The sequence below is a fragment of the Micromonospora profundi genome, assembly GCF_011927785.1.
In the GTDB taxonomy this organism is placed as follows: Bacteria; Actinomycetota; Actinomycetes; order Mycobacteriales; family Micromonosporaceae; genus Micromonospora; species Micromonospora profundi.
In genome coordinates this window covers 4079763-4193334 of sequence record NZ_JAATJK010000001.1, presented here as the reverse complement: position 1 = coordinate 4193334, position 113572 = coordinate 4079763, and the positions used below count along the sequence as shown (strand labels likewise).

Sequence of the window (113572 nt, the reverse complement as noted above, 5' to 3'; positions counted from 1 at the left end):
CCGGATCCCGGGCACCGGCGACGACGAGGGTCGGCGCGGTGATCCGTACCAGGTCGGCCTCGACGGCGTTGCGGGCCGAGTGCGACAGCGACGCGAAGACCCGCCAGGGCCGGGCGTTCCACACGTCGCGTACCAGGATCGGCGCCTGTAGCGGCGCCTCGCGCGAGGTGTCCACAAGCCACCTGCCGAACAGCGCCCGGCGGGACCGTGCCGCCGGGTCACTTGTCGGCGAGGCGAGCACCAGCGCGCGTACGGACCCGGGGTCGCTCGCGGCGAGCGCGGCGGCCACCTCAGCGCCGAAGGAGTGCCCGAGCAGGCAGACCGCCGGCAGCCGGTACGCGGCCAGCCAGGAGGCCAGGTGCTCGGCGTGCCGCCGTACGTCGTAGGCGCGCCGGGGGCGTTCGGTGAGCCCGAATCCGGGCAGGTCCGGCACGTACACCGGATGGGTAGCGGCGAGCGCGACAGCCAGCGGGGTGAGGTAGCGGTGCGAGACCGCCAGCCCGTGCACAAGCACCACGGGCGGTGCGCCGGTGCCCGGGTCGCAGCCGCGCCTTGTGTGCGTGCGTAACCCGTCGACGAGCCGCCATTCGCTTGTCAGCCCTGCGGCCGGCCGGGGCGCGGCGAGCGCCAGCCGTAGTTCCGCCCGACCGAATCGACCGGTGGGGGTCGTCCTCACAGCGCCCGCAGGCGGGGCAGCAACTGCTCCTGCGCCCAGTCCAGGAACATCGGCTGGGTCTCGCCGCCGACCTGGATGATCGCCACGTGGGTGAAGCCCGCGTCGACGAACTTGCGGAACGCCTCGACGTGCGCGTCGACGTCGGGGCCGCAGGGGACGCCCTCGGCGACGTCCTCCTCCCTGACGAACTGGGTGGCGGCGGCGAAGGACTCCGGCCCCGGCAGGTCGGCGTTGACCTTCCAACCCAGCCCGAACCAGCGGAACTGGTCGTGCACGATCTTGCGGCACTCCGCCTCGTCCGGGCCGTAGCAGATGGCCACCTGCCCGTAGCGGGGCTGGCCCGCGCCACCGGCGTCGTCGTACATCTCGATGAGGTGCCGGTCGGGCTCGGTGGAGACCAGGCCGTTGCCGTATTCGGCGGCCAAGGTGGCGGACTGCCTGCCGGAGGCGGCGATCGCCATCGGCACGGGCCGCTCCGGGCGGTCCCAGACGTAGGCGTCGGGTACGTCGAAGTGGTTGCCGGAGAAGGTGAGCGTCTCGCCGTTGAGCAGCGGCCGGATGATCTGCAACGCCTCCTCGAACATCTCGTGCCGCTGCTGCACGTGCGGCCAGCCGCCCACGACATGCTCGTTGAGGTTCTCGCCGGCGCCCAGACCGAGGGTGAACCGCCCGTCCGAGAGCGCCCCGATGGTGCTTGCCTTCTGCGCGACCACTGCCGGGTGGTAGCGGCGGATCGGGCAGGTCACGAACGACATCAGCTCCGCGCGGGAGGTGGCGTGGGCGACCGCGCCGAGCACCGACCAGGCGTACGGGGAGTGGCCCTGTTCGTCCAGCCAGGGGTAGTAGTGGTCGGAGATCACCAGCTGGTCGAAGCCGGCGGCCTCGGCGCGTACCGCGTGGTCGACCAGTTGCTTCGGACCGGCCTGCTCGCACATCAGGGTGTAGCCGACGCTCACCATCCTGGTATCTCCTTCCCACCGCCCGGATCGTCCGGGGATACCCAGGGCAGCAGAGCTCAACCCTCCCGTCCGGTTCGTAAGACGCGATGTGCGATCGATGGCGGGTCCACCCACCAGTCAATTAACCGGTTAAGTGCTGTGGCCCGGAGCGCCTGGGCGCTGGACTGCGCGCAGCGCAGCGACCCGCGTCAGCGTGGGCGTCACCGCTGTCCGCGCCTCTGGCCGGTGCACTGAACCGATTGCGGCAAACGATCCATCGCCCTACGCTGATGTCTGCGCCGACGCGAGCCGGGCGCGGCTGCCGGGCTGCAGCTGCCAACCCCTGTCACGTCCCACCCCTGTCGGGCACCGGGGGTCCTCCCTGAGGAATGCCATGAAAACTCGACTCTCCGCCGCCGGTGCGGCACTGCTCGCGCTGCTCGTCGCCGTGCTGGCGTTCGGGCAGCCGGCGCACGCCGCCACCGGCTTCACCGTCTCGGGCGGCAAGCTCTACGACGCCAACGGCACCGAATTCATCATGCGCGGGGTCAACCACGCGCACACCTGGTACCCGCAGCAGACCAGGGCGTTCGCCGACGTCAAGGCGCTCGGCGCGAACACCGTGCGGGTGGTGCTCTCCAGCGGCGACAGGTGGACCCGCAACACCAACGCCGACGTCGCAAACGTCATCTCCACGTGCAAGGGCAATCGGCTGATCTGCGTGCTGGAGGTGCACGACACCACCGGGTACGGCGAGCAGAGCGGGGCCATCACCCTCGACCGTGCCGTCGACTACTGGATCAGCCTCGCCGACGTCCTCGCCGGCCAGGAGAAGTTCGTCATCGTCAACATCGGCAACGAGCCGTACGGCAACCAGAACTACGCCTCCTGGGCCACCGACAACGCCAACGCGATCAAGCGGCTCCGCGCTGCCGGGCTGGCCCACACCATCATGGTGGACGCCCCGAACTGGGGGCAGGACTGGTCGTTCACCATGCGCGACAACGCCGCCTCGGTGTTCGCCGCCGATCCGGCCCGCAACACCGTGTTCTCCATCCACATGTACGGCGTCTTCGACACCGCCGCGGAGATCACCGACTATCTGGGCCGGTTCCGAGCGGCAGGGCTGCCGATCGTGGTGGGCGAGTTCGGCTTCAACCACTCCGACGGTGACCCCGACGAGGACACCATCCTCTCCTACAGCCAGGCCAACGGGATCGGCTGGCTGGGCTGGTCGTGGAGCGGCAACGGTGGCGGCGTGGAGTACCTCGACATGGCCACCTCCTTCAACCCGGCGAGCCTCACCACCTGGGGCGAGCGGATCTTCAACGGCGCCAACGGCATCCGGCAGACCTCCCGGCAGGCGAGCATCTACGACAGCCTGCCGCCGCCGACGACCCCGCCGCCCACCACTCCGCCGCCGACGACCCCTCCGCCGACGACGCCTCCGCCCACGACGCCTCCGCCCGCCGGTGGCTGCACCGCGGCGTACGCGATCATCAACCAGTGGCAGGGCGGCTTCCAGGGTGAGGTACAGGTGACCGCCGGCACCGCCGCGATCACCGGCTGGACCGTGCGGTGGACCTTCGCCAACGGCCAGAGCGTCACCCAGTCCTGGAACGCCACTGTGACAAGCAGCGGCACCACAGTGACCGCCCGCAACGTGGACTACAACGGCCGCTTGGCGGCCGGGGCCAGCGCCAGCTTCGGCTTCATCGGCGGCTGGACCGGCACCAACGCCAGGCCGGAGGTGACCTGCACGGCGAGCTGACCGAAAGCGGTGGCCGGGTCTCGCATCGGACCCGGCCACCCTGCCGACCCGCGGTCAGTGTTCGCCGGTCAGGTTCACGATGACCACCCCGGCGATGATCAACGCGATGCCGGTGAGCTTGACCAACCCGATCGACTCGCCCAGGAACACCGCCCCGATCGCCACGATGGCCGCGGTGCCCAGACCCGACCAGAGGGCGTACGCGACACCGACCGGTATCTCCTTGACGGCCTGCGCCAACAGGAGAAACGCAAGCAGGTAGCCACCGACGCAGGCCACTGTGGGCCAGAGCCGGCTGAACCCGGCGGTGGACTTGAGCAGGCTGGTCGCCACCACCTCGGCGGCGATGGCAATCCCCAGCAGCACGTACGCCATGCGTCCCCTAGCTCTCGATGGTCTTCGCGACTGATCCATCCCCGGTCTCGACGGCGAGTCGGGCGGCCCTCATGGTGAGGTAGCGCTGCTCTGGCAGGCTGTTCGTGCGCGCGGCGGCGGCCCGGTAGTCGGCTATCGCCCGGTTCCGGTCGCCGGCCATCTCGTGCAGGTGCGCGCGGGCGGCGGGCAGGCGGTGGCGCCCGGCCAGCCGGGGGTCGTCGGCCAGAGCGTCGAGAGCGGCGAGACCCACCGCCGGGCCGTACACCATGGCTGCCGCCACGGCCCGGTTGAGGGCGACCACCGGGCTGGCGGCGAGCCGTTCCAACACCTCGTAGAGCGCCAGGATCTGCGGCCAGTCGGTCGCGTCGGTGCTCGGCGCCTCGTCGTGCAGCGCGGCGATGGCGGCCTGCACCTGGTACGGGCCGAGCGGCCCGCGCGGCAGGGCCCCGGTAACCAGCGTGACGCCCTCGGCGATCGCCGCCGCGTCCCAGCGGCTGCGATCCTGGTCGGTGAGCGAGATCAGTTCCCCGGAGGGTCCGGTACGCGCCGCGCTGCGCGCCTCGGTGAGCAGCATCAGCGCCAGCAGTCCGGCGGATTCACTGTCGGCGGGCAGCTGGGCGTGCAGGACGCGGGTCAACCGGATGGCTTCTCCGGCCAGGTCGACCCGGCGCAGGTCCGGGCCGGCGGTGCTGGTGTGCCCCTCGGTGAAGATCAGGTAGAGCACCTGCCGCACCGCTGCCAGCCGCTCGGCTCGCTCGGCGGGCTCGGGAATCCGGAACGGCAACCCGGAGGAGCGGATGCGCTGCTTGGCCCGGCTGATTCGCTGAGCCATGGTGGCCTCGGGCACGAGAAGGGCGCGGGCGATCTCGGCGGTGCTCAGCCCGCCGACCGCGCGCAGGGTCAGCGCGACGGCCGACGCCGGGGCGAGCGCCGGATGGCAGCAGAGGAACAGCAGCACCAGGGTGTCGTCGCGTTCGGCGGTCAACTCCTCGTCCGCGGCTGGTGCGTGCTGCCGATCGTCCGGGTCCCGGCGGGCCACCAGGTCCTCCCGGCGGCGTCGGGCCTGCTCGCCGCGGACCAACTCGATCATTCGGCGGTAGCCGACCTGGATCAGCCAGCCACGCGGGTTGGCCGGCAGCCCGTCGACCGGCCACTGGGTCGCGGCGGCCACCATCGCCTCCTGCATCGCGTCCTCTGCGGCGGCGAAGTCACCGAACCGGCGGGTGAGCACGCCGAGGACCTGCGGCGCCAACTCGCGCAGCAGGTCCTCGATGCGGGGATCGGTGCTCAGCCCTCACACCTCCTCAGGCGGCGCGGACATCACCGGGTGCACCTCGATCGGCATGTTCAGCGGCCGGCCGCCGGGGCCGGGTGCGGTGGAGATGTACGCGGCCAGCTCCACGGCCCGCTGCGGGCTGTCGCAGTCGACGATCCAGAACCCGGCGAGGAACTCCTTCGTCTCGGCGAACGGCCCCTCGGTGACCAGCGGGGTCCCGTCGTCGCCAGCACGGACGATCCGGACCTGCTGGGGGCCGCCGAGGCCCTGCCCGTCGACCCACTCACCGGAGGCGGTGAGCTTGCCGTTGACCTCGCCCATGAACGCGATGTGGGCTTGGATCTCCGCCGGGCTCCAGGTGTCGATGCTGGGGAAGTCGGCCCCGGCGACGCTGAACTGCATCAACAGCATGTACTTCATCGTTTGCTCCTCACGCCTGCGCACCGGTCGTCGGTGCTTTCACCCTGAGGTAGAAGCAGGCGACGTCGTTCTCGACACCCCGGCGGAAAATTCACGGAATCAGTCGACGGCGTCGACCTCCAGCACGAGACTCTGCTCGGCCGGGTCGCCCGCTCCGCCGGGTCGCCCGCTCCGCCGGGTCGCCCGCTCCGCCGGGTCGCCTGCGGCCCGCGCCAGCCGCCTGCCGAGCACCGACGCGCCACGCCCGCTCTAGGGAATCTTTATGTCTGGGGGGCGGTCTAGTCTGACCGCCATGAGTTTCGGTCTTGTTCTGCTACCCGATCCCATCGGACCGTCCTCATTGGAGGCATCGGGTGGCGAACGGGAGAACACGGGCGAGCCGTCGGACCCGCAGGCGTGGGACGCCATCGTCGCCGGCGTACGGGACATCCTCGGTGAGGTGGTCCTGGGCCAGGACGGCCCGACCCGCACGCTGATCCACCAGCCGAGCGGCATCATCGTGCGCCACCGGTCCGGCGAGGCGGCCGTCGATCTGCCGTGCTGGCCGGACCACGAGACGGACGCCACGTGGCTCGTCGAAGCCGTGTACCGGATCGGACACGTCGTGGAGGATGCGACGGGCCTCGTCGCCTACGCCCCGCAACTGGGCGTGCCGCTGACCGAAGCCGAGTCCAGAGTCGACGACGCCCTCGACGCGCTTACCGAAAGCGACTTGACGTGCGTATGGCCACGCGACGGTTTCGCGGTCTACTTCACCGGGACCGCCACCCTCGCCGACGCCGCGCAGTGCCTGAAGCGCATGGTGGTGGCCGAGGAGAGCGACCGGTTGACCGTGCAGGGGCCCGAAAGTCCACCGATGGAGGTGACCTTCGCTGCGGGGCCAGGGATCTCCCACGAGGCAGCCTTCTTCGCCAAGAAATCCGGAACCCCCGAGATGGCCACCCACGGTCGCCGGTTCCTGGTCACCTTCGACGATTTCGAGGAGGTGATCGATGAGATGAACACCCTGATCGACGTGTCCCTGCACCTCCAGGACATCACCAGAGGTTACGTGGTCCGCTCCTGGAACCGCGAGGTGTCGCCGCCGTTCGACGAGGACCCGACGGACGGCAGCTGACGGCCCGGCACTCGATCGAGCCCGCCCCCGCCCCCACCTCCGCGATCTTGCAGTTTGTGTCGCGGATATGAGGCTTTGGTGCCGAAAGTCGAGGCAGAAAGTGCAAGATCGACGAGGGCGAGGGCGAGGGCGAGGGCGCGGGGGCGGGGGCGGGCGGGGGTTCAGCTTGCGGCGGGGGTGACCTCTAGGACGAGGCTTTGTTCCGGGTGCAGCGCGGGTAGTTGTACTCCGATCCGGGCCAGCGCTGCCCCGCTGAGCGTGACACCTGCGTCCACCCAGGTGGGCGGGCGGAGGTCGATGGTGGCCGGGGCCGGGACGTCCGGCACGGGGCGGACCAGGTAACGGCGGGCCGGGTCCAGGCCGGGCAGCCGGACCGCGCCCGGGACCTGCGCCACCGAGGTGGCAAGCCGCGCCACCGCGTACACCGCTCGGGTCTTGTCGTGGGCGACCACGCCGTGCGCCCAGACGGCCGGGTCCGGGTGGTCGACCCGGACCACCCGGCCGGTGTGCAGCAGCGGGCGTAGCCGCTTGTGCAGCGCCACCCAGGCGGCCAGCTCGGTCTGGTCGGCCTCGCTGATCGACGTGATGTCCCACTCGATGCCGGAGTGGCCGAACAGCGCTGTGGCGGCCCGGAACCCGAGGCCGTGCACCCGGTGCGTGGTGTGTGAACGGTCCGGGCCGATGTGCGTGCCGACCAGCTCCGGTGGCAGCAGCAGGCCGGTCCACCGCTGGATGCTGAGCCGTTCCAGGGCGTCGTTGCAGTCGCTGGCCCAGACCCGGTCGGTACGGGCCAGGATGGCCAGATCCACGCGGGCGCCACCTGACGAACAGCTCTCGATCTCCACGTCGGGGTGTCGGCTGCGCAGCTCGTCCAGGAGCCGGTAGACCGCCACGGTCTGCCCGTGCACCCCCGGACGGCCTTCGTGCCCCGCCTCGGTGAGATCCCGGTTGTGGTCCCACTTGAGGTAACCGATGCCGGGATGCGCGGTGAGCAGCGCGTCGAGGCGTTCCAGCAGATAGTCGTACGCCTCGGGGCGGCCCAGGTCGAGCACCTGCTGGTTTCGCCAGGCCGGCGGCAGCCGCCCCGGCACTGCCAGCAGCCAGTCGGCGTGCGCGCGGAACAGGTCGGAGTTCGGGTTGACCATCTCCGGTTCCACCCAGAGGCCGAACTGGAGCCCTCGACCTGTCACGTGGTCGATGAGCGGTTGCAGGCCGTCCGGCCACACGTCCTCGTCGACGTACCAGTCGCCGAGCCCGGCGGTGTCGTCGCGCCGTCCCCGGAACCAGCCGTCGTCGAGCACGAACCGCTCCACCCCGATCTGCGCGGCCCGGTCGGCGAGCGCACGCAGCCGGTCGAGGTCGTGGTCGAAGTAGACGGCCTCCCAGACGTTGAGGGTCACCGGGCGGGGGGAGCGCGGATGCCCGGGTCGTTCCCGTAGGTGGGTGTGCAGCACGTCGCTGAGACCGTCCAGCCCGGCGTCGGACCACACCGCGTAGAGCAGGGGAGTGGTGTAGGACTCGCCGGGGGCGAGCCGGATCTCGCCGGGGGCCAGCAGTTCACCGCCGCCGATCGTCGACACACCGGTGGGGTGACGCTCGGCGAATGTGACGTGGTCACCGCTCCACGCGGTGTGCACCGCCCACACCTCGCCGTCACCGAAGCCGAATCCGGCGGTGCCGGCGATCAGCAGCAGTGTGGCGTCGTGCCCGGTGCGCCCGTGCCGCCCCTCGCGAACCCAGCTGCCGTACTGCCACGGGTGCCGCTGCGGGGACCGCTCCCGGCACCACCGGCCGGTCAGGTCGAGCAGTTCGGTGGCGACCGCCGGCACCGGCAGCACCGGCGTCAGCTCCCGCAGCTCGTACGCGCCGTCGCCGTCGTTGCGCAGCACGTGCCGCACGGTCAGCAGGCCGTGCGGGTCCAGCGTGATCTCGATGGTCAGCGACAGGCCGGCGGCCGGGTCCGACGCCCGTACGGTCAGCCCCGCCGGACCCGTACCGGTGTCGTCCACGTCCAACCCGTCGATGTGGAACGCTGTCGACCAGTCCCGTCCGTCGCGGTGCCCGGCCAGCCCCGGCCGGCCGCTCCAGCCGGCGCTCGGTTCGGGCAGCAGCGACAGCACCGGAGGCTCGTCGAAGCTGCTCGGCACCACCGGCGGTACTGTCGCGTCCACGAGGTGCCGCAGCTCGTCGTCGCCGAGGTCGCCGACGTCGCCACCCCAGTGCACGACCCGGGGCAGCCCCGGGCCGCGTGCGTCGAGCACCAGGCTGGTCCGCGCGCGGCGCAGCTGCAGGATCGTCATCCTTTGGAAGCTCCCAGGGTCAGGCCCCGGACGAAGTGTCGCTGGAGCATGAAGAAGATGACAAGGGTGGGGATCGCGACGAGCACGCTGCCCGCCGAGACCAGGTTGTTGTCGGTGAAGAACTGGCCGCGCAGGTTGTTGAGCGAACTGGTGACGGGGAACTTGTCGCCGGTACGCATCAGCACTGTGGCCCAGAAGAACTCGTTGTAGATCCAGGTCACCTCCAGCGTGGCCAGCGCGGCCAGGGCCGGCCGGCACAGCGGCATGGTCACCTGCCAGTACTGCCGCCAGACACTCGCCCCGTCGACCATCGCCGCCTCGTACAGGTCGCGGGGCAGCGCCTTCATGTAATTGCTGAGCACGAAGACGCAGAACCCGCACTGGAACGCCACGTTGATCAGGATCAGACCCCAGTAGCTGTCGTAGAGCAGTTCGGAGTCGCTCATGAACTCCGGCAGCGGCACCTCGGTGTAGAGGCGGAACAGCGGGATCAGCAGCGCCTGCTGCGGCAGCAGATTGGCGGCGGTGAACACGCCGAGCAGGATGAGATTGAGTTTCCAGCTGAACCGGGCGATGACGAACGCCACGCACGAGGCGAGGAAGAGCGTCAGCAGCACCGCCGGCACGGTGATGTACACCGAGTTGAGGAAGTGCTGGCCGAACTCGGCCGTCCGCCAGGCGGTCACGTAGTTGTCGAAGGTCCAGCCTCCGAACGAGACGTAGCCGTTGGTGGCTGTGTACTCGTAGGAGCGCAGCGACGTCAGCACCGCCCAGGCGATCGGGAAGAGCCAGATCAGCGAGACGGCGATGAGGAAGCCGTGCAGCAGCAGCCGCAGCGGGGTGAGCCTGCGGCGGGGGGCCGGGGCGTCGGCGTCGGCTTCGCCCCCCGTACGCCGGGTCGCGGTCGCGGTGCTCATTGGCGGTTCTCCCTCATCACGGTCGCCAGGTAGATGGTGATGAAGACAAGCGAGACGACGAGCATGATGGTCGCCAGTGCAGAGCCGAAGCCGATCCGGCTCGCCTCACCCACGACGTTCTGGGTGACCAGCGCGGAGATCAGCTCCAAGCCGTTGCGGCCCTTGTTGACCACCCAGACCAGGTCGAACGCGCGCAGCGACTCGATCACCGTCACCACGAGCACGATGACGTTGATCGGCCGCAGCACCGGGAACACCACCCGGAAGAACGTGCGGCTCTCCGAGGCGCCGTCGACGGCGGCGGCCTCCCGCAGTGACGGGTCGACGCCCTTCAACCCGGCCAGGTACAGCAGCATGATGTAGCCGACGTGCCGCCAGCCGGAGGCGATCATGACGGCCCAGATGTTGACGTTCGAGTCGCCGTACCAGTCGATGCTGCTGCCGAAGACCGCGTTGATCAGCCCCTGGTCGCGGGAGTAGAGCAGCTGCCAGACGAAGCCGATCAGGGCCAGCGAGAGCACCACGGGCAGGTAGAGCGCGGTCTGGTAGAACCGACTGCCCTTCAGTTCCTTGTCGAGCAGGACGGCCAGGAACATGCCGAACGGGGTGGCCACCAGGAACAGCACCGCGAGCCAGAGCAGGTTGTTCTGGATCGCCGGCACGAACGGCGGGTAGATGTTCACCACGTCGCTGTAGTTGCGCGCGCCGACGAAGTCGATTTCGTTGAGGGGGCCGATGCCGTCCCAGTCGGTGGCGGAGAGCACCACTGTGGCCGCCGCCGGCAGCCAGATGAAGGCGGTGACGAGCAGCAGCGGGACGAGCACCATCAGCGTGATGACCACGCGGTCGGTGCGGGACAGGAGCCGTAGCCGCCTGCGACGACCACCAGTGGTGGGGGTCGCCGCAGGCGGCGGCACGGCGCGATCCGCTTGGATCAGGGGCAGGTCGGACATCTGTCCTCCCCTTTCCGCCGTCAGTCAGTGAAGATCGACTTCTTCTGGTTCTCGATGGACGAGGTGAGCCCGCCGATGTCCTTGGGGTTCTTGATGAACTGCTGGATCGCCGGGATGATCACCGTGGAGGCGAAGTCCGGCCGGGTGTCCCGGTCGAGGAACTGGGCGATCTCGGTGGCGGAGCCCACCAGCTCGGCGGCCTTCTTCTGCAACGCCGTGTAGCCGCTGACGTCCGCGCCGGTGTTGGCGACGAGCGTGGCCGGGTCGTTCTTGACGGTGATGTCCGCGGGGTCCTTGCTGCCGAGGTACTCCAGCAGCTTGCGGGCGTTGTCCTCGTTCTTGGGCTTGCGGGCCATCATGTAGCCGTCGATCGGGGCGTCCAGCGCCTTGGCGCCGATCGACGGGTCGATCTCCGGGAAGGTGAAGAAGTCGAGGTCGTCCTGCTCCTCGTTGCTGAACTGCTGACCGACGAAGAGGCCGAGCAGGTACATGCCGCTCTTCTTCTGCTGCAACGACTGCGCGGCCTCCTGCCAGGTGCGGCCGAGGCTGTCAGGCTGGTGCAGGGGGAGCAGGCCGGCCCAGGTGTCGAAGACCTTCTTGACCTTGTCGGAGGTCCAGGCTTCCTTGCCGGCCATCAGGTCGATGTGGAACTGGTAGCCGTTGATGCGCAGGTTGAGGATGTCGAAGGTGCCCATCGCCGGCCAGCCGTCCTTGTCGGCGAAGGCGATCGGGGTCAGGCCGTCGCCCTTCATCCGCGCGCCGAGTGCGGTGAACTGGTCGAGGGTCGTGGGCACCTCGTAGCCGTACTGCTTCCAGACCGACTTGCGGTAGAAGACAGCCCACGGGTAGTACGTCGCCGGGACGAAGTACTGCTTGCCGTCGTCCCCTGTGGACGCCTTCTTGAAGGCGTCGGAATAGCCGGAGAGCTTGCCCCACACGTCGCTGATGTCACCGGCCAGGCCCTTGGAGGCGAAGAAGCGCATCCGGTAGCCGGCGAACCAGGTGAACACGTCGTCCGGCTTGCCCTGGAGGTAGTTGTTGATGTTCTCCTGGAACGTGTTGTGGTCGACAGTGTTGACAGCGACCTGGACGCCGGACGAGGTCTTGAACCCGTCGGCGATCTTCGCGACCACGTCCTTGGGCTTCGGGTCGGACTGGTTCGAGCCGAGTGACACGTCCTTGCTGGACCCACCGGAGCCGGAGTCGTCGCCGCAGCCGGCGAGCAGACCGGTGCCGAGCAGCGCGCCGGTGCCGGCCGCACCGGCCAGCAGCGAGCGTCGGTTGATGCCGGCGACGGAGGGCGGTACGAGCCGAGCTAGGTACTCGGCCTGGGATCGGGGACGGGACATCTGTGCCTCCTGCGGATGAAGAGGTGCTGCGCTCAAGGGCCGTCAGGTGGAGAACGGGGCCGGCCTCGTGAAATACACATCGGGATCCACCGAGAATCCACATTGGCGAACACGAACGACCAGTGGGGCCTCAAGCTACCTCTCCGTCAGGCGCTGTCAAGGGGGCAGTTCACCTTCGATAACCCAGTTGTAATGCGGCCGTTACGTGGTAAACGTTGGAAAGGAAATCGATGTTGGAACCTGTTGACTTCCGTGGGTTCCCCGGTGCACCCTCACCTGTCATGCGGCGATGGCACGGTGACGGCATCTATTTCGGCGGCGACTACAACCCCGAGCAGTGGCCCGAAGAGACCTGGTCCGAGGACGTCGAGCTGATGCGGCGAGCCGGCGTCAACCTGGTCTCCGTCGGCATCTTCTCCTGGGCACTTCTGGAGCCCACCCCGGGCCGGTTCGAGTTCGGCTGGCTCGACCGGGTGCTGGGCCTCCTGCACGACGGCGGGATCCAGGTCGACCTGGCCACCGCCACCGCCAGCCCACCGCCCTGGCTGGCCCGCGCGCATCCGGAGACGCTGCCCCGCCGGGCCGACGGCACCATCCTCTGGCCGGGCGGACGGCAGGCGTACTGCCCCAGCTCGCCCGTGTTCCGCGAGCGGTCACTGGAGTTGGTGCGGGCCGTCGCCGAGCGGTACGCCGAGCATCCGGCGGTGGTGATGTGGCATGTGTCCAACGAGCTGGGCTGTCACAACGTGCACTGCTACTGCGACGTCACCGCCGAGGCGTTCCGCGGCTGGCTGCGTGAGCGCTACGGCGACCTGGATCGGCTCAACGACGCCTGGGGCACCGCGTTCTGGAGCCAGCGCTACGGCGACTGGGCCGAGATCAACCCGCCGCGCAGCGCACCGACGTTCGCCAACCCCACCCAGCAGCTCGACTTCCTGCGGTTCTCCTCCGACGAGCAACGCGCCCAGCTGCGCGCCGAACGCGCGCTGCTCAAGACCCTGGTCCGGCAGCCGGTCACCACGAACTTCATGCTCGGCATGACCAAGCACATGGACTACCACTCCTGGGCCGACGACGTGGACCTCGTGTCCAACGACCACTACCTGGCCGCCGCCGACCCGCAGGCGCACGTCGGGTTGGCGTTCGCCGCCGACCACACCCGCGGGGTGGCCGGCGGCGACCCGTGGTTGCTGATGGAGCACTCCACGAGCGCTGTCAACTGGCAGCCCCGCAACGTGGCCAAGCTGCCCGGGCAGATGCGCCGCAACAGCCTCGCGCACGTCGCCCGGGGCGCCGACGGGGTGCTCTTCTTCCAGTGGCGCGCGTCGCGGGCCGGCGCGGAGAAGTTCCACTCCGCGCTCGTGCCACACGCCGGGCCGGACACCAAGGTGTTCCGCGAGGTCTGCCAGCTCGGCGCGGACCTCAAGGCCCTGGCCGAGGTACGCGGCAGCCGGGTGGACGCCGACGTGGCCATCCTGTTCGACTTCGAGGCCTGGTGGGCCGTCGAGTTGGATTCACACCCCAGCGTCGACGTCACCTACACCGATCGCCTGACCGCCCTGTACGGCGCGCTGTGGCGGGCCGGGGTGACCGCCGACATCGTCCACCCGTCGGCGGATCTCAGCGGCTACCGGCTTGTCCTGGCACCCACCCTCTACCTGGTCCGGGACGCCGACGCCGAGGCGCTGCACCGGTACGTCGAGGCAGGAGGCACCGCCGCCGTCACCTACTTCAGCGGCATCGTCGACGACAACGACCACATCCGGCTGGGCGGCTACCCGGGCGCGTTCCGGGAGCTGCTGGGCGTACGGACCGAGGAGTTCTTTCCGCTGCGCGAGGGCGAGCAGGTCCGGCTCGACGACGGCAGTACGGCCGACGTGTGGACCGAGTGGCTGCACGCCGACGGTGCCGAGGTGCTGGCGTCGTACACCGATGGGCCTCTGCCCGGCGTGCCGGCGCTGACCCGGCATCCGGTCGGCGCGGGCGCGGCCTGGTACGTCGGCACCCGGCTGGACGAGCCGGCCACCGACAGGCTTGTCGCCCGGCTGCTCGACGAGGCAGGCGTCCGTCCGGCGGTGCGGGTGCCGAGCGGGGTGGAGGTGGTACGCCGGCGCGACGGCGACCGCAGCTGGCTGTTCGCGATCAACCACACCGACAATGAGGTACGCGTCCCGGTGAGCGGCACCGAGCTGCTGACCGGGGCACTGTGTGCCGGTGAGCTGACGGTGCCGGCCGGCGAGGTGGCGGTCATCCGGGAAGATCGAGCCGACGAACCGGCCTGATCCGACCACACCCACGGCGCGAAGGAGGTTCCCCGGATGCTCGCCCAGCAGCGGCAGACCGCCATCCTCGATCTGATCCGTCAGCGCGGCGGTGTACGGGTGAGCCAACTGGTCAGCCGGTTCGGCGTGTCCGACATGACGATCCGGCGTGACCTCGAGGTGCTCGCCGAGCGTGGCCTTGTCGACAAGGTGCACGGCGGTGCGACGCTCGCCGGGCCGGGTTCGGCCGAGGAGCCCGGCTTCGCCGCGAAGTCGATCCGCCAGCAGGCCGAGAAGCGGGCCATCGCCGAGCGGGCGGCGAGGATGGTGGAGCCGGGAATGGCCATCGCGCTGTCCGCGGGCACCACCACCGCCGCGCTTGCCACGCTGATCTCCGACGTCCGCGGGCTGACGGTGGTGACGAACTCGATCCCGGTGGCCGACGCGCTCTACCAGAACCCGCGCGCCGACCAGACAGTGGTGTTGACCGGCGGCATCCGCACCCCGTCGGACGCGTTGACCGGGCCGGTGGCCGAAGCGGCGATAAGCGCGCTCAACGTGGACCTGCTCTTCCTGGGGGTGCACGGGCTCAGCCCGCGTACCGGCTTCACCACGCCGAATCTGCTGGAGGCCGGCGTCAACAGGTGCCTCATCGGCGCCGCCCGCCGCTTGGTGGTGCTCGCCGACCACACGAAGTGGGAGACCATCGGCATCGCCACGATCGCCCCGCTGGAGGCAGCCGACGTGCTGATAACCGACGTAGGGCTGCCGCCCGAAGCCCGCACGACGATAGCCGATCAGGTAGGCGAGCTGGTAATCGTCGAGCCTGCCTGATCCCTCCGTCGATCATGTAGTTGTGGTGGGTGACTTGCCCCGGTTGGCGACTTTCGTCCGGCACCACAACTCCATGATCGACTGGCGTGGGACGCCGCGCGTGCTCACAGCCACCTCACAGCGCATCTGGATAAGGTGCGCATCGAGTAAACGTCCGGCTCCAATCTGGAGCGGTCGCCCGTCGCACAGGAGTTCCGATGGTCTTCAAGAAGATGTTGAGCGCGTTCGGCGTCGGCGGTCCCAGCGTGGACACCGTGCTGACCAACCCCAACACCCGCCCCGGTCTGACCCTCGACGGACACGTCAACCTCGTCGGCGGCGACGCTCCGGCGGCCATCGAGCAGGTCGTCATCGGTCTGGTGACACGGGTCGAGGTCGAAGGGCACGACGCGGAGTACTCGGGCACGCTGGAGTTCCACCGCATGGTCGTCAGCGGCCCGCTCCAGCTCGCGCCCAAGCAGCAGCTCTCCATCCCGTTCCAGCTGCCGGTGCCGTGGGAAACCCCGATCACCGACGTGTACGGCCAGCGCCTGCACGGCATGACGATGGGCCTGCGCACCGAGCTGGCCATCGCCCGCGCCGTCGACAAGAGCGACCTGGACCAGGTGGCGGTGCACCCGCTGCCGGTGCACGAGCGGATCCTGGAGGCGTTCCAGCGCCTCGGCTTCCAGTTCAAGCACGCCGACCTTGAGCGCGGCCACATCCGGGGTGTGCAGCAGACGCTGCCGTTCTACCAGGAGATCGAGTTCTTCGCCGCGCCGCAGTACGCCAGCACGATCAGGGAGGCCGAGCTGACCTTCGTGACCAGTCCGCACGGCGTCGAGGTGATCCTTGAGTGCGACAAGCGCGGCGGCTTCCTCAGCGCCGGGCACGACGCGTTCGGCCGCTACCAGGTGTCGCACGCCGACGCCGACAAGGTCGACTGGGCGCAGGTCGTCGACGGCTGGTTGCGCGAGACCACCTCCCGCTACGGCAGCCTGCGCGCCCAGGGGTACGGGCCCCAGGGGTACGGGGCGGGCAAGAGCCACGGGCACGGCCACGGCAGGGGAGTCGGCATGGGCGGCATGGTGGCCGGTGCGGCGCTCGGCGTCGCCGGCGGCATGATCGCCGGCGAGATGATCGGTGACGCCTTCGAGGGCGACGCCGGTGAGGACTTCGGCGGGGACTTCGGCGGGTTCGAAGAGTAGGCGTCCAGATACGACAGTGGCCTCCGGGAGAATCTCCCGGAGGCCACTGCCTTTTTCACGTCTGTTGACCCACGTCAGCGCTTGTTGCGCTCCCGGCCGGACCGGCGCGCCGAGCCCGCCTTCGACAGGCCACGGCTGACCAGGTAACCACCGGTCAGGATGGTCAGGAACCACCACGCCTGGTTCGGGTTGTTGATGTTCAACCCGTTGGCGGTGGTGCCCTTCCAGAACGCCGAGATCACCACCAGCGCGACTGCGGCAGCGTAGACCCAGAATTCCGTCGTCAGGAACGCCTGCTTGGTTTCCGTACCTGGCGACGGCATCTGTTCCCGGTGCCCGTCGTGCATGGCCGGCATCTGCTGCGTCGGCGTGTTCCGCATCGACGCGGGGTTCTGCGGGTCGTTCATGGGCCGGTTCATCGGCCTGGTGGAAGCAGCCTGCGTGCTCATCTGGTCCTCCTCAGGATGCGATGAGTCGTACCTGCGTTCCCTCGCCCCGCTACCGCGTGTCGGCCACGGCACGGTTCGCGTTCACGGCGGGGACACCCCCCGACTACCCGAGGCCAGTGAGCAGGTAACCCGACCGCCGGCCGGAAATATCCCAGCCGGCGGTCGGGTCGGGGCCTCAGCGCAGGCCGTTGCGGATCGCGACGCTCACCAACAGATCCGGGTCGTCGGTGACGATGCCGTCCACTCCCAGGTCGATGACCCGCTGCATGACCGTCGCGTCGTCGACGGTGTACGGGATCACCTTCAGGTCGTACCGCGCCTGGAGGGTGCGCACGTCCGGTCCGGTGAACCGGGGTGGACGACCTCCGGGCCACCGGCGCGGGTTTGCCGGGCCGGTGGCCGGGCACGCAGTCGGTTCCACAGCTTCTGTGAGGTGATGACGTGCGTGAGGACGACATGCGACAGGAAGCCGCCCGCCAGGCCGAGGACCGGATCGCCGGCGGCGTGTACGGCAAGGGCGCCATCGACGAGGTGACGTTGCCCCGTACCGACGTGGAGCGGGTGATCCAGGAGGTCGACCCGTACGACCCGGCGCACCAGCCGATCGACCCGACGGTGCTGCGCGACGGTGGCCCCACCCGGGGTCAGGGCGCGATCACCACTACCGGCGGAACGGCAGGACCGGCGAGCGTGCGCCGAGTGGCGCGCCAACCGGAGCGCCACCCGGGCAAGGTTGCGCCGACCACGACGGGTGATGCCACCACCGGCGGCCTGAGCACCCCGATGGGCGGTAACACAAGCGACCAGTCCACATCAGCGACCGGCCCAGCCAAGCCCACAAACGACTAGCCACCCACCCACCCCTTAGGCGTTGATCATGAGGTTGGCGTGGCTGTGGAAGATCACAGTCCACGTCAACCTCATGATCGACCGGGGAGGGCGGGGGCGGGAGGGTTACGGAGTGGTGCGGAGAATGCCCAGGCGTTGGGTGGCTCGGGTTAGCGCCACGTAGAGGTCGCTGCGGCCGCGTGGTGACTCGGCGACCATCAGGTCCGGGTCGACCACAAGCACCGAGTCGAATTCGAGGCCCTTGGCCTGCGCGACGGTCAGTACGACCACCCGGCTCTCCAGCTCGGGGTGCTCGCCGACTGCGGCCTCGGGCAGCGCTGCGGTCAGCGCGGCGCCGAGCGTGGCGACCCGGCTGGCCGGCACGATCACGCCGAGTCGGCCCTCGGCCAGGTCGAGGGCCTCGCGGGTGGCTACCCGCACCAGCTCCGCCGGCAACTGCTCGTCGGGCACAGCCCGGTCCCACGGCGGTACGCCGCTCTCCCGCACCGAGCGCGGCGGCCGCAACTCGGGGTCGATCTCGGCGAGGACCTCCGCGGCGACCGCCATGATCTCGGCGGGCGTCCGGTAGCTCACTGTCAGCTCGGTGAGCCGCCACCGCTGCGCCACGTACGGGGCGAGGGCCTCGGCCCACGACGGTGTGCCGCTCAGTGCCCCCGTCTGCGCCACGTCCCCGACGATCGTCATTGACCGGCTCGGGCAGCGGCGCATCAGCAGACGCCACGCCATGGGGGACAGCTCCTGCGCCTCGTCCACGATCACGTGCCCGAACGCCCACTTCCGGTCGGCCGCGGCGCGCTGCGCGGTGGTCAGCCGGTCGGCCTCCTCCTGCCGTTCCAACAGCCGGTCGGCGTCGATCAGGTCGGTCACACCGAGGATCTCGCCGCCCTCGGCCTCGTCCTCGACGTCGATCGAGCGGGAGCCCCGGGCGATCTCCAGCACACCCTCGGCGTACTCCCGTTCCATCCGGCGGATGCGATCCCGGCGGGCGGCGGCGGCCCGCTCGTCCTCGCCGAGCAGTTCGGCGGCCTCGTCCAGCAGCGGCACGTCCGCCGGCGTCCAGCCACCCGGCTCGCGGTGCAGCAGCGCCCGCTCGTCGTCGGTGAGCATCGGCGCGGCGGCGGCGATCCGGGAGGGGTCGGCGTACAGGTCGGCGAGCAGGCGCTGTGGGGTGAGCACCGGCCAGAGCTGGTCCAGGGTGGCGCGGATCTCGGGCTCGTCGCGCAACTCCCTGCGGATCTCGGCACGGTCGGCCTCGTCGAGCAAGTTGTCCCCGCCCAGCGGGTCGGCGCCGATCCGTTCGGCCACCTGGTCGGCGAGGGCGTGCACGATCTCCACGTCGAAGAGCGCCCGCGCCAGGTTGTGCGGGCGGTCGGCGCGGCGGACCCGGTCCCGGGCGGCCCGGACGGTCTCCGGGTCGAGGGTCAGCGCCTCCCGCTCCACCTCGATCTCCAGCGGCTCTTCCGGCACCCACTGCCGGTCCCGTACCGCGAGCGCCAGCACCTCGGCCAGCACGGCCCGGCCCTTGAGCGCCGCCGTCTCGGCCGGCTCCGTCCGTTGCGCGCTCACCCCGGGGAAAAGATCACCCTGGGTACGCAGCAGCACGCCCGTCTCGGCAAGCGTCGGCAGCACCTGGGAGATGTAGCGCAGGAAGGTCGCGTTCGGGCCGACAAGCAGCACGCCCCGGCTGGACAGCTCCCGGCGGTGTGTGTAGAGCAGGTACGCCGCCCGGTGCAGCGCGACAGCCGTCTTGCCGGTGCCCGGGCCGCCCTGGACCACCATCACCCCGGGCAGGTCGGCGCGGATGATGGTGTCCTGCTCGGCCTGGATGGTCTCCACGATGTCGCGCATCCGGCCGGTACGGCCGGCGTTCAACGCGGCGAGCAGCGACGCCTCGCCCGTCAACTCCTCGTGCGCGCCGGGGGAGGCGCTGTCGATGTCGAGCACCTCGTCGTTGAGCCCGGTCACCTTGCGCTGCCGCGTGCGTAGGTGCCGACGCCTGCGGACGCCCTGCGGGTTGGCGGCGGTGGCGAGGTAGAACGCGCGGGCGGCGGGGGCACGCCAGTCCATCAGCAGCGGGTCGTAGTCACCGCTGGTGTCGAAGATCCCAATCCGGCCGATGTAGCGGCGGGAATCGTCGTCGCCGTCGAGCCGGCCGAAACAGAGACCATTCTCCACTGCCGAGAACTGCTCGACCTGGTCGGCGTACATAGCTACCGAGCTGTCGCGCTGGGAACGGTCCTGGAGGGTGCCGCCGGTGCTGCGCAGCGCGTCGGTGAGCCGGTGGGCGGCCTGCTCACGCAGCCCGTCCAGCCGGTCGTAGAGCATCGAGACGTACTCCTGCTCGCGGCCGATCTCGTCGTCGAGCGACAATTCACCGGTACCACCGGAGTGCCTTGACAAGCCGTCTCCCCAAAGATTAGAATGTCGTGCAAGAACGGCTTTCTGAGTCGTTCTTTTTTAGTGCCTTCCGAATTGTTGAAGATAGCGCGTTCGGTAGGCACCCACCAAGCCCGACGGGCCGGTATCACCCGCACAACGAGGCGCCGGGCCGACCGTGAGGTCGACCCGGCGCGAGCACACCGCTGACGTCAGCCGCGGGCGACCTGGTACAGCCGCTCCGGCGTGACCGCTCCGGCGAGCACCCGCCCGTCGTCGGTGAGCAGCACACTGAACAACTTGCTCGTCAACAGCCGACCGCTGCCCCAGTCGCCGCTGACCGCAGTCAGGCCGCCGAGCAACTTCGACATGTCCGGCGCGTCGGCGGCCGGCGGTACGGCGGGCTTCGACGCCGGCGATCCGGGCTTGGCGCCAGCCGCCCCGTCCAGCCGGGTGACAAGCACTGTGGCCCAGCCGGAGCCCTCGGCGCGTACCTGCGGGTCACCGGCCGGCTGTGCGTGTTCGGGCCGACCGGCGGCAGGCAGCTTGCCGTTCTCCTCCGTGACTGTCACCCCGGGCGGTGGGTTGAAGGTGAACTGGTCGACGTCGGGTTGCCGGTAGTCGACCTGTGTGAAGGCCACCTCGAACGCCGGCTGGTCGCTGCCCTTGGCGAGCACCTCGAAGCGCAGGGGCACGTGCTGCTTGGCGTCGATGGCGATCCGCAACTGGTGCACGAGCGAGTCGCGGTCGCGCGGCTGGAGCACCAACTCGTAGGCGTCCCGCCCGGCGACGGTGGCCGAGCGGCCCACGCTCACCTCGGTGCTCGGGTCGATCGCGCCAAGCGCCAGGTCCGCGGCCTGCTGCGGCGTGGCCGGCATGCTCGGCCGGGCGTCGAGCGCCGGCTTTCCGGCGGTCGCGGCCTCGCCGAGAGTACGGTGGCGCGCGGTGTTGCCGCGGCTCTCCCAGGTCCACAGGTCCCGCCCGTTGCGGATGACGTCCCGTTCGCCGAGGGTGTCCAGCAGGGCGATCCGCTGCCGCTCCGGCCCGGAATACCAGACCCGCAGGGTGTGCGTGCCGGTCAGCAGGGTGGTCAGGTCGTTGCCGGGGATCAGCCCGGCCAGCGGCGGCAGACCGAGGTCGGCGCGCTGCACGACAGTGCCGGACAACCCTTCGAGGCGGGACTCCTGCAGGTCGACAAGGAGTTGAGCGGCGGTACGCGGTGGCAGGCTCGGCTCGGCCTCGGCGGCGAACGTGCCGATGGCCGCGCCACCGCCGATGACGGCGACAGCGGCGGTCGCCGGGACCAGCCAACGCAGGACGGGACGGCTTCTCAGGACGGACATGGTGGGCACCTCCTGCGTACCATCCTGCCCGCTGGCCCCTGTGAACGCGCTGAGGACGCCCGCATTGACCCAGGTGGCACCCTTGAGCGGTGCGACTGTTGGTGGTGGAGGACGAGGCCCGGCTGGCGAGTGCCCTGCAACGGGGTCTCCAGGCGGAGGGGTTCGCGGTCGACGTGGCCGCTACCGGCCCGGCCGGCCTGGACGCCGCCCGGCACGGCGGGTACGACGCGATGATCCTCGACGTGATGCTGCCCGGGCTCTCCGGCTACGAACTGGTCCGTCGGCTGCGCGCCGAGCAGCACTGGCTGCCGGTGCTCATGCTCTCCGCCAAGGACGGCGAGTACGACCAGGCCGACGGGCTGGACTGCGGCGCCGACGACTACCTCACCAAGCCCTTCTCGTACGTGGTGCTGCTGGCTCGCCTGCGGGCGCTGCTGCGCCGGGGCGCGCCGGAGCGCCCGACGGTGCTGACGGTCGGCGACCTGCGACTGGACCCGGCCCGACGCCGGGTCACGCGTGCCGACGCCGAGGTGACGTTGACGGCGCGGGAGTTCGCGCTGCTGGACTACCTGATGCGCCGACCCGGTCAGGTCGTGTCCAAGATCGAGCTGCTGGATCACGTCTGGGACGCCAGCCTGGAGACAGCGCCGAACGTCGTCGAGGTGTACGTCGGCTACCTGCGCCGCAAGCTCGGCCGCGACCGGCTGGAGACGGTCCGGGGCGCCGGCTACCGGCTGGCGACGTGACCCGCGCCGACCCGCCGGGCGCCGGTCGGCTCCGGGGCGGACGGCTGCCGGCGTTGGGCCTGCGGGGACGGCTTCTGGCGCTCGGGGTGTTCGGCCTCACCGTCGCGCTGGCCCTCGGCGGGGTCGTGCTGCTCGGCACGCTCGGGTACGTGCTCCAGCGGACCGTGGACACCGAGGCGTTCCGGACCGCCGACGCGGTCGCCCTGCTCGCCGCCGAGGACGCGCTGCCCGACCCGCTGCCGGTGGCCGGTGGTCAGGTCCGCGTCCAGGTGATCGACGCTCAGGGACGCATCCGGGCCGCCTCGATTGACGCGGACCGGCTCGTTCCGATGGTCCGCCCGGAACGACTGGACACCGGCCGCAGACAGCGGCTGGAGGCGCCCGCCGAGCGGGTCGGTCTCGTCGGCCCGGTGCGGGTGGTGGCCGTACCCGCAGGAACCGCGGCCGACCCGCTCACCGTGCTGGTGGCCCGGTCGATGGCCGACGTGCGGCACAGCACGCACGTGGTGCGGACCATCCTGCTGGTGGCGTTTCCGCTGCTGGTGGCCGCGCTGGCCGCCGTGGCGTGGCGGGTGGTCGGCGCGACCCTGCGGCCCGTGGAGGCGCTCCGTCGAGGCGCCGAGGAGATCACCGGGCGGGCCGGTGCCGGACGTCTGCCGGTGCCCGCGTCAGCCGACGAGATCCACCGACTGGCGGTCACCCTCAACGGCATGCTGGACCGCCTGGAGACTGCCCGGGACCGGCAGCGGGCGTTCGTCTCCGACGCGGCGCACGAGCTGCGCAGCCCGCTCACCAACATCCGTACGGAGCTGGAGGTGGCGCAGCGACTCGCCGACCGTACGGACTGGACGGCGGTGACGGCCAACCTGCTCGCCGACACCGAGCGGCTGAGCCGGCTGGTCGACGACCTGCTGCTGCTGGCCCGCCTGGACGAGACGCCGGTGGCCCGGCTGACCGGCCCTGTGGAACTGGGCGCGCTGCTGAGCGAGGTGGCCGCCCGCTATCCGTCGCCGCCGGTGCGGGTCGTGCCTTATCCCGGCCCGCTGTGGACGGTCGGGAACGCCGACGAGCTGCGCCGCGTCCTGGCCAACCTTGTCGACAACGCGGTCCGGCACGCGCACGAAAGCGTCGTGCTCGCTGCCGAGCCGAGCCACGATGGGGCGTACCACCTGGTGACGGTGACCGACGACGGCCCGGGGATCCCGGCGGCGGACCGGGATCGGGTCTTCGACCGGTTCACCAGGCTGGACGACGGGAGGGGCCGCGACGACGGCGGCGCCGGCCTGGGCCTGGCCATCGTGCGGGAACTGGTCCGCCGCGCCGGCGGCACCATCACCCTGACCACAGCCACAGCCACAGCAACCGACAACGCCGCCACCACCGACAGCACCGCCGCCGACAGCATCGTCGGCGCGAACGTCGCTGCCGATCGGCGTGCCAGCGCCCACGGCAAGGCTCTCGCTGGTGCTGGTGCTGGTGTCCGACCGGGGCTGCAGGTGCGTCTGCTACTACCGGTGCCGCCGACAGACGGCACCGAGGACGACCCGGGACGAACTATCACGGAACGTAACGAACGGCGATAGGCGCCACAAAGGTGTTCGCGCTCTTTGCTCTGCTTCAACCGACGCAACAGCCACGGATTGTCACCGCCGTGGGTGGTGACTCGTCGGTGGCGAGGGCTAGTCAGCGGCGGTTGGTGCAGACCTGGTCGGCGGGCGCGACGGAGTCGGTGGACCAGACGACCGCCACGGTGAAGCAGTAGTCGTTGGCGCGATTCAACGCGTAGACGATGTAGGTGTCGGCACCGGCCGGCAGCGTGGCGATGGCCGTCTTGTCCTGCCCCGCCCGCCCGGCAGAGATGATCACTGGCCCTTCGCCGCCGGCCGGGTACGTCCAGCGCAAGGTGATGTTGTCTCGGTTGTCGCGCAGAGTCACCGAGCCCGGTGGGGTCCCGGGCGCGGCCGCTGGCGGTGGGGTGCTGGCGGGCGCGCCGCCGCCCGGCGCCGCGCCGCTGGTGTCCGGTGCCCCAGGGCTCGTCGGGCCCGCGCTGGGCGCGCCGGTGGCCGGTGCTGGCGGCTTGTCGTCCCCGTCGCCGACCCGGGCCACGCCGGCGATCACCGCCGTCGTGCCCAGCAGCACCACGACCACGCCCGCCACCAGCACCGGAACGAGCCGGTTGCGCGGCGGCGGCGGCGGTGCCCGATGCACGGGCACCGGCAATAGACGTGACGGCGTGTAGGGCTCCGGCGGCGTGTACGGGTCGCCCGGTGTGTACGGCTCCGATGGCTGGAACGGCTGGTACGACTCGGACGGCGGTTCACCCGCCCTGGACGGCGCGGACGGTGGGTTCGCGTCGGCCGGCCGGCCCGGCTGGTGCAGCCGGTAGACGCCGGAGGCCTCCTCGGTGCTGCTGCCGGTGAAGCCGACCACGGAGGGCGGGACCGGCGTGTCCGTCGAGTGGGGCGTGGGCTCGTCTGCCTGCTCTGGTGGCCAGCGGAGGCCAGCCGATCCGCCGCGTTCGTCGGCGGGGACCCGGGGGTTCGGCACCGCACTGGCGCCGGCTGCAACCCCGTGAGCAGGGGCGAAACTGCCGCCTTCCGTGAACCCTTGGCCTCGCGTGAACCCGTGGCCGTCCGTGAAGCCCTCGTCGTCCGTGGAGCCCTCGTCGCTCCTGAAGCCTTGACTGTCGGCGAACGTCACGTCGGCCGGGTCGTTATCGGCTTCGGCAGGGCCGTCCGGCGCCGGCTTGGCGGATTGCGGCGGGGACGTCGACGGGTGGTAGCCGGACTCGACCGGGTGGTCGTGCGGTGGGTTACGGGCGGCCGGCACCAGCGGGGCATCCCGGCCGGCAGGTGCGTCGTCGGCGCAGACGTGGTCGGGGTTGGCCGCCGCCCGGGCCAGGGCCGCGACCTGCTGGGCAAGCGGATCGTCGGCGGGCAGGTGCTGCCGGGACAACTCCCTGGCCAACGCCAGGTTGTCGTGCGCCTCGGTGAACTGGCCGCAGTCGCGCTGCATGGCGCCGAGCCGGGCCAGCATCTTGATGCCGCTGGGGTGCCCGTCGCCGTACACCTCGCGGTGCAGCTCCCAGGCGTCCTGGAGTCGGTCGCGGGCCACCGTGCACTGGCCCCGGGCGTACTCGACGGTGGCCAGGTCGGCGTGCGCGGCGAGCACCCGCAGGGACTCCGGCCCGTCCTGGGCGGTCAGCTCGATGATGACTTCCTGGTAGAGCCGAGCGGCGCGGGAGTGGCTGCCGACCCGGTGCAGCACCGCCGCCAGGGTGGCCGCGGCGGCCACCGTACGCGGGTCGGAGCGGCCGTGCAGCCGGGTGCTGGCGGCGTACGTGAAGGCGGCCCACCCCCGCGCGGAGTGCGGCTCGCCGAGGGCGACGAGCACCCGCGCCTGGAGGCTTGCCGCCTCGGCCAACTCGGGGGTGGCGTTGGCGGGGCGGGGGTCGGCGTCGGTGAGCGCGTCGGCGAGCAGCCGCTGCGCACCGGCGAGGTCGCCAGCGGACACGAGGTGCTGCGCCTGATCAGTCAGTTCGCCGAAGCCGGAGGGCACGCCCCATCGTGCTCATTCGACGACGTTAAGTACAAGTCCCGCGCCGGTGTCGATCGGTCAGGATCTTGTCAGGTGCTCGGCCAGTGTCTCGCTGATCCGGCGAAGCTGGTCGACCTGGGCCGGGCTCAGCGCGTCGAACAGGTGGCGGCGTACCCCCTCGACGTGGCCGGGTGCGGCGGCGCTGAGGGTGGCGAAACCGGCGTCGGTGAGCAGGGCGATCTGCCCGCGCCGGTCGGTGGGGCACTCCTCGCGGCGCACCCAGCCGGCCGCCTCCAGCCGGGCCACCGCGTGCGAGAGCCGGCTGCGCGACGACCCGGTCAGCTCGGCCAGCTCGCTCATCCGCAACTGGTGCCCGGACGCCTCGGAGAGCCGGACCAGGATCTCGTAGTACGCGTGCGGCATCCCCGCGTCGTGTTGCAGCTCGCGGTCGAGCGTGTCCATCAGCGCCCGGGAGGCGGTGAGGAACGCCCGCCATGTGCGCTGCTCGTCAGGGTCCAACCAGCGGGTCATGACCACCATCATACCCGGAATAGTTGAGCCCTCAACTAAATGGCGCTAACCTCGGGTCATGGGAATCCACAGGCTCAACCACGCGGTCCTCTACGTCAGTGACCTCGCCCGCAGCGTCGCCTTCTACCGGGACGTGCTGGGCTTCCGCCCGGTGGCGATGACCCCGGACGGCTTCCGGGGCGCCACCTTCCTCCAGGCCCCCGACTCCACGAACGACCACGACCTCGGCCTGTTCGAGATCGGCGCCGCCGCCGGGCGGTCGACGGCCGGCCGGGCCACCGTCGGGCTCTACCACCTGGCGTGGGAGGTCGACACCCTCGACGAGTTGGCAGTGACCGCCGAGCGGCTCGCCGCCGCCGGGGCGCTTGTCGGCACGTCCGACCACGGCACCACGAAGAGCCTGTACGGGCAGGACCCGGACGGCCTGGAGTTCGAGGTGGTCTGGCTGGTCCCCGCCGACCGGCTCGACGACGCCACGCTTGCCGCCCGCAAGCGCATCGGCCGGCTCGACCTGGCCGCCGAACAGCAGCGCTACGGCGGGCAGACCCGGGGTGGCGTGGGGATCTCCGTCCCGGCCTGACCGCCCGTAGGGTAGAACGGACCGATGCCGACCGACCCGACCACCGACTTCCTCCGCGAGCTGCTGGTCCGCCAGTTGACGACCTGGCTGCCCGCGGCCCTGCAACGCTCCCGGCGAGCCACCGTGGCACTGGTGTGGGCCGGGGCCGATGGCGGTGGCGCCCAGGCCGCGCTGCGGGTGGTCGCCGCCCACGCCGATCAGGTACGCGGCCGGCGGGTCACGGTGCTGGTGCTGGCCGACGGCACGCCTGAACTGCCGACCCGGCTCGGCCCGGTCGAGGCGGAGCTGCCCGCCGAGGTCACAGTGCACCTGCTGCCCGGCGCCCCGCAGCAGTTGCCGGTCGCGCTGAAAGCGGCCGGGGCGGCGGGGTCACCGCTGTTCAGCTTCCTGGACCTGCCCGACGCCGTGACCCCGCAGCTGCTCACCGCCGCCGCCAACGGCCGCACCGGAGAGGTGCTGCTGCACGCCGGCTCCCGTGCCCGCGATGCTCTTGTCGCCGCCGGGTTCCCGCTTGTCGCCGAGGTGGCGCCCGTGCTGCCGGACGGCGAGGCTGCCGGTGTGGTCGCGTTCGGCAGTCGCTCGGACCGGAGCCTGGAAGCGGTCCGCGACGCGCTCTGGGCAGCCGGCGCGGACCTCGGCATGCGCCTGCGTGACCCGTCCGACCCGGCGGGCGCGACCGTCGACGTGGCAGGGGAGCCCAGCCTCGCGCCGCTGACCGGCGAGCTGTTGGCCGAGCTGGGCCGGGGTGGGCCGCGGGAGGTCACCGAGCTGCGCCGGCACACGCTGACCGCCACCGTCTACCGCGCCAGCGACGCCAACCGGGCGCTGGAAGACCTGCTCAGGAGCGGCGACCTGCAACGCTCCCGCGAGTCGGGCCGCCTGGCCGGCGACGAAAAGCTAACCCCAACCCGCTAGCCCGATCCCCCCGGATCTGCCGCGCGACCTTGCACTTCCTGCCGCGACACAAGGGGCATCCCACGCAAGACCGCGACCGAAAGTGCAAGATCGCGGGGCGGGGCGCGGGGCGGGGGTTGGGTGGACGTCGAGCGGGGTGCCGGTGGGATCACCGGCACCCCGCTCGACTCCCGGGATGTTACGACCGGGACTTGTCCTGCTTCCAGGACAGCGGACCCGGCAGGTCGACGCGGTGCGCCTTCGCCTTCGAGTTCCAGGACCAGCGGCCGATCTTGATGCTCCACGAGGAGAAGCCGTTCTCGGTGAAGTTCAGGATGATCGGACCGTACTTCTTGCGCTTGCGAAACATGAGGCCCATCGGAGCTCTCCCCTCGTCACCGTTCCCTGCCGTGTCGAGATCGAACATTCCCGAAACGTCGAATTCCGAAACCCCATCGGCTCCAGCCTGGACGGTGACCTGCCGCAGCCGGGAAATCCTATTCATCAGATGGGTGTTGCGCGTCGGTAAACGCTGCTCATAGCGTTCCGTAACACGCGCAGCGATACAAGTCTCACCTTGTGGAAGGGCATTGACCGGTCGGTCGCGCCGACGGCAGCATGAGGTCATGTCGCAGCGGGATGAGCTCCACCTCATCGCTTGCGTGCACGTCGACCTGGTCCGGCACGCGAGCGCGCTCTGTTGAGCTGACCGGTTCCATCCGGCCCGGCTCCAGTCGCACTGCACCGCCTACTCACTGCACCACTCAGCACGCACCGCTCGTCGCGGAGCGGCGTGCCCTCGCGCCCCGAACCGGGCGCCCCGCACCTCCCTCGTGGACAGATCAGGAGACTCCTCATGTCCCCACCCCGTCGTGCCCTGCTGCGTACCGTCGCCACCGTCGCCGCGTTGACACTGCTCACCGGTGCCGCAGGCTGCGGCAGCGACGCCCAGGCCGGTGCCGGCCAGGCCAGCGAGCTGCGCTACCAGGGCTCGGTCGGCCAGGTCACCCTCCCCGAACTCGCCGCCGACCTCGGCTACCTCGGCGACGTCCGACTCAAGTGGATCGGCAACGTCACCGGCGGCCCGCAGGACATCCAGGCCACCGCTACCGGGCAGAGCGACTTCGGCGGCGCGTTCAACGGCGCCATCGTCAAGCTCGCCGCGGCCAACGCCCCGATCACCGCCGTCGTCAGCTACTACGGCTCGGACGCGCAGAGCTTCCAGGGCTACTACGTGCTCGACGACAGCCCGATCCGCGGCCCTCGCGACCTGATCGGCCGCAAGGTCGGCATGAACACTCTCGGCGCGCACGCCGAGGCGGTGCTCAAGACCTGGCTGGCCCGGGGCGGGCTCACCGCCGACGAGATCAAGAAGGTCGAGCTCGTCGCACTGCCCCCGGTCAACACCGAGCAGTCGCTGCGGCAGAAGCAGATCGACGTGGCGGTGCTCGGCGGCGTGATCCGCGACAAGGCTGTCGACAGCGGTGGCATCCGCACCATCTTCACCGACTACGAGCTGCTCGGCGCGTTCAGCGCCGGCACGTACGTCTTCCGCGACGACTTCATCAAACGCAACCCGGAAACCGTCAAGGCGTTCGTCACAGGGGTCGGCAAGGCCATCGAGTGGGCGCGTACACAGCCCCGGGAGACGGTGGTGGCCCGGATGCGGGACATCATCGCCAAGCGCGGCCGCAACGAGGACCCGTCGCTCGTCGCGTACTGGAAGAGCAGCGGCGTCGCCGGCCACGGCGGCGTGATCGACGAGCGCGAGTTCGGCACCTGGATCGACTGGCTCGCCGCCGAGGGCGAGCTGAAGGGCGACCGGCCCAAGCCGGCCGACATCTACACCAACCGCTTCAACGCCTTCGTGGACGGGGGCGGCGCGTGAGCACCGACAAGATCCTCTTCGACCAGGTGAGCAAGACCTTCGGTGTCCGCGCCACCCGGCGTGGCGGCGCCCGCGCGGTCACCGCGCTGGACCAGGTGACCCTCGGTGTACGCGCCGGAGAGTTCCTCGTCGTCGTCGGTCCCAGCGGCTGCGGCAAGTCCACACTGCTCGACCTGCTCGGCGGGCTCACCGAACCCAGCGGCGGGCAGGTGCTCGTCGACGGTCGGCCCGTCACCGGCCCCGGCCTGGACCGGGGCATCGTCTTCCAGCAGTACGCGTTGCTGCCCTGGCGCACCGCCGCAGGCAACGTGGCGTTCGGGCTGGAGGCCAAGGGGGTGCCCCGCGCCGAGCGTGGCGACCTGGTCGCGCACCACCTGGACCTGGTGGGCCTTACCGGGTTCGCCGACCGCTACCCGCACGAGCTGTCCGGAGGGATGAAGCAGCGGGTCGCCATCGCCCGCAGCCTCGCGTACGACCCGGACGTGCTGCTCATGGACGAACCGTTCGCGGCGCTCGACGCGCAGACCCGCGACTCGTTGCAGGACGAGCTCGTGCGGATCTGGGCCCGTACCGGCAAGACCATCGTGTTCATCACCCACGGCATCGACGAGGCCGTGTACCTCGGTCAGCGGGTGGCGGTGCTGACCTCCCGACCCGGGCGGGTCAAGCAGGTCATCGACATCGACCTCGGCGATCGGGACGCCGTCGAGGACGTTCGCTCCACCGACGCGTTCCGCCACCACCGGCACCAGATCTGGACGCTGCTGCGCGACGAGGTGCGCGCCGCCCAAGCAGCCGAAGGCGCCACCGGCAGTCGCACCGCCCACACCGGAGCAGCCGGTGGTCGTACTCCCGTTGTCGCCGGAGCCGACGCGCGGCGCGCGGCGCCGACGGCGGCCCACACCGAGGAGGCCCGCGTTGGTTGACATCGCCGAACGTCCCGCCCGGCTGGCGGCCCCGACGGCCCCGCCCGACGCGGTGGCCGCCGCCGGACCCGGTGCCGGCGGCCTTGCCGGACGGCTGCTCGGCCTCGGCGGCAGGGCGCTGCACCGCGGCGTCGCGATCGTCGCGCTGGCCGTGGTCTGGGAGGGTGCGCCCCGGCTGGGGCTTGTCGACAGGGTGTTCCTGCCTCCGCTGTCGGAGGTGCTGGTGGCCTGGTGGGAGCTGCTGCGCAGTGGGCAGCTCGCCGAGCATGTCGGCGCGAGCCTGACCCGGTCGCTGGCCGGGCTCGGGCTGGCCGTGCTCACCGCCATCCCGCTGGGGCTGCTGATCGGCTGGTACCGGCCTCTCGCCGAGCTGCTCAGCCCGCTGCTGGAGGTGTTCCGCAACACCGCCGCGCTGGCCCTGCTGCCGGTGTTCGTGCTCATCCTCGGCCTGGGGGAGACCTCCAAGATCGCCCTGGTGCTGTACGCGTGCTCGTGGCCGATCCTGCTGAACACCATCGCCGGCGTGAAGGGCGTCGACCCGCTGCTGATCCGCTCGGCCCGCTCGATGGGGCTCAACCACCTGCGGCTGTTCCAGAAGGTGATCCTGCCGGCGGCGGTGCCGACCATCTTCACCGGGATCCGGCTGGCCGGGGCGTACTCGATCCTGGTGCTCGTCGCGGCCGAGATGGTCGGCGCGAAGGCCGGCCTCGGCTACCTCATCAACTACGCGCAGTACAACTTCGCGATCCCCGACATGTACTCGGGGATCATCACGATCTCCGCCATCGGTCTGGTCGTCAACCAGCTCCTCGTCGCCCTCGAACGCCGCTTCTCCACGTGGCGCGTCGACGTCTCCGCCGGATAGGACACTGTCATGCCTCGAACCCTGCACCTCAACGCGTTCCTGATGGGCGTCGGCCACCACGAGGCCGCCTGGCGGCATCCCCGCACCGACCCGCGCCGGGTCACCGACGTGCGGCACTTCCAGGAGCTGGCCCGGATCGCCGAGCGCGGCACCCTCGACTCGGTGTTCCTGGCCGACGGGCTGTCGGTCGGGCCGAACCCCCGGCACAACATCCAGGCCGTCTTCGAGCCGCTGACCCTGCTCGCCTCGCTGGCCGCGGTGACCGAGCACATCGGTCTCATCGCGACGGTCTCCACCACCTACAACGAGCCGTTCCACACCGCCCGCAAGTTCGCCTCCCTGGACCACCTGAGCGGCGGCCGGGCCGGCTGGAACATCGTCACCTCCGCGCAGGAGCGGGAGGCGGTCAACTTCAACAGGGACAGCCACCCCGCGCACGCCGACCGCTACCGGCGGGCCGCCGAGTTCGTCGACGTGGCGATCAAGCTCTGGGACAGCTGGGAGGACGACGCGCTGGTCTTCGACACCGCCGCCGGGGTGTTCGCCGACACCGACAGGGTGCACGAGGTCGCGCACCGGGGGCCGGAGTTCCAGGTTCGTGGCCCGCTCAACATTCCCCGCCCGCCACAGGGCCGGCCGCTGCTCGTGCAGGCCGGGTCGTCACCGGACGGCATCGCCTTCGCCGCCCGGTACGCCGAAGCCGTGTTCACCGCCCAGCAGACCCTCGCCGACGGGCAGGGCTTCTACGCCGAGCTGCGCCGCCAGGTCACCGCCGCAGGCCGGAACCCCGACCTCGTGAAGGTCCTGCCCGGCATCGCACCCGTGATCGGCGGCACCGAGGCCGAGGCGCGCACGCTCGCCGCCGAGCTGGAGGAGCTGATCGTCCCCGACTACGCCCTCGCGCAGCTCTCCGGGATGCTCGGCATCGACCTCACCGGCCTGCCGCTGGACGGGCCGCTGCCCGAGCTGCCGGACTCCGGCACCGTGCAGGCCCACCAGAGCCGCTACCGGCTCGTCACCGACCTGGCCCGCCGGGAGAAGCTCACCGTCCGGCAGCTCATCGGCCGGCTCGGCGGCGGCAGGGGCCACCGCGTGGTCGCCGGAACGCCGGAACAGATCGCCGACCAGATCGAGCTGTGGTTCAGCCAGGGCGCCGCCGACGGGTTCAACATCATGCCGCCGCACCTGCCCGGCGGTCTGGCCGACTTCGTCGACCACGTCGTGCCGGTGCTGCGCGCCCGAGGGCTCTTCCGCACCGAGTACACAGGTCGTACGCTGCGCGAGCACTACGGCCTGCCCCGACCGGCCAGCGCGTACGCCGCGCCGACCCTGGTGCCGGCGTGACGACCGTCGAGCGTCCGAGCACGGACGCCACCGAGCTGCACCCCGTCGACCGGGACCTGTTCCGCGCGCTGCTGCGCCGGCAGGCCACGAGCGTCACGGTGGTCACCGCTGTCGCCAGGGCCACCGACCCGGCCTGCCTGGGCGGGATCGGCGCACCGATCCGGGCCGGGTTCACCGCCACCTCGTTCACGTCCGTCTCACTGGACCCGCCGCTCGTGTCGTTCTGCCTGGGCGTCACCTCGTCGAGCTGGCCGGTGCTGGCCCGCGCCGAACACGTCGCCGTGCACCTGCTGGCCGCCGGGCAGCGGGAGGCCGCAGCCGTCTTCGCCACAAGCGGCATCGACAGGTTCGCCGCGTACCCGGACTGGACGCCGGGGCCGTTCGGCGTGCCGCTGCTGACGGGAGTGCTGGCCCGGCTGCTCTGCCGGGTGGTGCACCGCGTCCCCGCCGGCGACCACACGTTGGTGATCGCCGAGCCGCTCGCGTTGGGCGACGGCGGCGACGGCGAGCCGCTGGTGCACCACCAGGGCGGCTACACCACCGCCGTGAAGCCGGTGCCGGCGTGAGCGCACCAGCCGTGCCCGACCTGCTCGCGCTGGACCGGGCCGCCCAGGACCTGCTGTTCCGGGCGGCCCGCACGGCAAACACGTTCACCGACGAGCCGGTCACCGACGCCCAGGTCGCGGCCATCCACGACCTGATCCGGTACGGGCCGACGGCCTACAACGGCCAGCCGCTGCGGATCCTGCTGCTGCGATCGCCGGAGTCCCGGGCGCGACTGCTGCCATACGTGTCGGGTGCCAACAGGGCGAAAACGGCGAGCGCACCTCTGCTGGCGGTGCTCGCCGCCGACGTGGATTTCCACGAGCGGCTGCCGGAGCTGTTCCCGCACCGCCCGCAGGCCCGCGACTGGCTCGCCGACCGGGCGGCGCGCGTCGAGCAGGCCCGTTTCAACGCGACCCTCCAGATCGGCTACCTGCTCGTGGGCGTACGCGCCGCGGGGCTGGCCGCCGGCCCGATGGCGGGCTTCGACGCGGCGGGGGTGACCCGGGAGTTCTATCCCAGCGGGCGGCACGAGGTTCTGCTGCTGCTCAGCGTGGGCCACCCCGGCCCGGACGCCTGGTACGACCGGCTGCCCCGGCTGGACGCCGCGGAGGTGATCAGCGTCCGGTGACTCAGCGGGTTGGCGTCAGCGCGGCTCCCAGGCGTCGGGTAGGGCGGTGAGCTTGCGGACGTGCGCGGGCAGCCGGCCGCTGACGATCTCGGCGAGGCTCACCTCGTCGACCACCCGCCGGACGGCGGCGCGTACCGCCACCCACAGGCCGGGCAGGTTCTCCGCCGCGCCCTCGTACCGGGTCTCCTCCGGCCGCAGGCCGCGCACCCCGGCGAGGGGACCCTCCACGGCACGCAGCACCGCGCCGACGGTCACCTCACGTGGCGGCCGGGCCAGGGTGTAGCCGCCCTCGGCGCCCCGCTGGGCGCGGACGATGCCGGCCCGGCGCAGGTCGGCCAGGACCGCCTCCAGGAACTTGCGGGGCATGTCCTGGTCTGCGGCGATGGCCTGGGTGGACAACAGCGAGGGGTACGCGGTCGCGAGGCTCAGCGCCGCCCGTACCGCGTAGTCGCCGCGCGCGGAGATCTGCACCCTGTCATCATGCCCGCCCGGTGCCGCCGCCCGGGCCGGTGGGCGACCCGGGCCGCCTGGAGTGCCCCCCGTTCGCCGGTTCGCCGAGCGCGCCGGAGCGGAACCACCCTCCGTTGGCGCCTGTCGGCTCGACTGGCGATCGGGGGCGTACGACCCGGCCGGCCGTCGGCTGCTCGCGGGCCGCCCGGAACGCGCCAGGGCTCGTGCCGGTCTCCCTGGTGAAGAAGCGACCGAAGTTGGTGGGCTCGGAGAAGCCGAGCTGTCGGCCGATCTGCGCGATCGGCTCGTCGGTTGCCGCGAGCAGCCGACCCGCCTGCAACGCGACCCGCTCGTCGATCACCTGTTTGGCGCTGCGACCGGTGACGGCCAGGCAGGCCCGGGTCAACGTCCGCACCGAGCATCCGAGCGCTACCGCGTAGTCCTCGACCCGTCGCGTCCCCTGGTAGCCGTGCTCCACCTCCCGGCAGAACCGCTGGAACGTCTCCACCTCGGGTCGCGGAGGTGACCGGTCCACGCCGGGCAGGGCCAGCCTCAGCAGCAGCACGGCGAGCTGGTGGCGCAGCAGCGCACGGGCGGCGGGTGTGCCGTCGCCGTGCCGTTGACAGTCCACGGCGAGCTGGCTGACCTCGCTGATCACCGCGTCCTCGTCCTCGCCGGCAAGTTGCCGCCACGTCGGCGGGGCGTCCGGGTCGACGGCGAGACCGCGCAGCGCGTCGGTGGTCCAACCCACCACTGTCGCGTCGAACTGCGGGCCGGCGCATCGCAGCAGCTGGCCGGCGCGGACCCGCAGCAACGTGCCGGGTCGGCAGGGCAGCAGGTGGAAATCGAGCTCGGCGTCGCCGTGCCCACGCGTGGTGAGGATCAGCAACTCGCGCTCAACGATGACCGGCCGACGCCAGCCCGGGTCACCGGCGAGGTCGGCAAGCGCGAACGTGGAAATCTCGTCGGCTACGGGTGACGCCGTTCCGATCGGTGGCGCGGGGGAGGGATCGGTAGAGACCATCGCCTGCGACGGTAGCCCGAACCGCAGGTCATTGCATCCCGATCAGCTGTGCGGGTCGTTCCCGGGGCCATCGCGACGCACCCGCAGGGCTTGTCGCGATCCTGGAGGCCGGGCTACCTTACCCGGCGGTAGCGCTGTCCGGCCCCGGTCCGCCGGTCGCCCGCCGGGCCGGCAGGCACCGCCGACTCGCGATGGGATGGGCATGACGCAGCTGTTCTCGGTCGAAGGCAAGACGGTACTGGTCACCGGCGGCTCGCGGGGGATCGGTCTGATGATCGCCCAGGGCTTCGTCCGGGCCGGCGCACACGTGATCATCTCGTCCCGCAAGGCGGACGTCTGCGAGGCGGTCGCCAAGGAGCTCTCCGCGGAGGGCCGCTGCGAGGCCATCCCCGCCGACCTGGGCGCCGACGCCGGTGCCGAGGCACTCGCCGCCGCCGTGCGGGAACGCTTCGGTCGCCTCGACGTGCTTGTCAACAACGCAGGCGCCACCTGGGGCGCACCGCTGGAAAACTACCCGGAAGCCGCGTTCGACAAGCTCTGGGCCGTAAACGTCAAGGCGGTCTTCCGGCTCACCACTGCCCTGCTGCCGGAGCTGCGCGCCGCTGCCAGCGCCGACGACCCCGCCCGGGTCATCAACATCGGGTCCATCGACGGCATCCGCGTGCCGTGGATGGAGGTCTACGCGTATTCGGCAACCAAAGCTGCCGTCCATATGCTCACCCGCAGCCTCGCCCACCAGCTCGCCGGCGAGCAGATCACCGTCAACGCGATCGCACCCGGCCCGTTCGAGAGCAAGATGATGGCGTTCGCCCTGGACGACCCGGCGAGCCGGGCCAGCATCGAGCAGCAGGTGCCACTGGGCCGCATCGGGCGCCCCGACGACATGGCCGGCACGGCCATCTACCTGTCCTCGCGGGCCGGCGCGTACCTCACCGGCGCTGTCATCCCCGTCGACGGCGGCATCACCACGCACGGCTGAGCACCGGCCGACCCGGGGCGCGGCAGAACCGCCGTACCCCCGGGTGTGCCGGGGCCGCGCGGACTCGGCAGATCCGCGCGGCCCCGTCTGGCCGGTTTGCCCGTTCGGGCGGTGGTCAGCGACCGGCGAGCAGCCGGGTCACCGCCGTGTCGACGTCCAGGTGCTCGGCCTCCCGGCCGCGCGGGACGACGACGTAGGTCCGTCGAAGGAAACGCACCAGGACGCTGCGCGGCACCTCGAAGAGGGCGTTGCCGTCCGGTGACGAGAGGGCCAGCGCGACGAAGTCGCCGCGCGGAGTGGCCCAGGGCCAGACCCGCACGTCGCCGATGCCGGCTGGCTCGTCCAGGCCGGTGACGAGCAGTTCGCGGGCGAAGGACCAGCTCACCGCCTCGCCGCCGGCAGATTCGGCATGGAACAGGACATGGACCGCATACGGGTCAGCAGGGTCGTAACGCAGACTGGCACGCACCGGCAAGGCGGTGGCGTCAGGTGCGACGAGCCTTAGCGACGTCTCGACCTCTACGGTCGTCGGTCGGATGACACTCATGGACGTTCTCCCCCCGGCACCGCTGCGGAACGCGCGTGTCCCGCTTTTCCCATACTCAGGTGCTACTCCTGGCTACGCTCCGCCATACGCTGACTTCACCCAGTGGTGGGAAGGGGGACGGAAAGACCGCGTGAATGTGAGGATTCATGTAGGATTTCCGGTTCTGCCCAGTGCGTGATGCCGCCCGGCATCGGGTGGTTCAGTCGTCGACTTACTCCGGTAACGTCCAGTCGACCGTTGCAGTGACGGGCCCGGGCGACACTGGGGGGTGAAATGGTCACTAACCGGTCCTCAGTGGATCCGGTGGTCGTGTCCGGTCCGCCGAACGTCGCGGTCCGAGCAGCCGAAAAGCGGGGGTACGAAGTGTCGATGGAGCAGCCACATCCGCCTGGTCGGCCGGCGTCCGACGACAGACGCTCCGGCAGCGATACGCGCACCGGTGGCACCGGTCACGGTGGCGTCCTCGTGACCGCCGATCGCCCTCGGCGCCCCCGCTGGCGGGAGCGCATCTCCACCACCCTCGACCTCGTCCGCGCCAACCCCACCGGCCGGATCACCCTCAAGATCGTTATCGCGATCGTCGGGGCGCTTGTGGTGACCATCGGCATCGCCCTCATCCCGCTGCCCGGCCCCGGCTGGCTGCTGGTCATCGCCGGCCTCGGCATCTGGGCCGTCGAATACCACTGGGCCCGCCGACTGCTCGCCTTCACCCGCCGACACGTGTACGCCTGGACCAACTGGGCCAAACGACAGTCGCTGCCACTGCGCTTCGTCCTCGGCTCCGTGGGGCTGCTCTTCGTGGGGACTGTGGTGTGGCTCTCCCTCAAGTACAGTTTCGACATCGACCTGGTCGCCATCGCGCTGGACTACCTCGGGGCGCGCTGACCCGGATTTCCGGTCCGGCTCCACGATCGGGTAGAGTCAACGGCGCTGAGGGCGATTAGCTCAGTGGGAGAGCGCTTCGTTCACACCGAAGAGGTCGCTGGTTCGATACCAGCATCGCCCACCGTAAGTATGTGCAGGTCAGATGCCCGTTACCGGATACCACGGTAACGGGCATCGCTGTATTTGGCGCTTACATTGGGAGCAGCGGCGGATGTGGCGGTCCGGGTCGGACCGCGGCAGGCGCGATCCCCGACCGGTCTCCGGTGGAGTTAGACGTTGTGGTCGTGTGTGGGAGTCAGCCCGTGGTGGGCTTGGTGGCTGGCCATGTGTCGATGGGGTGGTTGGGGTTGCGGCGCATGGGGCGGATCGTCGGGCCGTCGGGCAGCGTGATTGCCGGTCGGTCGGTGTATCCGTAGCGGGTGTACAACCGCTGGGACTGGCTGGTTGTGGCGGTCCATGAGGGTAGGTCGATGCGGTCGAGTCGGCTGCGGTGGTGGTGGAGGATGGCGCTGCCTCGTCTGGTGTGCTGAGCGTTGGTTGCGACGGCGAGGAAGGCCAGGTGGTAGTGCGGTTCGGTGGGTCGCTGGTTGGTGAGGGGTTGGTTGAGGATGTCGAAGCGGTGGGCGTGTGGGCCGGCTGCGTCGGTGAGTCGTGTTGGGTAGTTGGCCGGTGGTGGGATCGGGCGGTAGCGGTGGAAGCCGACGGTGGCGGTCAGGTCGGCGGCAGAGCTGGGTCATCCCGGGCTGGGTCACCCCTTCGGCGGCGCCGAGTTCGGAGAGGCGGTGCGGGCCGAGTTCGTCCAGCCGGTACAGCGTCGAGGCCGCAGTCAGGCTGAGCCCTCCGGCGTGGTGAGCCAGCGGAACAGTCGGAGCAGGCGGTCGAAGCTGGCGACGCCGCGGGCCAGATCGACGCCGCCGGCGCGGTCGCCCTCCGCCGCCGGCCGGAACGCCGGCCCGGACGGACACCTCGTCGGCGCCGGCCGGGCGCGTTGACCACTGATGGTGCAATTGACGCTGACGGATCCGTACCCGGGGAGGAACCTGATGGCTGACCACAGTGGGCTGCCGATCGCCGCGCTCCTGCTCGGGGGCCCGGAGGACGGACCTGGCGAGCTGGAACTCGGTGCCCGGCAGTTGGCCCTGGAACTGGCGCCGTACGGGGAACGGTTGCCCGCGCCGACCGAGGTCGCGCCGGACGGCACCCGTGCCGGCGAGATCGAGATGATCGGTGCCGTCGCGCTGGCCATCGAACCCGTTCTCCCGTCGATCATCGCGGTGCTGGAACTCCTCCTCGCCTGGGCCGGCCAGCGCCAGGGACGCGGCGTGCGGATCGTCGAGCCGGACGGCAGCGAACTCGACCTCACCGGAGTCTCCGCCGCCGACCAGCGCCACATCGCCCAGACCTGGCTCGACCGGAAACTTCCCCGGTGACGCGCAGACGCGCCCTGTTGATCGCCTGTAACGAGTACGACGATCCCAAGCTGTCCCGCCTCCGGTCTCCGGCACACGACGTTCAGGTGCTGGCCCGGCTGCTCGGTGACCCGACGGTCGGCGCCTACGACGTACGGCTGCTGGTCAACCCGACCGAGCACGAGGCCCGGCTGGAGATCGCCCGACTGCTGCGGTCGGCCGGCCGGTCGGATCACCTCCTGCTCTTCTTCGCCTGCCACGGTCGACGCGACATCGACGGGCTGCTCTACCTCGCTCTCGCCGACACGGACGTCGACGACCTGCCGGCCACCGCGCTTCCCACGGAACTGATCAACCGACTGCTCAACCGCTCGGCCTGCCAGCGGATGGTCCTGCTGCTGGACTGCTGCTTCAGCGGAGCGGTGTCGCGGGTGTTGACCCACCAGGGCGACGCGGGCGTCCGCGGCGGGGACCTGTTCCCGGGCGAGGGAACCGGCCGCGCCGTCCTGACCGCCACCACCGCCCACGAGTACGCCTGGGAGCCGGCCGGCGAGCCGCTGCCGCTGACCGACAACCCTCGGCACTCCGTCTTCGCCGGTGCGGTGATCGAAGGGCTGCGCACCGGTGACGCCGACCTGGACGGTGACGGACTGGTATCCGCCGACGAGCTCTACAGGTACGTCAGGGACTCGGTCGCGGTGGCCGGCGGGCAGACGCCCCGCCGCTGGATGTACGGCGAGGGCGACCTCTACGTAGCCCGGAGCTCACGGGGCCCGGCCCTGGCCACGGCGGCCGGCCGGACCGCGCCCCTGCCGCCGGCCGGGGTGGAGGTTCGGGACGGGCGCGGTGCCGACCGGTCGGACGGTCCGGTCCCGCCCCGCCAGCGGCCCGTCCCCTGGGCGGCGGAGCGCCTGCACTGGGAGGCGGGGTTGCCCGAACCGGTGGAGCGGATGCTGAGAGGTTTGGCCGACCGTACGGGTTGGCTGGCCCTGCGGGCGGGCGGCTGGGACGAGGCGACCACCCGGTTCGGGGCGGCGGTGCGCGCCGACGGGACGGCCGGTGCCTGGTGGGGACTCGGGATCAGCCACGCGATCGGCGGACGCTGGCGGGCCGCAGGCCACGCGTTCGCGGCGGCCGCCGGAGGGCTGCGGGAGGCCCCGCCCGACCACCCGGCACCGACGGCCGCGCTGACCGCCGGGGCGCTGCTGCTCGCGGTCGTCACGCTGCGGGCGGGCGGCGACCAGCGCGCGGCCCAGGTGCTGACCGACTCCGTCGACGCGTTGCCGCTGTGCCCGCCGCTGCTGGTGCTCTCTGCGGCGTGGGCCGGTGACGGTGCGGCGCTGACCCGCGCGTTCCTGCTCGACCCGGAGATGGCGGTGGAGTGCGAGGCCGCGGGCATGGAGATCGGACCGGCCGTCCAGGAGGCCATCGCCTGCGGCGAGGCGCAGGTCCGCCGGCTCGACGTCGCCCGCACCCGGCTGCGCGCCACCGACCCGGCCTGGTCCGGCGGTCCGGCCGGCGACGGCGGGCCCGAGGGAGTACGGCGGTCGCCGCTGGCGCGGCTGCAGGAGGTCCGGCGGACCGTGGAGGTACGCCGAGACGAGCTGATCTCCCTGCTGCACGCCCGCCAGCTCGGCGTACGGGACGCGTTGCGCGCACCGGTGCCGGACGGGGGCGGAGCGGTGGTGGCGGACATCCGCAACGCCATACACACGGGTCACGAGGCGCTGCGGGCGACGGACCGGCCCGCACCGCTGGCTGCGGTCGGTATTCCACCGATCCGTCCGATGCGTTTAATTTAAGCTAATAGATTTCCCCTGTGCGAAGGGTTCTACCGCACGCGGTTGCTTCCGTACTATTTGTAGACCTGCCGCAATGGGTGGTTCTCGACATCGCATCGGAGGAGACATGGTCGATAGCGGTGTCCTCCGGCGCTGCCGAAGTGCGCTCGGGTGGCGGCGCCGGTGACCCTCGAATCCCACGACCACCGCCGGCTGGTCGACGCGATGCTCGCACTCACCGGTGCCGAGGTACGCACCCACCGCGACCGGTACGTACGGCAACTCGGCCACCTGATCGACGGCGAGCCGGTCTTCCGCCGCTCCGACGTGCCCTTCACCGACCTCTGGGGACTCGTCGCGGCCTGCGAGGAGGTGCCGGGGGCGCTCCGGCTGTTGCCCGCGGCGGTGGCGGCGGTGGACGGTGAGAGCCCGGAGCTGGACCGCTTCCGCGCACTCGTCGCCATCCACCTGCCGCCGGAGATCCTCACCGCCGACGAACGCGGCCGGATCGTCGAGCTGGCCGACGGCCTCGATCCGCCGGTGCTGCTGGACCTGTGCCGCGGCGCGGTGGCGCGGCTCGGTCCGCGGGTGCGCCCACCGGTCACCGACCTGGCGGCCGTACTCCGGGAACTGGAGGACGCGATCTCCGACCCCGACGTACGCCCGCCGCTGGTCGCCTTCCTGGACGACCTTGCGGGCCGGGTCGCCCTACCGGCCCGCCGGATCGCCGGCCGCCTCGCCGACGAGGTCGCCCGGCGGATGGGGGTCCCGCCGGGTCCGGCGGCGGCCCCGCCGCCGGCCGGGTCGGCGGGCGGTCCCAGACCCTCGGACGGCGACCAGTACCGCTCCTACTTCGTGGTGCTGCTGGACGCGGACGGCATCGACGCCTCCCGGTACCTGTTCGAGGCCTGGTTGGTGACCCCGGGCGATCCCGGCCGGCTGCCGTGGCACTGGGAACGCGTCCCGGACGGGCCGGGGGATCGGTTCCGACTGGAGCAGATCCAGCTCAAGATCGATGAGGCGCTCACCGAGCTGGCCAATCGCAGTACCGCCGAGATCGGTCAACTGACTGTCGAGTTCATCGTGCCCCGACCCCTGCTCGACTACGAGTTCGACCGGTGGCAGGTGGCGGCTCCGGGGCTCTACACGGCCCTCGGCGTGCACTACCCGGTGGTCGTCCGCGACCTCACCCGGATGCGCAACTCCCTGATGCGTCCCCGCTGGCGGACGCGGCACCGGCGGCTGCGCGAGCAGGGTTCCGCCGTGCAGGCCAGGGCGGTCGCCTTCGAGCGGCTCACCGAGCCGTACGTCGCGCAGCACCTGCACGCCCGACTGCTCGGCAACGACGACTACCCGGTCTGTCTCGTGCTGTTCGTCAGCGGCGCCGAACGGCACATCCAGGCGGCGATCGGCGCCGCGGTCACCGCCGGACTGCCGGTCGTCCTCTGGTGTCGCGATCGCGCGGCGGCGTCACGGTTCGATTCGTACATCCCCGAGGTGCTCATGGCGCGCAGCGTCGCAAACCTGCGCGAGCTGGTCTGGGAGCTGCGTCGCGACGCGGGCAGCGAGGGCGGCTCCTCCGAACACCTCGGTCTCCACCTCACCCTGCTGTGGGACGAGATCGACCGGGTGCCACCGGCCGACGCCCTCAGCGCGCCGGTCTAGGAAGGGACGACAGCGTGTTGGAATCACCACCGCAGCCGGAGGACTCCGCCACGGGCGACGGCGAGGACTGGCGGATCTACCTCGGCACCGGACGGCCGCACAACGGCATCGAGCGGCTCCCCGAGCCGCCCCGGTGGCGGCGGTTCGGCGGCGGGCCACTGATCACCTCCGCGCTGCCGGAGGACCGGCAGGGCGCCGAGCGGGCCCGCGGCTACCAGATCACCGACGAGGCGATCGAGATGGTGAACGCCGCGCTCTACCTGCGCCGCCCGCTCCTGGTGACGGGCAAGCCGGGCACCGGAAAGTCCACCCTCGCCTACAGCGTCGCGTACGAGCTGGGCCTCGGGCCGGTGCTCTACTGGCCGGTGACCAGCCGCTCCACCGTGGACGACGGCCTCTACCGCTATGACGCGATCGGCCGGCTCCAGGAGACGAACCTCTTCCAGTCCACCGGGCGGACCGAGGAGATACCGGACATCGGCCGCTACCTGACGCTCGGCCCGCTGGGCACGGCACTCCTGCCCTGGGCACGTCCCCGGGTGGTGTTGATCGACGAGCTGGACAAGAGCGACCTGGGGCTCCCCAACGACCTGCTCAACGTCTTCGAGGAGGGCCGGTTCGAGATCCCGGAACTGGCCCGGCTGCCGGAGGACCAGAGCCTGGCGGAGGTGATGACCAGCGACGGCACCCTGCGGGCACCGGTACGGCGCGGCCAGGTCCGCTGCGCCGCCTTCCCAGTCGTCGTCATCACCAGCAACGCCGAGCGGGAGTTCCCACCCGCCTTCCTGCGCCGCTGCCTGCGACTGGACATCCAGCCCCCGGACGAGCAGGCCCTGGCCCAGATCATCACCTCGATGCTCGGCGAGGAGGCGGTGGCCGCCAGCGCCGACCTGATCACGCACTTCCTCGACCTGCGAGACCGGGGTGCGGTGGCCACGGACCAGTTGCTGAACGCGATCTTCCTGGTCACCTCCGGGGTGCGACCGCCCGAGTCGACCCGCGCCCGGCTGCGGGCGAACCTGATCCGGGACCTCGAAGCGGCCGGCACCCTATGATCGATCGGCTGGTCACCGCCCTCGGCGGCGCTCCCTCGGCCCTGACGGCCGAGGAGTACGCCGAGGCGATCTGGCTGGCCCGCTTCCTGCCCCGCCAGCCGGGGCCGCCCCGGGCCGGGCCGGCCGCGACGGCGAGCGACGCGCCACCGGGGGCGCCACCCGAGCCACCGGCGTCGCCGCCGTCCACCCCCCCGGCCCGGCAGCCCGCCCGGCCGGAGGCGCCCGCGGTGACCGAGGCGGAGCCGTCCGCCAGGCTCTACCTGCCGCCGCCCGCCAACGGGCCCCGCGACCCGTCCTCGCTGCCGGTACGCACTCCCGGGGTGCCCGCCCTGCCGCACGCCCGGGAGATCGCCCGGGCGCTGGCCCCGCTGCGCCGGTCCGTACCCGCCCGGAACGCCGTGCGGCTCGACGAGGCGGAGACGGCCCGCCGTTCGGCTGAGGCCCGGATGCTCCAACCGTGCCTCACCCCGGTCACCGAGCCGTGGCTGGATCTCGTACTGCTGGTCGACGGCAGCCCATCGATGGTGGTCTGGGAGGCGACGGCGACCGAGATCCGGACCCTCGCCGACCGGATGCGGGTGAACACGTTCCGGCGCATCCAGGTGTGGTACCTGCGGCCGGACGCCAAGGGCCACCGGCCGATCCTGACCTCTGACGGCGGCAGCACCGCGCGGGACCCGCGCGAGCTGGTCGACCCGGAGGGCCGGCAGTTGACGATGGTGTTGAGCGACTGCACCGGCGCCATCTGGGACGCTCCCGAGCTGCGACGGTGGCTCGCGATCTGGGGCCGTTCCGGTCCGGTCGCCGTGGTCCAGCCGCTGCCGCAGCGGCTGTGGCACCGTTGCCGCCCGACGCTGCACCCCGTGCTGGTCCGGCCGACCCGGCCTGCGGCACCGGCGGCGCAGCTGCACCCCCGCCTGCGTGACGAGGTGCCGGACCACCTTCCGCGCGGTGCGGTCGCGATACCGGTGCTGGAACTGGCACCGCGCTGGTTCGCCGCCGGGGCCGCCCTGGTCAGTGGCCGCGCCCTCGGCCCGGTCGCGGCGGTCGCGCTGCTGACCACCGACCCTCGTCCGCTGCTCGTCGACCCGCTGCGGGAGCCTCCGTCGCCTGAGCCGCTGGACCTGACGCCGGTCCAGCGGGTCGCCCGGTTCCGGGCGATGGCCTCGGACGAGGCCCGTCAACTCGCCGAGTTCCTTGCCGCCGCACCGCTGACACTGCCGGTGATGCGCCTGGTGCAGCGCCTCATGCTGCCACGCTCACAGCCGCAGGACCTCGCCGAGGTCTACCTGAGCGGGCTGCTGCGCCACGCGGCGAGCTGGGCCGAGGACACGCCGGTCGAACAGGCCCGCTACGAGTTCCTTCCCGGCGTACGGCAGGAACTACTCTCCGGACTGCGGGTCGGTGAGGCGCTGCGGATCCTCGACGTCGTTTCCCGCTACGTCAACGAGCACATGGGCGCGGCTCTGGACTTTCCGGCGCTGCTCGCCGGACAGGTCTCGGACCGGCTGGCGACCCGACTGGGCCGCCCGTTCGCCGAGGTGGCCTACACGGTGCTGCGCAGCCTGGGAGGCCGGTACTCGGAACTCGCGCGGCGGCTGGCTCCGGTCGCCCTCGGCCCGCCAGCCACGCCAACGCAGCGGACCGACCGGCGGCTACCGATCGCGGCGACACCCGAAGAGGGGGACGACATGACCGCACAGACCGCTCCAGGAGATCGGGGCCGTTCCAGCGTCGGGGAGCAGCCGGCGGTGTTCGGGAACGTGCCGCCCCGCAACCCCGACTTCACCGGGCGGGAAGAACTGCTCAACGTGCTGCGCCAGCGGTTGACCGACAACGTCACCGCGGTGCTGCCGCACACCGTGCACGGCCTCGGCGGAGTCGGCAAGAGCCAGCTCGCCGTCGAGTACGTCTACAAGTACGCCAGCGACTACGACCTGATCTGGTGGGTTCCGGCCGAACAACCGACCCGGATCCGGGAGTCGCTCGTCGCCCTGGCCCGCAAGCTTGATCTGGTCAGCGACGACGTTGACGTGTCGCAGGCCCTGGAGACCGTGTACGACGCATTGCGCACCGGACGGCCGTACGGCCGGTGGCTGCTGGTCTTCGACAACGCGACCCGGGCCGAGGACCTGATGCCGTTTCTCAGCAACCCCGGCGGGCATGTGCTCATCACCTCCCGCAACCACAACTGGGCCGGGGTGGCGGACAGCATCGAGGTGGATGTCTTCACCCGTCAGGAGAGCATCGAGCTGATCCGGCGGCGGCTGCCGGAGCTGGACGACGAGGACACCGACCGGCTGGCGGAGCAGCTGGGGGACCTGCCGCTGGCCCTGGAGCAGGCGGCGGCCTGGATGCTGGCGACTGGCACCCCGATCGACGAGTACCTCGGCCAGTTGGAAAAACGGGTCGGCCTGTTGCTGCGGGAGAGTTCACCCGCGTCGTACTCGACGCCGGTGGTGATCACCTGGGGGCTGGCATTCGACCAGCTGGCCGAGCAGACCCCCGCCGCGTTGCAGTTGCTGGAGCTGTGCGCCTTCCTCGGTTCGGAGCCCATCTCGATCAGACTGCTGCCGATGGGGCGCTACGCCGGGCTGCCCAGCCTGCTCGACGCCACCGTCCGGGACGACATCCAGTTGCGCCGGGCGGTGCGGGACATCGGCAAGTACGGCCTGGCGAAGGTGGACGCGACCCGCAACAGCATCCAGATCCACCGCCTGGTGCAGGCGATCCTGCGGGACCGGCTCACCCCGGCCGACCGGGAGACCTACCGCACCGCCGTGCAGAAGCTCCTCGCCGCCGCGAACCCCGGTGATCCGACGGAGGACCAGGAGATCTGGCCCCGGCACGCGGAACTCAACCCGCACGTGCTGGCCTCCGGGGCGATCGACGGCGAGTCCGACGACATCCGCAAGGTGGTGCTCGACCAGATCCGCTACCTCTACGTCAGCGGCGACTACGAGAGCAGCCGCGAGCTCGGCTCGATCGCGTACCGCCGGTGGCTGGAGAAGCTGGGGGCGGCAAACGAGCAGACCATTATCACCGCCCGGTTCCTCGCCAACGCGCTGCGCTCCACCGGCAATCCGCAGGAGGCGAGGCGGTTGAACGAACGGACGTACGAGATCGCCCGCGACACGCTCGGGTCCGACCACGAACACACGTTGGCGCTGGCCAACAGCTTCGGGGCGGACCTGAGGCTGTTCGGCGAGTGGCAGCGGGCCCGCGAACTGGACGAGGGGCTGCTCGAGGCGCACCGCAGGGTGTTCGGTGAGGACGCCCCGGACACCCTGCGCTGTGCGAACAACCTCGCCGTCGATTACCGATTGCTCGGCGACTTCGAGCGGGCGCGGCGCACAGACGAGGACAACTGGGCGCGCTACCGGCGGGTGCTGGGCGACACGAACCCGTACACCCTGTTCACGGCCACCCTACTCTCCCGGGATCTGGACGGGCTGGGCCGCTACCACGAGGCGCTGCGGTTGCAGCGGCAGTGGCTGCCGCTGCACCGGCGGAGCCTGCGGCCGGACCATTCGAACGTGCTGCGGGCGACCCGGCTGCACGCGGTCACGCTCCGCAAGACCGGTCTCTACAGCGAAGCGCTGACGGTGGCTCGTGAGGTGTACTCGCTGTGCCTGCGCCGGTTCCGGGAGAACCACGCCGACACGATCTCGGCGGCGATGACGCTGTTCAACATCCTGCCCCGCACCGAGCAGGAGCGGGTGGCGCGGGCCCGGGCCCTGGCCGAGGCCCGGGTGCTGGGTGAGGAGACGCTGACCGGCTACAGGCGGGTCCTGGGCGACGAACACCCCTTCACGTACGTCTGCATGGCGAACCTGGCGATCGTGTTCCGCCTACTCGGGGACTACACCGAAGGGCGCCGGCTCGACGAGCGGGCGGTCGCCGGACTCCGTGCCGGGCTCGGGATGGAGCACCCGTACACCCTCTGTGCGATGATCAACCTCGCCAACGATCTCGCTGCCAGCCGGGACCATGCCGGAGCGGCTTCGCTACTGCGGGAGACCCTGGCGGCGGCCCGGCAGGTGAACGGCCAGGAGCACCCGGAGACGTTGATCTGCGCCGCGAACCTCTCGATCGAGCTGTCGGCGCTCGGCGACCGGCCGGCCGCCCGGGAGCTGCGCGACGCGGCCATCGCCGGGTACGAGCGCTCCGTCGGCCTGGACCACCCGGACGCGGCCGAACTGCTGGCCAGCCATCGGGTGTCGATCCCGATCGACCCGCCTCCGACGTGAGCGCTGGCGGATCCGGGAGGACGGCGGCTAGGCCCGGGCGGCGAGCGGGGCGCCCGCCGCCGGGCTGACCGCCTCGGGCGCCTCGGCCACGAGGGGGCGCAGCCAGCGGGTCAGCCGGAGCGGGTCCGGTGCGTCGGCACCGCGACGCCTGATCTCGCGGTGCAGCGCGGCGACGAGTTCCGGCATCTGGTGCAGCGCGGCGGTCTCCCCGTCCGCGCCGTCGCCGCTCAGCTCGGTGAGGATCGCCAGACCGACCCAGGACCGTGGCTCGTCCGGCTGGTCGAGGATCTGGCGGAGGTAGGCGGCGCGGGCGGTCGCGTGGTCGCCGAGGATCTGCGCGATGTCGCCGGCGGACGCCTGTGGTACCTGCGTGGTCACCTGGGCCGGGTCGGTGCAGAGCTGGTCGAAGCCCTCCGGATCTGCCATCTGGAGTCCGGCCAGGTCGAATCGGACGTTGTGGGTCGAGGTCCAGCCGACGTCGTGGGTCAGCACGGCGGAGATCGGCCCGGGTGAGGCCGCCGCCCCGGCCAGCCAGTCGTCCGCCAGCCGGCGCACCCGGTGCGGATCCGGCATCCGGTTGCGCAGGCGCCAGCCGAGCCGGTGTTCGGCGGTGACCTGCCGGGCCAGCGAGGCCGCAGCCGGGGAGACGGGTTCCGCGAGCCAGCGGCGCTGCCGTTCGGTCAGCGTGGCGAGGAACCGCCGGCCCTCCTCGGTCAGGTTCGGGACCCCGTGCAGCAGCTCGGTGGTCTGCCAGACCATGGAGCGCCAGCGGGCGAATTCGAAGTCGGCGAACCGGGCGGCGGCGTCGCGCTGGACGTGCCGTTGCACCCGCCAGAAGTCGGTGACCCCGAAGAAGGCGTAGACACCGTGCAACAGCCCGCCGAGCGGCCGGGGATCGTCGCGCCACGGGGCGTAGTGCCGAGGTTCTGAATCGGCGTGGTGCAGCGGGATCAGGTCGAGCAGCGCCCCGAGTTTGGCGTGCTGCCACTCGTGTACCAGCGCCGCCGCCAGGGCGAGTGGATCGGTAGGTGGGGTCAGGGACACGGCGCCGAACGACTCCATGGCGGTCGCGTTGACGCCGTAACTCTCCTCGGGGGCGACCAGCGGGACGATCGTGGTGAGTCCCGCGGCGATCCCCTCGGCGTAGCCGGGGTGTGACCGCACGAGCACCGGCCACGCCTCGTCGAGGGCCGCCTGCCACCCGGCCAGCTCGGGGTCGGAGAGCCGGCCCGCCGCCCGGAGTTGGTGGACGTCGCGCCACGGGTCGAGGTCGTCGACGATCAGCCGCAGCGTGCGGTCGGCGGCCTGGGCCGCGATCGCGCGCAGGCCGGACCAGCCGGGCGCGTCCGCCGACGGGTCGGTGGGTACCAGGACCGGGCCGATCCGCAGCCGGCCGTCCTCGGCGGTGACGGTGACGCTGCCGGTCCCCGACTCGGCGCGTCCGTACGTCGGCAGCATGACCTGGCCGTCGGTGCTGGACAGCTCGATCGTGAAGTCCAGCCCGGCCCGGGCCGCCGCGGCCGCGGCGATCTCGCCCAGCCGGCCGACGTCGCGGGAGGCCGCGACGGTGCCGACGGTGGCGCCGGAGCGGCGACTGCGGGGCGGCACCGTGGCGGGGCCGGCCCGCAGGCGCCGGAGTGTGACCGTCAGCCAGGAGCCGACGTGCGGAGCGAGCAGTACCTCGTCGACGGCCTCCGGCCGGTGGGCCTGGGCGCGGACGAGCAGCTCCAGCGAGGCCTCGGTGGCCGGGGACGGGTCGGCGTCCAGCAGTGCCCGCAGCAGGAACAGCCGCCGGCTGAGCTGGCCGCGGCGGAGCCGGGCGATCGTCTCGGCGTCGCCGTGGCCCGCGGCGAGCTGGCTGAAGGACTGGGCGGGAAGTCGGATCACGTCGGTCACGCGCGTTGCCTCATCACTCGGGCGACATCGGCCTGTACGCGGCCGGCGATGTGGTCGATCAGATATCGCAGGTCGGCGCAGTAGACCGAGGGATTGCGGAATCCTGAGCCCTTACGGTATCGGTGCGGATAGTACCCTCCACCACAGACCGGATGAACCGAACAATCAAGACACGCCGGAGCGAGTGCCTTCGCGCCGATCTGTCGGGCGATGACGGCCGGGTGCCGCAGGGCGGCGTCCAACGGGTGATCGGCCAGGGTGAGGCCGGTGGCCGGGGCGCCCTCGTAGGCGGAGCGCAGCGTGTCGACCTGTTCGAGCGACCCGTCGACGTCGATGACGATCACACCGACGGGGCTCAGTCCGATCTGCTCCGACCTGCTGTGGCCGCCCAGTACGCCCACGGCGATCTCTTCGAAGAGGCGGAGGCGGGTCTCCCGCCGGGGCGCGTCGTACCACCGGTCGAAGACGGCGACGAGCCACTCTCCGTACCGGGTGCTGGTGTCGGGCGGACGACCCGGCGGTGGCTCGCTCCAGTTGCCGTGCGGCAGCAGGAAGTCCAGGGCCGGGGGCTGGTACGCCAGCAGCGTCTCGTAGGTCTCGACCGGATCGTTGCGCAGGTCGATGACGCTGAGTATGCCGGCGAACAGGTCGGACTGCTCGCGCAACAGCCGCAGCGCGCGGTCGACGGCGGGGAAGCTGCTCCGGCCGCCGAGGTGCCGGCGGTGCCGGTCGTTGGCCACCCGGCCACCGTCCACGCTGACCCCGACCCGCAGGCCGGCGGCGCGCAGCAGGCGCAGGCGTTGCTCGGTCAGGCGGGTGCCGTTGGTCTGCACGGTGAACTGTGCCGCCGTCCCGGGCGACAGCGCCGCACGCAGCGTGCTGACCACCCGCTGCAACGTGGCGGGTGGAGCGAGAAGCGGCTCGCCGCCGTGCAGGATGACCCGGATCGTCGACAGGCGGTGGTCGCGGGCGTGTTCGGCGATGCGCCGGGTCGCCAGGTCGACGACCTCGTCGGGCATGAAGACCGTCCGGCCCCGCCAAGAACGGTCGGCCAGCTCGTACATGTAGCAGTAGTCGCAGGCGAGGTCGCACCGACTGTGCAGCTTGACGACAAAGTCGTGGAACGGGGTGGGCCGCCAACCGGCCGGTGCGATGTCGAGCGGTGACTCGCCGAGCGGCCACTCGGACGCCGGAGGAAGTGACGGTGGCGCGGTGGTGACCACGACGGGGTTCAGATCGCGGAGGTGAAACCAGCGACGGGGTCCTGCGGTCGGTCCAACTCGTCGAGAATCCGCTCCAGGCAGTGCACGAACGCGCCCTGCCTCGCCTCCCGGAGTTCGGCGAGGCTGATCTTGCTCACATCCAATTGGTGAGACAGATAATCATCGACCGTGGTTTCCATCGGTTCCTCTATAGGACAATCGCACGCTAGTGATCCTGACCGGCTCCGAACGCGGCAGCTGGAGACGGAGCAAATTACCTAAACTAGCCCAAGATACCAGTGGATGCCGGACAGCCGGGTCAGTCTACGGCCGACGCCCCGCCCCGGACAGTCCATAGCCGGCGCGCGCACCGTGAGCTGTCCGATTTCTGGCAATGGTCGCGGAAGTCGCGGCGCCGCGTCCGCCGCCATCCGGCGGATCGCCCGCGGCAAACCTCCGCCACCGCGTCCGCTCGTGACGCCGTTGTTCGAGACGGCCGCTGGAAAGCCAGCCACCGTGGCAGATCACGCAATCAGAGCCGCTGAACGGCCAAGGTCAGGTACGCGGATCTGCCGCCGAGCGGCCGCGCTGGCTAGGCCTGCTCCTCGCTAAACGGCTCGTCGCTCCACCGCCACCACGCCTCGTTGCCATCGCTGTGAAGTAGGAACTCAGGAACCTCCTGGCCGTCCGGGTACCGAAGCGTCACGGTGTTCCGAACTGCCTCGTATGCGCGCTCCCAGGACTCCGCGTCCTCATCAACGCCATCGAGCAGCCGCAGCTCCTCGGCGAAGAGCGTCCGGACCTCCGCAAGCCCTTCCCTCGTCGTCGCTGCCCTGAACAGCGGCGGTCAGCGCGGGGCGTGATCCAGTGCTCTTCGATCGCGATCAAGTTGCCGATCAACACCTGTCCTCCGATGTCCGGCTGCGGGCCGACATGCTCTCCCGGTCGCCGCTGGACCGCACGTTGCTGTACCGGTGCGTCGGTTGAGTAGCCTCCCTGGTCCCGCCGTCCACGGTTGAGGTCGTGTGATGACACGACGTAGATGAACGTGGGTGACGAAGGCCTCCGGTTGTGGAGTGGAGCTGTCCAGGAACCGCTCCGGCAACCAGGAGGCCTTCGTGTTTCACGCTGACGCCGCTTTGACTCAGCTTGAGGGGCCGGAAGCCGCCCCACCGAGGGTCACCTTGAGGATCTTCTCGTTGCTGTTGTTCGGAATGCTGTCCTTGTCCCCGCCGGTGCTCGTGGTCAGCCACAGGTTGCCGTCGACGGTCGGTTCGACGGTGCGCAGCCGGAAGTACGTCCCGACGAAGTACTGCTGGACGTTGGTGAGCGTGTTGCCGCTGATCTCCGCACGGTACATCCGGTTGCCACGCAGGCAGGCGATATAGAGCACGTCCCGGACGATCGCGATGCCGCTACACGAGGCCTCGGCCACCGGGTACGTCCGGATCGGGGCCCTGAAGTTCGGGTTGGCGCAGTCGCCGGAGGTGCCCTCGCAGGCGGGCCAGCCGTAGTTGCCGCCCTTGACGATGATGTTGGTCTCGTCCACGACGTTGTTGCCGAACTCCTGCTCGAAGAGCCGCCCCTGGGAGTCGAAGGCGAGTCCCTGCGGGTTGCGGTGGCCGTAGCTCCACACGTAGTTGCCGAAGGGGTTGTCCGCCGGCACGGTGCCGTCGGGGTTGAGCCGCAGCACCTTGCCGCCCAGGTTGTTGGTGTCTTGGGCCAGGTCCGGGTTCTGTCCGTCGCCGGCGGCGGCGTAGAGCTTGCCGTCGGGGCCGAAGCGCAGCCGGCCGCCGTTGTGGTACTTGTTGCGCGGGATTCCCGTAACGAGCACCTGCTCGGTGCCGGTTTGCAGCGTGCCGTCGTAACGGATGCGCACGATCCGGTTGTCGGTCGTGGTGGTGTGGTAGATGTACAGCCAGCGGTCGGTGGTGAAGTTGGCCGAGACGGCCAGCCCGAGCACGCCGCCCTCGCCGTTGGTGCCTGCCACGTTCGGCACGGTGCCGATGCTGTGCTTATCGGTGCCGTCCGGGTTCATGGCGACGATGTCGAACAGGTCGCGCCGGCCGTAAAGGACGGTGCCGTCGGGCAGTTGCACCAGGCCCCAGGGAAGGTCCTTCTCGGTGGTGATCACCGTGGCGCCGCAGACCGGGCTCGTGCAGCCTGAGCCGGTGTGCGCGCTGACCGCGGCGCTCGCCCCCGAGACATTGCCCTGGGCGTCCCGGGCGGTCACTGTGTACCGGTAGTCGGTGTCGGGCGTCAACCCGGTGTCGGTGAACGTGGTCGCCGGCGGGTTGCCGGCAGTGCCGGTGGTGGAGCCGACCGCCGTACCGTTGCGCAGGATTGTGTAGCCGGTGACCGCGACGTTGTCGGTGGAGGCCGACCAGTTGAGGGTGACGGCCGTGCCGTTGACCGTCGCGGCCAGGTTGGTCGGCGTGCTGGGCGGAGACGTGTCCTGCTGGCAGAACGGCGGGGTGACCGAGAGCGTGGAGCTGGCCTGCGAGACGTTGCCGGCGGCGTCGCGGGCGTTGACGTACCAGCCCCAGGTGACACCCTGCACGACGCTGAGCGTGGCGGTCAGCGTCCGTCCCGAGACCGAGGTGACGAGCTGGCCGTCGTGGTAGATGTCGTAGAAGGTGACGCCGACGTTGTCCCGGGAGGCGTACCAGGAAAGCGTGACGGACTGGCAGGTCAGCCGGCTGCTGCGCAGGCCGATCGGCCGGGTGGGCGGGCTGGTGTCGGCGGCGAGCCAGGCCGTTTGCCGGCTCCCGGTCGCCGGTGCGGCCGCTGCGGCGTTGGCGGGTACGCCGGTCAGGACGGTGCCGGCGCAGACCAGCAGGGCGAGCGGGACGCGGTGTCGGAGCTGGTGAGGACTAATCCGCACGGGTGCTTTCCTTCCCGGGGTTCTTGGTCAGTACGGGTAGCCGGGGACATTGAGCCGCACGCTGTACAGGCCCGAGTCGTTCGTTCGGCCGGAGGTGATGTAGAGGGTCTGCCGGTCGGGTCCGCCGAACGCCACGTTGGTGGTGCCGGTGCCGCCGGAGCGGATCGTGCCGAGCTGCGCGCCGGCGGGCGAGTAGACGTGGATCAGCCCGTCCGAGCCGGAGGCCCAGTACACGTTGCCGGCGCAGTCGATGGTGACCCCGTCGGGACCGCCGAGGTAGTTCACGAAGACGCTGCGGGCGCCGGTGCTGCCGTCGGGCTGGACGACGTACTTGTAGATTTTGTTCTCGGAGTAGGCGCCCACGTAGAGCGTGCTGCCGTCCGGGGAGAGCGCGATGCCGTTGGGTTGCCGCAGCCGGTCGTCCACCAGCGACACCTGGCCGCCAGAGACGCGGAAGACACTGGTACGTCCGCTCATCTGGTCGGGTCGGTTGCCGCGTTGGAAGTTGGGGTCGGTGAAGTAGACGACGCCGTCGGAGCGGACCGTGACGTCGTTGGGTGAGTTGAACGCCCGGCCCTGGTAGTCGGCGGCGCCGGTGCTGCGTGCCTGGTCGCTCAGCCGGTATGCGGAGACGTTCCGCTGGTCGTGGGTGGCGGCGATGATCTGCTGGGCGTCAGGGCTGAGTGCCAGGCCGTTGCTGCCGGCGTTGGCGATGAAGGTGTCGAAAGTCGCCGGCGGGGTGAACCGGCGGATCGTGGAGGGCTGCACGTTGTTCGGCCCGGTGCCCGCGGCCATGTCGGACATCAGCAGGTAGCCGCCATCGGCGATCCAGACCGGTCCTTCGAGGAACGAGAATCCGCTCTGGATCTTCGTCGCGGACACGGAGCTGGCCGGCAGGGGCGGGCCGTAACCGGTGCCGCCCGGGCAGACCCCGGGGGGCGCGCCGGGTGGGCCGGCGAGCAGGTTGGTGTGAACGTTCACATCAGCGGCGTCCCGAGGTGCCGGGGGCGCGGGTGCCGCACCGGCGGGGCCTGGTGCGGTGGTGAGCGCCAGGCACAGGCCGGTGAGTGCGGCGATGGTTGGACGCCAGGTCATCGGGTACTCCAATCGGAGTCGGTGAATGCGAGGCCCGCGGTTGCCTGGACTGACCCCCCGGCCGCCAACACCTCTTATCGATCACTATCGATGCATATATGACGCAGCTTAGGCGAGGAAGCAGCGCCTCGCATCAGTTCCCCACGATCACCTTTGGCGCATGCCCCGAAGGCGCCGATGACCTGGCCGGGTCGGTGGGGCCCGGCCCTCACCGACCCCGGTACACGAGCCGCTCAGCCCGTCGTGCCGGTCGCTGAGCTTCCAGACCTGGTCACCCGGTAAATCACGGTGGCGCCGCTCCAGGGTCGGACGGGCCCGGGTCGCCGCGACGCCCCGTGCAGGCATCGCTAGGTGCTCCCACTCGATCAGTTTGGTGAGACGGCTGACGGGTGCCCGAAGGGAGTGGTCGAGCCAATCAGGTTCGGCGTTGTCTACAGAGCGATGCGGTTGCCGACCGATCGCTGGACCGGACCGGTGTACTCGGTGAGGCTGAAGCGGCGATGCCCATCCGTGGGATGAACGGTGACGGCGACAACGCTCTCGTCTTCAAATCGCAGCGTGAAGACGGGGTCGAGTTCGCACAGGAATGCAAACGCCTCGCGGTCTTCGTCGCTGTCGCTGACCAGGCGACCATTCGCCTCCCAGCCGCCGGTGGCGGCGGCGATCACGACGACCACCTCGACGCTGTCGAGCAGAGTGGACGAGTTCGCCAACCAGTCCAGCCAGCAGCGTTCCTCGAAGCGGTCCATGCCGTCACCCTTTCAGGGCGAGGCCCGGACGGCTGCCTGCCTGTCGGGTCTCGGGACGTGCGTGACGGAGCAGTCTCAGGACGTGCGTGACACGTCCGGCTAGACGATCTTGTCTGCCTCCATCCATTCAAGGCGGCCCGCAACGGGCCGCACGCGCCGCCGCCTGGGCGCGCGCCGGCCGCTGCCGCTGTCGCTCTGCGGCCGTCACGCCTGATGCCCGGCGGCTGGCGCGGACAGCGGGAAGCCCGGAGGGCCGCCGCAGAACGACAGGGAGGTTGACCGGTGGTGTGGCCGGCAGCCAGCCGGGCCGCGCGGCCAGCAGCCCGCGCGGCGTAGGGGAGCGCACGCCGGCCGTGTCGGCGAGCTGGCCGGCGGTCGCGCGGCTGCGGTCAGAGCGCCTCCGGCGGGGGCGCAACGACTCCAGGATGGCCGGGGCTTCGCCAGCGGGTCACGGTCCGTGGGTGGTTGCGGTAGGCCATCCCGCCTGCCACCGACCCAGGGCAAGCCGAGCAGACCACCGCTCCCTAGAAGGCGGGTCGGCGGCATACGGGATGGGTCGAAGTGGCGGCTAGCTAGCCTGGGGTCACTTGGCGGTGAGCTTGTCGACGTCTGGGGCGTAGACGGTCATCCAGTGCGGGTGTAGCCGGTAGTAGACCACGTCGTTGTCCCAGTCGAAGGCGTCGTCGCCGTAGAAGTCCTTGAAGTAGTTGAGCAAGTCTGGCCAGTCCGCGGCAGCCTCACTGTCCTGAGGGTTGAGGATCTCGACCGTACCGTGCGTGAAAACGCCCAAGTCCTCGCCACGCATGTGCGCGACGCTGCCGGCCGGCCGGGCGGCGAGGTGGCGGGCCTTGGCGGCGCTGGGCGCCGTCCCGAAATGCCACTTGCCGTGTAGGAAATGCCCGTCCACGCCGCTGATCCGCGGCTCGCCCTTCGCCGTCACGGTGGAAAGGGCAAGGGTGCACATGCCGGTGAGTACCTGGGTGAGCTGCTCCGCGGTCAGGGTGCGCTCAGTGATGATTGAGCGAAGATGCGAGGTGGAGCGGGACAGAGAGGAGTCCAGGAGACTCTGGAGCTCTTTGAGATCTTCCGGCGTTTCGCGCATCGAGGTCCTTATCTATTCGTAAGGCCGGTTCACGTCCACCACCGACGCCGACCGGTGAAACCATGCTCGATCAAAAACCTGACACCTTGTGTCGTACTTCTTTTCTCAGCAGTGATTAATCACGCGGGGCGTCTCAATGCACCTGCCGCAGCGGCGGGCGCGCCCGAGTCAGCCGGGGGAGGAGTCGGCTGAGCGCTGGGAAGAGGCCTTGGGCCACTTCGGGGCCAAGCGTGCACAGCTCCTGGCGGCGCTCACCGTCAGCCGTCGTCGTAAGCGGGTATTTAAAGATCATCGGGCACAGATCCGGCACAACCGCGAAGACGCATGCGAAAGGTTAGGGCAGGTCGATGAGTCCTGATCGTTGCCTGGGGTCAAGGGGTCGACGACGACCAGGTCTAGGCCTAAGAGTGGGAGCTGGCGCGGAATGATCAAGCGCCCCGTCAGCGAGTCACTGCACGTACGTCCTGGTAGAAGCAGGACTCGTTGGCTGAGCGCTACTCCCTTCCTAAACCGTTTGCGACAGCAGCGGTAACAGCAACCGGCCGGGACGAGGGCAGCCGCCAGCGGCCGAGCACGTACAGCCGCTCGAGGTCGCAAACGTGGACGGACCCTGCCGAACGGAGCGCCCAGAACTTGCAAGGAGAGGTCGAAGTGCCTGCCAGGACGCAGTGAGTCTGCCGGCGTCTGAGGGGTTATGAGGGGGCCTGGGGGTCGGTAGCGTTGGGCGTGATTGCGGCCGATGGGTCGGTGGTGCATTCCCGCGCTACGCGAGGAGGTTCCGGGTGGATGCCTTGCCGGAGTTGACGTTCGGGCAGCGGTTGAAGGTCTACCGCGAGCGGTCCGGGAAGACTCGTGCGGTGCTTGGTGGGTTGGTGGGGCGCAGCGCCGAGTGGGTTAAGGCGGTGGAGACGGATCGGATCCTGCCGCCGCGTATTCATATGCTGGATCGGATCGCGCGTGCCCTCAAGGTCGAGGTGTCTGCCTTGGTCGGAGAGTTGAGTGATCGTTCGGCCGTGATCAACGGGCCGGAGCATCCGGCGCTGGCGTCGGTTCGGGATGCCGTGAACCGCTTTGCGATCTCCGGAGACATCCCCGTGGAGTCGTTGACCAGTCTTCGGGGGCGGCTTGCGGCGGCGTGGCGGGCCCGTCATCAGGCGTCGGATCACCGGACGGTGCTGGGTGGGTTGTTGCCGGGGTTGCTGCAGGATGTGCAGCGTGCCGCGTTGGCGTACGAGGGTGCCGAGCGGAGGCAGGCGCAGGCGTTGTTGGCGGAGACGCTTGGATTGGCGCAGATGTTCCTCGCCTACCAGCCTGCTGCGGAGTTGCTGTGGCGGGTTGCGGACCGGGCGATGGTGGCGGCGCAGGAGTCCGGTGATCCGGAGGCGATTGCCGGTGCGGCGTGGTTCCTGTGCCAGGTGCATCGGGACGCCGGGGACTGGGACACCGCGATGGCGGTGACGCTGGACGTGCTGTCGGCTCTGGAGTCGCGGACGGCCGACGGAAGCATGAATCTGCTGGCACTGTGGGGATCTCTGAACTTCGAGGCCGCGTACACGGCCGCTCGTGCTGGTGAGGAGGGGCGCGCCTGGCGGTACTGGGATCGCGCGGACCGGGTGGCGCAGCGACTGCCGCAGGGCTTCTACCAGCCGCAGACGTCGTTTTCCCGCGTCATCATGGGTGCTCACGCGGTGACGGTTGCGGTGGAGTTGCAGAAGTCGGGTGAGGCGGTTCGGCAGGCACGCCGCCACGACTCGGCGGCGATTCCGTCGAGGCCACGACGGGCACGGCATCTCATCGAAGTCGCGCGGGCGCACTACGGCAAGGACGACAAGGAAACGGCCGTAGCAACCCTCCAGCAGGCGTACGAGGCGGCGCCGGAGACGATCCGCTTCAACGGGTACGCCCGACAGATCACCCTGGACCTGCTCGACGGTCCGCGGTCTACTCGCGATGATGCCCGTGACCTCGCGGTGAAAGTTGGCCTGGTCTCGTGATCTAGGGGTAGGAACCTTACCCATTCGGCACTGCGACTGTACGTAGCGTCGCCCTCACGGGATGCGGCGGGCGGTGCGGCAGTCGCCTGGTCGCCGCGTCCCCCTCATTAGAGGGTGGTGATGCCGCCCTCCTGAACGACGAGGGAGGGCGCGTGCGGCGCGTCTCGTACGACGAGTACCTCTCGGCCACCGCGTTGACCTTTGCCCGACGGCATCGGCCGGTGTGGTCGTGGCAGCTCTGGCGGCACATCTGCCGCTGCGGGGCCGACTTGCCCTGCCGTGGCCGGCACCGGATTCCGATCAATCGGGGCCACTGGCCGCAGGTGGGCGAGCAGTGAACGCCGGCCAGGAGCAGACGATTCTCGCGGTGCACGTCCGAGGGCTGGACGGCATGTGTGTTGGTTGCCGGGCGTGGTGGGCGCGGCTCACGCCGTACCCGTGCTGGCAGGTGGAGTGGGCGACCAGCCGGCAGGCCCGCGCGAGCGTGGTCCGGTTTCTCGGCGGTGTGTGGTGACCAGCCACGGTCCGGTCCTGCCGACCTGGAGCTGCGGCGGTTGCGATCTACCTTGGCCATGCCGGACCCGCAGGCGGGAGCTGCGTGCGGAGTACGCCGACGCTCCGGTGTCGCTGGCCCTCTACCTCGGTGCCTATCTCGTCCAAGCCGCCGAGGACATGCCTTGGGCGCCGGCCGGCGCGCTGCATCGCCGCTTCATTGGCTGGACCAGGCGACTGCCGGAAGTACAGCAGCGATGTACAGCAACCATGCCGGCCGAACCAGACCGGCATGAGCGTCACCAGGCCGGGTGACCTCGTATGACACCCGATCCAACCGGCTCGTCGAGAGTTCACACCGAAGAGGTCGCTTGAGTCCGTCTCTGGTCGCCTTGGCCCAGCAGACGAGATCCGGAACATGCGCGGATTTGATCAAGGGGCGTGCCGGGGAGCCCTCGTGTGTATGTCCTGGTAGGGCGAGATCGGCGGTCACCACCACCGCGATGATCAACGCGAGCGCGTCGACGGGTCGTCGAGCACATCAGCAGCCGGTGGCGTACATGACGGACGGCGCGACGATGTGTCCAGAAACACACACTGGCATCTGTGCGCAGGTCGTCGCACTGGCCGATCTCTCTCGGTAGCCCCTCGCGTACTTACGGTCCGATAAATGACATAGATACATAACGATTCCATCGGTAGCTTCAACTCTCGATGACAGCCGTCGCCGAGCAGCATGAAGACGGCTTCGAGAGCGCCGGAAACGGTTGCTGAACAGGGGGAGTCAGCCGGATGGATTCGTCACGCAAAATCGGGTGTCCGCGAAGCCTGAGACGCCTGGGGGCCGCCGCACTGGCTGCGGCCGTCGCAACAATCGCCTTACTCACCGCTCCCGCGGGTGCTCCCGCCTGGGCGAACCCCTCGCCGGCTCGGATCAGCGGCTCCGATCTGAGCACCAGCAGTGCGCCTGCCCCGGTGCGGCTGCCGGGCGACAAAGCGGTGCGCAACTACACGCCCACACAGTTGAAGTCGTTCGAGCGAACCGGCGGAGACCCCGAGGTGCTGGCGTATTGGACGCCGGAACGGATGAAGGCAGCCAAGTCGCTGGATGCCCCCGGAGATGCGGAATGGGTCGAGAGCAAGGCCCGCGCCGTCGCCAGCAAGACGGCCGACGTCGCGGCGAAGCCGGTTGCCGCTCGGATCTCGCAGCGCGTGACCAACGCCCCGCCACCGGTGACGAATTTCTCGATCACCAATGGCAAGTTGTTCATCGGTGGCTACGAAAGCGGCTCATGGTGCTCGGCGTCGGCGATCAACACCTCGTCCAAGCGGGTGCTGATCACCGCCGGTCACTGTGTCCATGGCGGACAGGGCGGCACCTGGCTGCAGAACCTCGTCTTCGTGCCGGGATACAACGCCTTCAACACCGACCACGACCCGGTCGGCCGCTTCCAGGCGTACTGGCTGCGGACCTTCAACGAGTGGATCAACAACAGCAACCTCAACCGGGACGTCGGCTTCGTGACCACCTACTCCGGCGGCGACTGGAACACGACAGTCGTCAACACCATCGGTGGGCACGGCCTGGTCTACAACGGTGGCACGGAGTTCGACACGTCGATCTTCGGATATCCGGGCAACCGTGACGGCGGCAACGTCATGTGGGCTTGCTGGGGCACTGCCACCGACAACAGCATCTTGGACAACAAATCCAAAATCACCTGCAACTTTGGAGGTGGCTCCTCGGGCGGACCGTGGACCTGGAACTACGACAACGCCAGCGGACTCGGCTCGGTCCGCTCGGTCATGTCCACGGTGAACAGCGATGGCGTCAACAAGGGGCCGTACTTCGACCAGGCTGTCGTCGACGCGATGAACGCCGCCAACGCTGATTGGTAAGTTGAACCGATGAGAATGCGGCCACCACTTCCACTGGCTGCCTGGCTGCTGGCTGTGGTGGCCGCACTGAGCGCCTGCGGCTCCGCAGCCGAGCCCGGCAGTGACACATCAGGCGTCCGAGCGCCGACCGGACCGACACGGCCGGATGCGTTGCCGACCCGGAGCGGCCTAATCGACGCGCAGGTTGTTCAGTGGCGCGACTGGCGCAGTGTCGACGATCGAACCCTTGAGGTCACCGTGACGGCCGGACCCGCCGACTGTTACGGCGCCGAGCCGGAAGTGACAGAGAGCGAAACGGCAGTGGGCATTCGGATCCGCGTCGGACTGCTACCCGAGGCGGCCGGCAAGGAGTGCTTAGCAATCGCCAAGGAGTCGGTGGTTCCGGTGCAACTCACCTCCGCCCTGGGCAACCGCAAGGTCGAACCTCTGAGCTGACGCCAGCTCGGCAGGCGACAGCCGTCGCCTGCCGAGCTGCACCACACGCTCGGGTGAAGCGTTCGACATTGCCGTGGTACGAGGTCGGTAGGGGCGGGTCTTCTGGGGCCTGGCGTGCCGCGACGCGTACCCGTCCCGAGCCGGTCCGATGGTCGCCACCCGCTTCGGTGTCGGGACGCCCGCAGGGGGACGGGACCTGCAGACGCTGCCCAGGCTCAGCCGTACGCCTTGGCGAACGCCTTGACAACCTCGGCGGGGGCTTCGACGGTTTGGTCGGTAGCGGGCCCTTCAATGGTGACCGGCAGGCCGAAGTCGGAGTAGGTCGCCGTGATGCCATTCATGAAGGCTGAGTCGATCGCGCTGAGGTTGATGAATATGTAAGTGAGCCGGCCTTGGTCGTCGACCTTGGCGTTGAACGGGACAGCTTTGGCCTTCTCCCCGTACCTCCTGAAAAGGTCCCCCTGCGTGCCGGGTGACTTGGTGATGTCAAAGGTGCCCGTGAAACCAAGCTGACCGTTCCGCTCGACGTCGGTCACGGCCTTGATCAGGTCATTGACGCCGGCCAGGTCGCCATCGACCATGTCGGAGAAGGTGCTGCCCTCCTCCACGTTTGCTGCATCAATGTGCATCCATTTATTGGGCAGGGCTGGCAGGCGGGTGAAGCTGTGCAACTGCACTGCGCCCGCCAGCTTCACGTACACAGCGCTGCCCAGCTGAACAAAGTCGACTGTCATGCCTTGGTCGCCAATTGGGCTGATCCACTTCATGGACACCTTCTTGGCGGTCGGATCCACGACCCCGCTGATCTCCAAACCGTCCGGCCCGGTCTTCCTGCTCACCTTGAAGGTTTCCTCATCGAGCTTCTGTATTGCGCCGGCGAACGAGTCGAGCGCATTGACCTGTGATGCTGAGGCGGGTGCTGTGGTGTCCGCGCCGCCACCGTCGGTGGCGTTGTTGCAGCCGGCGACCCCGAAGCTGAGCGCAATGACGAGGCACAGCCCAGTGATCGCCGACCGTCGCGTCCTCATGTGGTTCCTTCCTCCCAAACTGACGGAGTGGGCTGGCGGCACCAGCCATGATCAATGAAATCGGTTCCGTCAGCAGTGGCCACGTATCTGGAGGGATGTGCGGCTTGCCGCGCGGACGTGCGAATCGGCGGTGACCGCCCGGGTGAGGGCCACCGCCGATCACGTGGTCGAACCGCTCAGGCGGCCGAGCAGGCGGTGTCCAGTTCCTTGATGGCGGCTTCCAGGGCCTTCTTGCTGGGCTTGGCGTCGGCGGACTTGTTGTACGCGTCGCTCAGGCTCATCATCTCATTCTGGATTTTTTCGGATGCGGCGGTGACTGCCTCGTTGGCGTCCATCGAGTGCGCCAGGATCGCGACCGAACCGGCGGCCCACTGGGCACTGACCGCGAAGTGCCCGGCTGGCGGGCCGATCTTCTCGGCCTTCGTGACCTTAGCGGCGTTGTCCTTGATGTCGTTCTTGATGTCGGCGCAGGCCTTTACTGTGGCCGCGTCGGTGGTCGCGGTGGTGGCCGTACTGCCGGTCGGGGCGGCGCTCGAGGCTGCCGGGGACGGCGAGGTTGCGGTGCCCTCAGGTTTGGGCTGCGGATCGCAGCCGGCCATCGTGATCGCCGCCGCAACGGCCAAGCCAGTCAGGACGAGTCGAGTTCGGTTCATCGATGTTTCCCCCGTGATCTTCATGGTCGGCGCACGCTACCAGCCCCGGTCGTAGCGGTGGGGTCAGTTAATGGGCCGACGAGCACCGAGCCCTAGGTTTGGAGCTGGATGCGAGGCGCGTCGTGACTGTGGACCACGGGTGCCGCGCAGTGCTCGCAGGTGTCGGTCCGCGACGGTGTGGCTCCATCATGGATCACGTTGAGGTGCAGGTGGTCTCGGCGGGCGCGTGCTGGCGGACGAACCTGACCATGCGGTAGTTCGATCCACTCTGGAGGTACCGCAACATCATGTCAGGGGCGGTGCCAGCCGTTGTGCGGCATGACAAGGCAGGCGCCGATCAAGGTGCAGGTTTGCGATCGTTCACGAAGACGCCGGCACGTCTTTCGCTGAATAGTTTCCCCACCATGTTTTCCCGATTCCCCTGCCACTTCGGGGGGAACGATTTGTAGGAGGGGAAGATGCTCAGACATCGCGTGCTCGGCATCGGGCTTGCCGCACTGCTGGCGGTCTCCGTGTCCGCCGTTGCTTCTCCGGCCAGTGCAGCAGGGTCTGCAATGGCTGCCGGGACGATCCCCCAGCCGGTGCTCGATGCGGCGGAGGCTCTGGCCGGAAAGCAGGCCGCAGCGGTAACACCAACGTTCAGCCGGACGCCGTCCACTCGTGTCGCGGCAGCCGCCGAGAATGTGATCACCTGCACCGCGCGGGCCCAGTATCCACATGCGTCGACCGGCGGCAACGGCATCCCGGGCAGCATCGACGGCAAGGCGGACTCGTGGTGTGACGCGGTCATACCCTACATCGGCGCTCAGGTCGAGTTGTACCAGTACGTCCCGGGCAGCGGCTTCTTCTTGGTGTCGGTCGGAAGCCTGAATTCGGGTCCTGGGAACAAGACGTACACCGGTGTCGCCTTCACGATCTGCCAGGGTGTGCCGAACTACTACGTCACCAGGGGCATCCACACCTACACTGCTCCCGGCGGCTACTACCCCCCGTCGTTGAGGCTGGACACGCAGTCGCCCATCGTGCAGGTCAGCTGCTGAGGCGTACGCACGATGAACCGGCCGACCACCGCAGTGCCAGCGGCGGTCGGCCGGCTACGCCCGGCCTCGTCATGTCTCCCGCAACCGGTCGGCGAACGTCCAGGCGACGGCGGCGGTCAGGATCCGCACGCCGCGGGTCGAGGCGGGACGCAGCCCGATCAGCTCGTGTACGCGCCGTAGGCGATAGTCGAGCGTGCGGGTGTGGACGCCCAGCGCCCGTGCCGTCGCCGGTCGGGACATGTCGTGCAGGTAGTACGCGTCGAGGGTGCGGATCAGGTCCGGGCCGGCCTCGAGTCGGGTGACGAGTTCCCGCAGCCAACTGCCCATGTGTGGCGAGTGGACGGCTCCGAGTTCGACGAACCTGTCCGCGACGGTGTAGAGGTGCTGAGGTCTGCGCTCCGCCGACGTCAGTCGGCTGATTTGTCGAGCCTGGTCCAGCACACCGGCCAACTGGCCCACCGCTCCGACGGCCGCGCCGGCAGCGCACCGACGGCCGGAGCTCACGGCGATGCCACGGACCAGGTCCAGGGTGCGATCCGCCACCGGACCGTGGACGCCACCGTCGACGAGCCATGCCGACGTGGCCGCCGGTGCGTCGACCGATGCCGGTGTGACCAGTACCAACTCCGCCGGCCCGAGCCAGGACATCGGGATCCGCCAGGACGCCAGGGCCGTCGCGACGATGCGTTTCCGCTCCGGGGCGGCCAGGCCCGGCGGATCGAACCGAACAACCGTCACCAGCCACCGATGCCCGAGACGTACGCCGGCCGCCCGAGCGATGCCGATCGGCGGTGGTTCGTCGGCCAGCAGCGACCGCGCGAGCAACTGGACCTGAGCCGACATCGACCAGGTCTGCGCGACGCCACCAAGGTACCCGTCCAGGTAGGCGCAGCGGGCTCGGTTGCCCTCCCGCCCGAGCCAGTTGGCCATGTGGAGCACGTCCTCGGTGTTAGCCGGAGCAGCGGTCTCCACCACATCGCGCAGCATCAGTGCGGTATGCGTGCTGAGCGCCTGCCGCTGTGACGCCAGCGAGAGCCGATCCTCGCCTCGTCGTCGGCCGACGTCGCCGATGGCCGCCAGATCGTCCTCGTCGAGCGGCGTGTCGTCCCGTACGCGCTCCAGACTCACCCGTCTGATGAAACGCGCGAAGTCGAGCATGTGCGCGAGTTGCTCCGGTGACGGCGACGCGTACTCGGGCACCTCTCGCTGGTAGGTGTTGACGGCACGCAGGGCATTTACGTCAATCCGCCGCTGGAGCGCCATGATCAGATCCGGCACGACACCTCCTGTAAGGGACGTCGAACGCCTTTCGATTGATGTTCGCCGATCGTATCGTCGCGCCCTGAGGCAATCGGCGACTTGGCGACGGCGGCGTCCAGGCATGCGGATTCGAGTGCGTGCGCCTGCGGCACGATGCTCTCGATCAGCTAAGTTGCCGGCGTGGATATCCAGGTGCTGGAGGGTGCGCTCATTGAGGTGCCGACGGCCGATGCCAGCGGCATGGACCGGCGGGCGTTCGGTGAGTTCGTGGGGCCGCGTGAGGAGTTGGCCTCGTACGCGTTCGGCTGGTCCACCGGCTCGGACCCGCACGTAGCCCGTCTGTCCGTCGGGATCGGTGCCGGCAATCCCGGGGGTGGCACCTTCCACGCCGTCATCTTCGCCAACGAGGACGGTCACGCGTTCTCGCTCATCGACGAGCCTTTCGAGCGGGTTGCGCAGGGCGGTCCGGACCTGACCGCAGACCAGTCGCGTGCCCACGAGGACCTGCCGTTCGTCTGGTGGGTCACCGACCACGTCATGCAGCACGATCGGCGAGCATGGTGGATGCGGCATTGGCTGCTTGGCGCGGTCTGCATCCAGACCCCTGAGGTCTTTGAACGCCGTGAGCCTGTTCTGTTCGTCAGTCACGATGCGGACGACGGGGTCTGGCAGTTGATCGGAGCATCCGACGCGAGCGGCAGCAACGGCAAAGTCGGGCACCTGCATCATGCCGTCGACGAGGACCCCAGCCTGATCGACATTCTTGACCTGCCGCCCGGGCGCAGCGCGGCACGCGCTGGCGTCGGAAAACCCTGGACCGGAAAGGTCTAGCCTCGATCAGGCAACCGGGAACTGCCAAGGCGCCGGGCCAGTCCGGCCAGGACCGCGTCCAGGTACAGCTTTGCGGCACTGGGCAGCAGCAGGTCCACGGCCGTGAAGCGGGCGTGGTCCGCATGCGGGTTCGGCACTGCCGTAGTCAGGCAACGCGGTGACCTCACGATTCAGGGGCCACCCGCTGTTAGCCGCACTCATCGTGCACCCAACGATCAAGGTAGGCCGCCCTGCCAACTCGCGAATCCACGACTGCAAGCCATTCGGCTGCCGCCTGCTTCATGTGTCGGACCGCAGCGGCGTCCTGTTCCGGCGATCCCCTTCCAGGAGCGTCCATCTCATCTGTCAGTGCTCCCCAAATCAGGTTGAGCGCGGTCGGTATGTCAGGTAGGTACTCGCCTTTGGGGGTCTCAGCCATAGCCTCCATGGCCAGCCCCTGAAATTCGAGACCCGCGTCGTAGGTGGGCCGGCCCTCTTCGACATCGAGCACGAGCCGTGCCTGGTTCGCAGTTACTTCCAGGAAGCCTTCGGGCCCGAGTTCCGGATGCCAGCGACCTGCCACGACACAAACGGTACGCCGGCTCTCAAGGCCATCGAGCCGGGCTGCCTCTTCTGCCGAACGCGCCCAGCCTGAAGCGCGGCAGGCGCCTCACCTGCCGCCATGCAGTCGGCGTCAGCGGACGATGACATACCGGGCGCCAACATGAGGCCCTGGCCACCAAGAAGCTGGCCAGGACCTTGATGTCCGTCCATAGTGTCTGACTGGCTGTCGACATCGGTGAACCCGTGCACGATCAGCAGCCTATTACGGCGCTCCGGCGATGCTTGCCGTACACGCAGCTCCGGGCTTTCAGGTCTTCACGGCGCGGCACTGTTCTCCTATAGGCGGAGGGACAGGTAGACAACGCATATCCGGATGGGATGCGACGCGGTTAATGATGGTGCGGTCCCGACGCCTTGGCGGCACTAGACTCCCCGGCCATGGGACTGCTCACCTTCAGCATCAACGTCACTGTGGATGGTTGCGTCGACCACCAGGAGGGGATCGCCGACGACGAGACGCACGCCTTCTTCACCCGTCTCCTGGACGAGAGCGGAGCGATGCTGTGGGGCCGCGTCACCTACGAGATGATGGAGAGCTACTGGCCGGCCGTCGCCCGCGGTGACGTGGAAGCGCCGCCGGCCATACGTGAGTGGGCGGTCACGCTGGAGGCTCAACCCAAGTACGTGGTGTCGTCGACGCGCACGGACTTCCCGTGGACCAACAGCCACCACATCACAGGCGATCTACGCGAGGGCGTGCAGAAGCTCAAGGACGCGACCCCGGACGGGGTACTGGTCGGAAGCGGCAAGCTCGCGACCGAGCTCGACCGGCTGGGCCTGATCGACGAGTACAAGCTGCTCGTCCATCCCGTGATCGCCGGCCACGGCCCGACGCTGTACCAAGGCGGGCTGCCCGCCACCCGCCGGCTCGAGTTGCTCTCGGCCGAACCACTGAGCAACGGCGTGATGTCCATGCACTACCGCCGCGCGAGCTGAATCACCGAAGTCGAGATCGCGACCGAGCAGACGTCCGGACAGTGCCCCAGTGGCACTTCGCGATCTGGCTTCGCGGTCATGGGATCAAGCCCGTAGCGCGGGCTTGGTGTATCTGGCGACGTGCCGGTCTGGTATCGAGCTTTTCGAGGCCCCTGACAGCCCAGGACCGCAGCGATTCGTCCTCGCCGTGAAGTTGCTCAACCAGCACCGGCAGAGCTTGTTCCGAGTGGGCTTCGCCGATCAGTTCGAGCAACCAGCAGCGCAGGCCGTGGGCGGTCTCGTTGTTGAACTCGGTGATCAGCTCGTCGAGGTGCTGCGCGGCGTAGGGTCGCAGCTGGTGAAACCCGTCCTCTTGGGTCTGTGCATCGTGGTTACGCATCAACCGCATGGCTTGCTGGAATCGGCTTGCCAGTCGTCTCCGGTGCGCTGCCTCGTCGAGCGCGACCGCTGCCTGATCACCGGTGATTGGTGATGACAACCGAAGATCGCGCAGTGGCCGCGAGCGACAGCGTAAACCCTGCCCGGTGGCAACTGGTGCTCAAGAATGCGCTGGTGTGGCCACGCCGTCCCGTGAGCGGCGGCGAGGTCAACCGCCGAGGTCAATCATCGTCGGGGCCGAGGAACAGCCCGGCCAGCCGGGGCAGCCGACGCCGCATCTCGTCATCGTCGTCGAAGTCGAAGTCCTCACCCATGTCGGGCTCGCAGCCTCCGCCAACGCCTACCGCAACGTGCTGGCGGGCTTCCATCGCGTCGTAGAACGCATGGTCATCATTCGTGACCCGCTCGTAGGCCTCGCAGGCCACGTAGTTCACCGACTCGGCGAACAACGCGTAGTCGTCTTTCTCGGCCGCCGCTTGTCGCACCACTGCATGGTCAGCCAGGGCATCGGGAGAGGCCAGGACGCGTTCGTACCACTCGCGCCCCTGCGCGATCACTCCCGCCCGGAAGTCCATGAAGCTGTCGTCCGAGCATCCCCCGCCGATCAGGTACGCAGCCGCCCACACATCCCAGCGGTAGAGCGCACCGTGGAGTTGGTCGAACAGCTCCTGGAAGTCGAGGATGCCTTCCGGTGATGTTGCAGCCAGGCGCGTCACCAGCGCCGCGGCAACGGCCTCACCAGCGTCGCCAGTCCGCCCGTCGAGACCCGCACCGGCCGACTCCACAACCGCCCAGAACTCGTCAACGTTCACGGCGCGAGAGTCTTCCACGGCCTACCGACACCGATCGGTGCCGGTGGTCGTCGCCGAGGTGGCTACTAGTGGTGGCGTGCGCCTGGATGCTCTCGATCAGCTATGTTGCCGGCGTGGATATCCAGGTGCTGGAGGGTGCGCTCGTCGAGGTGCCGACGGCCGATGCCAGCGGCATGGACCGGCGGGCGTTCGGTGAGTTCGTGGGGCCGCGTGGGGAGTTGGCCTCGTACGCGTTCGGCTGGTCCACCGGCTCGGACCCGCACGTAGCCCGTCTGTCCGTCGGGATCGGTGCCGGCAATCCCGGGGGTGGCACCTTCCACGCCGTCATCTTCGCCAACGAGGACGGTCACGCGTTCTCGCTCATCGACGAGCCTTTCGAGCGGGTTGCGCAGGGCGGTCCGGACCTGACCGCAGACCAGTCGCGTGCCCACGAGGACCTGCCGTTCGTCTGGTGGGTCACCGACCACGTCATGCAGCACGATCGGCGAGCATGGTGGATGCGGCACTGGCTGCTCGGCACGGTCTGTCTTCAAACCCCTGAGGTCTTCGAACACCGTGAGCCTGTTCTGTTCGTCAGTCACGATGCGGACGACGGAGTGTGGCAGTTGATCGGAGCCACCGAAGCGAGCGGCAGCAACGGCAAAGTCGGGCACCTGCATCATGCCGTCGACGAGGACCCCAGCCTGATCGACGTTCTTGACCTGCCGCCCGGTGGCAGCGCGGTACGCGCTGGCGTCGGGAAACCGTGGACCGGCGACGCCTGACCTCGGCAGGCCACCTGAGGTGACTGGCCCTCATACAGTCCGATCATGAAGCTCCCGGTCCTGCTCGTTGTCTGGCAGCCTTGCTCGCTTTGGCCTACCCGCTGATGTGTCAGAGCGAGCTCTCGAGGAGCGTGAGGCGAGCCTCGCGCTACTTCCTGGCCGGTGTGCTGGTTACCGCCATCGCGGCTATATCTGTGCTCGGCGTTCAGCAGTCGATCGACGAATTCGGCCCGTCGTGGCGGGCGGCCACTGGACACGGCGTAGCGGGGGCATTCACACCCGAACGGGTGGATGCCGCCGGGAGAGGTGGCCGTCGTCAGGAGTGGCGCGGGACATTCGTCAGCACGGATCAGAGGATCATCCGTCGCGATGTGGTCCTTGATACGCCACCTGATCGGATGCGGATCGGCCTGACCGTGCCTGCAAGGGATACAGGAGCGCGAAGGGTTGTCTACGGTGAGGGGACACCGATCGCTCCAGTAAAGAGCCTGGCGGTGCTGGTGCTGATGGCGTTCGGCTGCGGCCTGGCGGCCTGGTGGCTGGTGGGAAGGCTGCGCCGGTCAGGTGGGCGAGGCGCGGCAGCCCGGAGGCAGCAGGGCAGCAGTAACGACCAGCGACAGGCGACTCGGGACAGCAAAGCGCTGCGGGAGAGTACGGTTGCTGGCCTATCTCGACCTGCCAGGGAAGCCGCAGGGAAGCCGACGCAAACCACGGAGCCGCTGCCCGTGAGGCGCCTTCGCGCTTCGACTGACGGCCCATGCCCTACTGTCGTTCACGTGGACGATCATGAAGTTGTTCGGCTGAAGATCGTCGGACTGAACTCGATCGCTCACCTACTGCCCAAGGCACGTGGCCGGTGTGGAGTGTACGAGTTGACATTCGCCGACGGCCAGCGCTACGTGGGACAGGCCGTCGATGTGGTGACACGGTTCTGCGCCCACCGCAGGACATGGTCCGACATGGTGGAGATCGCCTTTGAACGGGTCAGCCGCGCCCAGCTCGACAAGGTGGAGCGTGATCAGATTCGCCGGCGCGAGGCGGCCGGGGTGCAGCTCCGCAATGTTGTACACACCACGGGTCGCCTTGGCGCCAGCGAGCTGGACGTTCTCCTGCCCTCAGCGGAGCAGCGACGTTGGCTGGCTGACCACCAGCCGGGGATCGTTCGCCTCGGTGATCGGCCGGTCGACTCCGTCCTTCAGCACCGCAGTCGGCACCGGTTCAACCGGCTACAGGCCGATCCGCGGTTCACCGACGAGCTGGCTCGCCTGGTCGGTGCCTACCTGCGTGTCGCGATGCCGGTGCCGGAGCTGACGGAGCTGAGCTACTGGACGGTCAGCGCGCTCCCGTCCACCAGCGCCGCCACCTATCCGCGCCTGCTCACTGTCTCGGTGCACGCTTTGGAGACCCTGTTCGTCTACCACGAGAGGCACACTCCGCAGGAACTGCAGATCCGCTTGAACATTGACGGGGCCACCGCACGGTCGCACCTTCGTACTCGCATCGGGCTGGCGTTGATGCGGCCTGTCGAGGCTCACTACCGGATCCGCCCGGGGGTACTGGGACTGCACTTCACGTCGATGCGATCCGCCTACGACGCCCTCACCCGACCAGGAATCATCAAAGCGGCCCGTCAGCTCAACCTGGACCTCATGAGGAAGGGCCCGGCATTGAACTGGAAGACGCACTGTCCCGACCTCGTCGAGCACGTCTTATCCGTCTGAGGCCGCGGGTTCTACTGCCGGGCGGCTATGCGTTCAACCCAATAGGTGGCATGTTTCTGATCGTGGTCATAGGTCCCGTCGGGGACTGCCAGAAGGTAGCCTGTGACGACCGGGGCCCGCCCGGGGCCGCCATGCCCTTAAACCTGTGAGTACATGAAAACTGCGCAGACCAGCGGTGAACAGGTGCGGCACCGGATTCAGACGGTGCTCGTCGGTGTGCTCGAACGCACCCGACTGATGCGGGGCCCGGCCAGCCGCCAACTCCTCCTCGAACAACTCCAGGATCGCCTCGGTCCCTTCTCGCTCCGTGAGCACCCCGAGTTGCGGCTGCAGATGGCCGAGCTGGTGCGTGCCTGCAGCAGGCGCGCCAACGGGCTTCAGATCCTGGTGGAGACGATCGAGCACCTGGAACCGGGCACGGAGGAGGTCGTCCGGTTGCAGCGTCTCCGGGACGAGTGGGAGGCGGTTGAGGTCCTGACCGAGGAGGACTGGACCCAGCTGCGTCCTCTCCTGAGCAACCTCGTGCCCGTCAACCTGACCGTTCTGTATCAGCGCGCCACCGAGCACCGGTCGCCTGGGCCGCCGCCGTGGTGCGTCGACGCCTGGCAGGCGCTCGTCCACCTGGCAGGGCAGAACGCCGGCCCCGACGGCCTGCCCCCGAGCATGGCCTTCCTGGCGTTGCTCGAGGACCAGGTCGACGCGCAGGACGCCCGGTGGATCCGGCTGCGGAACAGTCGTGTGGCCACCGGACAAGGGCTGACGTCACAGCTGGAGGATCGGCGGGCATACCTGCACCGCGGCGGTGAACAGCCGATGGGCACCACGGCGTACCTGGTCGTCCAGGTCGAGCCACACCTGGACCCCGACGGCAGTGACGACACCTACGCGTTGTCGCATTTCCGCCAGTGGTACGGCGCAGACTTCTGGCATTCCCGGCAGGGCGAGCCCCGCCTGGTCCGTCTCCACGACCTGGAACGTGAGGTGGAGCGGGTAATCGAGCAGATGGAGATCGAATGGTCGGACCGGACCGGCACGATCGTGGTCGAGTTCGTCCTGCCGTGGGAACTGCTCAACGTCGGGGTGGACCGCTGGCGTAAGGAGATCGACAGTTCGCGGCCGATCGCTTTGGCCATGGACTATCCCGTGGTGGTTCGCAGTCTGGAACGGCTGCGCACCCGGCGCTGGCACCGTGCCTGGCACCAGCGCTGGCGGCAGCTGCTCGCGGCTCCCGCCCACAGCGCCGTCTTCTGGAGCCAACCCAGCGGTACGGACTACTTCACCAGGCTAGAGGCGGAACTCAAGGCGGACGATCGTGTGGTTTCACTCGTTCTCAGCGAGCCACCGGCGCAGCGTGGTGAAACCGGCCAGCAAGAGATCGAAGCGGCCCTGCGGGCCGGGCTGCCGGTGATCATCTGGCATCGGGGTGACTGCACCAGCGCCGAGTTCCGGGAAGCGGTCGCCAGTCTGGTAAGTGATGGAGGCCTGGGACAGCTGCCTATGCGTGCCAAAGAATTGCGGCACAAGGCGCTACAGCTCGAGCCCGCTTCGCGGGACGGCCACATCGGCCACCACCTGACGATCCTCTGGGACGATCCGGAGCGCAGGCCCGACGCGCTGGGCGCTCCCGCTGGTCGAGGAACAGGGGAGAGTTGGTGACCGGAAATGACGTGGAGGGCACCTGGGAGGCGATCTCTCAGGCGCTGCGTCCGCTGTCCGGTTCTTCGCCCGCCCCGGCGGGCGGGTGGGGCGTGACGGTTCTGGTCGATGCCGTCCGCTCGATGGTCGTGTGGGGTGACACTGTCGACAGCGTGGTGGCGGTGTTGCGCGATCACGAGGGTTTCGCAGCCGTCGAGGTGGTCCCGTTCGACTCCTCGCAGACGGGGCAGGCCGTTCTGGCCGGACAGGTCGCCATCGACGGACGGATCGTGCTGGTGCTGTCCGACGGCGCCGGAGCGGCCTGGCACGCCGGGACGATGCAGGCGTTGCTTCGAGCCTGGAGTCTCCGCGTGCCGGTCGCCATCGTGCACCTGCTGCCGCAACTGCAGTGGTATCGCACCGGTATCCGGCCCCGTCGCTTGCGGATGCGGCGGACCACCTTCGGCGGTGCCGCCAACGCCGATCTTGCGTGGGAGGTGCACAACCCGGCCCCGGACGTCCTCGACGATTCCGGCCCCCAGGGCAGCGACCCCATCCCGGTGCCCGTGCTCGAACTGGACCCCCGCTGGCTCGCCGCCTGGGTCCGGCTGCTCACCGGCGGCGAGGCGCATCTGCCCGCCGTTCTGGCAGCCACCGGGCTCCCGGACACCATCGCGCCGCCCCCGTCCGAGGGGGTGCCGTCCGCTCGGGCGCGCGTGCGCGAGTTCACCGCGTGGGCCACACCGACCGCTGTCACGCTCGCCACGCAGCTCGCCGCCGCCCCGCTCAACCTGGCCGTGATGAGATCGGTGCAGCGGGCCCTGATCCCGGATGCGCAGACGTCACACCTGTCCGAGATCCTCAACAGCGAGCTGCTGCATCCGGTGGCCGCCGCGGCGTCGACGACCGACGGCGCCGAGGTCACCTACGAGTTCCACCGGGGAGTCCGCCAGGAGTTGCTCGCGGCCGGGCGTCGCGCGGACGCGGTCCGGGTGCTGCGGGTGGTCGACGAGCAACTGGGGCCCACGGTTCCGGCGGTCCGTGGGCTCAGTCGGATGCTCGATGACCCCGACGCCACGCCGGTGCCTCCGGTGACCCCGGAGACCGCCCCGTTCGTACGGGTCGAACAGGCAGTGCTCCACGCCCTGTCCGGCCGTTACCTCGCCCGCGCGCGCCATCTGCATGAGGCGCTCGGTATCGAGGCGGAAACGCCCTCGACCATTGCTACGCGAAGCACGCCTCCTGGGACAATGGTGGCGGCAGCGGGCACCGATGATCGGACGTCAGAAGGAGCGCCAGTCGTGTCGAGCAGCGTGGCGGATGTGGTCGTACCGCAGAGAACACCATCCGGCGCGCCCGCCATCTGGGGCAGCGTCCCACCTCGCAACCCCAACTTCACCGGGCGCGAGTCGCTGCTGGTGCACCTGCACGAGCAGATGCTGCAGGGTGTGACGGCGGTGCTGCCGCACGCGCTGCACGGCATGGGCGGCGTCGGCAAGTCGCAGCTTGCGATCGAGTACGTCTATCGTCACCTGGACGAGTACGACGTGATCTGGTGGATCCCGTCGGAGCGTCCGGCCCAGATCGCCAATGCGCTGGCCGAGCTCGCCCAGCGCCTGCACCTGCCGGTGGGGCTGGAAGCCAACGCCGCCGTGCCGGCCGTGCGGGAGGCGCTGCGGCTGGGGCAGCCGTACGCCAACTGGCTCTTGATCTTCGACAACGCGGAGAGCCCGGAGGCGGTGCGGCGCTACTTCCCCAACGGCGGATCCGGTCGCATCATGGTCACCTCCCGCAATCCGCAGTGGTCGAACATCGGCCGCCAGCTCGCGGTGGACGTGTTCGCCCGGCAGGAGAGCGTCGACCTGCTCCGTCGCCGTGGCCCGGACCTCAGCGAGGAGGACGCCGATCGGTTGGCCGAGGCGCTCGGCGATCTTCCGCTGGCCCTGGACCAGGCGGCGGCCTGGCTCGCCGAGACCGGCATGCCCACCGACGAATACCTGCGGCTGTTCGAGGAGAAGCGCATCGAGCTGCTCGAAGTGTCGGTGCCGCTGGACTACCAGCTGCCGGTCGCCGCCGCTTGGAACGTTTCCCTCGACCGTCTGGCCGAGTCCAGTCCCGGAGCGCTGCGGCTCCTGCAGGTGTGCTCGTTCCTCGCTCCTCAGCCCATTCCCCGGACCCTGTTCAACCGGGGCCGAGCCGGCAACGTCCATCCGGTACTCGATGAGGTGCGGCGCGACCCGATGCGGCTCAACCGGGCCATCCGGGAGATCAACCGGTACGCCTTGGCCAAGATCTACCATCGGACCAACTCGATTGAGATGCACCGCCTGGTCCAGGCAGTGCTGATAGACCGGCTCGACGATGCCGAGCAGGCAACGATGCGGCACAGCGCGCACTTGATTCTCGCCGACAGCGACCCGAACGACCCGAGTTCACCGGCGAACTGGCGCACCTACGCCGACCTGTTCCCGCACGCTCTCGCGGCTCAGGCGTTCCGCTCCACCGACCCGTGGGTGCAGCAGCTGATCGACAACCTTTCCCGCTATCTCTACTGGTGGGGCGATCACCAGACCGCATTCGACCTGGCCGGGCTGGCCTACGACGCCCGGCGTGACCAGTTGGGCCCCGCCGACCCGTCCACCCTGCGGATGGGCCACTGGATGGGCTGGCTGCTGTTCGTCCTCGGCCGGTTCGAGGAGGCGGCCCGTCTCAACGAAGAGGTGCTCGCCATCTACCAGGAGACCGTCGAGGAGAGCAACGAGGATCTCCTGCGCGCGCTCGGCGCCGTTGCCGCCGACCGTCGAGTGGCCGGGGATTTCCAGGGCGCACTGGAGCTCGCCGAGGAGATCTATCAGCGGCATGTGCGAGCCCTTGGCCCGGACGATGTGGAGAGCATCACGGCGGGCCACAACCTCGCCGTGAGCCTGCGGCTGTCCGGTGACCTGAAACGCGCCTACGACATCGATCTGGAGAACCAACGGCTGCGCGTCCAGCTCTTCGGCGCGGATCATCCGATCACCCTGGAGAGCACCCGCAACCTCATCACTGACCGGCGTGAGCTCGGCGACTACGTGGGCGCCCGCGCCGAAGCACAGGCGGTCGCCGACCAGCTGCGTCATCAGCTCAGCCCTGGCCATCCGCAGACCCTGCGGGCGCTGCGGTCATTGGCGGTGGCGCTACGCACAGCCGGCGACCACCAGGCGGCCCGCCAAATCTCCGGTGAGGTCCGCGACAGCTTCCTCCGCCGCTACGGTGAGAACCATCCGGACACCGTCGCCGCCTCCCTGAACCTGTCGACCGACCTGCGGGAGACCGGCGACCTCGACGGTGCCGCCGAGTTGGGTGAGCAGGTGTACGCCAGCTATCGGCGGCTGCTGCGGAACGACAGGCACCCGCACACCATCGCCGCCCGGCTCAACTGGGCGGTTACCGAGCGGCTGCGCGGCCGGGTGGCGCAGGCGCGGCAGATGGACGAGGAGGGTTTCGCCCAGTTGCGGGAGCAACTCGGCGACGATCACCCGCTCACCTTGGCCGCGGCGCTCAATCTCGCGAGCGACCTCTACGCCGAGGGGCACTACGCGCAGGCGTACGAGCGGGACGTGGACGCGACCGAACGGCTGCGGCGGGTCCTGGGCGCGGAGCATCCGACCACTCTGGCCGGCTACGGCAACCTGGCCATGGACCTGCTCAAACTGGGGCGCGAGCAGGAGTCCGCAGAGCTGCACACGGCAACTGTGGCACAGTTCCGTCGAGCTCTCGGCGATGATCACCCGGCCACGGCGGCCGCAGTGGACCTGAACCGGCGGGCCAACTGCGACATGGACCCGCCGCCGCTGTAGGTGGGCGGGGGGTTCATCGCGGCCCGATCCAGGCGGCGAGTTCCACCGGGCCGGCGTCACCGCCGCGACTGCGTACGGCCCGGTGTACGGCTCTCACCAGCTCGGGCCGGTCTCGCAGGGCCTCCGCGGCCGGGCCAGGCCGGGTCTGCGCCAGGATCAGCCCGAGTCCGGACCAGGCGCCCGGCCGGTCGGGATCGGTCGACAATTCGTGCAGATATCCGCGCCGGGCGGCTTCCCGATCACCGGCCACGAGGGCCAGGTCGGCGGGGCGCGCGCCCGTCACCCGCGCGCCGATCGACGTCGGGTCGGCCAGAAGGCGCTCGAATCCGGCGGCGTCGGTCAGGCGCCAGAGCTCCAGGACCGCCCGCGCGTCGAGCCCTTGGGCGTTCGGGTCGGCTTCCAGGGCCGGTGCGACGGCGGGCAGGTCGGGCCGGTCGGCGCAGGCCATCCAGCACTCCGTGAACGTGGTGACCACCTCTGCGGGCGGCCGCAGATGATGAAGCCGCCACCGGGCACCATGGTCGGCGACGGCGTCGTGGGCGGCGGCGAGTGGTTGGTCGGGGACGCTGTCGGTCTGCCACCGGTCCGCAGTCGCGGTGAGGCCTGCCACGAGTCGGCGACCGAGCTCGGTGAGCTGCGGCAACTGCGCTATCAGAGTGAGTACGGCGCGCACCTGCCGGCGCCACCGGGCGAACTCGAAGTGCGCCAGGGTGGCGGCGTCGTCCGAGGCCCAGTGGCGTACCGCCCGCCAGAACTCGGTGATGCCCGCGAACGCGTACACCCCCTGCAGCAGGCCACCCAGCGGCCGGGGATCGTCTCGCCACGGAGCGTACAGTCGCCGGGCCGGCTCGCCGGTGTGCAGGGGAGCGAGGTGCAGGAGTGCGCCCAACTTGATGTGCTGGAATTCGTGCACCATGGTAACCGCGAGCTCGGTGGCGTCACGCGGCTCTGACATGGTCATGCATCCGAAGGCGTCGCCGGCCGAGGCGCTCATCGTGCGGAACCGCTCCGCCGGTGGCTGCGGCACCACCGAGAAGAGACCCCGGGCCATGGGCGTTGCCAGCGCCGGGCTGGTCTCGACGAGCATCTGCCACGCCTGCGTGAGCAGACCGCGCCAACGACTGAGCTCCGGGTCGCTCAGCGCCCGGGGCGGCGTCGGAGCCCGCAGATTTCGGTACGGGTCGAGACAGTCCAGCCGTACCGCGAGGGTGTGCTCGTCGGCTTGGACCCTCACGATGGACATGGCCTGCCAGCCGTCACCGCCGACTCGCACTTCGCCCGCTGGCGTGCTGACGACACCGCTGCCGGCGGACCCGCGCACCTCGGTGCTGTCCCATTGGGATGCTCCCTGTACGGGGGCGGCACCGAGGGTCGGCAGCACCGCGTGACCGTCGCGGACCGGCACGGTCATCCGGAAGTCGATACCGGCACGCAGGGCCGCCGCGGCGGCGAGAGAATGTAGATAGCCCAGGTCTACCCAGAGCGGTGCCGCGGAGCGGGCGGTGCCGCGCAGCCGCCGCAACGTGTAACCGGCCCAGACGCCCGCCTGGGGGTGCAGCAACAGGTCGTCGACAGCGGCTGGGTCGTGTCGTTCCGCCTCGGTGAGCAGGTCCCAGGCGGCCCGGACGGACGGGAGCGGACCGGTGTCGTGGTCAGGGCCGACGATGTCGAGCAGGGCGCGCAACTGCAGAAGACGCCAGCTCCGCTCGACGGCGAGGAGTTGAGCGACAGTGTGCACATCACCGCCACCGGAGGCGAGCGCGCTGACGTGTTGCTCGTCGAGTCGGTGTTGGCGGAGCGGCTTGCTCACGGCGTCGTCACCGCCCATCCAGGAACTCCAGGCCAAAGGTGTCAGTCGACGCGTTGAGGATTGTAGCCACTTGTGATGCTTTCGGGATCGTCAATGCGACGCAATAGCCGGCGCATGGGCGGAGCGAGGATCCGCTCGTCGTACGTCGGCAAATCGGCAAGTGTCACCTCCGTGAGGTCTACCAGGTCCGACTCGATGTCGTCGATCGATCGGCTCACTAGTGGCGTCTCCTCACGTCGATGCGGCCTCTGCACTCATCATGTCGCACGCGGAGACGATTCCGGAAGCAGCAGGTGACGTTGAACGCCCCACTTCGGACGCTCCCGGAAACTGACCGTCCACGGTAGGTTGTCGCTATGTCCGAGCGCCTCGGAGTCGTGTTCGTGCACGGGTTTCTGTCATCGGCGGCCACCTGGACGCCGTTTCTGCGGCTGATCGAGACCGACGTCGACCTCGACTTCGTCGACCCCTATACCTTCGAATACCCGAGCCCGCCTGTCTCACTGCACCCATTGCGCCGTATTCCCGACATCAATGACATCGCCGACAGTCTTCGCACCTATTTGACACACGACCTCGGCGATCGGTCCCGACTCGTTCTGGTCGCGCACAGCCAGGGCGGGCTTGTGGCGCAGCGGATGATCGCACGCACCCTCGCGGGCGGATGCGGGCCGGAGTTGGCCCGCATCCGGCGGGTCGTCCTGTTCGCCTGTCCCAATTCCGGATCCGACCTGGCTCTGCTCCTGCGCCGGGGCGGCCTGTGGCGGCACCCCCAGGAACGCGAGCTGCGGCCGCTCAACCAGGCCATCTCCGACGCGCACCGGATCGTCGTCAACCAGGTCATCCACGCCACCGCGGTCACGGCCGCCACCTGCCCGATCCCGATCGTCGCGTACGCCGGTGAAAGCGACGGAGTGGTGACACCCGTTTCGGCGAGGAGTGTCTTCCCCGAGGTCGGCGTGCTGCCCGGCGACCACTTCTCGATCATCAAGCCGGATTCGCACGGGCACCGGTCCTACGTGGCCTTGAAACGACACCTGAAGGAAGCCTCTTCGATGCCCGACGTACCGGCGCCGCGACAGTCCAGCGAACAACTGTCCCCGGCGACGCGGTCGGCCCCCGTGGCGGCCGACGGGTACCGCGCGCTGGTCGATCGTCTGCTTGCCGTACCGCGGATGACCGAGCCGACGTTCCGCGAGCAGGTCTACGATCTCCTGCCGCCGGTGATCGTGCACCAGTTGCGGCGCGACACCGCGGCCCGGGTGGAGCTGTTCTCCCTGGTGCGGAGTTTCGAGCACTACCGGCACCTGGCACCGGGGGACTCCCTCGCCTCCGCCTTGGAGACACTCGTCCCCAACCATCCCGCGGTCGCCGATGTGATCGACGCGCTGTATGGCGTGGGTCTGTACAGCCCGTCGGAGCGCCGATGATCAGGGCTGGGGAGCTACGTTCCCTGGCGGGGCATGTCGTCGTACCTGGCCCGGCTGCGGGCTGTAGGCGGCCACGAGTTGATCCAACTGTCGTCAGCGGAGCGGAGATCGACTTGTATCGCGTCGCAGTCGACCGGTGATCGGCGTGACCTCCACCCTGTCACCTCGTCTGCCAGGAACGTTGGACTGTGGCGCGGGTGATCGGCGTTGCGCGGACAATGAAGGTATGAAGCGAGAGGTTCGCCTGATGCGGTTGACTGGGACGCGCGCCAACGGCGCGGTGGCGACGGGCGCGGCGGCTACAGGCGCGCGGGCTGCGGGGGCGGCGTCGCTCGGCGCCCTGGCCGTCGGGGCGCTGGCTGTCGGGGCCGTGGCTGTGGGGGTGCTCGTCATCGGGCGGCTCGCCATCCGCCGGGCGGTCGTGCGGGAACTGCGCGTCGGCCGGTTGGAGATCGACGAGCTGGTGGTGCACAGCCGACCCGGTGCCGAGGGATAACCCCGCTCGACGGTCGGCGTCAGCAGCATGGCGTTCTAGGGCCGGGGCCCACGGCCGGGTCAGTAGTGGTCAGGCTCGATGCTCGGCAAGAACCTTGCCGAGCATCGCACGGTAGCTGTGATGGGCCAGCGACAGTTCTCCAAGCGCCTCTTCGGTGAACCACCCGATGGCATCGTGTTCGTCCGGCGCGGCGTTGACCGGAGATCCCGTCCACGCCTCGATCAGCCAGATCTGCATGTCGAACGTGTCGGTATGAACCTCGTGCAGGGGCGGGCCCGAGGGCACCGCGATCTCGATGCCCACCTCCTCTCGAAGCTCTCGTGCAAGTGCCGCGCCGGGCGGTTCCCCAGGCTCCACGTGTCCACCGGGCATGTCCCAGACGTCCGGATACCACCGACGCCGGGGAGATCGGTGGCACAGCAGCACCCGGTCGCCGTCGCGCAGCAACGCCGTGACGATGCGCGCTTTGGAGGAGCCCTCCGCAGAAGTCGACACAGGCGCATCGTGCCACCGGTCGCAGCCGACGGTGTGCCCTGAACAGCCTGCCGCTGCCTGCCGCCCGCTAGAGGCTTCCGGACTCTGGCCAGTGCGACCAGTGCGTGTTGGGTGGCATGTCCGGCGCGTACCGTGTCACATCTCCTGTCGCCAGCACCTCGGCTAGCTGGCGGAAGGTCGTCGACTCACTGGGAGGTGCCTGGAGAGGGTCTGGGTGGTGCCACAGGTCCAGCCGCATGATCTCCGGGAGGTCGGCCGGGATCCGCCGCCGCAGCTCGACCTCGTCGGCAAGAAGCGGTTCCCGGTGATCCGGGACGAGCCGGCGAAGCACGTCGACAAGTTCCTCGCCCGGCTCGGCCGCCACCGTGATCCGCTGACCTCGCACCACAATCGACGAACCGGTGTAGATCTCAGGCTCGTCTACGTCCTCGATCTCGTGCCAGTTGTCGACCCGGCTGAGAAAGTCGTCGTTGCCGTAGCCCGGCTCGCCCTCGGTCAGGCAGTTGCCGAAGACGTGAACGATGTCGATGAGATTGCCAGCCCTGGGCGAAAATCCCAACGTCTCAACGATCAGCGCCCACCGCTGCGCGTCGCGGTAGGCGTGAAGCCTGGCATCGACCGCGTAGTTGTAGCCGTGGCCCAGGTCCGGAAACATGAATTCCTCGGCGGCGGTGTCGAGCTGGTCGAGAATCTCGGCGGAACGCACGGTCGTGCAGTGTAGTCACGCCGAAGCGGTCACTCGACGAACGTGCCGTCCGGATTCATGATCTGGTCTCGCACCAGCGGTACGAATGCCGACAGACCCCCGTCGTCCACGGCCACCGACATGCGGATGCGCCCATCGCCGTCGTGAACGGCGTGGCTGACCACGTTGTACCGCCTGCCGTCCTCGCCGACGACCTGGCGTACGTCTTTGTCGTCGACCACCGCAATCCATCCACCATGGTCGATGCATTGCCAGTCAGCCAAACGCGCGTCGGCAAGCCCTGCCGCTATCTCCTTGTCCACGTTCCTCCTCATCCCGCCGTCCGGTCGCCGATCACCAACAGCGACTTGCCCACCGTTGCCCGCTCGGCGAGTGCACGGTGGGCATCCTCGGCACGCTCCAGCGGGTAGGTGGCGCCGATCGCCGGCCGCAACCGACCCTGCGCGGCACGTTCCAGTGCCAGGCCGAGCAGTTCGCGTACGGTCGCCTGGTCCGGTGGGCCGTCCAGCAACGGTGCGAGCACCCGAATGCCGCGGCGCGCGGCCGACTCGGGGTCCGGTTCGGCGAAACCGTCGGCTGTGCCGTAGGTGACGAACCTGCCGCCGTCGGCCACCGCCTCCAGCGCGGCAGTGCCGAGGGGGCCACCTGCCCCGTCGTAGACCAACGCGGCACCGCCACCGGTCGCCTCCCGTACCCGGTGGATCCAGTCCGGCCGCGTGTAGTCGATGCCGACCTCGGCGCCCAACTCGCGGGCCAGCCGCAATTTGACGTCGCTGGACGCGGCGGCCACCACCTGGGCGCCGGCGTCGACGGCCAGCTGCACCAGCAGCGATCCAGCCCCGCCGGCAGCCGCTGACACAAGCACCCATTCGCCCTTCTCCGGCCGACCCAGCCGGTCCAGGCGCAGCGCGGTCACACCATCGTGCACGAGCGCCGCCGCTGCCTCGATGGCCAGCCCGTCAGGCACCGGCATGATCTCCTCGACGTTCGCCACGACCTGTTCGGCGTACCCGGTACTGGCCCATACGACCACGCGCCTACCGATCCACGACGGGTCCACACCTTCGCCGATCTCCACCACCGCGCCCGCACCTCCGCCACCTGGCACGTACGGCAACACCTTCGGGAAGAAGTCCTGACCCCAGCCGCTGCGCAGCAGGGTGTCGAGGAAGATGACGTCCGCCGCGGCCATGCCGACGGCGACCTGGCCGGGGCCGGGCGCCGGGTCGGGCAGCTCGCTGGGGGACAGCACCTCCGGACCGCCGAACACGGCCACCTGAATTGCGCGCATGCGTAACGCCCTTCGCCGAGACAGCATCCCGGCCAGTGTTCAAGCTGAAGCGCGGTTGAGGTCAAGGCGCGACCGGGCGCCGGTCCGGGCCGCCTGAACCACGAGGCTGACGGTCAGTCGCGGTTCAGGCCCGCAAAGACGACCGCGAGGGTACGGGCTTGCAGGTGCTTGTCCCATCCACCGTGCAGAGCGCCCTGGCACACGCTGGCAAGGAGCGCCATCACCTCGGGTAGCCGTACCGAGTCGGCGACGACTCCGGCGGCCTGCGCCTGTGTCAGAAGCCTGCCCACCGCTTCCTCCAGGTGCCCCACCGCGTCGGGAAGCCGGATGTCCACCCCCGAGCCGGCGAGCAGGTCCACTGCGGTCTTCTTCGCCGCTGCCTGTGCCACCGTGTGCGTGAAGAACGCGAAGAGGTCATGGCCTTCGGCGTCCTCGACGAGCTGCGCGAGCAGTCGTTTCATGATCGCGACGAGCAGGTCGTCCTTGGTCGGGAAGTGACGGAAGACCGTACCGATGGCAACGCCGGCTCGCCGCGCGACCTCCTCGGTGGAGGCGCGGGCACCGAACTCGGCGAAGACCGCCTCGGCGGCGTCCAGGATGCGTGCCCGGTTGCGCTGCGCGTCGACACGCAACGGCGGCCCCTCTATCAAGATGAGCCTCCACTCACTATCCTCGGCGTACAAATTGAGTCATGACTCATTATCGGGGGCCGCCATGACACCAGCCGAGATCTTCGACAGCATGCGTGCCCGGTGGCTCGCGAACCTGCCCACCTACGAAGAGGACTCGCTCGCCGACGACGTGGTGATCGAGACACCGTTCGCCGCACCCGGCAGCCCTACGCGAACCGAGGGGAAGCAACGGGTTCTTGAGTACACGCAAGCCGGCAGGGCGGGGTTCCCGGTCCAGTTCCACGACTGCCGCAACGTGGTCGTGCACGAGACCGCCGACCCCGAGGTGATCGTCGTCGAGTACGAACTGGTCGGCACGCACACGGCGACCGGGGTAACCGCCTCGGCGCCGTTCATCGGGGTGCTGCGGACCCGGGACGGCAAACTGGCCCACTGGCGCGAATATCAGCACACCCTCGCCATCGCCCAGGCACTGGCCTGAACCACGATCGGGCAGCCACATCGGCCGTACGGGATGTGGCACTGTCGCCTTCGTCCCGGCCCGACCGCTCAGTCGGCGGCGGCTCCAGCCGCATCGACGACCGCGACGGGAGTGCCCAGTTCGACGGTACGGGAGACGGTGCACAGTCGTTCGTGCGACTGCCGCATCGACCGGGGCAGCGCCTCGCGTGCCCGGTCACCGTCCGCGCCCTCGGGGAACGTCACTGTGAACTCGACGGTGAGATCGCGCATGCGGCTACCGCCGGCCCCGTCCCGGATCTTGTCGCCGCTGATCTTCACGGAGAATTGCGTCGGCTCGGCGCGACGGCTGGTGATGTGGTCCACGTTCACCGCGGTGCAGCCGCCGATGGCAGCCAGGAGCAGCTCCACCGGCGTGAAGCTGGCGTCCTCGCCGGTGCCCATCGACAGCGATCCGCCGCGGACGTTGCGCGCGACGTATCGCCCCACGCTGGTGCGCTCGACCGTCACCGAGCGGAAGCTGTCATCACTCATTGCAGGAAACTACCCTGACGCCGAGCCACCGCCCCGCCGCGCGGTCGTCCGGTCAGTGGGCGGGGTTCGGCGTGTGGGGTAGCCGACCCAGCTGGTGCCAGTCGGTCTCGGCGACCTCGACGCCATAGTGTGCAGCCGCGGCGAGAATATTCTGGAACGCCAGGTCACGATCGGCGTCGTCCACGCCCTGCACCTGGTCGAAGCGGGCGATGGCGTTTCGGACGTGTGCCGCGTCGGTAAGCGGTTCCTTGCGTTCGTCCGGAAACGCGAAGACTGTCGCCGGCAGCTCGCGCTTGTCCTTCTCGGAGAGACTGCCGTGCTGCTCGTGGGGCTTCCAGGTGGACTTCATCGCCCACCTTTACCCATTCGCCAGCCGCAGGCACCTCCGCACCGCTATTTCGGCGCGACCTCGCAGGACGCGCGGACCGAGGAACGTGAGGTGCCGCGACGGCTCCGCTCCCGCAGCACGTCAGGCGGCACCGGCCCCGCGGTCGGTCATTGCCGAGCTGCCGGTCACGGTCGAGGTGCCGGGCATGGCCGCGCCGCCGGTCGCTAGGCGCATGAGGTCGGTGTCGAAGTCGACCTCCTGCGGCCGGTCCGGTCGGGCGTTGCCGCCCCAGGTGTGCTGGTAGCGGTCCCATCCCTGCCCGGTGATGGCACTGCGGATCGAACTCGCGACGAGGGTCGCCAACTCGACGGCGGTCCGGTCGATCCGCCGGCCGAGGGTGGGGTCGGCCCAGTCCTCGGGGGCGGCGAACACCGAGGTCGGGACCGGCAGGGCACGCATGAACGCGAAGAGCGGACGCAGTTGGTCGTCGATGACCAGGGCATGGCGCGAGGTGCCCGCGGTCGCGGCGAGCGCGATCGGTGTGGCGATGAGCAGGTCGTTGTCGAGGATGTCGACGAAAGACTTGAGCAGACCGCTGATGCCGGCCTTGTAGACGGGCGTGGTGAAGACGGCGCCGTCGGCCGCGGCCAGGGTCTGGATCGCGGTGAGGAGTTCACCCTGTGGGTATCCGCTGACGATCGCGTGGGAGATCTCGCCGGCGAGTGGCCCCAGGTCGATGACGGAGACGGTGGCCGGGACGCGCTGGCCGGTGAGCTGGTCGAGCGCCTTCTGGGCGATGCGGTCAGCGAGCCGACGCGATGACGAGGACGTGCCGATGCCCGCGTTGACGACGACGATGCGGCGGGGTGGGGTGTCGTCGGCTTCGAGGGCCGAGGGGAGGGCGGTCATGAGGGTTCCTGACTGTCGTGCCGGGGCGGGCCCGGGGCGGCGCTGTCGACGATCTGTTGGGCGAGGGCGCGGAGCTGGACGAGCTGGTCCGGGGCGAGGGCCTCGGTCATGGCGGCCGTGACGGCGGCGGCGTGGCGGGCGCCGACGGCGCGTTGGAGTTCGACCCCCTCCTCGGTCAGCGTGAGCACGGAGGCGCGACGGTCGCGTGGATCGCAGCCCCGGCTGACGAGCCCGCGCTGGATGAGGCGGTTGCACAGCCGCGACACTCCGGCCTGGGTCAGGAGAATGCCGCGGTTGATCTCGGTCATGCTCAGGCCCTGGGGTGATTTCTTGAGGGTGTAGAGGACGTCGTACTCGTTGGGTGTGAGTTCGTGCCAGATGTCGTCGTCGGTGAACCGGCGGGCGAGGACGACCTGGGCCCGGAAGAGGGCTTCCCATGCCTCGTTGGCCAGGCGTGCCTCGGCGTTCACTTGATCACTGGGTAGATCGCGGGCGCGCTGGGGTCGCTGTCCTGGTACGGCGAGGTGCCCGTGACGTTGTCGCCACGGTTGGCGTTGGGGCGGGGCTGGCGCGGCGGTGTGTCGCCGTACTTCTGCCGCACCAGGCGCTCGTGGGTGGGGGCCTCGGCAGCGTGCGGGGATCGACGGGAGGCGAACTCCTTGCGCAGCACGGGGACGACCTCCTCGCCGAGCAGATCGAGCTGATCCAGGACGATCTTCAGCGGGAGGCCAGCGTGGTCCACGACCCAGAGTTGGCGTTGGTAGTCACCGAACAGGTCGTGGGATTCGAGGGTCTTGTCGATGACCTGCTGCGGGCTGCCGACGCTGAGCGGGGTGCGCTCGGCATAGGTCTCCAGCGAGAGGCTGTGGTCGTAGACCGGGGCCTCGTCGAAGTACGGGCGGAACGTGCGGAAGGCGTCCTGTGAGTTGCGGGCAAGGAAGACCTGGCCGCCCAGGCCGACGATCGCCTGCTCCTCGGTCCCGTGGCCGTAGTGCGCGAAGCGCTTGCGGTAGAGGTTGACCAGCGGCAGGAAGTGGCCGGTAGGCGCCAGGATGTTGTTGGCGAAGAAGCCGTTGCCGTAGTAGGCGGCCTGCTCGGCGATCTCGGGCGTCCGGATCGAGCCGTGCCAGACGAACGGTGGCACGTCGTCCAACGGCCGAGGCGTCGAGGTGAAGCCCTGCAAGGCCGTGCGGTACGAGCCCTCCCAGTCCACGACATCCTCGCGCCACAGCCGGTGCAGCAGGTTGTAGTTCTCCAGAGCCAGGGGCAGGCCCTGACGGATGTCCTGACCGAACCAGGGGTAGACGGGCACTGTGTTTCCGCGGCCGAGCGTGAGGTCCAGCCGGCCCTTGGCCAGGTGCTGGACCATCGCGTACTCCTCGGCGATCCGCACCGGATCGTTCGTGGTGATCAGCGTGGTCGACGTCGAGAGGATGATCCGCTTGGTCAGCGCCGCGACATGGGCCAGGAACGCCGCCGGGGAGGAGGAGAAGAACGGCGGGTTGTGGTGCTCGCCGATCGCGAAGACGTCCAGACCGACCTCCTCGGCCTTTACCGCGATCTGCGTCATGGCGTCGATGCGCTCCGCCTCGCTGACGGTGACCCCCGTGACCGGGTTTCGGGTGACGTCACTGACGGAGAAAATGCCGAACTGCATGGCGATACCTTTCCGAGGGGTGGTCAGGTGTCCCTGGCCCTGATCATGGACGCTGCCGGGACGGCGGTCAGGAGGCGCGAGGGCCGAGCAGCTCGGTGCGCAGCGCGTCGAGCTGCGCGTCGCTCTCGGTCGCGACGCGGCGCAGGATGTCCTCGGCGTCGTGCCCAACGGGGGCGCGGCTCGGGGCGGGCTGCTCGGTGGCGAGGCGGATGACCCACTCCGCGGCGTCCACGGCGGGCAGGCCGGAGCTCTGCATGCTGTTGAGCGCGTCCGCGAAGGCGGTGAAGCTCTCCCCGTAGAGGTTGGCCTGCTCCGGGGTGAAGGCCGAGGCGACGCGCTCCAGTGCTGCGGCGGTCTTGGCGGGGCCGCCGGTGAGCATGTTCCCGGCCTGGGCGATCACGACGTCAACGCCGAACGGGCGCAGCTCGTTGCGGTAGACGTCGGCGATCGCCTCGAGTGCCGCCTTTGTCGCGCTCGACGGTCCGTTGAACTGAAGCGGGAAGCGGCCGGTCATCGCGCCGATCAGCACGATGCGCCCGTGGGCGGCGCGCAGCAGCGGCAGGAAGGCGTTGGTCGCCGAGATGGTGCCGAGGACGTTGACGTCGAACTCCCGACGTACCTCGTCGATCGGCAGTGCCTCCAGCGGGCCGGGGGTGAGGATGCCGGCGTTGTTGACCAGGATGTCAAGGCCGTGGTCGCCCACGGCCTTACCGACCTCGTCCGCCCAGGTACGGACGGCCGCGTCGTGGGTGATGTCGACGACGCTCAGGACGATGCCCTGCTCGCCCGCGAGGCCAGCGGCCTCTTCTGCCGAGATGGCGGTCCCGTAGACCGTGTAGCCCAGTCCCGTGAACTGCAGGGCGAGTTCGCGTCCCAGGCCGCTTGCTGCGCCGGTGATGGCTACTGTCCGAAGCTCAGACATGATCCGTGTCCTCGAATGTCGTGTGCCCTCCGTCTGGGGCGGCGTACCCGGCTCAACTTACATGACGAATCATGTATTCCAGCGGGTTCCGCAAAACGGGCAAGTGGCACAGGTCACCCTGACGAACTGCACCGACTGGTCGGTACATTTCCCCTGTGACTTTCTCCGCGACCCCGGCCGCCGGGCCGGTGTTGACTGCCCGCCGACGGTGGGCGGCGCTCGCCGTGCTGGCTGCGGCTGTGCTGCTGCTCGCCATCGACGGGACGGTGCTCTCGCTGGCGGTGCCCGCGTTGACAGCGAGCCTGGCGCCGAGCGCGGAGGAGGTCCTCTGGATCGGCGACATCTACTCGCTGACGTTGGCGGGCCTGCTCGTGCTGATGGGCAACCTGGCCGACCGGTTCGGGCGTAAGCGCATCCTGCTGATCGGGTCGGTGGCGTTCGGTGCGGCATCGCTGCTGGCCGCGTTCGCCCCCAGCGCGCAGGCCCTGATCGGGGCGCGTCTGCTGCTCGGTGTGGCGGGCGCGACGCTGATGCCGTCCACGCTGTCGCTGATCCGCAACATCTTCCCCGACAGCGGCGAACGGACCCGGGCGATCGCGATCTGGTCCACAGCCTTCGGCGCGGGGTCGGCGATCGGGCCGCTTGTGGGCGGGTTCCTGCTCGAGCACTTCTGGTGGGGTTCGGTGTTCCTCATCAACGTACCCGTGATGATCCTCGTGGTGGTCTCTGGTCTTTTTCTGCTGCCGGAGTCACGCGATCCGCAACCGGGCCGCTTCGATGTGCCCTCCGCGGTGCTGTCCATGGCGGCGATCGTGCCCCTGGTGTACGCCATCAAGCACGTGGTCGGGGCTGGCGTCGACGGCGTGACGGTGTCGTGTGTGCTCGCCGGGCTGGTGGCCGGCGTGCTGTTCGTACGGCGTCAGCGGACGCTGGAGCAACCAATGCTCGACGTCGAGTTGTTCCGCAACGCGGCGTTCTCCGGGGCGGTCGTCGCCAACGTCATCTCCATCTTCGCGTTGGTGGGGCTGCTGTTCTTCTTCTCGCAGTACCTCCAGTTCGGCCGAGGGCTCCGCCCGCTTCAGGCAGGTCTCGCCGAACTGCCCGCGACTCTGGCTTCGATCGTCGTCATCGCGATCATCGCGCAGGTCGTGGCCCGGCTCGGCCGGGGCAGGGCCATCGCGCTTGGACTGGGCCTGGCCGCCGCGGGACTGGCAGCGGTGGCGGCGGCCGCGCACGGGCCGTACCTGTGGCTCGGTCTGGCGCTCGTGCCCATCGGCCTCGGGATCGGATTGGCGATGGCGCTGACCGGCGACGCCATCCTCTCGGCCGCGCCACCACGCAAGGCCGGCTCCGTTTCGGCGATCACCGAGACCGCGAACGAACTCGGCGTGGTGCTCGGCATCGCGGTGTTGGGCTCCCTGCTGTCGCTCGTGTACCGCAGCAACGTGAGCGTGCCGGCCGGGCTGCCGCCCGAGGACGCGGCCCGGGTCCGCGACTCGCTGGGCTCGGCGCTTCAGGTGCTGCAACCGCAGGCCGCAGCCGGTGCGCGGGACGCGTTCATCACCGGCATGCAGGTCACCTCGCTTGTCGCTGCGGCGCTGACCCTTGCGGCGGCGCTGCTGGCCTGGGCGCTGATCCCGTCGCCGCGCACGCCGCGACCGTCGGTACGGTGACGCTGTGGGACGCACAGCCGGTCGCTCACCGCAGGACACCCGACGGGCGCTGCTGGACGCGGCAGCGGAGGCCGTACGCACCCGGGGGATCCATGCCTCGCTGGACGACATCGCCCGCTTCGCCGGCGTCTCGAAGGGCGGATTGATCTACCACTTCGCCAGCAAGGACGAGCTGATCCTGGAGCTGGCCCGGGATCAGCTCGCCGCCTTCCATGCCAGCATCGACGCCGCGCTGGACCCGTCGGACACCGCACCCGGCCGACTGACCCGCGCCTACATCCGGGCGGCGGTGGTGCCGGCCGATGACGACACCGACGTACGCGAATCGTTGGCTCTGATCACCCAGCTCATGACTCTGCCGGCGGTCGCCGAACTCGCCCGGGCCGACGCGGAACGGTGGGACGCGGCGCTCGCCGCCGATGGGCTGCCCGCCGACGTGCTGGCGCTTGTGGTGGCAGCGGCGGACGGGATGAGCACCGCGCCCCTGTGGGGTGCCTCGACGCAGAAGCTCCCCCGTCGACGGCTGGCGGAGCGGCTGCTCCACCTGACCCGGCACCCGCACCTGTGGGACGCGGTCACCCCGTGACGCCACTGAGCCGGCGCGGGCAGCACCTCGGGGCGCGGACGGCGTCCCCGTCTACGCCGTGACGGCCGGTCGGACGGACTGACCGACGGGGAACCGCACCCCGGTGAGGTCTTCGGAGACGGCCCACAGCCGCTGCTGGACGGCGACGTCGTACGACTGCGGGCTGGAGGTGACAAGTCGGGGATGGCCCTTGACCTCGTTGAGTCCGTCGGGACCGTAGTACTGGCCGCCCAGCGCGGCGGGGTCGGTGGCGGCGCGCAGGGTGGGCAGCGCGCCCATCGCCGGCGGCTGAAGGATCAGCGGCGCGAGCCAGGTCAGCGGAAGTCGGATGGCCGCGGGGATGTTGCGGGCCAGATCGGTGCTGGAAACGCCGGGGTGCGCGGCCATCGCGACCGTGGTGCCGTGTGTGGAAAGGCGGCGCTGCAACTCGTAGGTGAACATCAGGTTGGCCAACTTGGACTGACCATAGGCGCCGACCCGGCTGTACGACCGCTCCCACTGGAGGTCGTCGAAGTGGATGGCGGCCTGGATGCGGTGGCCGGTGCTGCTTACCGTCACCACGCGGGAGCCGGGCACCGGCAGCATCAGGTCCAGCAGCAGCCCGGTGAACGCGAAGTGGCCGAGGTGATTGGTGCCGAACTGCATCTCGAAGCCGTCCTGTGTGGTCTCCCTCGGGGTGTACATCACGCCGGCGTTGTTGATCAGCAGGTCGATCTGGTCGAACCGGGACCGCAGCGCCGCCGCCGCGCTCCGGACGGAGTCGAGCGAGGTCAGGTCCAGCGCCTGCACTGTCACGTCGCCGCTCATGCGGGCCGCGGCCTGCTCGCCCTTCTCGACGTTGCGGACGGCGAGCACCACCGACGCCCCGCGCTCGGCCAGCGCCTTCGCGGTCTCGTACCCCAGCCCGGTGTTGGCCCCGGTCACGACTGCCACCCGCCCGCGTTGGTCTGGAATGTTCGCGGTCGTCCACTTCTCGCCCATGTCAGGCTCCCAACGTGTCTAACGTACCGGAAGTATCTTGTTGCGGCCACGCTAGGGTACCGACGGTACGTTGTCAACGTACCGTCGGTATCTAAGCTAGGCTGTGATCGTGACTTTCCAGCGGGCGCGCACCGAAGAGCAGCGGGAGATCCGCCGACAGGCGATCCTCGACGCGGCATCGGCGATGCTCGACGAGATGCCGGTGGCCGCTGTCACCCTCAACGAACTCAGCCGCCGGGTGGGCCTCGCGAAGCCGAACGTGCTGCGCTACTTCGAATCCCGCGAAGCGGTGCTGCTGGAACTGCTGAACCGCTATCTGCAGGAGTGGCTGACGGACCTGGCGGGGGAGTTGGCTGCCGGCGTCGACGAGAACCTGCCCATGGCCGAGCGGGCGGCAGCGGTGGCCGAGATCCTCAGCCACTCACTCTCCGGCCGAGTGGCGATGTGCGACCTCTTCGGCGCGCAGGTGAGCGTCCTGGAACACAACGTCTCCGTCGAGGTCGTGACACGCTACAAGCGCGCCTCACTGGAGCGCCTGACAACCATGACCGCCCTGATCGAGAAGTACCTGCCGGAGCTGGGCGGCGACGCCACGCTGTTCAGCCTCCAGGCAATGGTCATGGCCGGCGCGCTGTCGGCGTACAGCACGCCCCCACCCAGCCTGCTGGCTGCGTACGAGGCCGAACCCGACCTGGCCCCGCTGCACCTGTCGATGAAGGACCACTTGAGGCAGGCGCTGACCGCGACCCTCCTGGGTGTGCTGCCTCGCGGCTGACCTGCGCGTGACGTCGGACGACGTTGAGTCGCCATGCCGACATCCGGGCATCCGTACCGGTCGTTCGTCGGGATAGTGGCGAGGTGGCGACGCTGGCCGGTGAGGGCGATGACCCGTACCTCTGGTTGGAAGATCTTGGCAGCGGCGCGGACGCTGCCCTGTGGGTCCGGAACCGCAATGAGGAAACCATCGCCGCCCTGACCGGCAGCGAGACGTTCGTCGGCCTGCGGGACGAGATCCGGCAGGTGTTCGACGCCGACGACCGCGTCCCGTGGCCGCGATGGCGCGGTGACGCCCTCTACAACTTCTGGAAGGACGCGGCGCACCCGCGCGGGGTGTGGCGGCGCACGACCCTCGACAAGTACCGCCGGCGCGAGCCGGAGTGGGACACGCTGCTCGACGTCGATGCCCTGGCCGCCGCCGAGGACGAGAACTGGGTTTGGCAGGACGTCACGGTGCTGCGGCCCGGCTACGAGCGGTGCCTGATCAGCCTCTCCCGGGGCGGCGGCGACGCGGCTGTGGTACGCGAGTTCGACCTGCGGCGCCGGGCGTTCGTGGAGGACGGCTTCAGTCTGCCCGAGGCGAAGAGCGACGTCCGTTGGATCGATGCCGACCACGTGTACGTCGCCACCGACTTCGGGCCCGGTTCGCTTACCTCCTCCGGCTATCCACGGATCGTGAAGCGGTGGCGGCGCGGCACACCTCTGTCCGAGGCCGCTGTCGTCCACGAGGGGCGCGCCGACGACGTGTGCGTGTGGGCGTCGCACGACCCGACACCTGGGTACGAGCGCGACTTCGCCGGTCGCCGGCTCGACTTCTACCGCAGCGAGAGCTACCTGCTGACGGAGGCGGGCGAGCGGATCCTGATCGCCGTGCCGCCGGACGCCCAGTGGCAACCGCACCGAGAGTGGCTGCTGGTCCGACCGCGTTCACGGTGGACGGTCGGCGGGGTGACCCATCCCGCGGGCGCCCTGCTCGCGGTCCGGTTCGACGCGTTCCTCGCCGGCGAACGGGACCTGACGGTGCTGTTCCAGCCCGATGCCCACACCGCGCTAGACTCCTACACCCGGACCCGCAACCACCTGATCCTCGCCACCCTCGCCGACGTGAAGAGCCGGCTGGAGGTGTTGACGCCCGACGGGACAGGCTGGCGGCGGGAGCCACTGCCCGGAACGCCGGAGCTCGACCACAGCGAGATCGTGGGCACCGATCCCGACCACAGCGACGCCTACCTGCTCGCCTCCGAAGGGTTCCTTCGACCGGCGGCGCTCCTGCACGGCCACATCGGCGGCGCGGTCGAGACGCTCAAGCGGGAACCGGAGTTCTTCGACGTCGGCGGCCACGCGGTGCGCCAGTTCTTCGCCACCTCCGACGACGGCACCCGCGTGCCGTACTTCGTGGTCGGGGATCCGAGCGCGCCCGCCGGGCCGTCCCTGCTCACCGGCTACGGCGGGTACGAGGTGTCCCAGACGCCGTACTACAGCGGGGTCGTCGGCCGGGGTTGGTTGGCGCGGGGCGGCTCGTACGTGGTGGCGAACATCCGCGGCGGCGGGGAGTACGGCCCGCAGTGGCACCGCGCAGCGATGCGGGAGAACCGACCCCGGGCGTACGAGGACTTCGCGGCGGTCGCTGCCGACCTGGTGGCGCGCGGGATCACCACCCCGGCGCAGCTCGGCATCGAGGGCGGGAGCAACGGCGGACTGCTGATGGGCGTGATGCTGACCCGGTACCCCGAGCTGGTCGGGGCGGTCGTCGCCAGCGTGCCGTTGCTGGACCTGCGGCGATACCACCGGCTGCTGGCCGGGGCCTCCTGGATCGCCGAGTACGGCGACCCGGACCGGCAGGAGGACTGGGCCTACCTGCGCGGGTACTCGCCGTACCACAACGTCCGTGGTGACCGCCCGTACCCGCCGGTCCTGTTCGTGACCTCGACCCGGGACGACCGGGTGCATCCGGGGCACGCGCGCAAGATGGCGGCCCGGCTGCGCGAGTACGGCCATGAGGTGGCGTACTACGAGAACGTCGAGGGAGGACACGGCGCGGCGGCCAACAACGAGCAGCGGGCCTTTGTCCGGGCGCTGATCTACGAGTTCCTGTGGCGGAAGCTGGCCCGGTCGGCGGCAGTCCCGCGTCAGATCTCGCCGGTGCGAGACCAGGTCCGGTGGTGAGGCTTAGGATCGGCGGCATGTCCTCCGCACTCGACACTCTGCCGAAGATCGGTGCGCCGGCGACGCGGGCCCTCAACAACGCCGGATATTCGACGTTGCGGGACCTGGCGGGGGCGCCGCGCGCCGAACTGGCCAAACTGCACGGCATGGGCCCGAAGGCGCTCGGGATCATCCAGAGTGCGTTGGAGCAACACAACCTGAGCCTGGGATAGTGCGGGCACTGGCGGCCGGGCGGGCGTCGTGTTCGCCGCCCGGCCCGGCCGTGCCCTTGGAGCTACTAGTTCTGGTCCGGGGCGATGTTGTGGTTCACCCGGAACATGTTCGTCGGGTCGTAGCTGCGCTTGGCCTCGACCAGCCGCTTGAGCGACTGCGGCGGATAGGTCGCCGCGATCCCCTCCGCTGTGGCGTCGCTGTCGCCCAGGAAGTTCACGAACCGCCCGCCGGTGCTCCACGGCGCGATGGCGTCGACCACACCGGTCAGGAACTCCTTGAATGCAGCGGCCTGGTCCGGAGCCCCGATGGCGACGGCGTAGAAGCTGAAGGCGGCGTCTCCGAGGTCGACAGCGTTCGTGGGCTCCGGGCGGCGGTCCAGAGCCCCGCCGAGGCGGCGGATGTCCAGGATGGTCAGCGGGCTGTCACTGCCGGGGCCGGCCTTGGCGATGATCGTGTCGACAAGCTCCGGGGTGAACTCCCGCAGCAACGCCGAGCGGTCCACGATCGGGATCGGGCTCGTCGGGTCGGCGTGGATCGAGGCCACCTCGCTGTAGGGCATGTCAGCCACCGAGTCGATGAGCGTCGGGCCGATCGCGCGCAGTGGGGCGACCAGCCGCTCGCCCTCCTCCGCCGGGCCGACGTAGGCGATCCGCACGTGCACCACCAGCCGACCGCGGAGCGGCTCGGGCACCTCGGGGATCGGCGGCAGCTGCAACAACGCGACCGACGAGTTCATCTCGTCCGGCAGGCCGGCGGTCCACCGCCCCCACGTCTTGAGCACCTCGGACGCCTGCTCGCCCGAGAAGAAGAGCCCACCGCCGTAGATCCGGCTGACCGGGAAGAGGGCGAACTCCAGCGCCGTGACCACGCCGAAGTTGCCCTTGCCGCCGCGCAGCGCCCAGAACAACTCCGGCTCGTCGGTCGCGTTCACGGTGCGCAGTTCACCGTCCGCGGTGACGACTTCGATCAGGTGTACGTGGTCGGAGGCGAAGCCGAAGGTGCGCCCGATCGGGCTCAATCCACCGCCGAGCGTGTAGCCGACCGCGCCGACCGTCGGAGCCGCTCCGTTGACGGGCGCCAGTCCGTGCTTGGCCGCCGCCTCGACGACCTGGTGCCACCGGACGCCGGCCTCGACCCGGGCCGTACGTGCCTCGGCGTCGATGGTGACAGCGTCCATCCGCCGGGTCGTGATCAGGAGCGCTCCGGCCGAGGAGAGCGCGTTGTGGCCGGTGGCCAGCACCGCGACCGGCAGGTTCTGCGTGGCGGCGAAGCGGACGGCGGCCTGGATGTCGGCGGCGTTGGCGGCACCGACCACGAGCTTCGGCTGCTGGGGGACGGCGAGGTTGTACGACTCGCACTCGACGTCGTATCCCTCGTCACCGGGGAGCAGGACCGGTCCGACCGTCTGGGCGGTGAGCCGCGCGACAGCACCCTCCACGATCGGGGTGTCGCCCTGGGCTGGATTGTTGATCGAGGTCATCGAAGTCTTCGCCTTCCGCAGAATTGGGACGTGCCTACCTGGGCAGATGCGGTCACGCGCCGTCAGTTCAGAAATGCGGTTTGTCTGAGAGCTGGTTCACACCGCCGGTGAGGTGCTGGCCTCGTCGATGTCGAATCTCTTGTCCGCTTCGGGTACGCCATGAGGTGGCCTTCCCTGCAGGAGCGGGATCGTGCCGGCAGGCCGCGGGGAAATACGTAAACCTGCCTGTCTCTCCGCTTGCTCCGATCGAGACGGGTCAATAGATTGAGTGCGGGCGCCGCCGGGGTTCGGGTGACCGGGCCGTCGGCGGCTGACAGGTCCGTCCCGAGCCGGGCAATGGGGTCGTACGCGCCGACCGGTCGCTGTGGCGCATCGCCGCGTCACGCCGCGCGCGCATCGCCGCGCCGCATCGTGAGCGCATCGCCGCGTCCACACCCGCGCGTGGTGTCGCGCCGCATCCCCAGCGTGGTGGCGCGCCGCGTCCACGCAGGGCGGGCGCCGCCGCACCGCCTCCGTCCCGTTCGATGACAGAAGGACCTTTCATGACGATTTTCCGCGCCCGGCCCGCACCGACCCTTGCGGTCGTCGTCGCACTGGCCGCCGCCGTGACCGCTACAGGTACGGCAGTGCTCACCGGCCCGGCCACTGCCGCCCAGGGCTGTCGGGTCGACTACACGCCCAACCAGTGGCCCGGCGGATTCACCGCAAGCATCAAGGTTTCCCCGGGCGACACCGCCGTCTCCAGTTGGACCGTCACCTGGACGTACGCGGGGGACGAGCGGGTCACCAACGGCTGGAACGCCACGGTCAGCCAGAGCGGGTCGACAGTGACAGCCCGCAACATGTCGTACAACGGCAGCATTTCCGCTGGTGGCTCCACCGAGTTCGGCGTACAGGGCACGTTCGGCTCCAGCGGCGGCACACCGACCGGGTTCAGCCTCAACGGCGTACCGTGCAACGGCGCCGGGCCGACCCCGACCACCGCACCGCCGACCACGGCCCCGCCGCCGACGACGCCCCCGCCCACCACGCCGCCCCCGACGACGCCGCCCCCGACCACGGCCCCGCCGCCCACGACGCCTCCGCCCACCACGCCTCCGCCGACGACCCCGCCGCCCGTCGGGTGCGCCGGGGCGGTGCTCTGTGACGGCTTCGAGAACCAGACCGGCTCGACGCCGTCCGGCGACTGGACCGTGGTGAGCCCGGACTGTTCCGGCGCCGGCACGGCCACCATCGACACGACCACCGCGCACAGCGGCAGCCGGTCGGTCCGGATCAACGGCGCCGCCGGGTACTGCAACCACGTCTTCGTCAGGTCCACGGCGAACCTCGGCAGCGTGGGCAGCGTCCGGTACGCCCGGATCTGGGTGCGGCACACCACCGCCCAGCCCACCGAGCACACCACGATGCTGGCGATGACCGACGCCGCCGACGGCAACAAGGACCTGCGGTTGGGCGGCCAGAACGGCGCACTCCAGTGGAACCGCGCCTCCGACGACGCGACGCTGCCCGAGCAGAGCCCGGCCGGGGTCGCGCAGAGCGTGCCGCTACCCGTCAACAGGTGGACCTGCGTGGAGTTCATGGTCGACGGCTCGGCCGGTCAGCTCCGCACCTGGCTGGACGGCACCGCCGTCACCGGTCTGACAGCGGACGGCGTACCGACGCACGACATCGACGGTCAGTGGTACAACCGCACCTGGCGACCGCAGCTCACCGACCTGAAGCTGGGCTGGGAGAGCTACGGCGGCGGGGCCGACACCCTCTGGTACGACGACGTCGCGGTCGGGTCCAGCCGGATCGGCTGCTGACCGTTTCAGGCGACGCGGACGCCGATCCGCGTACCGGTGGCTGCGCTCTTTCACCCAGTGAAAGAGCCAGTCCCGGCGGTGGGTAGCGCGCGGGATGATGCGGCTTCATCGACGTCCGTCAAGGAGGAGGTCCGGTCGCATGACGTTCGCGCGCAACCAGTGGTACGTGGCGGCCTACGGCAGCGAGGTCGGGCGGACCCTGCTCGCCCGCACGGTGCTCGGTGAGCCGCTGGTGCTGTATCGCACCGGTGCCGGCGAGGCGGTGGCACTCGCCGACCGGTGCGTGCACAGGCGCTTCCCGCTGTCGGAGAGCCGCCTCGACGGCGACACGATCGTCTGCGGCTACCACGGCTTCACCTACGATCCGACGGGAGCGTGTGTCTTCGTACCCGGTCAACAGCGGATCCCACGGACCGCGCGGGTCGCCTCGTACCCGGTGACGGAGCAGGATTCCCTGATCTGGGTCTGGATCGGTGACCGGGAGCGGGCCGAACCGGCGGCCATTCCCCGCGCCCCGTGGTTGGCCGACTCCCGGTACGCGGTGGTGCGGGGAATGGCGCCGCTGAACGCGCGCTACGGCCTGCTCGTGGACAACCTCCTGGACCTGTCCCACGAGACCTATCTGCACGGCGGCTACATCGGCACGCCGGAGGTGGCGAACACCCCGATCACCACAGAGGTCGACGAGGACCGGGGCGTCGTCTACGTGAGCCGGCACATGGACGACGCCGAGTGCCCCCCGTTCTACGCGCGCTCGACAGGCATCAAGGGTCGGATAACCCGGTGGCAGGACATCGAGTACCACCCGCCCTGCCTCTATCTGCTGCACAGTCGGATCGCGCCGCAGGGTGTCCTCCCACCCGCCGAGGGGGAGGACAGCGAAGCGTTCCACGCCGAGATCGTGTACGCGATAACGCCGTCGACCGAGAACACCACGTACGACTTCTGGGCGGTGGCGCGCGACTTCGCTATCGACGACGAGTCGGTGAGCGAGTACCTGCACCAGAGCAACCACACAGTGGTCATGCAGGACGTGGCGGCGCTCAACATTTTGGAAAAGGTGATCTCGACCGAGCCGGACCGGTACCAGGAGTTGAGCATCAACATCGACACCGGTGGGCTGGCCGCGCGGCGGCTGCTGGCCCGGATGGTCGGGTCGGGGACGGTGGGAGCGGCGCGGTGAGCTTCCCAGCCGGCGCGCGCATCGGGGAACGGGTCTACCGGATCCACTGGGTGCCGGGCACCGACACCCTGCGGGGGATCTGCCACTGTGGCGCCGAGCGCGTCGCCGAGGAGCCGGTCGAGTTGTGGGAGTGGCTGCTCGCCCATCCGCAGGGCCACGTCGCCGCCGTACCGGCGCCCGCCCCGCCGAGCAGGCTGGCGGTGCGCGCGTGACCGACGATCTCGCCGGGGCGGAACTGGTGGTCGCCAGCCGGGACCAGGCAGCGGCGGAGGTTGTCGAGATCGGCCTGTGCCGCCCGGGCGGCGGTGACCTGCCCGAGTGGACGCCGGGCGCGCACGTCGACCTGGAGCTGGACATCGGACTGGTACGCCAGTACTCCCTCTGTGGCGATCCGGCCGACCGGGCCGCCCTGCGGATCGCGGTGCAGCGCGAGCCCACCGGGCGCGGCGGCTCGCGGCTGGCGCACGAGCGGCTCACCGTCGGCGCGCGCGTCCGGGTGCGCGGGCCTCGCAACAACTTCCCGCTCGTCGCGGCGCGGCGCTACCTCTTCGTGGCCGGCGGCGTCGGCATCACGCCGATCAGACCCATGGTCGCCGCGGCCGACGCCGCCGGTGCCGACTGGAAACTTGTGTACGGGGGACGCAGCCGCGCCACGATGGCCTTCGCGGCAGCCCTGCGGGAGAGGTACGGCGATCGGGTGAGCCTGCACCCGCAGGACGAGTGCGGGTTGCTCGACCTGGCCGGATTGCTCGGTCGGCCCGACACCGGCCTCGTTTACTGCTGCGGGCCGGAGTCACTGATCAGAGCGGTGGAGGAACACTGCCGTGGCTGGCCGCCCGGCTGCCTGCACGTCGAGCGCTTCACCCCGCTGGGTGTCACCGGCGGGGAGGAGACGGCGATCGAGGTCGAACTCGCGCTCTCCGGGCGGACGGTGACGGTGCCGCCGGGCACACCGATCCTCCAGGCGGTGGAGGAGGCCGGGGTGCAGGTCCTGTCGTCCTGCCGGGAGGGCACCTGCGGCACCTGCGAGACTCCGGTGCTCGCCGGTACGCCGGAGCATCGCGACAGTCTGCTCACCGAGCAGGAGCGTGCCGCCGGGGACACCATGATGATCTGCGTTTCCCGGGCCCGTACGCCCCGGCTCGTGCTGGAGCTGTGACCGGCCGGCGCGGGCGGGGATGATGACGGGATGCGGGCGCAGCCGGGGCGGTCGGTGACAAGCAAGGTGCTGGCGCTGCTCGGCGCGTTCGGCCCCACGAGTGCGGCGCTGACCCTGAGCGAGCTGGCCCGCCGCACCGGACTGCCGCTGTCCACTGTGCACCGCCGGGCCGCCGAACTGGTCGAGTGGGGGGCGTTGGAGCGCGGCGACGACGGACGCTACCGGATCGGCCTGCGGTTGTGGGAGGTGGGCTCGCTCGCCCCGCGTGGTCTGGCGCTGCGGGAGCTGGCCCTTCCGGTCATGGAGGACCTGTACGAGGTGACCCACGAGAACGTCCAGCTCGCCGTCCGGCAGGATCTCGAACTCGTCTTCATCGAACGCATCGCCGGACGGCACGCGGTGCCGGTGCTCACCCGGGTCGGCGGCCGGTTCGCGCTGCACGCCACAGGCGTCGGGCTGGTCCTGCTCGCGCACGCGCCAGTCGACGTGCAGGAGCAGGTGCTGGCCGCGCCGCTGGAGCGGTACACCGACCTGACAATCACCGACCCGGCGCGGCTGCGTCGCTGCCTCGCCGAGGTGCGGCGGGCCGGGTACGCGGTGAGCGATCGTCAGGTCACCATGGACGCCCTCTCGGTGGCCGCGCCGATCCGCGCGCCGGAGGGTGTGGTGGCGGCGATCTCGCTGGTGGTAGCCCAGGACCGGGCCGACCCGGTGGCCCTTGCCCCGCTGGTCCAGGCCGCGGGCCGGGTGCTCTCGCGGGCGCTGGGCAGCTCGGGCGCGGGTCTGGTGTAGACATACTGCAAATCGTTGACGCCCGATCAGATTCTGCATAACGTTGCCCCATGTCACTTGCCGGCAAAGTCGCGATCGTCACTGGTTCCGGGCGGGGTCTCGGCCTCGCCTACGCGCAGGAGCTGGCCCGGCGGGGCGCGTCCGTCGTGGTGAACGACGTCGACGCCGAGGTCACCACCGACGCGGTGGAGGCGATCCAGGCGTCCGGCGGTCGAGCCGTCGCAGTGGTCGCGCCCGTCGGCCCGACCGAAACCGCGAAGGTGCTCGTCAGCACTGCTGTCGAGCACTTCGGGCGGCTGGACATCCTCGTCACCAACGCCGGCGTCCTCCGCGACACAGTGCTGTGGAAGATGAGCGACGACGACTTCGACACCGTCGTCGACGTGCACCTGCGCGGCACCTTCACGACAGTGCGCGAGGCGGTGCAACACATGCGGCAGGCCGGCGCGGGCGGCCGGATCATCTGCATCGGGTCACCCACGGGACAGCGGGGCACCTTCGGCCAGACCAACTACGCCGCCGCCAAGGCGGGCATCGTCGGCATGGTCCGCACCTGGGCGCTCGAACTCAAGCGGGCGGGCATCACCGCAAACGCTGTCGTTCCGGTCGCCGCGACCGCGATGACCGCCACCGTCCCCTACTTCGCCGCTGCGGTACGGGCCGATGCCAACGGCGAGCCCATGCCCGCCTTCTTCCGGCAGGAGCTCGGGTTCGGCACGTCGGACGACGTGGCCGGGCTCATCGCGTTCCTCGGCTCCGACGCGGCGGCGTCGGTGACCGGGCAGGTGATCGGTGTGGGAGGCGACCGCCTCCAGATCTGGACCCACCCCGAGCCGGCGCTCTCCGCCCACCGCGAGGGCGGCTGGACCTACGAGGCGCTGGAGGAGGCCTGGCCGACGACGTTCGCCGGGGCCACGCAGAGCGTCGGTGAGCACTTCCCCGAACTCCCCGAGGAGTTCAAGCCCGCGACCGACTGACCCGCCCGACGAGGCCGTGCGACGAGGCCCGCCCGACGAAGGTTGCCGCCCATGTACCAGCCCGCGATCGACTTCGACACCATCACTGCCATCGACATGCACGTGCACATCGAGGTCGACGACCACGGCCACAGCTCACTGCCCGAGCCGCTCGTGGCGGCCGTGTCGAAATACTTCCGGACCGACGGGCCACGACCTGCCGTCGACGCTGTGGCGAAGTACTACCGCGAGCGCAGCATGGCCGCCGTCGTCTTCACAGTGGACGCGCGTACGCAACTGAGGCACCAGCCGCTGTCCAGCACCGACATCGCCCGCGCGGCGGCCGCGCACGCCGACGTGCTCATCCCCTTCGGGTCGGTGGACCCGCGCACCGGCGAAGCGGCACTCGAACTCGCCACCCGCCTGATCGAGGAGGAGGGCGTACGCGGCTTCAAGTTCCACCCCACCGTGCAGGGCTTCGACCCCAGCCACGACGAGTACGCGCCGCTGTGGGGCCTCCTTGAGCGGGCGGGCGTTCCGGCGCTCTTCCACACCGGGCAGACCGGCATCGGGGCCGGCACACCGGGCGGCTACGGCCTGCGGCTCGGCCTGTCGAACCCGATGCTGCTCGACCCGATCGCGGCGGACTTCCCCGACCTGCAGATCATCATGGCCCACCCGTCGGTGCCCTGGCAGGACGAGGCCCTGTCGGTGGCCACGCACAAGCACAACACGTGGATCGACCTGTCCGGCTGGAGCCCCAAATACTTCCCCGCCGAGCTGGTGCGCTACGCCAACTCGGTGCTGAAACGACGGGTGCTCTTCGGCACCGACTACCCACTGCTCACCCCGGACCGGTGGCTGCGCGACGTGGCAACCACCGACCTCAAGCCGGACGTGCTCCCGGGCATCCTGAAGGACAACGCGGCGCGGCTGCTGGGTCTTGCCCGGGAACGACGAGAGGAAGCGCCATGACGACGACAATCACCTACGACCAGCTCGCCCACCTCGGCGGTACCGACCTCGGCCACAGCGCGTACCGGACTGTCGCCCAGGACCAGGTGAACCTCTTCGCCGACGCCACCGACGACCACCAGTGGATCCACGTCGACCCCGAGCGGGCCAGGTCCGGGCCGTTCGGCGCGCCGATCGCCCACGGTTTCCTCACCCTCTCGCTGGCAGTGCCGTTCTGGACCGAGCTGCTCGAGGTCAAGGGCGTGTCCACGAAGGTGAACTACGGCCTGGACAAGGTGCGCTTCCCCGCGCCGGTAGTGGTCGGGTCGCGGGTGCGCATGCAGGCGACGGTCGTCGAGGTCGTCGAGGTCCGCGGCGGGTACCAGCTTGTCGTCGACCAGACGATCGAGATCGAGGGCGGCACCAAGCCCGCCGTCGTCGCGCGAGGGCTGTACCGCTTCTACGCCTGAACCCGGGGCGTGCACCGAGCTGCGTGAGCACACCACCTCCACCACCAGGAGACTGCTGATGCACAAGCACGGAATCGGCGCGTGGATGGCCAAGCGCCGCCTCAAGTCCCCGGACAAGGTCGCCCTCATCCACGGCGAGGGCGAGACGATGACGTACGGGCAGTTCACCGACGGCGTGGACCGCATCTCGGCTGTGCTGCGGCAGCGGGGCGTCGGCAGGGGCGACGCCGTCGCGTACCTCGGCGGGAACAGCCCGGACCTTCTCCAGACGATGTTCGGGGCAGCACAGATCGGGGCCGTCTTCGTGCCCGTCAACACCCGGCTGGCACCACCGGAGATCGCCTACATCCTCGGCGACTGCGGCGCGCGGGTGCTGATCCACGACCCGGACTTCACGGCGCCGGTGGCCTCCGCCGCACCGGCCGCCGGGACCCCGCACGTCGTCGTCACCGGCGAGGGCACCGCTACCGGCCCCGGGCTCGCCGATCTGGCGCGGGCCGCTGACGGGTTCACCGGTCACGCCGTCACCACCCACCGGGATCCGGCGGCAATCGTCTACACCTCGGGCACGACCGGCAGGGCCAAGGGGGCAGTGCTGACCCATGGCAACCTCACCTGGGTCGCGCTCAACTGCGTTGTCGACTACGACGTCGTCTCGACCGACGTCGCGCTCATGATCTCGCCGCTGTTCCATGTCGCCTCGCTCGGCATGGGCGCCCTGCCCGTCATCCTCAAGGGCGCCACGATGGTCCTGGAGAAGACCTTCGAGCCGGGCCGCGCGCTCGCGCAGATCGAGCGTCACGGCGTCACGATGCTCAGCGGCGTGCCGACCACCTACCAGCTGATCGCCGACCATCCCGACTGGGCCCGCACCGACCTGTCGACGCTCGCCAAGCTCACCTGCGGAGGTTCAGCGGTGCCGGCCCGCATCCTCAACGCGTACGAGGCGCGGGGCCTGTCGTTCTCGCAGGGGTACGGCATGACCGAGGCCGCACCGGGTGCGACAGCGCTGCCACCGGCGATGACCCGCGCCAAGCAGGGCAGCGTCGGCCTGCCGCACTTCTTCACCGACGTACGGATCACCGACGGCACCGGTGCCGTGGTGCCCGCTGGCGTCGTCGGCGAGATCGAGATAGCCGGGCCCAACGTCTTCCCCGGCTACCACGGGCTTCCGGAGGCGACCGCCGAGGCGTTCACCGCCGACGGGTGGTTCCGCTCCGGCGACCTGGGTCACCTGGACGACGACGGTTACCTCTACATCTCCGGCCGACTCAAGGACATGATCATTTCGGGGGGCGAGAACATCTACCCGGCCGAACTCGAACACCTGCTCGGCGAGATCGACGGGGTCACCTCGGCGGCGGTCATCGGCGTGCCCGACGACCGCTGGGGGGAGGTGCCGTGGGCGATCCTCACCGTACGGGAGGGGGTGTCTCTGGACACGGACACCGTACGGGCTGCCCTTGACGGCAGGATCGCGCGCTACAAGCTGCCGAAGAACGTCGTCATCGTGGACGAGCTGCCGCGGACCGCCTCGGGGAAGGTGCGGAAGGCTGACCTGAGGGCCCGCTTCCGCGTCTAGCAGTCGGACGGGCGGCGACGAGCTCGGCGAACTCCGCGGCGGACGCCTCGGCCAGCCTGTCGTGCATCCGGCGGTAGGTCTCCGCCGACCGGGTGGCCGGCCACTGCGCGTCCATGAACTCGGCCGGCAGCCTCGGGTCGGCGCGCAGCAGCGCCAGCCAGTCGGCCACCAGCATCGTGCGCACTGTCAGGGCGCTCGGTGCCATTGTCGCGGCGGCACTGTCGTCCCACACCTCGATGAACGCGAGGTGCGCGCGCCGGATCGCCTCGATGTCCCAGGCGGCGCGCACGCTCTCGGCGATCGGAAACCCGGCTAGCTCGCGGGCGTGGAAGGCGACAACGGCGTTGGGCGCGAGATCCTGCTGTAGCGGCTCCAGCGATCCGGCGAGGTCGACCTCCCCGGGCGCCAGCCAGAGCCCGTCGCGCAGCGGCGCGAAACCCTCCCAGGTGAGGATCGAGCGCAGCCGGTGCCGCAGCGTCCGCTGGCCTTCGGGGATGGAGAAGGTGACGAGGGTCCACCCGCTGCCCTGGGGGTCGAACGGCCGTGGGCCACGTACGCGGTCCGTCGCCTCGCGCAGCACAGCGGCCCCGTGCTCGGTGAGCGAGAACAGGGTCTCCCGGCCACTCCTGGTACGCGCCAGGATGCCGCTGTGCACGAGGCGGTCGAGTGTCGCACGGGTCGCCGGTGCGGCGACGTCCGCGCCCTCCAGCACACTGATCAGGGCGCTCGCCCGGATCGGCCCCGTGGCGTTGTCGACGACATGCTCGCCGAAGAAGGCGAGCAGCAGTTGTTTCGGCTGCCGACTACCCACGGCCCTCCCTCCGACGGGACCATTGTCCTCGCGCGGTCACGGCGTGGTCCCCGGGGCTACCGGCTGCCCCCGCTTGGCCCGCTGGATCTGGTCGTAGACGTGTGTCCGCAGTTCGGTGAAACGAGGCAGGGCGCGTGTTGTGATTTGATCGCGCTCCGCCGGCAGGTCGACGACGATGTCCTCCTGGACGTGGGTCGGCGACGCGGACAGCACCAGGACGCGCTGACCCAGATACACCGACTCGTCGATGTCGTGCGTGACGAAGAGGACCGATATCTCGCGGTTGGTGTGCAGCTCACGCACCAGGTCTTCCAGGTCCGCCCGGGTCTGCGCGTCCACAGCCGCGAACGGTTCGTCCATGATCAGGATCTCCGGCTGGTAGGCGAGGGCCCGTGCGATTGCCACGCGCTGCTGCATCCCACCGGAGAGCTGCCACGGGTGGCTGCGGGCGGCGTGCGCCAGGCCCACCGCGTCGAGAGCGTCGACGACCAGTTGGTTGCGCTGCGTCCGGGAGAGCTTCTTGTGCCGCAGCGGAAGCTCGACGTTGCCGCGTACCGTCAGCCACGGATAGAGGCTGCGGCCGTACTCCTGGAACACGACGGCCATGGCGGGGCTCGGCCCCGTCACCGGTGAGCCGTCCATCTCGACCACGCCACCTGTCGGGCGCAGCAGGCCGGCGAGGCACTTCAGCAGGGTGGTCTTGCCGCAGCCGGACGGCCCGACGATGCAGACGAGTTGACCGGCGTCCATCGTGAAGCTGATGTCCCCGATCGCCTCGACGTCACCCGTCGTCGACTCGTAGACCTTCCGCAGGTGCTCCACCCGCAGCAGGGTGCTCCGGTCAGGCACGGTTGACCTCCCTGATTCCGTGGTACCAGCGCAGGACGCGCCGTTCGACGAGCCCGAAAAGTACGGCGAGCAGGATGCCGACGAGGCCGAGCAGGAGGATGCCGCTCCACATCTCGGCGATGAGGTAGTTGCGCTGGAAGTAGGCGATCCGGTAGCCGAGCCCGGAGGACGACGCGAACATCTCGGAGATCACCATCAGGATGAGCGCGACCGAGAGGGCCTGGCGGACCCCGGCCATGATGCGCGGGCTGGCTGCCGGGAGTACGAGGAACCAGAGCCGCTCCCACCAGGTGACCTGGAACGAGTCGGCGGTCTCCTTCATGACGCTGTCCGTGGCCCGGACGCCCTCGATCGTGTTCAACAGGATCGGCCAGACCGCGCCGGAGACGATGACGACAACCTTCATGGTGTCCGTGATGCCCAGCAGGAGCATTGCCACGGGGATCAGCACCGGCGGCGGGATCGCCCGGACGAACTCCAGCAGCGGTTCGAGGAGTTCGCGCAACCAGTGGGCCAGGCCGATGACGGTGCCGGCGGCGATGCCGAGCACTATCGACGCGGCGACACCGAGGCCGAGGCGGGCGAGGCTCGGCAGTACGTCCTCGACGAACGCGGGACCCACCCACGTGTCCAAGAACGCCCGGGCGATAGTCAACGGGTCGGGAAAGAACCCGCTCGTCGCCCTCGTCGACGCCAGCCCCCAGATCACCAGGAGCAGCATCGGCAGCCCGAACGCGTTGAGCAGGCTCACCACGAGGCGCGATCCGACGGTGCGGCCGCGCGGCGTGGCGGCGATCCGACCGGTGTACGCGGTCACAGCACCTCCTCCCCTCGTACGGACTGGTGCCACGACAGCACACGACGCTCGACGAACCGGAAGACGAGGTTCACCAGGAGCCCGAGCAGGCCGGTGACGACGACGAGGGCGTAGAGGCCGGTGGCGTCTCCGGCGGACCGGGACAGCTCGATCATGCGCCCGAGACCGGGGTTGCCGATCACCATCTCCGCCGTGATGGCGAGGATGAGCGCGACCGCCGCCGCGAGCCGCAGGCCCGTCATGAGGTACGGCAGGGTGGTCGGCAGCACGAGGTGCGTCAACTGTTCGCGCCGGGTCAGGCCGAAACTGCGGGCGGTGTCCCGGGCGACCGCGTCGACGTCGGCGACGCCGTAGATCACCTGGACGAACACCTGCCAGAACGAGGCGTAGATGATGACGACGAGGGCGGCCCGCATCTGGATGCCGAACATCAGGACGGCGAGCGGAATGAGGGCGACCGACGGGATCGGTCGCAGGAACTCGACAACAGTGTGGGTCGCGCGCCGCAGGAACGGCACCAGGCCGACGACCGTGCCGAGGACGACCGCGGCGACCGTCGCCACCGTCAGGCCGATCGCCCAGGACGTCATGGTGCTGCCCAGCCTCCGCCAGAAGGCGAGGTCGACGACCTGCTCGACAAGTCGCGCCAGCACGTCGGTCACGTAGGGCAGGTACTGCGGGTTGACCAGACCCAGCGTCGGGACCATCTGCCAGACGACGAGGAACCCGGCCAGGCCGGCGACGCCCAGTGACGCCTTGCGTAACGTGCGCAGGCGTCGGGCGGAATGGACGCGCATGTCACCTCCGGTGTCGCGCGACCGGCGACGCCCTCCCCGGCCCGAGGAGTCGGGGAGGGCGGGAGCGCGCCGGCTACTGCTGTTGGATGAGGCGGTCGAAGTTGGGTTGCTTGTCGAGCACCTTGTACTTCTGCGCGAGTTCCGTGAGCGTCTGCAGGCTTGAGCGGTCGATCTCCCAACCGAACTCCGGGAGTTTCACCGAGTCGGCCACCGGCGGCGGCAGTTGAAGATTGTCCTTGATGGCCTGCCGGACGGCCGCCTCGTTGGCGGGGTCCTTGGCCCACTCCAGTGTCTTCTTCATCGCCGCCGAGAAGTCCTCGACCAGTTTGGCGTCCTTCTCGGTCTGCTCCTTTGTGGTGATCGTGGTGAGGGTGGTGAGGCCGGGCACGACCGCCTGGTAGGGCGCGACGACGAATGTGTCACCGCGGCTCTTGAGCTGCGTGACGAAGGGCTCGGGCACCCAGGCGGCGTCGATGTTGCCGGCTTCGAGCTGGGCCGGGGCGTCCGGGAAGGCGACCTCGACGAATTTGATCTTGGATGGGTCGCCGCCGTCCTTCTCGACCGCCGCCATGATCGTCACATCGCCGGCCGCGCCGAGGCTGTTGACAGCGACACGCTTGCCCGCGAGGTCGGCCGGCCGCTTGATGCCGGACTTCGCGGAGGCCATCACTGCGTTGATGTCGTCGCCGCTGGCGTAGGACGAGGCGTAGTTGCCGATGATGACGACGCCGAGGTTGCGCAGGTCGGCCCGGAACGGGCCGAAGGGCTGGCCGATCGCGAAGTCGATGTCGCCGTTCAGCAGGGCGGGAATGGACTGCGCGCCACCCTGGGCGGGCAGCACCTCGACCTGGAGCCCGCGTTCGGCGAAGATGCCCGCCTTGATGCCGCCCCACAGCGCGGCGGTCTCGGTGATGGGCAGCGCGGCGACCCGTACCTTGCGCAGCTCGCCAGAGGACTGGTCGGACGGGTTGGACGCGTCGGAGTCGGTACATCCGGTGAGGGCGATCGCGGTAGCGGCGATCAGCCCGAGAGCCAGAACCTTCTTCATTGACGAGGCCCTTCCTGGGCAGGGGTGGTGGGGTGCGTCAAGAACCGGCGGATGCCTCGGATCTGCGGGTGGACTACCGCTGCGTGGGGGCACGCCGCTGTGCTGGCCATGGTCAGTCACCTCGGCATTGAATGTCAATAATCTCTGACGCCCGTCAGAAATAAGTTGAATAATGCTGTGCGCCGAGGGCGTCGCTCGCAGCCGAACTGGCGCCATCCGGCATCCACATCGGTGGGTAGTGCTGCCGCCGAGCGGTCAGACCTCCGGCAGGCCCACGTAGTTCTCCGCGAGGCTCGTGGCGTAGGCGCGTGAGGTCGCGACGTACCTCAGGGTGGCGGTCTGGAGGTTCGCCTCGTACGGGTCGTCGCGCTCCAGCCGGTGCAGCATCGAGGTCATCCACCAGGAGAAGTGCTGGGCCCGCCAGACCCGGCGCAGAGCCGTGGCCGAGTAAGCATCCAGCAGGTCGGTGCGCCCCTTGTCGTACCACGCGGCGAAGGCGTCCCCGAGCAGCGCGACGTCCGCGAGGGCCAGGTTCATGCCCTTCGCGCCGGTCGGCGGGACGATGTGCACGGCGTCCCCGGCCAGAAACAACCGCTGCCACTGCATCGGCTCGACCACGAAGCTGCGCATCGGGGTGACGGACTTCTCCAGGATCGGCCCCTCGTTGAGCGACCAGCCCGGCACCGTCTCCAGCCGCGCCCGCAGCTCCGCCCAGATCCGCTCGTCCGGCCACGCCGCGATGTCCTCGTCGGGCGCGACCTGGAGATACAGCCGCGAGATCTCCGGCGAGCGCATGCTGTAGAGGGCGAACCCCCGTTCGTGGTTGGCGTAGATGAGTTCCTCCACCGCCGGCGCGGCGGCGGCGAGGATGCCCAACCAGGCGAAGGGGTACGTCCGCTCGTAGGTGGTCAGTACGCCGTCGGGCACCGCGCCACGACTCACCCCGTGGAACCCGTCGCAGCCGGCCACGAAGTCGCACCGCAGCTCCTCGTCGCGCCCGTTCCGTCGAAAGTGGACGACGGGCGAGTCCGAGTCGAGGCCGTCCAGGCGTACGACGTCGGCTTCGAAGAGAATCGCGCCGCCGGCCGCGAGTCGGGCCCCGATCAGGTCCTTGACCACCTCCTGCTGCCCGTAGACGGTGATCGCCCGCCCGGTCAGCTCCGTCATCGGCACCCGGTGCGACTCGCCGGCGAACCGCAGCTCGATGCCCTCGTGTCGCAGCCCTTCCCGGTGCAGGCGCTCGCCGAGGCCCGCGCGGGTCAGCAGGTCGACCGAGCCCTGTTCGAGGACGCCTGCTCTGACCCGGTGCTCGACGTAGTCGCGGCTGCGACTCTCCAGCACCACGGAGTCGATTCCGTGCAGGTGCAGCAGGTGCGACAGCAGAAGTCCCGCCGGCCCGGCTCCCACGATGCCGACCTGGGTACGCATCCGCGGCATCCTCCCCTCTTTCGAGATGTCAGAACGGGTGACGCACGCTGGGTCGCCGGGCAGTGTGTTCGCTTGCCGAACGACCGTTCTCTTGTAGAACGGTGGCACGCAGTCCCGCTCGCGTCAACGGCGTGCCGTTGACGGATGCCGATACCGGCCGTACGTTCGACATCAGTACGACAGTGCGTATAGCGAACAGTCGGCGGGTCCGGGGAGGGTCATGGCGAAGCTCGTCTCGCTGGCCGACGGTGTCGCGGACCTGGTCCGCGACGGTGACGTGGTGGCCCTGGAGGGGTTCACGCATCTCATCCCGTTCGCCGCCGGTCACGAGATCATCCGGCAGGGTCGGCAGGACCTGACACTGGTGCGGATGACACCCGACGTCATCTACGACCAGCTCATCGGCGCGGGATGCGCCAGTCGCCTGGTCTTCTCCTGGGGCGGCAACCCGGGGGTGGGGTCGCTCCACCGCTTCCGCGACGCCGTGCAGCACGGCTGGCCGCGTCCGCTGGAGTTGGAGGAACACAGCCACGCGGGCATGGCGAACCGCTACGTGGCGGGGGCGTCCGGGCTGCCGTTCGCCGTCCTGCGCGGCTACTCGGGCACCGACCTGCTCCGCCACACGTCGAACATCCGGCCCATCACCTGCCCCTTCACCGGCGAGACCCTCACCGCCGTGCCCGCCCTGCGCCCCGACGTGACAGTGGTGCACGCGCAGCGCGCCGACCGGGCCGGAAACGTGCAGATGTGGGGCATCACCGGTGTGCAGAAGGAGGCGGTGCTCGCCGCCCACCGCTCGCTCGTCACGGTCGAGGAGATCGTGGACGAGTTGCAGCCGGTGCCGGGGCAGGTAGTGCTGCCCGGCTGGGCGGTCACGGCGGTGGCCGAGGTGCCCGGCGGCGCACACCCCTCCTACGCCCACGGCTACTCCGTACGCGACAACGACTTCTACCGGGCGTGGGACGCCGTCAGCCGGCACCGCGACACCTTCCGCGACTGGCTGGACCAGCACGTGCACCGGGCCGGGGCGACGGCGTGAGCGACGGGCCGGCGGCCTGGACCGCTGACGAGATGATGACAGTCGCGGCGGCCCGCCAACTGCGCGACGGCGCCGCCTGCTTCGTCGGGATCGGGTTGCCCAGCACCGCTGCGAACCTGGCCCGGGCCACCCATGCCCCGAACCTGGTGCTCGTCTACGAGTCCGGCTGCCTCGGCGCGAAGCCGGACCGACTGCCACTGTCCATCGGGGACGGCGTGCTGGCCGACACGGCCGACGCCGTGGTGTCGGTGCCCGAGGTGTTCAACTACTGGCTCCAACCCGGCCGGATCGACGTCGGCTTCCTCGGAGCCGCGCAGCTCGACAGGTACGGCAACATCAACACCACTGTCGTCGGAGGCGACTACGACGCACCGGACGTCCGCCTGCCCGGCGCCGGGGGAGCCCCGGAGATCGCCGCCTCCTGCCGGGAGGTCGTGGTGATCGTCAGGCAGAACCGCCGGACGTTCACCGAACTGGTCGACTTCGTCACCTCTGTCGGGTACGGGTCGGGCCCAGGCGACCGGGAACGGCTCGGTCTACGCGGCGGGGGGCCACGCCTGGTGATCACCGATCTCGGCGTCCTCGAACCCGACCCGGTCACCTGCGAGCTGACGCTTACCCACCTGCACCCCGGCGTGACCCGGGAGCAGGCGCGTGCGGCGACCGGCTGGGACCTCGCCGTCGCGGAGCCGCTCAGCACCGGCGAGCCGCCGACGGCACACGAGTTGGCGGTGCTGCGGGCGCTGGAGGCGACCAAGCAGCCACTGCCGCAGCGGCAGGCCGTGGCACCGGAAGCCTGACGGGAGACGACAATGACCCAGAACTCCGTCCACCCTGCCGACGCTGGCCTGGTGCTGCCGCAGTACCGGCGCGACGACATCGACGCCCACCCGCCGCTGCTCAGCCCCGGCTACAAGTCGACAGTGGGGCGCGCGCCGAAGCAGCCGCTCACCTACCTGCCGCAGCGGCTGACCGAGATCACCGGGCCGCTTCTGGGGGAGGGCCGGCTCGGCGACCTCGACCACGACCTGACCCGGCAACACGACGGGGAGCCGCAGGGGCAGCGGATCATCGTGCACGGCCGGGTCCGGGACGGCGACGGTCGGCCGGTGCCCCACACGCTCGTCGAGATCTGGCAGGCAAACGCCGCCGGCCGGTACCGCCA

106 protein-coding genes, 1 tRNA gene and 2 pseudogenes (2 of these 109 only partly in view) are annotated in these 113572 nt (G+C 69.9%); 56 read left to right on the top strand and 53 right to left on the bottom strand.

Annotated elements, in window-relative coordinates:
* Both F4558_RS18355 and F4558_RS18350 read right to left on the bottom strand, forming a co-directional pair.
* A protein-coding gene (locus F4558_RS18355; protein ID WP_053653564.1) for an alpha/beta fold hydrolase crosses the window boundary here: on the bottom strand, positions 1-676 show its 5' portion. Its footprint begins 164 nt before the window's first position; the window shows 676 of its 840 coding nt (coding positions 1-676); it begins with the start codon at positions 674-676; its stop codon lies beyond the left edge, outside the window.
* The gene (locus tag F4558_RS18350; protein WP_167945260.1) at positions 673-1635 is read right to left on the bottom strand and encodes a TIGR03557 family F420-dependent LLM class oxidoreductase; all 963 of its coding nucleotides are present in this window, start codon (positions 1633-1635) and stop codon (positions 673-675) included. Before F4558_RS18350 ends, F4558_RS18355 begins: the two co-directional genes overlap by 4 nt.
* A gap of 373 nt (positions 1636-2008) precedes the next feature.
* Here F4558_RS18350 and F4558_RS18345 point away from each other — a divergent pair, with 373 nt between their 5' ends.
* Positions 2009-3385, top strand: coding sequence for a cellulase family glycosylhydrolase (locus tag F4558_RS18345; RefSeq protein ID WP_167945258.1), 1377 nt, complete (start codon positions 2009-2011; stop codon positions 3383-3385).
* Between the two features lie 54 nt (positions 3386-3439).
* Here F4558_RS18345 and F4558_RS18340 read toward each other — a convergent pair whose 3' ends face one another.
* The 4 genes from F4558_RS18340 to F4558_RS31990 form a co-directional block, all read right to left on the bottom strand.
* A complete protein-coding gene (locus F4558_RS18340) occupies positions 3440-3760 on the bottom strand; it encodes a DMT family transporter (RefSeq protein ID WP_053653570.1) in 321 nt (106 codons plus the stop codon).
* Between the two features lie 7 nt (positions 3761-3767).
* Positions 3768-5051, bottom strand: coding sequence for an RNA polymerase sigma factor (locus F4558_RS18335; protein WP_167947549.1), 1284 nt, complete (start codon positions 5049-5051; stop codon positions 3768-3770).
* Positions 5052-5054: 3 nt separating this feature from the next.
* On the bottom strand, positions 5055-5456 hold the full coding sequence (locus F4558_RS18330; RefSeq protein ID WP_053653572.1) for a YciI family protein: 402 nt from the start codon (positions 5454-5456) through the stop codon (positions 5055-5057).
* 99 nt (positions 5457-5555) lie between these two features.
* The gene (locus tag F4558_RS31990) at positions 5556-5687 is read right to left on the bottom strand and encodes a hypothetical protein (RefSeq protein WP_280845066.1); all 132 of its coding nucleotides are present in this window, start codon (positions 5685-5687) and stop codon (positions 5556-5558) included.
* A gap of 61 nt (positions 5688-5748) precedes the next feature.
* Here F4558_RS31990 and F4558_RS18325 point away from each other — a divergent pair, with 61 nt between their 5' ends.
* A complete protein-coding gene (locus F4558_RS18325; RefSeq protein WP_167945256.1) occupies positions 5749-6573 on the top strand; it encodes a hypothetical protein in 825 nt (274 codons plus the stop codon).
* Between the two features lie 161 nt (positions 6574-6734).
* Here F4558_RS18325 and F4558_RS18320 read toward each other — a convergent pair whose 3' ends face one another.
* The 4 genes from F4558_RS18320 to F4558_RS18305 are packed head-to-tail and all read right to left on the bottom strand — an operon-like array spanning position 6735 to position 12092.
* Complete coding sequence (locus tag F4558_RS18320) at positions 6735-8873, bottom strand: alpha-galactosidase (protein ID WP_167945254.1); 2139 nt, start codon at positions 8871-8873, stop codon at positions 6735-6737.
* Positions 8870-9790: a carbohydrate ABC transporter permease gene (locus tag F4558_RS18315; protein ID WP_245241343.1), complete on the bottom strand. Its 921-nt coding sequence runs from the start codon at positions 9788-9790 to the stop codon at positions 8870-8872. The genes F4558_RS18320 and F4558_RS18315 overlap by 4 nt, the downstream gene beginning before the upstream one ends.
* Positions 9787-10743, bottom strand: a complete 957-nt coding sequence (locus F4558_RS18310) for a carbohydrate ABC transporter permease (RefSeq protein ID WP_167945252.1) — start codon at positions 10741-10743, stop codon at positions 9787-9789. The genes F4558_RS18315 and F4558_RS18310 overlap by 4 nt, the downstream gene beginning before the upstream one ends.
* Positions 10744-10763: 20 nt before the next feature.
* Positions 10764-12092, bottom strand: coding sequence for an ABC transporter substrate-binding protein (locus F4558_RS18305; protein WP_167945250.1), 1329 nt, complete (start codon positions 12090-12092; stop codon positions 10764-10766).
* Between the two features lie 281 nt (positions 12093-12373).
* Here F4558_RS18305 and F4558_RS18300 point away from each other — a divergent pair, with 281 nt between their 5' ends.
* From F4558_RS18300 to F4558_RS18290, 3 genes are all read left to right on the top strand, one after another.
* A complete protein-coding gene (locus F4558_RS18300; protein WP_167945248.1) occupies positions 12374-14374 on the top strand; it encodes a beta-galactosidase in 2001 nt (666 codons plus the stop codon).
* Positions 14375-14410: 36 nt separating this feature from the next.
* Positions 14411-15187: a DeoR/GlpR family DNA-binding transcription regulator gene (locus F4558_RS18295; RefSeq protein ID WP_053653586.1), complete on the top strand. Its 777-nt coding sequence runs from the start codon at positions 14411-14413 to the stop codon at positions 15185-15187.
* 197 nt (positions 15188-15384) lie between these two features.
* Entirely contained in the window at positions 15385-16374 is a 990-nt protein-coding gene (locus tag F4558_RS18290; RefSeq protein ID WP_167945246.1) for a sporulation protein, read from the top strand.
* Positions 16375-16448: 74 nt separating this feature from the next.
* Here the strand turns inward: F4558_RS18290 and F4558_RS18285 are convergent, their stop codons facing one another.
* Positions 16449-16781, bottom strand: coding sequence for a hypothetical protein (locus tag F4558_RS18285; RefSeq protein WP_369814772.1), 333 nt, complete (start codon positions 16779-16781; stop codon positions 16449-16451).
* A gap of 217 nt (positions 16782-16998) precedes the next feature.
* Positions 16999-17157 carry a glycerophosphodiester phosphodiesterase family protein gene (locus tag F4558_RS31305; protein WP_306272368.1) on the bottom strand — a complete coding sequence of 53 codons (159 nt, stop codon included), beginning with the start codon at positions 17155-17157 and terminating at the stop codon, positions 16999-17001.
* Positions 17158-17264: 107 nt separating this feature from the next.
* Here F4558_RS31305 and F4558_RS18275 point away from each other — a divergent pair, with 107 nt between their 5' ends.
* A complete protein-coding gene (locus tag F4558_RS18275; protein WP_053653592.1) occupies positions 17265-17672 on the top strand; it encodes a hypothetical protein in 408 nt (135 codons plus the stop codon).
* A gap of 105 nt (positions 17673-17777) precedes the next feature.
* On the opposite strand, the gene F4558_RS18270 is transcribed toward F4558_RS18275, so the two are convergent.
* Together F4558_RS18270 and F4558_RS18265 are read right to left on the bottom strand one after the other, a co-directional pair.
* The gene (locus tag F4558_RS18270; RefSeq protein WP_167945243.1) at positions 17778-20072 is read right to left on the bottom strand and encodes a HelD family protein; all 2295 of its coding nucleotides are present in this window, start codon (positions 20070-20072) and stop codon (positions 17778-17780) included.
* A 188-nt stretch (positions 20073-20260) separates the two neighbouring features.
* Positions 20261-21391: a LolA family protein gene (locus tag F4558_RS18265; protein ID WP_167945241.1), complete on the bottom strand. Its 1131-nt coding sequence runs from the start codon at positions 21389-21391 to the stop codon at positions 20261-20263.
* An 89-nt stretch (positions 21392-21480) separates the two neighbouring features.
* On the opposite strand from F4558_RS18265, the gene F4558_RS18260 reads away from it, so the two are divergent.
* Complete coding sequence (locus F4558_RS18260; protein ID WP_053653597.1) at positions 21481-22137, top strand: response regulator transcription factor; 657 nt, start codon at positions 21481-21483, stop codon at positions 22135-22137.
* Positions 22134-23486: pseudogene (locus tag F4558_RS18255) on the top strand (ATP-binding protein); the annotation flags it as partial. The gene F4558_RS18260 and the pseudogene F4558_RS18255, both read left to right, overlap by 4 nt.
* A gap of 334 nt (positions 23487-23820) precedes the next feature.
* On the opposite strand, the gene F4558_RS18250 reads toward F4558_RS18255, so the two are convergent.
* Positions 23821-25695 (bottom strand): tetratricopeptide repeat protein, encoded by a 1875-nt coding sequence (locus F4558_RS18250; RefSeq protein WP_167945239.1) that lies wholly within the window; start codon positions 25693-25695, stop codon positions 23821-23823.
* A 57-nt stretch (positions 25696-25752) separates the two neighbouring features.
* Positions 25753-26214, bottom strand: a complete 462-nt coding sequence (locus F4558_RS18245; RefSeq protein WP_053653683.1) for a MarR family winged helix-turn-helix transcriptional regulator — start codon at positions 26212-26214, stop codon at positions 25753-25755.
* 49 nt (positions 26215-26263) lie between these two features.
* Here F4558_RS18245 and F4558_RS18240 point away from each other — a divergent pair, with 49 nt between their 5' ends.
* Positions 26264-26785: a VOC family protein gene (locus F4558_RS18240; protein ID WP_053653601.1), complete on the top strand. Its 522-nt coding sequence runs from the start codon at positions 26264-26266 to the stop codon at positions 26783-26785.
* A gap of 24 nt (positions 26786-26809) precedes the next feature.
* Positions 26810-27700: a hypothetical protein gene (locus F4558_RS18235; protein ID WP_053653603.1), complete on the top strand. Its 891-nt coding sequence runs from the start codon at positions 26810-26812 to the stop codon at positions 27698-27700.
* A 178-nt stretch (positions 27701-27878) separates the two neighbouring features.
* On the opposite strand, the gene F4558_RS18230 is transcribed toward F4558_RS18235, so the two are convergent.
* Positions 27879-28058, bottom strand: coding sequence for a DUF4236 domain-containing protein (locus F4558_RS18230; RefSeq protein WP_053653605.1), 180 nt, complete (start codon positions 28056-28058; stop codon positions 27879-27881).
* A gap of 477 nt (positions 28059-28535) precedes the next feature.
* Between F4558_RS18230 and F4558_RS18225 the strand changes: the two genes are divergently transcribed.
* From F4558_RS18225 to F4558_RS18200, 6 genes are read left to right on the top strand one after another with little or no spacing between them, the layout of a single operon-like run.
* Positions 28536-29567 carry an ABC transporter substrate-binding protein gene (locus F4558_RS18225; protein ID WP_053653607.1) on the top strand — a complete coding sequence of 344 codons (1032 nt, stop codon included), beginning with the start codon at positions 28536-28538 and terminating at the stop codon, positions 29565-29567.
* Positions 29564-30493, top strand: a complete 930-nt coding sequence (locus F4558_RS18220) for an ABC transporter ATP-binding protein (RefSeq protein WP_053653608.1) — start codon at positions 29564-29566, stop codon at positions 30491-30493. The genes F4558_RS18225 and F4558_RS18220 overlap by 4 nt, the downstream gene beginning before the upstream one ends.
* Positions 30486-31358, top strand: a complete 873-nt coding sequence (locus tag F4558_RS18215) for an ABC transporter permease (RefSeq protein ID WP_082377352.1) — start codon at positions 30486-30488, stop codon at positions 31356-31358. Before F4558_RS18220 ends, F4558_RS18215 begins: the two co-directional genes overlap by 8 nt.
* 9 nt (positions 31359-31367) lie before the next feature.
* Complete coding sequence (locus tag F4558_RS18210) at positions 31368-32702, top strand: LLM class flavin-dependent oxidoreductase (RefSeq protein ID WP_053653610.1); 1335 nt, start codon at positions 31368-31370, stop codon at positions 32700-32702.
* Positions 32699-33268 carry a flavin reductase family protein gene (locus F4558_RS18205; RefSeq protein WP_053653612.1) on the top strand — a complete coding sequence of 190 codons (570 nt, stop codon included), beginning with the start codon at positions 32699-32701 and terminating at the stop codon, positions 33266-33268. Before F4558_RS18210 ends, F4558_RS18205 begins: the two co-directional genes overlap by 4 nt.
* Positions 33265-33876, top strand: coding sequence for a malonic semialdehyde reductase (locus F4558_RS18200; protein ID WP_053653614.1), 612 nt, complete (start codon positions 33265-33267; stop codon positions 33874-33876). The genes F4558_RS18205 and F4558_RS18200 overlap by 4 nt, the downstream gene beginning before the upstream one ends.
* A 15-nt stretch (positions 33877-33891) precedes the next feature.
* Here F4558_RS18200 and F4558_RS18195 read toward each other — a convergent pair whose 3' ends face one another.
* Together F4558_RS18195 and F4558_RS18190 are read right to left on the bottom strand one after the other, a co-directional pair.
* On the bottom strand, positions 33892-34347 hold the full coding sequence (locus F4558_RS18195; protein ID WP_053653616.1) for an RrF2 family transcriptional regulator: 456 nt from the start codon (positions 34345-34347) through the stop codon (positions 33892-33894).
* A 7-nt stretch (positions 34348-34354) separates the two neighbouring features.
* Entirely contained in the window at positions 34355-35350 is a 996-nt protein-coding gene (locus F4558_RS18190; RefSeq protein WP_053653617.1) for a helix-turn-helix domain-containing protein, read from the bottom strand.
* A 202-nt stretch (positions 35351-35552) separates the two neighbouring features.
* Between F4558_RS18190 and F4558_RS18185 the strand changes: the two genes are divergently transcribed.
* The gene (locus F4558_RS18185) at positions 35553-36329 is read left to right on the top strand and encodes a glucose 1-dehydrogenase (protein WP_053653687.1); all 777 of its coding nucleotides are present in this window, start codon (positions 35553-35555) and stop codon (positions 36327-36329) included.
* 115 nt (positions 36330-36444) lie between these two features.
* Here the strand turns inward: F4558_RS18185 and F4558_RS18180 are convergent, their stop codons facing one another.
* Positions 36445-36876, bottom strand: a complete 432-nt coding sequence (locus F4558_RS18180) for an SsgA family sporulation/cell division regulator (protein WP_053653619.1) — start codon at positions 36874-36876, stop codon at positions 36445-36447.
* 294 nt (positions 36877-37170) lie between these two features.
* Between F4558_RS18180 and F4558_RS18175 the strand changes: the two genes are divergently transcribed.
* The 7 genes from F4558_RS18175 (at position 37171) to fxsT (F4558_RS18145) (ending at position 47921) form a co-directional block, all read left to right on the top strand.
* Complete coding sequence (locus F4558_RS18175; RefSeq protein ID WP_369814771.1) at positions 37171-37761, top strand: TIGR02611 family protein; 591 nt, start codon at positions 37171-37173, stop codon at positions 37759-37761.
* A gap of 49 nt (positions 37762-37810) precedes the next feature.
* Positions 37811-37882: transfer RNA gene (locus tag F4558_RS18170), tRNA-Val, on the top strand.
* Between the two features lie 922 nt (positions 37883-38804).
* Positions 38805-39191 (top strand): hypothetical protein, encoded by a 387-nt coding sequence (locus F4558_RS18165; protein ID WP_167945238.1) that lies wholly within the window; start codon positions 38805-38807, stop codon positions 39189-39191.
* A complete protein-coding gene (locus F4558_RS18160; RefSeq protein WP_053653625.1) occupies positions 39188-40972 on the top strand; it encodes a caspase family protein in 1785 nt (594 codons plus the stop codon). Before F4558_RS18165 ends, F4558_RS18160 begins: the two co-directional genes overlap by 4 nt.
* Positions 40973-41134: 162 nt before the next feature.
* Positions 41135-42616, top strand: coding sequence for a VMAP-C domain-containing protein (locus F4558_RS18155; RefSeq protein ID WP_157552361.1), 1482 nt, complete (start codon positions 41135-41137; stop codon positions 42614-42616).
* Between the two features lie 14 nt (positions 42617-42630).
* A complete protein-coding gene (locus F4558_RS18150; protein WP_231639981.1) occupies positions 42631-43671 on the top strand; it encodes an AAA family ATPase in 1041 nt (346 codons plus the stop codon).
* The gene (gene fxsT, locus F4558_RS18145) at positions 43668-47921 is read left to right on the top strand and encodes an FxSxx-COOH system tetratricopeptide repeat protein (RefSeq protein ID WP_053653628.1); all 4254 of its coding nucleotides are present in this window, start codon (positions 43668-43670) and stop codon (positions 47919-47921) included. The genes F4558_RS18150 and fxsT (F4558_RS18145) overlap by 4 nt, the downstream gene beginning before the upstream one ends.
* Before the next feature lie 27 nt (positions 47922-47948).
* On the opposite strand, the gene F4558_RS18140 is transcribed toward fxsT (F4558_RS18145), so the two are convergent.
* The 7 genes from F4558_RS18140 to F4558_RS18110 all read right to left on the bottom strand — a co-directional run bounded on the left by F4558_RS18140 (position 47949) and on the right by F4558_RS18110 (position 56849).
* Positions 47949-49817 (bottom strand): HEXXH motif domain-containing protein, encoded by a 1869-nt coding sequence (locus F4558_RS18140; RefSeq protein WP_053653630.1) that lies wholly within the window; start codon positions 49815-49817, stop codon positions 47949-47951.
* The gene (locus tag F4558_RS18135) at positions 49814-51040 is read right to left on the bottom strand and encodes an FxsB family cyclophane-forming radical SAM/SPASM peptide maturase (protein WP_167945237.1); all 1227 of its coding nucleotides are present in this window, start codon (positions 51038-51040) and stop codon (positions 49814-49816) included. Before F4558_RS18135 ends, F4558_RS18140 begins: the two co-directional genes overlap by 4 nt.
* An 8-nt stretch (positions 51041-51048) precedes the next feature.
* Entirely contained in the window at positions 51049-51177 is a 129-nt protein-coding gene (fxsA, locus tag F4558_RS18130) for an FxSxx-COOH cyclophane-containing RiPP peptide (protein ID WP_231639982.1), read from the bottom strand.
* Positions 51178-52163: 986 nt separating this feature from the next.
* Complete coding sequence (locus F4558_RS18125) at positions 52164-53903, bottom strand: PQQ-dependent sugar dehydrogenase (RefSeq protein ID WP_082377357.1); 1740 nt, start codon at positions 53901-53903, stop codon at positions 52164-52166.
* 27 nt (positions 53904-53930) lie between these two features.
* A complete protein-coding gene (locus tag F4558_RS18120) occupies positions 53931-54998 on the bottom strand; it encodes an SMP-30/gluconolactonase/LRE family protein (RefSeq protein WP_053653632.1) in 1068 nt (355 codons plus the stop codon).
* Between the two features lie 431 nt (positions 54999-55429).
* Positions 55430-55747 carry a hypothetical protein gene (locus tag F4558_RS18115; protein WP_053653635.1) on the bottom strand — a complete coding sequence of 106 codons (318 nt, stop codon included), beginning with the start codon at positions 55745-55747 and terminating at the stop codon, positions 55430-55432.
* Between the two features lie 583 nt (positions 55748-56330).
* Complete coding sequence (locus tag F4558_RS18110; RefSeq protein ID WP_053653637.1) at positions 56331-56849, bottom strand: pyridoxamine 5'-phosphate oxidase family protein; 519 nt, start codon at positions 56847-56849, stop codon at positions 56331-56333.
* A gap of 782 nt (positions 56850-57631) precedes the next feature.
* On the opposite strand from F4558_RS18110, the gene F4558_RS18105 reads away from it, so the two are divergent.
* The 4 genes and pseudogenes from F4558_RS18105 (at position 57632) to F4558_RS18085 (ending at position 61669) form a co-directional block, all read left to right on the top strand.
* On the top strand, positions 57632-58843 hold the full coding sequence (locus F4558_RS18105; protein WP_053653639.1) for a helix-turn-helix domain-containing protein: 1212 nt from the start codon (positions 57632-57634) through the stop codon (positions 58841-58843).
* 163 nt (positions 58844-59006) lie between these two features.
* Positions 59007-59357: pseudogene (locus F4558_RS32215) on the top strand (hypothetical protein); the annotation flags it as partial.
* A 770-nt stretch (positions 59358-60127) separates the two neighbouring features.
* Positions 60128-61234, top strand: a complete 1107-nt coding sequence (locus F4558_RS18090; protein WP_231639983.1) for a trypsin-like serine peptidase — start codon at positions 60128-60130, stop codon at positions 61232-61234.
* Between the two features lie 54 nt (positions 61235-61288).
* Positions 61289-61669 carry a hypothetical protein gene (locus tag F4558_RS18085; protein WP_231639984.1) on the top strand — a complete coding sequence of 127 codons (381 nt, stop codon included), beginning with the start codon at positions 61289-61291 and terminating at the stop codon, positions 61667-61669.
* Between the two features lie 215 nt (positions 61670-61884).
* Here the strand turns inward: F4558_RS18085 and F4558_RS18080 are convergent, their stop codons facing one another.
* On the bottom strand, positions 61885-62697 hold the full coding sequence (locus tag F4558_RS18080; RefSeq protein ID WP_053653647.1) for a hypothetical protein: 813 nt from the start codon (positions 62695-62697) through the stop codon (positions 61885-61887).
* 176 nt (positions 62698-62873) lie between these two features.
* A complete protein-coding gene (locus F4558_RS18075; RefSeq protein ID WP_157552365.1) occupies positions 62874-63374 on the bottom strand; it encodes a hypothetical protein in 501 nt (166 codons plus the stop codon).
* Between the two features lie 434 nt (positions 63375-63808).
* On the opposite strand from F4558_RS18075, the gene F4558_RS18070 reads away from it, so the two are divergent.
* Positions 63809-64390 (top strand): hypothetical protein, encoded by a 582-nt coding sequence (locus tag F4558_RS18070; protein WP_157552367.1) that lies wholly within the window; start codon positions 63809-63811, stop codon positions 64388-64390.
* A 69-nt stretch (positions 64391-64459) separates the two neighbouring features.
* Here the strand turns inward: F4558_RS18070 and F4558_RS18065 are convergent, their stop codons facing one another.
* On the bottom strand, positions 64460-65668 hold the full coding sequence (locus tag F4558_RS18065; RefSeq protein WP_053653654.1) for a PucR family transcriptional regulator: 1209 nt from the start codon (positions 65666-65668) through the stop codon (positions 64460-64462).
* Positions 65669-65842: 174 nt separating this feature from the next.
* On the opposite strand from F4558_RS18065, the gene F4558_RS18060 reads away from it, so the two are divergent.
* Entirely contained in the window at positions 65843-66481 is a 639-nt protein-coding gene (locus F4558_RS18060; RefSeq protein WP_312877357.1) for a hypothetical protein, read from the top strand.
* A gap of 187 nt (positions 66482-66668) precedes the next feature.
* Here F4558_RS18060 and F4558_RS18055 read toward each other — a convergent pair whose 3' ends face one another.
* Positions 66669-67043, bottom strand: coding sequence for a hypothetical protein (locus F4558_RS18055; protein ID WP_157552954.1), 375 nt, complete (start codon positions 67041-67043; stop codon positions 66669-66671).
* Between the two features lie 419 nt (positions 67044-67462).
* On the opposite strand from F4558_RS18055, the gene F4558_RS18050 reads away from it, so the two are divergent.
* Both F4558_RS18050 and F4558_RS18045 read left to right on the top strand, forming a co-directional pair.
* On the top strand, positions 67463-68020 hold the full coding sequence (locus tag F4558_RS18050) for a dihydrofolate reductase family protein (protein WP_053660152.1): 558 nt from the start codon (positions 67463-67465) through the stop codon (positions 68018-68020).
* 106 nt (positions 68021-68126) lie between these two features.
* Complete coding sequence (locus F4558_RS18045) at positions 68127-68492, top strand: hypothetical protein (RefSeq protein WP_157552957.1); 366 nt, start codon at positions 68127-68129, stop codon at positions 68490-68492.
* Between the two features lie 127 nt (positions 68493-68619).
* Here the strand turns inward: F4558_RS18045 and F4558_RS18040 are convergent, their stop codons facing one another.
* Positions 68620-69210: a DUF4240 domain-containing protein gene (locus F4558_RS18040; protein WP_053660157.1), complete on the bottom strand. Its 591-nt coding sequence runs from the start codon at positions 69208-69210 to the stop codon at positions 68620-68622.
* Between the two features lie 113 nt (positions 69211-69323).
* Here F4558_RS18040 and F4558_RS18035 point away from each other — a divergent pair, with 113 nt between their 5' ends.
* From F4558_RS18035 to fxsT (F4558_RS18020), 4 genes are all read left to right on the top strand, one after another.
* The gene (locus F4558_RS18035; RefSeq protein WP_167945235.1) at positions 69324-69974 is read left to right on the top strand and encodes a hypothetical protein; all 651 of its coding nucleotides are present in this window, start codon (positions 69324-69326) and stop codon (positions 69972-69974) included.
* Positions 69975-70054: 80 nt separating this feature from the next.
* Positions 70055-71695 carry a GIY-YIG nuclease family protein gene (locus F4558_RS18030; RefSeq protein ID WP_157552525.1) on the top strand — a complete coding sequence of 547 codons (1641 nt, stop codon included), beginning with the start codon at positions 70055-70057 and terminating at the stop codon, positions 71693-71695.
* Between the two features lie 153 nt (positions 71696-71848).
* Positions 71849-73351: a VMAP-C domain-containing protein gene (locus F4558_RS18025; RefSeq protein WP_167945233.1), complete on the top strand. Its 1503-nt coding sequence runs from the start codon at positions 71849-71851 to the stop codon at positions 73349-73351.
* A complete protein-coding gene (gene fxsT, locus F4558_RS18020; protein ID WP_157552531.1) occupies positions 73348-77169 on the top strand; it encodes an FxSxx-COOH system tetratricopeptide repeat protein in 3822 nt (1273 codons plus the stop codon). Before F4558_RS18025 ends, fxsT (F4558_RS18020) begins: the two co-directional genes overlap by 4 nt.
* Positions 77170-77182: 13 nt before the next feature.
* Here the strand turns inward: fxsT (F4558_RS18020) and F4558_RS31685 are convergent, their stop codons facing one another.
* Positions 77183-78979: an HEXXH motif domain-containing protein gene (locus tag F4558_RS31685; protein WP_167945232.1), complete on the bottom strand. Its 1797-nt coding sequence runs from the start codon at positions 78977-78979 to the stop codon at positions 77183-77185.
* 41 nt (positions 78980-79020) lie between these two features.
* Complete coding sequence (locus tag F4558_RS18010; RefSeq protein WP_167945231.1) at positions 79021-79197, bottom strand: FxSxx-COOH-like cyclophane-containing RiPP peptide; 177 nt, start codon at positions 79195-79197, stop codon at positions 79021-79023.
* A gap of 138 nt (positions 79198-79335) precedes the next feature.
* Here F4558_RS18010 and F4558_RS18005 point away from each other — a divergent pair, with 138 nt between their 5' ends.
* A complete protein-coding gene (locus F4558_RS18005) occupies positions 79336-80409 on the top strand; it encodes an alpha/beta fold hydrolase (protein ID WP_053655872.1) in 1074 nt (357 codons plus the stop codon).
* Between the two features lie 247 nt (positions 80410-80656).
* Positions 80657-80905, top strand: a complete 249-nt coding sequence (locus F4558_RS18000) for a hypothetical protein (protein ID WP_053655874.1) — start codon at positions 80657-80659, stop codon at positions 80903-80905.
* A gap of 69 nt (positions 80906-80974) precedes the next feature.
* Here the strand turns inward: F4558_RS18000 and F4558_RS17995 are convergent, their stop codons facing one another.
* The 5 genes from F4558_RS17995 to F4558_RS17975 all read right to left on the bottom strand — a co-directional run bounded on the left by F4558_RS17995 (position 80975) and on the right by F4558_RS17975 (position 84029).
* Positions 80975-81400 carry an NUDIX domain-containing protein gene (locus tag F4558_RS17995; RefSeq protein ID WP_053655876.1) on the bottom strand — a complete coding sequence of 142 codons (426 nt, stop codon included), beginning with the start codon at positions 81398-81400 and terminating at the stop codon, positions 80975-80977.
* 67 nt (positions 81401-81467) lie between these two features.
* Positions 81468-82106, bottom strand: coding sequence for a DUF7003 family protein (locus F4558_RS17990; protein WP_053655878.1), 639 nt, complete (start codon positions 82104-82106; stop codon positions 81468-81470).
* 29 nt (positions 82107-82135) lie between these two features.
* A complete protein-coding gene (locus tag F4558_RS17985) occupies positions 82136-82420 on the bottom strand; it encodes a hypothetical protein (protein ID WP_053655880.1) in 285 nt (94 codons plus the stop codon).
* Positions 82417-83397 (bottom strand): zinc-binding dehydrogenase, encoded by a 981-nt coding sequence (locus tag F4558_RS17980; protein ID WP_053655882.1) that lies wholly within the window; start codon positions 83395-83397, stop codon positions 82417-82419. The genes F4558_RS17985 and F4558_RS17980 overlap by 4 nt, the downstream gene beginning before the upstream one ends.
* Positions 83398-83510: 113 nt before the next feature.
* Positions 83511-84029 carry an SbtR family transcriptional regulator gene (locus F4558_RS17975; RefSeq protein WP_231640046.1) on the bottom strand — a complete coding sequence of 173 codons (519 nt, stop codon included), beginning with the start codon at positions 84027-84029 and terminating at the stop codon, positions 83511-83513.
* Between the two features lie 82 nt (positions 84030-84111).
* Between F4558_RS17975 and F4558_RS17970 the strand changes: the two genes are divergently transcribed.
* The gene (locus F4558_RS17970) at positions 84112-84510 is read left to right on the top strand and encodes a nuclear transport factor 2 family protein (protein WP_053655886.1); all 399 of its coding nucleotides are present in this window, start codon (positions 84112-84114) and stop codon (positions 84508-84510) included.
* Between the two features lie 68 nt (positions 84511-84578).
* On the opposite strand, the gene F4558_RS17965 is transcribed toward F4558_RS17970, so the two are convergent.
* From F4558_RS17965 to F4558_RS17940, 6 genes are all read right to left on the bottom strand, one after another.
* Positions 84579-85022: an OsmC family protein gene (locus F4558_RS17965; RefSeq protein ID WP_053655889.1), complete on the bottom strand. Its 444-nt coding sequence runs from the start codon at positions 85020-85022 to the stop codon at positions 84579-84581.
* Positions 85023-85074: 52 nt separating this feature from the next.
* Positions 85075-85371 (bottom strand): DUF6582 domain-containing protein, encoded by a 297-nt coding sequence (locus F4558_RS17960; RefSeq protein WP_053655891.1) that lies wholly within the window; start codon positions 85369-85371, stop codon positions 85075-85077.
* Between the two features lie 120 nt (positions 85372-85491).
* A complete protein-coding gene (locus F4558_RS17955; protein ID WP_053655893.1) occupies positions 85492-86259 on the bottom strand; it encodes a CE1759 family FMN reductase in 768 nt (255 codons plus the stop codon).
* Entirely contained in the window at positions 86256-86729 is a 474-nt protein-coding gene (locus F4558_RS17950; RefSeq protein ID WP_053655895.1) for a MarR family winged helix-turn-helix transcriptional regulator, read from the bottom strand. The genes F4558_RS17955 and F4558_RS17950 overlap by 4 nt, the downstream gene beginning before the upstream one ends.
* Positions 86726-87916 (bottom strand): CE1758 family FMN-dependent luciferase-like monooxygenase, encoded by a 1191-nt coding sequence (locus F4558_RS17945; RefSeq protein ID WP_053655897.1) that lies wholly within the window; start codon positions 87914-87916, stop codon positions 86726-86728. The genes F4558_RS17950 and F4558_RS17945 overlap by 4 nt, the downstream gene beginning before the upstream one ends.
* 67 nt (positions 87917-87983) lie before the next feature.
* Positions 87984-88838: an SDR family NAD(P)-dependent oxidoreductase gene (locus tag F4558_RS17940; RefSeq protein ID WP_053655899.1), complete on the bottom strand. Its 855-nt coding sequence runs from the start codon at positions 88836-88838 to the stop codon at positions 87984-87986.
* A gap of 155 nt (positions 88839-88993) precedes the next feature.
* Here F4558_RS17940 and F4558_RS17935 point away from each other — a divergent pair, with 155 nt between their 5' ends.
* Both F4558_RS17935 and F4558_RS17930 read left to right on the top strand, forming a co-directional pair.
* Positions 88994-90511, top strand: coding sequence for an MFS transporter (locus F4558_RS17935; protein ID WP_053655900.1), 1518 nt, complete (start codon positions 88994-88996; stop codon positions 90509-90511).
* A 4-nt stretch (positions 90512-90515) separates the two neighbouring features.
* The gene (locus F4558_RS17930) at positions 90516-91097 is read left to right on the top strand and encodes a TetR/AcrR family transcriptional regulator (RefSeq protein WP_053655902.1); all 582 of its coding nucleotides are present in this window, start codon (positions 90516-90518) and stop codon (positions 91095-91097) included.
* Positions 91098-91148: 51 nt separating this feature from the next.
* Here F4558_RS17930 and F4558_RS17925 read toward each other — a convergent pair whose 3' ends face one another.
* Entirely contained in the window at positions 91149-92078 is a 930-nt protein-coding gene (locus F4558_RS17925; RefSeq protein ID WP_053655904.1) for an SDR family NAD(P)-dependent oxidoreductase, read from the bottom strand.
* A gap of 109 nt (positions 92079-92187) precedes the next feature.
* Between F4558_RS17925 and F4558_RS32210 the strand changes: the two genes are divergently transcribed.
* From F4558_RS32210 to F4558_RS17910, 3 genes are read left to right on the top strand one after another with little or no spacing between them, the layout of a single operon-like run.
* Positions 92188-92853 (top strand): TetR/AcrR family transcriptional regulator, encoded by a 666-nt coding sequence (locus F4558_RS32210; RefSeq protein ID WP_053655996.1) that lies wholly within the window; start codon positions 92188-92190, stop codon positions 92851-92853.
* A 23-nt stretch (positions 92854-92876) separates the two neighbouring features.
* Positions 92877-95021 carry a prolyl oligopeptidase family serine peptidase gene (locus F4558_RS17915; RefSeq protein ID WP_209273323.1) on the top strand — a complete coding sequence of 715 codons (2145 nt, stop codon included), beginning with the start codon at positions 92877-92879 and terminating at the stop codon, positions 95019-95021.
* Between the two features lie 17 nt (positions 95022-95038).
* A complete protein-coding gene (locus F4558_RS17910) occupies positions 95039-95233 on the top strand; it encodes a helix-hairpin-helix domain-containing protein (RefSeq protein WP_053655906.1) in 195 nt (64 codons plus the stop codon).
* Positions 95234-95298: 65 nt separating this feature from the next.
* Here F4558_RS17910 and F4558_RS17905 read toward each other — a convergent pair whose 3' ends face one another.
* Positions 95299-96714 carry an FAD-binding oxidoreductase gene (locus tag F4558_RS17905; protein ID WP_082377468.1) on the bottom strand — a complete coding sequence of 472 codons (1416 nt, stop codon included), beginning with the start codon at positions 96712-96714 and terminating at the stop codon, positions 95299-95301.
* A gap of 542 nt (positions 96715-97256) precedes the next feature.
* Here F4558_RS17905 and F4558_RS17900 point away from each other — a divergent pair.
* The 9 genes from F4558_RS17900 (at position 97257) to F4558_RS17860 (ending at position 105618) form a co-directional block, all read left to right on the top strand.
* Positions 97257-98522 carry a cellulose-binding domain-containing protein gene (locus F4558_RS17900; RefSeq protein WP_053655908.1) on the top strand — a complete coding sequence of 422 codons (1266 nt, stop codon included), beginning with the start codon at positions 97257-97259 and terminating at the stop codon, positions 98520-98522.
* A 139-nt stretch (positions 98523-98661) separates the two neighbouring features.
* On the top strand, positions 98662-99705 hold the full coding sequence (locus F4558_RS17895) for an aromatic ring-hydroxylating dioxygenase subunit alpha (protein ID WP_053655911.1): 1044 nt from the start codon (positions 98662-98664) through the stop codon (positions 99703-99705).
* Complete coding sequence (locus tag F4558_RS17890; protein ID WP_053655913.1) at positions 99702-99917, top strand: hypothetical protein; 216 nt, start codon at positions 99702-99704, stop codon at positions 99915-99917. The genes F4558_RS17895 and F4558_RS17890 overlap by 4 nt, the downstream gene beginning before the upstream one ends.
* Positions 99914-100864, top strand: a complete 951-nt coding sequence (locus F4558_RS17885; RefSeq protein WP_053655915.1) for a PDR/VanB family oxidoreductase — start codon at positions 99914-99916, stop codon at positions 100862-100864. Before F4558_RS17890 ends, F4558_RS17885 begins: the two co-directional genes overlap by 4 nt.
* Before the next feature lie 30 nt (positions 100865-100894).
* Positions 100895-101656, top strand: a complete 762-nt coding sequence (locus tag F4558_RS17880; protein WP_053655918.1) for an IclR family transcriptional regulator — start codon at positions 100895-100897, stop codon at positions 101654-101656.
* Positions 101657-101706: 50 nt separating this feature from the next.
* Positions 101707-102633 carry an SDR family oxidoreductase gene (locus F4558_RS17875; protein ID WP_167945230.1) on the top strand — a complete coding sequence of 309 codons (927 nt, stop codon included), beginning with the start codon at positions 101707-101709 and terminating at the stop codon, positions 102631-102633.
* Positions 102634-102684: 51 nt separating this feature from the next.
* Positions 102685-103587 carry an amidohydrolase family protein gene (locus F4558_RS17870; RefSeq protein WP_167945229.1) on the top strand — a complete coding sequence of 301 codons (903 nt, stop codon included), beginning with the start codon at positions 102685-102687 and terminating at the stop codon, positions 103585-103587.
* Positions 103584-104036, top strand: coding sequence for a MaoC family dehydratase (locus F4558_RS17865; RefSeq protein WP_167945228.1), 453 nt, complete (start codon positions 103584-103586; stop codon positions 104034-104036). The genes F4558_RS17870 and F4558_RS17865 overlap by 4 nt, the downstream gene beginning before the upstream one ends.
* A gap of 58 nt (positions 104037-104094) precedes the next feature.
* Complete coding sequence (locus F4558_RS17860) at positions 104095-105618, top strand: acyl-CoA synthetase (RefSeq protein ID WP_167945227.1); 1524 nt, start codon at positions 104095-104097, stop codon at positions 105616-105618.
* On the opposite strand, the gene F4558_RS17855 is transcribed toward F4558_RS17860, so the two are convergent.
* From F4558_RS17855 to pobA, 6 genes are all read right to left on the bottom strand, one after another.
* Positions 105542-106429 (bottom strand): PaaX family transcriptional regulator, encoded by an 888-nt coding sequence (locus tag F4558_RS17855; protein WP_167945226.1) that lies wholly within the window; start codon positions 106427-106429, stop codon positions 105542-105544. The genes F4558_RS17860 and F4558_RS17855 overlap by 77 nt on opposite strands.
* Before the next feature lie 36 nt (positions 106430-106465).
* On the bottom strand, positions 106466-107278 hold the full coding sequence (locus tag F4558_RS17850; protein WP_167945225.1) for an ABC transporter ATP-binding protein: 813 nt from the start codon (positions 107276-107278) through the stop codon (positions 106466-106468).
* Positions 107271-108095, bottom strand: a complete 825-nt coding sequence (locus tag F4558_RS17845) for an ABC transporter permease (RefSeq protein ID WP_312877356.1) — start codon at positions 108093-108095, stop codon at positions 107271-107273. Before F4558_RS17845 ends, F4558_RS17850 begins: the two co-directional genes overlap by 8 nt.
* Positions 108092-108892 carry an ABC transporter permease gene (locus F4558_RS17840; RefSeq protein WP_167945224.1) on the bottom strand — a complete coding sequence of 267 codons (801 nt, stop codon included), beginning with the start codon at positions 108890-108892 and terminating at the stop codon, positions 108092-108094. Before F4558_RS17840 ends, F4558_RS17845 begins: the two co-directional genes overlap by 4 nt.
* 73 nt (positions 108893-108965) lie before the next feature.
* A complete protein-coding gene (locus F4558_RS17835; RefSeq protein WP_167945223.1) occupies positions 108966-109940 on the bottom strand; it encodes an ABC transporter substrate-binding protein in 975 nt (324 codons plus the stop codon).
* Between the two features lie 255 nt (positions 109941-110195).
* Positions 110196-111368 carry a 4-hydroxybenzoate 3-monooxygenase gene (gene pobA, locus F4558_RS17830; protein WP_053656004.1) on the bottom strand — a complete coding sequence of 391 codons (1173 nt, stop codon included), beginning with the start codon at positions 111366-111368 and terminating at the stop codon, positions 110196-110198.
* Between the two features lie 220 nt (positions 111369-111588).
* On the opposite strand from pobA, the gene F4558_RS17825 reads away from it, so the two are divergent.
* The 3 genes in view from F4558_RS17825 to pcaH are tightly spaced (at most 12 nt apart) and all read left to right on the top strand, a layout consistent with a single transcriptional unit that may run on beyond the window.
* The gene (locus tag F4558_RS17825; protein ID WP_053655935.1) at positions 111589-112407 is read left to right on the top strand and encodes a CoA transferase subunit A; all 819 of its coding nucleotides are present in this window, start codon (positions 111589-111591) and stop codon (positions 112405-112407) included.
* On the top strand, positions 112404-113207 hold the full coding sequence (locus F4558_RS17820; RefSeq protein WP_312877355.1) for a CoA-transferase subunit beta: 804 nt from the start codon (positions 112404-112406) through the stop codon (positions 113205-113207). The genes F4558_RS17825 and F4558_RS17820 overlap by 4 nt, the downstream gene beginning before the upstream one ends.
* 12 nt (positions 113208-113219) lie before the next feature.
* Positions 113220-113572, top strand: the beginning of a protein-coding gene (gene pcaH / locus F4558_RS17815; RefSeq protein WP_167945222.1) for a protocatechuate 3,4-dioxygenase subunit beta. The gene runs 400 nt beyond the window's last position; the window shows 353 of its 753 coding nt (coding positions 1-353); the start codon lies at positions 113220-113222; its stop codon lies off the right edge, out of view.

What these genes read in the sequence shown, in the direction of transcription:
- F4558_RS18350 (WP_167945260.1), bottom strand. Translation starts at nt 1,635, where the DNA reads ATGGTGAGCGTCGGCTACACCCTGATGTGCGAGCAGGCCGGTCCGAAG.
- F4558_RS18345 (WP_167945258.1), top strand. Translation starts at nt 2,009, where the DNA reads ATGAAAACTCGACTCTCCGCCGCCGGTGCGGCACTGCTCGCGCTGCTC.
- F4558_RS18340 (WP_053653570.1), bottom strand. Translation starts at nt 3,760, where the DNA reads ATGGCGTACGTGCTGCTGGGGATTGCCATCGCCGCCGAGGTGGTGGCG.
- F4558_RS18330 (WP_053653572.1), bottom strand. Translation starts at nt 5,456, where the DNA reads ATGAAGTACATGCTGTTGATGCAGTTCAGCGTCGCCGGGGCCGACTTC.
- F4558_RS18325 (WP_167945256.1), top strand. Translation starts at nt 5,749, where the DNA reads ATGAGTTTCGGTCTTGTTCTGCTACCCGATCCCATCGGACCGTCCTCA.
- F4558_RS18320 (WP_167945254.1), bottom strand. Translation starts at nt 8,873, where the DNA reads ATGACGATCCTGCAGCTGCGCCGCGCGCGGACCAGCCTGGTGCTCGAC.
- F4558_RS18315 (WP_245241343.1), bottom strand. Translation starts at nt 9,790, where the DNA reads ATGAGCACCGCGACCGCGACCCGGCGTACGGGGGGCGAAGCCGACGCC.
- F4558_RS18310 (WP_167945252.1), bottom strand. Translation starts at nt 10,743, where the DNA reads ATGTCCGACCTGCCCCTGATCCAAGCGGATCGCGCCGTGCCGCCGCCT.
- F4558_RS18305 (WP_167945250.1), bottom strand. Translation starts at nt 12,092, where the DNA reads ATGTCCCGTCCCCGATCCCAGGCCGAGTACCTAGCTCGGCTCGTACCG.
- F4558_RS18300 (WP_167945248.1), top strand. Translation starts at nt 12,374, where the DNA reads ATGCGGCGATGGCACGGTGACGGCATCTATTTCGGCGGCGACTACAAC.
- F4558_RS18295 (WP_053653586.1), top strand. Translation starts at nt 14,411, where the DNA reads ATGCTCGCCCAGCAGCGGCAGACCGCCATCCTCGATCTGATCCGTCAG.
- F4558_RS18290 (WP_167945246.1), top strand. Translation starts at nt 15,385, where the DNA reads ATGGTCTTCAAGAAGATGTTGAGCGCGTTCGGCGTCGGCGGTCCCAGC.
- F4558_RS18285 (WP_369814772.1), bottom strand. Translation starts at nt 16,781, where the DNA reads ATGAACGACCCGCAGAACCCCGCGTCGATGCGGAACACGCCGACGCAG.
- F4558_RS18265 (WP_167945241.1), bottom strand. Translation starts at nt 21,391, where the DNA reads ATGTCCGTCCTGAGAAGCCGTCCCGTCCTGCGTTGGCTGGTCCCGGCG.
- F4558_RS18245 (WP_053653683.1), bottom strand. Translation starts at nt 26,214, where the DNA reads ATGGTGGTCATGACCCGCTGGTTGGACCCTGACGAGCAGCGCACATGG.
- F4558_RS18240 (WP_053653601.1), top strand. Translation starts at nt 26,264, where the DNA reads ATGGGAATCCACAGGCTCAACCACGCGGTCCTCTACGTCAGTGACCTC.
- F4558_RS18235 (WP_053653603.1), top strand. Translation starts at nt 26,810, where the DNA reads ATGCCGACCGACCCGACCACCGACTTCCTCCGCGAGCTGCTGGTCCGC.
- F4558_RS18230 (WP_053653605.1), bottom strand. Translation starts at nt 28,058, where the DNA reads ATGGGCCTCATGTTTCGCAAGCGCAAGAAGTACGGTCCGATCATCCTG.
- F4558_RS18225 (WP_053653607.1), top strand. Translation starts at nt 28,536, where the DNA reads ATGTCCCCACCCCGTCGTGCCCTGCTGCGTACCGTCGCCACCGTCGCC.
- F4558_RS18210 (WP_053653610.1), top strand. Translation starts at nt 31,368, where the DNA reads ATGCCTCGAACCCTGCACCTCAACGCGTTCCTGATGGGCGTCGGCCAC.
- F4558_RS18190 (WP_053653617.1), bottom strand. Translation starts at nt 35,350, where the DNA reads ATGGTCTCTACCGATCCCTCCCCCGCGCCACCGATCGGAACGGCGTCA.
- F4558_RS18185 (WP_053653687.1), top strand. Translation starts at nt 35,553, where the DNA reads ATGACGCAGCTGTTCTCGGTCGAAGGCAAGACGGTACTGGTCACCGGC.
- F4558_RS18180 (WP_053653619.1), bottom strand. Translation starts at nt 36,876, where the DNA reads ATGAGTGTCATCCGACCGACGACCGTAGAGGTCGAGACGTCGCTAAGG.
- F4558_RS18165 (WP_167945238.1), top strand. Translation starts at nt 38,805, where the DNA reads ATGGCTGACCACAGTGGGCTGCCGATCGCCGCGCTCCTGCTCGGGGGC.
- fxsT (WP_053653628.1), top strand. Translation starts at nt 43,668, where the DNA reads ATGATCGATCGGCTGGTCACCGCCCTCGGCGGCGCTCCCTCGGCCCTG.
- F4558_RS18120 (WP_053653632.1), bottom strand. Translation starts at nt 54,998, where the DNA reads ATGACCTGGCGTCCAACCATCGCCGCACTCACCGGCCTGTGCCTGGCG.
- F4558_RS18115 (WP_053653635.1), bottom strand. Translation starts at nt 55,747, where the DNA reads ATGGACCGCTTCGAGGAACGCTGCTGGCTGGACTGGTTGGCGAACTCG.
- F4558_RS18110 (WP_053653637.1), bottom strand. Translation starts at nt 56,849, where the DNA reads ATGCGCGAAACGCCGGAAGATCTCAAAGAGCTCCAGAGTCTCCTGGAC.
- F4558_RS18090 (WP_231639983.1), top strand. Translation starts at nt 60,128, where the DNA reads ATGGATTCGTCACGCAAAATCGGGTGTCCGCGAAGCCTGAGACGCCTG.
- F4558_RS18080 (WP_053653647.1), bottom strand. Translation starts at nt 62,697, where the DNA reads ATGAGGACGCGACGGTCGGCGATCACTGGGCTGTGCCTCGTCATTGCG.
- F4558_RS18075 (WP_157552365.1), bottom strand. Translation starts at nt 63,374, where the DNA reads ATGAAGATCACGGGGGAAACATCGATGAACCGAACTCGACTCGTCCTG.
- F4558_RS18070 (WP_157552367.1), top strand. Translation starts at nt 63,809, where the DNA reads ATGCTCAGACATCGCGTGCTCGGCATCGGGCTTGCCGCACTGCTGGCG.
- F4558_RS18050 (WP_053660152.1), top strand. Translation starts at nt 67,463, where the DNA reads ATGGGACTGCTCACCTTCAGCATCAACGTCACTGTGGATGGTTGCGTC.
- F4558_RS18025 (WP_167945233.1), top strand. Translation starts at nt 71,849, where the DNA reads ATGAAAACTGCGCAGACCAGCGGTGAACAGGTGCGGCACCGGATTCAG.
- F4558_RS18005 (WP_053655872.1), top strand. Translation starts at nt 79,336, where the DNA reads ATGTCCGAGCGCCTCGGAGTCGTGTTCGTGCACGGGTTTCTGTCATCG.
- F4558_RS18000 (WP_053655874.1), top strand. Translation starts at nt 80,657, where the DNA reads ATGCGGTTGACTGGGACGCGCGCCAACGGCGCGGTGGCGACGGGCGCG.
- F4558_RS17985 (WP_053655880.1), bottom strand. Translation starts at nt 82,420, where the DNA reads ATGAGGAGGAACGTGGACAAGGAGATAGCGGCAGGGCTTGCCGACGCG.
- F4558_RS17980 (WP_053655882.1), bottom strand. Translation starts at nt 83,397, where the DNA reads ATGCGCGCAATTCAGGTGGCCGTGTTCGGCGGTCCGGAGGTGCTGTCC.
- F4558_RS17970 (WP_053655886.1), top strand. Translation starts at nt 84,112, where the DNA reads ATGACACCAGCCGAGATCTTCGACAGCATGCGTGCCCGGTGGCTCGCG.
- F4558_RS17965 (WP_053655889.1), bottom strand. Translation starts at nt 85,022, where the DNA reads ATGAGTGATGACAGCTTCCGCTCGGTGACGGTCGAGCGCACCAGCGTG.
- F4558_RS17960 (WP_053655891.1), bottom strand. Translation starts at nt 85,371, where the DNA reads ATGAAGTCCACCTGGAAGCCCCACGAGCAGCACGGCAGTCTCTCCGAG.
- F4558_RS17955 (WP_053655893.1), bottom strand. Translation starts at nt 86,259, where the DNA reads ATGACCGCCCTCCCCTCGGCCCTCGAAGCCGACGACACCCCACCCCGC.
- F4558_RS17945 (WP_053655897.1), bottom strand. Translation starts at nt 87,916, where the DNA reads ATGCAGTTCGGCATTTTCTCCGTCAGTGACGTCACCCGAAACCCGGTC.
- F4558_RS17940 (WP_053655899.1), bottom strand. Translation starts at nt 88,838, where the DNA reads ATGTCTGAGCTTCGGACAGTAGCCATCACCGGCGCAGCAAGCGGCCTG.
- F4558_RS17925 (WP_053655904.1), bottom strand. Translation starts at nt 92,078, where the DNA reads ATGGGCGAGAAGTGGACGACCGCGAACATTCCAGACCAACGCGGGCGG.
- F4558_RS17910 (WP_053655906.1), top strand. Translation starts at nt 95,039, where the DNA reads ATGTCCTCCGCACTCGACACTCTGCCGAAGATCGGTGCGCCGGCGACG.
- F4558_RS17905 (WP_082377468.1), bottom strand. Translation starts at nt 96,714, where the DNA reads ATGACCTCGATCAACAATCCAGCCCAGGGCGACACCCCGATCGTGGAG.
- F4558_RS17900 (WP_053655908.1), top strand. Translation starts at nt 97,257, where the DNA reads ATGACGATTTTCCGCGCCCGGCCCGCACCGACCCTTGCGGTCGTCGTC.
- F4558_RS17895 (WP_053655911.1), top strand. Translation starts at nt 98,662, where the DNA reads ATGACGTTCGCGCGCAACCAGTGGTACGTGGCGGCCTACGGCAGCGAG.
- F4558_RS17880 (WP_053655918.1), top strand. Translation starts at nt 100,895, where the DNA reads ATGCGGGCGCAGCCGGGGCGGTCGGTGACAAGCAAGGTGCTGGCGCTG.
- F4558_RS17875 (WP_167945230.1), top strand. Translation starts at nt 101,707, where the DNA reads ATGTCACTTGCCGGCAAAGTCGCGATCGTCACTGGTTCCGGGCGGGGT.
- F4558_RS17870 (WP_167945229.1), top strand. Translation starts at nt 102,685, where the DNA reads ATGTACCAGCCCGCGATCGACTTCGACACCATCACTGCCATCGACATG.
- F4558_RS17865 (WP_167945228.1), top strand. Translation starts at nt 103,584, where the DNA reads ATGACGACGACAATCACCTACGACCAGCTCGCCCACCTCGGCGGTACC.
- F4558_RS17860 (WP_167945227.1), top strand. Translation starts at nt 104,095, where the DNA reads ATGCACAAGCACGGAATCGGCGCGTGGATGGCCAAGCGCCGCCTCAAG.
- F4558_RS17840 (WP_167945224.1), bottom strand. Translation starts at nt 108,892, where the DNA reads ATGCGCGTCCATTCCGCCCGACGCCTGCGCACGTTACGCAAGGCGTCA.
- F4558_RS17835 (WP_167945223.1), bottom strand. Translation starts at nt 109,940, where the DNA reads ATGAAGAAGGTTCTGGCTCTCGGGCTGATCGCCGCTACCGCGATCGCC.
- pobA (WP_053656004.1), bottom strand. Translation starts at nt 111,368, where the DNA reads ATGCGTACCCAGGTCGGCATCGTGGGAGCCGGGCCGGCGGGACTTCTG.
- F4558_RS17825 (WP_053655935.1), top strand. Translation starts at nt 111,589, where the DNA reads ATGGCGAAGCTCGTCTCGCTGGCCGACGGTGTCGCGGACCTGGTCCGC.